The organism is Endozoicomonas sp. G2_2 (assembly GCF_017744135.1).
Classification (GTDB): Bacteria; Pseudomonadota; Gammaproteobacteria; order Nevskiales; family Salinisphaeraceae; genus Salinisphaera.
Window position 1 is genome coordinate 57,672 of record NZ_JAGHQU010000005.1, and the last position, 113,052, is coordinate 170,723.

The 113,052-nt window shown below is 65.0% G+C and carries 107 protein-coding genes (2 of these 107 running past the window's edge); 46 read left to right on the top strand and 61 right to left on the bottom strand.

Features of this window, described 5'->3' with window-relative positions; all coding sequences use genetic code 11:
- The 3 genes in view from J7355_RS07400 to mtnA are tightly spaced (at most 27 nt apart) and all read left to right on the top strand, a layout consistent with a single transcriptional unit that may run on beyond the window.
- A protein-coding gene (locus tag J7355_RS07400) for a mannose-1-phosphate guanylyltransferase/mannose-6-phosphate isomerase (protein ID WP_209061316.1) crosses the window boundary here: on the top strand, positions 1–613 show its 3' portion. The gene continues 881 nt to the left of window position 1, outside the view; only the last 613 of its 1,494 coding nucleotides appear in the window; the start codon falls outside the window, past its left edge; it ends in the stop codon at positions 611–613.
- Between the two features lie 24 nt (positions 614–637).
- Positions 638–1,993 (top strand): phosphomannomutase, encoded by a 1,356-nt coding sequence (locus J7355_RS07405; protein WP_209061317.1) that lies wholly within the window; start codon positions 638–640, stop codon positions 1,991–1,993.
- A gap of 27 nt (positions 1,994–2,020) precedes the next feature.
- Complete coding sequence (gene mtnA / locus J7355_RS07410) at positions 2,021–3,064, top strand: S-methyl-5-thioribose-1-phosphate isomerase (RefSeq protein WP_209061319.1); 1,044 nt, start codon at positions 2,021–2,023, stop codon at positions 3,062–3,064.
- 16 nt (positions 3,065–3,080) lie between these two features.
- Here the strand turns inward: mtnA and J7355_RS07415 are convergent, their stop codons facing one another.
- From J7355_RS07415 to J7355_RS07460, 10 genes are all read right to left on the bottom strand, one after another.
- Positions 3,081–3,470, bottom strand: coding sequence for a GFA family protein (locus tag J7355_RS07415; RefSeq protein ID WP_209061321.1), 390 nt, complete (start codon positions 3,468–3,470; stop codon positions 3,081–3,083).
- Entirely contained in the window at positions 3,467–3,865 is a 399-nt protein-coding gene (locus J7355_RS07420; protein WP_209061323.1) for a carboxymuconolactone decarboxylase family protein, read from the bottom strand. Before J7355_RS07420 ends, J7355_RS07415 begins: the two co-directional genes overlap by 4 nt.
- Before the next feature lie 93 nt (positions 3,866–3,958).
- A complete protein-coding gene (locus J7355_RS07425; protein ID WP_209061325.1) occupies positions 3,959–4,306 on the bottom strand; it encodes a MerR family transcriptional regulator in 348 nt (115 codons plus the stop codon).
- 62 nt (positions 4,307–4,368) lie between these two features.
- A complete protein-coding gene (locus J7355_RS07430; RefSeq protein ID WP_209061327.1) occupies positions 4,369–4,932 on the bottom strand; it encodes a cupin in 564 nt (187 codons plus the stop codon).
- Between the two features lie 42 nt (positions 4,933–4,974).
- On the bottom strand, positions 4,975–5,721 hold the full coding sequence (mtnC, locus tag J7355_RS07435) for an acireductone synthase (protein ID WP_247739850.1): 747 nt from the start codon (positions 5,719–5,721) through the stop codon (positions 4,975–4,977).
- Entirely contained in the window at positions 5,718–6,344 is a 627-nt protein-coding gene (locus J7355_RS07440; protein ID WP_209061328.1) for a methylthioribulose 1-phosphate dehydratase, read from the bottom strand. The genes mtnC and J7355_RS07440 overlap by 4 nt, the downstream gene beginning before the upstream one ends.
- Before the next feature lie 950 nt (positions 6,345–7,294).
- A complete protein-coding gene (locus J7355_RS07445) occupies positions 7,295–7,912 on the bottom strand; it encodes a glutathione S-transferase (RefSeq protein ID WP_209061329.1) in 618 nt (205 codons plus the stop codon).
- A 50-nt stretch (positions 7,913–7,962) separates the two neighbouring features.
- Positions 7,963–9,027, bottom strand: a complete 1,065-nt coding sequence (locus tag J7355_RS07450; RefSeq protein WP_209061330.1) for a phosphotransferase family protein — start codon at positions 9,025–9,027, stop codon at positions 7,963–7,965.
- Positions 9,024–9,752: a TetR/AcrR family transcriptional regulator gene (locus tag J7355_RS07455; protein ID WP_209061331.1), complete on the bottom strand. Its 729-nt coding sequence runs from the start codon at positions 9,750–9,752 to the stop codon at positions 9,024–9,026. The genes J7355_RS07450 and J7355_RS07455 overlap by 4 nt, the downstream gene beginning before the upstream one ends.
- An 8-nt stretch (positions 9,753–9,760) precedes the next feature.
- Positions 9,761–10,462 (bottom strand): histidine phosphatase family protein, encoded by a 702-nt coding sequence (locus tag J7355_RS07460; protein WP_209061333.1) that lies wholly within the window; start codon positions 10,460–10,462, stop codon positions 9,761–9,763.
- Between the two features lie 108 nt (positions 10,463–10,570).
- Here J7355_RS07460 and J7355_RS07465 point away from each other — a divergent pair, with 108 nt between their 5' ends.
- Together J7355_RS07465 and J7355_RS07470 are read left to right on the top strand one after the other, a co-directional pair.
- Positions 10,571–11,395 (top strand): SDR family oxidoreductase, encoded by an 825-nt coding sequence (locus J7355_RS07465; protein WP_209061335.1) that lies wholly within the window; start codon positions 10,571–10,573, stop codon positions 11,393–11,395.
- 51 nt (positions 11,396–11,446) lie between these two features.
- Complete coding sequence (locus J7355_RS07470) at positions 11,447–12,508, top strand: saccharopine dehydrogenase NADP-binding domain-containing protein (RefSeq protein ID WP_209061336.1); 1,062 nt, start codon at positions 11,447–11,449, stop codon at positions 12,506–12,508.
- Here the strand turns inward: J7355_RS07470 and J7355_RS07475 are convergent.
- Positions 12,495–13,316, bottom strand: coding sequence for a M90 family metallopeptidase (locus J7355_RS07475; RefSeq protein ID WP_209061338.1), 822 nt, complete (start codon positions 13,314–13,316; stop codon positions 12,495–12,497). The two genes, J7355_RS07470 and J7355_RS07475, sit on opposite strands and share 14 nt — an antisense overlap.
- A 63-nt stretch (positions 13,317–13,379) precedes the next feature.
- Here J7355_RS07475 and J7355_RS07480 point away from each other — a divergent pair, with 63 nt between their 5' ends.
- Positions 13,380–13,973 carry a hypothetical protein gene (locus tag J7355_RS07480; protein ID WP_209061340.1) on the top strand — a complete coding sequence of 198 codons (594 nt, stop codon included), beginning with the start codon at positions 13,380–13,382 and terminating at the stop codon, positions 13,971–13,973.
- A gap of 300 nt (positions 13,974–14,273) precedes the next feature.
- Here J7355_RS07480 and J7355_RS07485 read toward each other — a convergent pair whose 3' ends face one another.
- Positions 14,274–15,164: a 5'-nucleotidase gene (locus J7355_RS07485; RefSeq protein ID WP_209061342.1), complete on the bottom strand. Its 891-nt coding sequence runs from the start codon at positions 15,162–15,164 to the stop codon at positions 14,274–14,276.
- A gap of 374 nt (positions 15,165–15,538) precedes the next feature.
- On the opposite strand from J7355_RS07485, the gene J7355_RS07490 reads away from it, so the two are divergent.
- From J7355_RS07490 to J7355_RS07515, 6 genes are all read left to right on the top strand, one after another.
- Positions 15,539–16,954, top strand: a complete 1,416-nt coding sequence (locus tag J7355_RS07490; protein ID WP_209061344.1) for a DcaP family trimeric outer membrane transporter — start codon at positions 15,539–15,541, stop codon at positions 16,952–16,954.
- Between the two features lie 118 nt (positions 16,955–17,072).
- Positions 17,073–18,884, top strand: a complete 1,812-nt coding sequence (locus tag J7355_RS07495; RefSeq protein ID WP_209061346.1) for a tetratricopeptide repeat-containing sulfotransferase family protein — start codon at positions 17,073–17,075, stop codon at positions 18,882–18,884.
- Between the two features lie 36 nt (positions 18,885–18,920).
- Positions 18,921–19,928: a ligase-associated DNA damage response exonuclease gene (locus J7355_RS07500; protein WP_209061348.1), complete on the top strand. Its 1,008-nt coding sequence runs from the start codon at positions 18,921–18,923 to the stop codon at positions 19,926–19,928.
- 262 nt (positions 19,929–20,190) lie between these two features.
- Positions 20,191–21,681 carry a patatin-like phospholipase family protein gene (locus J7355_RS07505; RefSeq protein WP_209061349.1) on the top strand — a complete coding sequence of 497 codons (1,491 nt, stop codon included), beginning with the start codon at positions 20,191–20,193 and terminating at the stop codon, positions 21,679–21,681.
- Entirely contained in the window at positions 21,678–22,718 is a 1,041-nt protein-coding gene (locus tag J7355_RS07510; protein WP_209061351.1) for an ion transporter, read from the top strand. The genes J7355_RS07505 and J7355_RS07510 overlap by 4 nt, the downstream gene beginning before the upstream one ends.
- Positions 22,719–22,755: 37 nt before the next feature.
- Positions 22,756–23,808 (top strand): DUF302 domain-containing protein, encoded by a 1,053-nt coding sequence (locus tag J7355_RS07515; protein ID WP_209061353.1) that lies wholly within the window; start codon positions 22,756–22,758, stop codon positions 23,806–23,808.
- A gap of 55 nt (positions 23,809–23,863) precedes the next feature.
- On the opposite strand, the gene J7355_RS07520 is transcribed toward J7355_RS07515, so the two are convergent.
- From J7355_RS07520 to J7355_RS07530, 3 genes are all read right to left on the bottom strand, one after another.
- On the bottom strand, positions 23,864–24,832 hold the full coding sequence (locus J7355_RS07520) for a D-Ala-D-Ala carboxypeptidase family metallohydrolase (protein ID WP_209061355.1): 969 nt from the start codon (positions 24,830–24,832) through the stop codon (positions 23,864–23,866).
- Positions 24,829–26,640 (bottom strand): L,D-transpeptidase family protein, encoded by a 1,812-nt coding sequence (locus tag J7355_RS07525; protein ID WP_209061357.1) that lies wholly within the window; start codon positions 26,638–26,640, stop codon positions 24,829–24,831. Before J7355_RS07525 ends, J7355_RS07520 begins: the two co-directional genes overlap by 4 nt.
- A gap of 80 nt (positions 26,641–26,720) precedes the next feature.
- Entirely contained in the window at positions 26,721–27,308 is a 588-nt protein-coding gene (locus J7355_RS07530; protein ID WP_209061358.1) for an LON peptidase substrate-binding domain-containing protein, read from the bottom strand.
- Positions 27,309–27,456: 148 nt separating this feature from the next.
- On the opposite strand from J7355_RS07530, the gene J7355_RS07535 reads away from it, so the two are divergent.
- From J7355_RS07535 to glpQ, 4 genes are all read left to right on the top strand, one after another.
- Positions 27,457–27,918: a PaaI family thioesterase gene (locus tag J7355_RS07535; RefSeq protein WP_209061359.1), complete on the top strand. Its 462-nt coding sequence runs from the start codon at positions 27,457–27,459 to the stop codon at positions 27,916–27,918.
- On the top strand, positions 27,915–28,379 hold the full coding sequence (locus tag J7355_RS07540; RefSeq protein WP_209061360.1) for a PaaI family thioesterase: 465 nt from the start codon (positions 27,915–27,917) through the stop codon (positions 28,377–28,379). The genes J7355_RS07535 and J7355_RS07540 overlap by 4 nt, the downstream gene beginning before the upstream one ends.
- 143 nt (positions 28,380–28,522) lie before the next feature.
- Complete coding sequence (locus J7355_RS07545; protein WP_209061361.1) at positions 28,523–29,425, top strand: acyl-CoA thioesterase II; 903 nt, start codon at positions 28,523–28,525, stop codon at positions 29,423–29,425.
- Between the two features lie 80 nt (positions 29,426–29,505).
- Positions 29,506–30,597: a glycerophosphodiester phosphodiesterase gene (gene glpQ, locus J7355_RS07550; protein ID WP_209061362.1), complete on the top strand. Its 1,092-nt coding sequence runs from the start codon at positions 29,506–29,508 to the stop codon at positions 30,595–30,597.
- Positions 30,598–30,621: 24 nt separating this feature from the next.
- On the opposite strand, the gene J7355_RS07555 is transcribed toward glpQ, so the two are convergent.
- Positions 30,622–31,293 carry an MOSC domain-containing protein gene (locus J7355_RS07555; RefSeq protein ID WP_209061363.1) on the bottom strand — a complete coding sequence of 224 codons (672 nt, stop codon included), beginning with the start codon at positions 31,291–31,293 and terminating at the stop codon, positions 30,622–30,624.
- A gap of 107 nt (positions 31,294–31,400) precedes the next feature.
- Between J7355_RS07555 and J7355_RS07560 the strand changes: the two genes are divergently transcribed.
- The 3 genes from J7355_RS07560 to J7355_RS07570 are packed head-to-tail and all read left to right on the top strand — an operon-like array spanning position 31,401 to position 34,437.
- Positions 31,401–32,567: a YbfB/YjiJ family MFS transporter gene (locus tag J7355_RS07560; protein WP_209061364.1), complete on the top strand. Its 1,167-nt coding sequence runs from the start codon at positions 31,401–31,403 to the stop codon at positions 32,565–32,567.
- Positions 32,564–33,763 (top strand): YbfB/YjiJ family MFS transporter, encoded by a 1,200-nt coding sequence (locus J7355_RS07565; protein WP_209061365.1) that lies wholly within the window; start codon positions 32,564–32,566, stop codon positions 33,761–33,763. Before J7355_RS07560 ends, J7355_RS07565 begins: the two co-directional genes overlap by 4 nt.
- Before the next feature lie 32 nt (positions 33,764–33,795).
- Positions 33,796–34,437, top strand: a complete 642-nt coding sequence (locus J7355_RS07570) for a LysE family translocator (RefSeq protein ID WP_209061366.1) — start codon at positions 33,796–33,798, stop codon at positions 34,435–34,437.
- A gap of 9 nt (positions 34,438–34,446) precedes the next feature.
- Here the strand turns inward: J7355_RS07570 and J7355_RS07575 are convergent, their stop codons facing one another.
- The 5 genes from J7355_RS07575 to J7355_RS07595 all read right to left on the bottom strand — a co-directional run bounded on the left by J7355_RS07575 (position 34,447) and on the right by J7355_RS07595 (position 37,828).
- A complete protein-coding gene (locus J7355_RS07575) occupies positions 34,447–34,722 on the bottom strand; it encodes a hypothetical protein (protein ID WP_348523007.1) in 276 nt (91 codons plus the stop codon).
- Positions 34,723–34,756: 34 nt separating this feature from the next.
- Positions 34,757–36,160 (bottom strand): wax ester/triacylglycerol synthase family O-acyltransferase, encoded by a 1,404-nt coding sequence (locus tag J7355_RS07580; protein ID WP_209061368.1) that lies wholly within the window; start codon positions 36,158–36,160, stop codon positions 34,757–34,759.
- A gap of 87 nt (positions 36,161–36,247) precedes the next feature.
- Complete coding sequence (locus J7355_RS07585; RefSeq protein WP_209061369.1) at positions 36,248–36,625, bottom strand: DUF2237 domain-containing protein; 378 nt, start codon at positions 36,623–36,625, stop codon at positions 36,248–36,250.
- Positions 36,622–37,029: a DUF4174 domain-containing protein gene (locus J7355_RS07590; RefSeq protein WP_209061370.1), complete on the bottom strand. Its 408-nt coding sequence runs from the start codon at positions 37,027–37,029 to the stop codon at positions 36,622–36,624. The genes J7355_RS07585 and J7355_RS07590 overlap by 4 nt, the downstream gene beginning before the upstream one ends.
- Complete coding sequence (locus J7355_RS07595) at positions 37,022–37,828, bottom strand: phytanoyl-CoA dioxygenase family protein (protein ID WP_209061372.1); 807 nt, start codon at positions 37,826–37,828, stop codon at positions 37,022–37,024. Before J7355_RS07595 ends, J7355_RS07590 begins: the two co-directional genes overlap by 8 nt.
- Positions 37,829–37,879: 51 nt before the next feature.
- Here J7355_RS07595 and J7355_RS07600 point away from each other — a divergent pair, with 51 nt between their 5' ends.
- A complete protein-coding gene (locus J7355_RS07600; RefSeq protein WP_209061373.1) occupies positions 37,880–38,332 on the top strand; it encodes a DUF4442 domain-containing protein in 453 nt (150 codons plus the stop codon).
- A 69-nt stretch (positions 38,333–38,401) separates the two neighbouring features.
- Entirely contained in the window at positions 38,402–38,941 is a 540-nt protein-coding gene (gene msrB, locus J7355_RS07605; protein WP_209061375.1) for a peptide-methionine (R)-S-oxide reductase MsrB, read from the top strand.
- 67 nt (positions 38,942–39,008) lie between these two features.
- Here msrB and J7355_RS07610 read toward each other — a convergent pair whose 3' ends face one another.
- Entirely contained in the window at positions 39,009–39,494 is a 486-nt protein-coding gene (locus J7355_RS07610; protein ID WP_209061377.1) for a DUF2147 domain-containing protein, read from the bottom strand.
- Positions 39,495–39,662: 168 nt separating this feature from the next.
- Here J7355_RS07610 and J7355_RS07615 point away from each other — a divergent pair, with 168 nt between their 5' ends.
- Entirely contained in the window at positions 39,663–40,415 is a 753-nt protein-coding gene (locus J7355_RS07615) for an NYN domain-containing protein (protein ID WP_209061378.1), read from the top strand.
- A gap of 105 nt (positions 40,416–40,520) precedes the next feature.
- Here the strand turns inward: J7355_RS07615 and J7355_RS07620 are convergent, their stop codons facing one another.
- Positions 40,521–41,363 (bottom strand): superoxide dismutase family protein, encoded by an 843-nt coding sequence (locus tag J7355_RS07620; protein WP_209061380.1) that lies wholly within the window; start codon positions 41,361–41,363, stop codon positions 40,521–40,523.
- Positions 41,364–41,408: 45 nt separating this feature from the next.
- Positions 41,409–41,792: a DUF3015 family protein gene (locus J7355_RS07625; RefSeq protein ID WP_209061381.1), complete on the bottom strand. Its 384-nt coding sequence runs from the start codon at positions 41,790–41,792 to the stop codon at positions 41,409–41,411.
- Positions 41,793–42,035: 243 nt separating this feature from the next.
- On the opposite strand from J7355_RS07625, the gene J7355_RS07630 reads away from it, so the two are divergent.
- The gene (locus J7355_RS07630; RefSeq protein WP_209061383.1) at positions 42,036–42,935 is read left to right on the top strand and encodes a haloalkane dehalogenase; all 900 of its coding nucleotides are present in this window, start codon (positions 42,036–42,038) and stop codon (positions 42,933–42,935) included.
- Positions 42,936–42,973: 38 nt separating this feature from the next.
- Here J7355_RS07630 and J7355_RS07635 read toward each other — a convergent pair whose 3' ends face one another.
- Positions 42,974–43,705 carry a ParA family protein gene (locus tag J7355_RS07635; protein WP_209061385.1) on the bottom strand — a complete coding sequence of 244 codons (732 nt, stop codon included), beginning with the start codon at positions 43,703–43,705 and terminating at the stop codon, positions 42,974–42,976.
- 101 nt (positions 43,706–43,806) lie between these two features.
- Here J7355_RS07635 and J7355_RS07640 point away from each other — a divergent pair, with 101 nt between their 5' ends.
- Complete coding sequence (locus J7355_RS07640; RefSeq protein WP_209061386.1) at positions 43,807–44,295, top strand: metallophosphoesterase family protein; 489 nt, start codon at positions 43,807–43,809, stop codon at positions 44,293–44,295.
- Positions 44,296–44,452: 157 nt separating this feature from the next.
- Here the strand turns inward: J7355_RS07640 and J7355_RS07645 are convergent, their stop codons facing one another.
- The 3 genes from J7355_RS07645 to J7355_RS07655 all read right to left on the bottom strand — a co-directional run bounded on the left by J7355_RS07645 (position 44,453) and on the right by J7355_RS07655 (position 48,865).
- Positions 44,453–45,079 carry a PEGA domain-containing protein gene (locus tag J7355_RS07645; protein ID WP_209061388.1) on the bottom strand — a complete coding sequence of 209 codons (627 nt, stop codon included), beginning with the start codon at positions 45,077–45,079 and terminating at the stop codon, positions 44,453–44,455.
- Positions 45,080–45,254: 175 nt separating this feature from the next.
- Entirely contained in the window at positions 45,255–47,456 is a 2,202-nt protein-coding gene (locus J7355_RS07650; protein WP_209061390.1) for a S9 family peptidase, read from the bottom strand.
- Between the two features lie 83 nt (positions 47,457–47,539).
- Positions 47,540–48,865 carry a DUF2254 domain-containing protein gene (locus tag J7355_RS07655; RefSeq protein ID WP_209061391.1) on the bottom strand — a complete coding sequence of 442 codons (1,326 nt, stop codon included), beginning with the start codon at positions 48,863–48,865 and terminating at the stop codon, positions 47,540–47,542.
- 64 nt (positions 48,866–48,929) lie between these two features.
- On the opposite strand from J7355_RS07655, the gene J7355_RS07660 reads away from it, so the two are divergent.
- Positions 48,930–49,457, top strand: coding sequence for an O-acetyl-ADP-ribose deacetylase (locus J7355_RS07660; protein ID WP_247739851.1), 528 nt, complete (start codon positions 48,930–48,932; stop codon positions 49,455–49,457).
- 127 nt (positions 49,458–49,584) lie between these two features.
- A complete protein-coding gene (locus J7355_RS07665; RefSeq protein ID WP_209061392.1) occupies positions 49,585–51,837 on the top strand; it encodes a PhoX family phosphatase in 2,253 nt (750 codons plus the stop codon).
- A gap of 281 nt (positions 51,838–52,118) precedes the next feature.
- Here J7355_RS07665 and J7355_RS07670 read toward each other — a convergent pair whose 3' ends face one another.
- Positions 52,119–54,134: a dipeptide ABC transporter ATP-binding protein gene (locus J7355_RS07670; protein ID WP_209061393.1), complete on the bottom strand. Its 2,016-nt coding sequence runs from the start codon at positions 54,132–54,134 to the stop codon at positions 52,119–52,121.
- A 189-nt stretch (positions 54,135–54,323) separates the two neighbouring features.
- On the opposite strand from J7355_RS07670, the gene J7355_RS07675 reads away from it, so the two are divergent.
- From J7355_RS07675 to J7355_RS07695, 5 genes are all read left to right on the top strand, one after another.
- Positions 54,324–55,256 carry a metal-dependent hydrolase gene (locus tag J7355_RS07675; protein ID WP_209061394.1) on the top strand — a complete coding sequence of 311 codons (933 nt, stop codon included), beginning with the start codon at positions 54,324–54,326 and terminating at the stop codon, positions 55,254–55,256.
- A gap of 43 nt (positions 55,257–55,299) precedes the next feature.
- Complete coding sequence (locus tag J7355_RS07680) at positions 55,300–56,133, top strand: SDR family NAD(P)-dependent oxidoreductase (RefSeq protein ID WP_209061395.1); 834 nt, start codon at positions 55,300–55,302, stop codon at positions 56,131–56,133.
- Positions 56,134–56,137: 4 nt separating this feature from the next.
- Positions 56,138–57,067: an SDR family NAD(P)-dependent oxidoreductase gene (locus J7355_RS07685; RefSeq protein ID WP_209061396.1), complete on the top strand. Its 930-nt coding sequence runs from the start codon at positions 56,138–56,140 to the stop codon at positions 57,065–57,067.
- Positions 57,051–58,535: an NAD(P)/FAD-dependent oxidoreductase gene (locus J7355_RS07690; protein WP_209061398.1), complete on the top strand. Its 1,485-nt coding sequence runs from the start codon at positions 57,051–57,053 to the stop codon at positions 58,533–58,535. The genes J7355_RS07685 and J7355_RS07690 overlap by 17 nt, the downstream gene beginning before the upstream one ends.
- Before the next feature lie 176 nt (positions 58,536–58,711).
- The gene (locus J7355_RS07695) at positions 58,712–59,590 is read left to right on the top strand and encodes a sulfite exporter TauE/SafE family protein (RefSeq protein WP_209061399.1); all 879 of its coding nucleotides are present in this window, start codon (positions 58,712–58,714) and stop codon (positions 59,588–59,590) included.
- Between the two features lie 3 nt (positions 59,591–59,593).
- On the opposite strand, the gene J7355_RS07700 is transcribed toward J7355_RS07695, so the two are convergent.
- Genes J7355_RS07700 through J7355_RS07715 form a run of 4 tightly spaced genes read right to left on the bottom strand, consistent with a single transcriptional unit; the run spans position 59,594 to position 65,044 of the window.
- Positions 59,594–61,048, bottom strand: a complete 1,455-nt coding sequence (locus J7355_RS07700; RefSeq protein ID WP_209061402.1) for an ABC transporter permease — start codon at positions 61,046–61,048, stop codon at positions 59,594–59,596.
- A 24-nt stretch (positions 61,049–61,072) separates the two neighbouring features.
- Positions 61,073–61,867, bottom strand: coding sequence for a DUF3800 domain-containing protein (locus J7355_RS07705; protein WP_209061403.1), 795 nt, complete (start codon positions 61,865–61,867; stop codon positions 61,073–61,075).
- 18 nt (positions 61,868–61,885) lie between these two features.
- The gene (locus tag J7355_RS07710; protein WP_209061405.1) at positions 61,886–62,860 is read right to left on the bottom strand and encodes an ABC transporter permease; all 975 of its coding nucleotides are present in this window, start codon (positions 62,858–62,860) and stop codon (positions 61,886–61,888) included.
- A gap of 3 nt (positions 62,861–62,863) precedes the next feature.
- Positions 62,864–65,044 carry an ABC transporter substrate-binding protein gene (locus tag J7355_RS07715; RefSeq protein WP_209061407.1) on the bottom strand — a complete coding sequence of 727 codons (2,181 nt, stop codon included), beginning with the start codon at positions 65,042–65,044 and terminating at the stop codon, positions 62,864–62,866.
- 172 nt (positions 65,045–65,216) lie between these two features.
- Between J7355_RS07715 and J7355_RS07720 the strand changes: the two genes are divergently transcribed.
- From J7355_RS07720 to J7355_RS07730, 3 genes are all read left to right on the top strand, one after another.
- Entirely contained in the window at positions 65,217–67,118 is a 1,902-nt protein-coding gene (locus tag J7355_RS07720) for a propionyl-CoA synthetase (RefSeq protein WP_209061409.1), read from the top strand.
- Between the two features lie 96 nt (positions 67,119–67,214).
- Entirely contained in the window at positions 67,215–68,606 is a 1,392-nt protein-coding gene (locus tag J7355_RS07725; protein ID WP_209061411.1) for an SH3 domain-containing protein, read from the top strand.
- 37 nt (positions 68,607–68,643) lie between these two features.
- The gene (locus J7355_RS07730; RefSeq protein WP_209061413.1) at positions 68,644–69,732 is read left to right on the top strand and encodes an SH3 domain-containing protein; all 1,089 of its coding nucleotides are present in this window, start codon (positions 68,644–68,646) and stop codon (positions 69,730–69,732) included.
- Here J7355_RS07730 and J7355_RS07735 read toward each other — a convergent pair.
- Together J7355_RS07735 and J7355_RS07740 are read right to left on the bottom strand one after the other, a co-directional pair.
- Complete coding sequence (locus J7355_RS07735) at positions 69,729–70,244, bottom strand: GNAT family N-acetyltransferase (RefSeq protein WP_209061414.1); 516 nt, start codon at positions 70,242–70,244, stop codon at positions 69,729–69,731. The genes J7355_RS07730 and J7355_RS07735 overlap by 4 nt on opposite strands.
- A complete protein-coding gene (locus J7355_RS07740) occupies positions 70,241–70,630 on the bottom strand; it encodes a DnaJ family domain-containing protein (protein ID WP_209061416.1) in 390 nt (129 codons plus the stop codon). Before J7355_RS07740 ends, J7355_RS07735 begins: the two co-directional genes overlap by 4 nt.
- A 71-nt stretch (positions 70,631–70,701) precedes the next feature.
- On the opposite strand from J7355_RS07740, the gene J7355_RS07745 reads away from it, so the two are divergent.
- The gene (locus J7355_RS07745; protein WP_209061418.1) at positions 70,702–71,661 is read left to right on the top strand and encodes an alpha/beta hydrolase; all 960 of its coding nucleotides are present in this window, start codon (positions 70,702–70,704) and stop codon (positions 71,659–71,661) included.
- Here the strand turns inward: J7355_RS07745 and J7355_RS07750 are convergent.
- Both J7355_RS07750 and J7355_RS07755 read right to left on the bottom strand, forming a co-directional pair.
- Positions 71,658–72,749 (bottom strand): PA0069 family radical SAM protein, encoded by a 1,092-nt coding sequence (locus J7355_RS07750; RefSeq protein WP_209061420.1) that lies wholly within the window; start codon positions 72,747–72,749, stop codon positions 71,658–71,660. The genes J7355_RS07745 and J7355_RS07750 overlap by 4 nt on opposite strands.
- Before the next feature lie 44 nt (positions 72,750–72,793).
- The gene (locus J7355_RS07755) at positions 72,794–73,552 is read right to left on the bottom strand and encodes an SDR family oxidoreductase (RefSeq protein ID WP_209061422.1); all 759 of its coding nucleotides are present in this window, start codon (positions 73,550–73,552) and stop codon (positions 72,794–72,796) included.
- Between the two features lie 189 nt (positions 73,553–73,741).
- Between J7355_RS07755 and J7355_RS07760 the strand changes: the two genes are divergently transcribed.
- Complete coding sequence (locus J7355_RS07760) at positions 73,742–74,995, top strand: GGDEF domain-containing protein (RefSeq protein ID WP_209061424.1); 1,254 nt, start codon at positions 73,742–73,744, stop codon at positions 74,993–74,995.
- On the opposite strand, the gene J7355_RS07765 is transcribed toward J7355_RS07760, so the two are convergent.
- The 3 genes from J7355_RS07765 to J7355_RS07775 all read right to left on the bottom strand — a co-directional run bounded on the left by J7355_RS07765 (position 74,992) and on the right by J7355_RS07775 (position 76,203).
- Positions 74,992–75,285 (bottom strand): hypothetical protein, encoded by a 294-nt coding sequence (locus J7355_RS07765; protein WP_209061426.1) that lies wholly within the window; start codon positions 75,283–75,285, stop codon positions 74,992–74,994. The genes J7355_RS07760 and J7355_RS07765 overlap by 4 nt on opposite strands.
- 189 nt (positions 75,286–75,474) lie before the next feature.
- Positions 75,475–75,618, bottom strand: a complete 144-nt coding sequence (locus tag J7355_RS07770; protein WP_209061428.1) for an entericidin A/B family lipoprotein — start codon at positions 75,616–75,618, stop codon at positions 75,475–75,477.
- A 99-nt stretch (positions 75,619–75,717) separates the two neighbouring features.
- Complete coding sequence (locus J7355_RS07775) at positions 75,718–76,203, bottom strand: Lrp/AsnC family transcriptional regulator (RefSeq protein WP_209061431.1); 486 nt, start codon at positions 76,201–76,203, stop codon at positions 75,718–75,720.
- A gap of 172 nt (positions 76,204–76,375) precedes the next feature.
- On the opposite strand from J7355_RS07775, the gene J7355_RS07780 reads away from it, so the two are divergent.
- Positions 76,376–78,070: a 2-isopropylmalate synthase gene (locus J7355_RS07780; RefSeq protein ID WP_209061433.1), complete on the top strand. Its 1,695-nt coding sequence runs from the start codon at positions 76,376–76,378 to the stop codon at positions 78,068–78,070.
- Between the two features lie 90 nt (positions 78,071–78,160).
- Here J7355_RS07780 and J7355_RS07785 read toward each other — a convergent pair whose 3' ends face one another.
- Together J7355_RS07785 and J7355_RS07790 are read right to left on the bottom strand one after the other, a co-directional pair.
- Positions 78,161–79,387 (bottom strand): cytochrome c, encoded by a 1,227-nt coding sequence (locus tag J7355_RS07785; protein WP_209061435.1) that lies wholly within the window; start codon positions 79,385–79,387, stop codon positions 78,161–78,163.
- On the bottom strand, positions 79,384–80,109 hold the full coding sequence (locus J7355_RS07790) for a hypothetical protein (RefSeq protein WP_209061436.1): 726 nt from the start codon (positions 80,107–80,109) through the stop codon (positions 79,384–79,386). The genes J7355_RS07785 and J7355_RS07790 overlap by 4 nt, the downstream gene beginning before the upstream one ends.
- 224 nt (positions 80,110–80,333) lie before the next feature.
- Here J7355_RS07790 and J7355_RS07795 point away from each other — a divergent pair, with 224 nt between their 5' ends.
- Positions 80,334–81,464, top strand: coding sequence for an AI-2E family transporter (locus J7355_RS07795; protein WP_209061438.1), 1,131 nt, complete (start codon positions 80,334–80,336; stop codon positions 81,462–81,464).
- A 26-nt stretch (positions 81,465–81,490) separates the two neighbouring features.
- On the opposite strand, the gene J7355_RS07800 is transcribed toward J7355_RS07795, so the two are convergent.
- Positions 81,491–82,822 (bottom strand): NCS2 family permease, encoded by a 1,332-nt coding sequence (locus tag J7355_RS07800; RefSeq protein WP_247739852.1) that lies wholly within the window; start codon positions 82,820–82,822, stop codon positions 81,491–81,493.
- A gap of 85 nt (positions 82,823–82,907) precedes the next feature.
- The gene (locus J7355_RS07805) at positions 82,908–84,683 is read right to left on the bottom strand and encodes a chloride channel protein (protein WP_209061440.1); all 1,776 of its coding nucleotides are present in this window, start codon (positions 84,681–84,683) and stop codon (positions 82,908–82,910) included.
- Between the two features lie 244 nt (positions 84,684–84,927).
- Here J7355_RS07805 and J7355_RS07810 point away from each other — a divergent pair, with 244 nt between their 5' ends.
- Positions 84,928–85,731 carry a hypothetical protein gene (locus tag J7355_RS07810; protein ID WP_209061442.1) on the top strand — a complete coding sequence of 268 codons (804 nt, stop codon included), beginning with the start codon at positions 84,928–84,930 and terminating at the stop codon, positions 85,729–85,731.
- 42 nt (positions 85,732–85,773) lie between these two features.
- On the opposite strand, the gene J7355_RS07815 is transcribed toward J7355_RS07810, so the two are convergent.
- Entirely contained in the window at positions 85,774–86,079 is a 306-nt protein-coding gene (locus tag J7355_RS07815) for a carboxymuconolactone decarboxylase family protein (RefSeq protein ID WP_209061444.1), read from the bottom strand.
- 183 nt (positions 86,080–86,262) lie between these two features.
- Here J7355_RS07815 and J7355_RS07820 point away from each other — a divergent pair, with 183 nt between their 5' ends.
- Positions 86,263–87,264: a hypothetical protein gene (locus J7355_RS07820; protein WP_209061445.1), complete on the top strand. Its 1,002-nt coding sequence runs from the start codon at positions 86,263–86,265 to the stop codon at positions 87,262–87,264.
- Between the two features lie 35 nt (positions 87,265–87,299).
- On the opposite strand, the gene J7355_RS07825 is transcribed toward J7355_RS07820, so the two are convergent.
- The gene (locus J7355_RS07825; RefSeq protein ID WP_209061447.1) at positions 87,300–87,686 is read right to left on the bottom strand and encodes a YbaN family protein; all 387 of its coding nucleotides are present in this window, start codon (positions 87,684–87,686) and stop codon (positions 87,300–87,302) included.
- 65 nt (positions 87,687–87,751) lie between these two features.
- Between J7355_RS07825 and J7355_RS07830 the strand changes: the two genes are divergently transcribed.
- Both J7355_RS07830 and J7355_RS07835 read left to right on the top strand, forming a co-directional pair.
- Positions 87,752–88,879, top strand: coding sequence for a YihY/virulence factor BrkB family protein (locus J7355_RS07830; RefSeq protein ID WP_209061449.1), 1,128 nt, complete (start codon positions 87,752–87,754; stop codon positions 88,877–88,879).
- On the top strand, positions 88,879–89,829 hold the full coding sequence (locus J7355_RS07835; RefSeq protein WP_209061451.1) for an alpha/beta fold hydrolase: 951 nt from the start codon (positions 88,879–88,881) through the stop codon (positions 89,827–89,829). The genes J7355_RS07830 and J7355_RS07835 overlap by 1 nt, the downstream gene beginning before the upstream one ends.
- Before the next feature lie 8 nt (positions 89,830–89,837).
- Here J7355_RS07835 and J7355_RS07840 read toward each other — a convergent pair whose 3' ends face one another.
- The 3 genes from J7355_RS07840 to J7355_RS07850 form a co-directional block, all read right to left on the bottom strand.
- Positions 89,838–91,103, bottom strand: coding sequence for an inorganic phosphate transporter (locus J7355_RS07840; RefSeq protein WP_209061453.1), 1,266 nt, complete (start codon positions 91,101–91,103; stop codon positions 89,838–89,840).
- A 157-nt stretch (positions 91,104–91,260) separates the two neighbouring features.
- A complete protein-coding gene (locus J7355_RS07845; RefSeq protein ID WP_209061455.1) occupies positions 91,261–91,947 on the bottom strand; it encodes a TIGR00153 family protein in 687 nt (228 codons plus the stop codon).
- A 103-nt stretch (positions 91,948–92,050) separates the two neighbouring features.
- The gene (locus J7355_RS07850) at positions 92,051–92,938 is read right to left on the bottom strand and encodes an NAD(P)-dependent oxidoreductase (protein WP_209061457.1); all 888 of its coding nucleotides are present in this window, start codon (positions 92,936–92,938) and stop codon (positions 92,051–92,053) included.
- 132 nt (positions 92,939–93,070) lie between these two features.
- Between J7355_RS07850 and J7355_RS07855 the strand changes: the two genes are divergently transcribed.
- On the top strand, positions 93,071–94,981 hold the full coding sequence (locus tag J7355_RS07855) for a DUF3413 domain-containing protein (RefSeq protein WP_209061459.1): 1,911 nt from the start codon (positions 93,071–93,073) through the stop codon (positions 94,979–94,981).
- A gap of 23 nt (positions 94,982–95,004) precedes the next feature.
- Here J7355_RS07855 and J7355_RS07860 read toward each other — a convergent pair whose 3' ends face one another.
- From J7355_RS07860 to dsbG, 10 genes are all read right to left on the bottom strand, one after another.
- Positions 95,005–95,880 (bottom strand): MBL fold metallo-hydrolase, encoded by an 876-nt coding sequence (locus tag J7355_RS07860; protein ID WP_209061460.1) that lies wholly within the window; start codon positions 95,878–95,880, stop codon positions 95,005–95,007.
- Between the two features lie 459 nt (positions 95,881–96,339).
- Positions 96,340–99,402, bottom strand: coding sequence for a type I restriction endonuclease (locus tag J7355_RS07865; RefSeq protein ID WP_209061462.1), 3,063 nt, complete (start codon positions 99,400–99,402; stop codon positions 96,340–96,342).
- Positions 99,403–99,518: 116 nt separating this feature from the next.
- Positions 99,519–100,232, bottom strand: coding sequence for a DUF3800 domain-containing protein (locus J7355_RS07870; protein ID WP_209061464.1), 714 nt, complete (start codon positions 100,230–100,232; stop codon positions 99,519–99,521).
- A gap of 4 nt (positions 100,233–100,236) precedes the next feature.
- Positions 100,237–101,544: a restriction endonuclease subunit S gene (locus tag J7355_RS07875; protein ID WP_209061466.1), complete on the bottom strand. Its 1,308-nt coding sequence runs from the start codon at positions 101,542–101,544 to the stop codon at positions 100,237–100,239.
- Positions 101,541–103,712, bottom strand: coding sequence for a class I SAM-dependent DNA methyltransferase (locus J7355_RS07880; RefSeq protein ID WP_209061468.1), 2,172 nt, complete (start codon positions 103,710–103,712; stop codon positions 101,541–101,543). The genes J7355_RS07875 and J7355_RS07880 overlap by 4 nt, the downstream gene beginning before the upstream one ends.
- A gap of 136 nt (positions 103,713–103,848) precedes the next feature.
- Complete coding sequence (locus J7355_RS07885; RefSeq protein ID WP_209061471.1) at positions 103,849–104,856, bottom strand: restriction endonuclease; 1,008 nt, start codon at positions 104,854–104,856, stop codon at positions 103,849–103,851.
- 255 nt (positions 104,857–105,111) lie between these two features.
- A complete protein-coding gene (locus J7355_RS07890; RefSeq protein ID WP_209061472.1) occupies positions 105,112–105,735 on the bottom strand; it encodes an LUD domain-containing protein in 624 nt (207 codons plus the stop codon).
- Positions 105,732–107,228: a lactate utilization protein B gene (locus J7355_RS07895; RefSeq protein WP_209061474.1), complete on the bottom strand. Its 1,497-nt coding sequence runs from the start codon at positions 107,226–107,228 to the stop codon at positions 105,732–105,734. Before J7355_RS07895 ends, J7355_RS07890 begins: the two co-directional genes overlap by 4 nt.
- A complete protein-coding gene (locus J7355_RS07900; RefSeq protein WP_209061476.1) occupies positions 107,225–107,968 on the bottom strand; it encodes a (Fe-S)-binding protein in 744 nt (247 codons plus the stop codon). The genes J7355_RS07895 and J7355_RS07900 overlap by 4 nt, the downstream gene beginning before the upstream one ends.
- A gap of 166 nt (positions 107,969–108,134) precedes the next feature.
- Positions 108,135–108,908, bottom strand: coding sequence for a thiol:disulfide interchange protein DsbG (dsbG, locus tag J7355_RS07905; RefSeq protein WP_209061478.1), 774 nt, complete (start codon positions 108,906–108,908; stop codon positions 108,135–108,137).
- A 302-nt stretch (positions 108,909–109,210) separates the two neighbouring features.
- Here dsbG and J7355_RS07910 point away from each other — a divergent pair, with 302 nt between their 5' ends.
- Positions 109,211–109,612, top strand: a complete 402-nt coding sequence (locus J7355_RS07910) for a DUF4282 domain-containing protein (RefSeq protein ID WP_209061480.1) — start codon at positions 109,211–109,213, stop codon at positions 109,610–109,612.
- A gap of 32 nt (positions 109,613–109,644) precedes the next feature.
- On the opposite strand, the gene J7355_RS07915 is transcribed toward J7355_RS07910, so the two are convergent.
- Positions 109,645–111,102 carry a hypothetical protein gene (locus J7355_RS07915; protein ID WP_209061481.1) on the bottom strand — a complete coding sequence of 486 codons (1,458 nt, stop codon included), beginning with the start codon at positions 111,100–111,102 and terminating at the stop codon, positions 109,645–109,647.
- A gap of 6 nt (positions 111,103–111,108) precedes the next feature.
- Positions 111,109–111,330: a hypothetical protein gene (locus J7355_RS07920; RefSeq protein WP_209061483.1), complete on the bottom strand. Its 222-nt coding sequence runs from the start codon at positions 111,328–111,330 to the stop codon at positions 111,109–111,111.
- A 252-nt stretch (positions 111,331–111,582) separates the two neighbouring features.
- On the opposite strand from J7355_RS07920, the gene J7355_RS07925 reads away from it, so the two are divergent.
- Entirely contained in the window at positions 111,583–112,239 is a 657-nt protein-coding gene (locus J7355_RS07925; protein WP_209061485.1) for an Abi-alpha family protein, read from the top strand.
- Positions 112,236–113,052 carry the 5' portion of a DUF445 family protein gene (locus tag J7355_RS07930; RefSeq protein ID WP_209061486.1) on the top strand. The gene runs 413 nt beyond the window's last position, so 817 of the gene's 1,230 nt are visible here — the first part of the coding sequence; its start codon is at positions 112,236–112,238; its stop codon lies beyond the right edge, outside the window. The genes J7355_RS07925 and J7355_RS07930 overlap by 4 nt, the downstream gene beginning before the upstream one ends.

Here is a 113,052-nt window from a genome sequence, read left to right on the forward strand (position 1 = left end):
GGTGATCGAGAACACACACAACTGTCTCGTGCACAGCGAAGGGCGGCTGGTCACCGCGCTCGGGGTGCGCGACACGATCATTGTCGAGACCGGCGATGCAGTCCTGGTGGCCGATCGCGGCAGCGAACAGCAGATACGCGCGCTGGTGGCACGGCTGGCCGACGCGGGACGCGAAGAGGCCACGCAATACCGCAAGGCCTATCGGCCCTGGGGTAGCTACGAGCAGATCGCCGTGGGCGCACGTTTTCAGGTCAAGCACATCCGCGTGAAGCCGGGCGGGCGGTTATCGCTGCAGAAACATCATCACCGCGCCGAGCACTGGGTGGTCGTGCACGGTACGGCGCGCGTGACCTGCGACGGCCGCGAAAGCCTGCTCACCGAGAACCAGTCCACCTTCATCCCACTGGGCGCGGTGCATCGGCTGGAAAACCCCGGCAAGGTCGACCTCGACCTGATCGAGGTGCAGTCCGGCAGCTATCTCGGCGAGGACGACATTGTGCGCTTCGACGACGTCTATGGCCGCAGCGACGCTGAACCCGACACGGAAATTGCTGTCGACCCCACGTCGAACAACGCGCCGGACGCGAACGCGGCCGGCCGCAAAGCAGACTGAATTCGCTAATCAAGGAGCGACCCGATGGGTGAGTACTACTCGTTCTTCAAGGCCTATGACGTGCGTGCAAAGGTGCCCGACGAGCTCGACGCCGATCTCGCCCGGCGCATCGGCCGCGCTTTCGTTGCCGAACTGGGGGCCGAAACGGTCGTCGTGGGCCGCGACATGCGCCTGTCGAGCGAGGAACTCACCGATGCGCTCATCGACGGGCTCACCGCCGGCGGCGCGGACGTGCTCGATATCGGCCTGTGCGGTACGGAAGAGGTGTACTACGGCACGTTCTCGCAGAACGCGGATGGCGGCATCATGGTCACCGCCAGCCATAACCCGAAGGATTACAACGGCCTCAAGTTCGTGCGCGAGCAGGCCAAGCCGATCTCGAGCGACAGCGGTCTGTTCGACATCGAGAAGATGGCCTACGAGAACCACTTCCCCGAGCCGACGCGTGTCGGCGAGCGCAAGCCCCTGGATCAGCGTGCCGACTATGTGCGTTTTTTGCTCGATCAGATCAAGCCGGAGAACCTCAAGCCGCTCAAGATCGTGGCCAATCCGGGCAACGGCTGCGCCGGGCTGGTGGCCGAAGCGCTCGAGCCGCATCTGCCATTCGAGATCGTGCGCGTGCATTTCGAGCCGGACGGCAACCTGCCCAACGGCATCCCCAACCCGCTGTTGCCGGAAAACCGCGAAGCCACCGCCGCCGCGGTACGCGAGCACAGCGCGGATTTCGGCGTCGCCTGGGATGGCGACTTCGACCGCTGTTTCTTCTTCGACGAGCGTGGTGAATTCATCGAGGGCTATTACGTGGTCGGCCTGATCGCCGAGATGCTGCTCAAGATGAACCCCGGTGAAGCGATCGTTCACGACCCGCGCCTGACCTGGAACACCCTGGCCCAGGTCGAGGAGAACGGCGGCAGGCCGGTTCAGTCCAAGTCCGGCCACTCATTCATGAAGCAGGCCATGCGCGACGCCGACGCGCTCTACGGCGGCGAGATGAGCGCGCACCACTATTTTCGTGATTTCTCCTATGCCGACAACGGCCATCTGCCGTGGCTGGTGCTGGCGCAGCTGGTCAGCGAGACCGGCAAGCCACTGTCGACGCTGGTGGAAGAGCGCATCGCGGCTTTCCCCGCCTCGGGCGAGATCAACCGCGAGATCGGCGATCCCGACGCCGCGCTGGCCGATCTCGAGTCGCACTACGGCGCCAGCGCGCAGGCGGTCGAACATGTCGACGGCCTGTCGATGGATTTCGGCGCCTGGCGCTTCAATCTGCGCAAGTCGAATACCGAACCGGTCGTGCGCCTGAACGTCGAGGCCCGCGGGGATATCGACCTCATGCGCGCAAAGACCGACGAGCTGCTCGAGCGCCTGTCGCGGCACTAGCGCGGGCGCTGCGTCTACGGAGGATTCATGCAGGATCGTGAATGCCTGGCGTTGCGATTGCAGTCGGGCCGGCTCCAGCTTCTGGATCAGTCCCGCCTGCCGCAGGTGCAGGACTGGTTTGCGGTGGATGACGTCGACACGCTCATCGAGGCCATCCACGCACTGCGCACGCGGGGTGCGCCGATGATCGCCATCGCCGCCGCACTACTGGTGGCCGTGCGCGTCGAGCAGGGCGACGAGCGCGCCACCATTGCGGATGCGATCGAGCGCCTGCGGGCCGCGCGGCCCACGGCGGTCAACCTCATGCATGCGATGGATGCGCTGCGCAGCGCGCTGGACAGCGACGACTGGCGCGCCGCGGTGGTGGCGAGCGCGCAAAGCCTGTTCGACGACGATCGCGCGTTGTGCAATGCGATGGCCGAACATGGCGCGGCGCTGGTGGCGCGCGGCGAGCGTATCCTGACCCACTGCAACACCGGTGGTCTGGCCACGGCGGGCATCGGTACCGCGCTCGGCGTAATCCGTCGGGCACACGAGCAGGGCAAAGGGGTTTCGGTCTGGGTCGACGAGACCCGGCCGCTGCTGCAGGGCGGACGCCTGACCGCCTGGGAGCTGGGCGAACTGGGTATCGATTATCGCCTGATCACCGACAGTATGGCCGCCAGCTTCATGGCGGCCGGCCAGGTCGATCGCGTCGTCGTCGGCGCCGACCGGATCGCGGCCAACGGCGATTTTGCCAACAAGATCGGCACCTACGGGCTCGCCGTGCTCGCCCGTCATCATGGCATTCCCTTTGCCGTGGTCGCGCCCCATACGACCGTCGATCCGGCCTGCGAGTCTGGCGACGCGATCCCGATCGAACAGCGCGACGCGGCGGAGGTCCGCGGCGTGACGGGTGCGGCCGGCGAACTGCGCTGGGCGCCGGCGAACGCGCGCGTGGCCAATCCGGCCTTCGACGTCACGCCGGCTGCACTCATCGATCACTGGGTGCTCGATACCGGCGTCTACGATCGCGACGCGGTCGCCGACGGCGTGTTCCGTGCGTTGCGGGGCGCTGCAGCGACAGCCTGAGGCGCAGCGAAGCCGCTCAGTTGTCGTGCCGAATCCGGCTGCCGTGAATTCGCACGACCGGCAAGGCATCGATATCCACGCCTGCCAGGCAGCGCACATTAATCGCCCAGCCGTCGAAGGGTGCGACGCCGTTGCGGCGTTCCGCGGGCGTCGGGTCGCTGGGCCGACGAAACGCCAAGATGCCGCAGGTCGCACAGAAATAATCCCGGGCCGTGTGCGATCCCCATTGATAAAGCACCAGGTTCTCCCAGCGGGTGAGCAGGGTCAGGTTCTCGCGCGGCACACGGAAGTTCAGCGCGCCGCGTAGCCGACAGATGGAACAGTCGCAGCTACGCACATGATCGATTTCGGCGACGATCTCGAAGCGCACGGCCGCGCCGTGGCAGGCGCCGCCGTAGCGCGTCATGGTGTAGTGCCCTCATCGAGCAGGCCGCGCTCGGCGAACACGCCCTTGGCGACGCTCATGCCATTGAGCGCGGCCGGAAAGCCGGCATAGACCGCCATCTGGATGATGACCTCGACGATCTGCTCGGGCGTAACGCCGACATTGAGCGCGCCGTGGATATGCACCTCGAGCTGCGGCGCGCAGTGGCCCAGGGCAGTCAGCGCGGAGACAGTCGCGAGCTCGCGGCTTTTCAGATCCAGCCCCGGGCGCTGATAGATATCGCCGAACGGAAATTCGATGGTGTAGCGGGCGAGATCCGGCGCGATGGCCTGTAGGCTGTCGATGACGGCTTCGCCCGCGGCGCCGTCGATTTCGCGAAGCTTTGCCAGGCCGGATTCGTAGCGTGTGTCGTTCATGGTCGGTCACTCCCGGTAGCGGACTATCGAAAAGGCTCGATATCAAGCTACAAGTTGGAGTGAACTCCAGGTCAAGCGCCGCTGTCGCGGCGCTCAATGCTGTCGGTAGAACGCGATCTTGTCGTTGATTGCCGCCAAATGGCCGCGATCGCGCGCGATTCGCGTTTCAAGATCGCGGGCGTGCGCTTCGAGCAGCGCCTGGCGCTCGGCTTCGGTGGCCGGGCCCTGGCTGCGCAATTCGGCATAGCGGCGGATATCGGCCAATGGCATGCCGGTGGCCTTGAGCCGGAGCACGAAGGCAATCCAGTCGAGATCGCTGCGGTCGAACTGCCGATGGCCGCTGGGGTTGCGCGCGATGCGGCGCAGTACGCCGATCTTTTCGTAGTAGCGCAGGGTGTCGGCCGACACGCCGCTGCGCTCGGCGAATTGCCGAATGTTCACGTGCGCTGCGTCCACGCATCCGGGCGGGCGTTTGCGATGATGCCCGCCCGGATGAGGCGGTTTCAGCCTTGGCCGAGCATCTGCTCGCCGGACGGCCGGAAATCACGGGCGATATCGGTACCGGTGAAGTTCGCCACCCAGCCTTCCTGGTTGTTGAACAGGCGGATCACCTTGAAATGCGGCTTGTCGCCCATGTCGAACCAGTGGCGGGTGCCGGCCGGCACGCTGATCAGGTCGTTGGCCTCACAGAGCGTGGCATAGACACGGTCGCCGATATGCAGGGTGAACAGCCCGGCGCCGTCGACGAAGAAACGGACTTCGTCCTCGCTGTGGGTATGTTCGTCCAGAAATTTGGCGCGCATGGCGTCTTTCTGGGGGTGTTCGGGATGCAGGCCGATGACGTCCCAGGTCGCGTAGCCGAACTGCTGCTGCAGGCGCTCGATATCGTCCGCGTAGGCCTCGCCGATCTGTTCGGGCGTGGCGTCGGCGGCTAGCTGATGGCTGGCCGGCCAGCGCTCGAAGAGCACGCCCACGGTATCCAGCTCGCGCGCGATCTCGTCGGCCTCGCGGGTATCGAGAATCGGCGTGTCGGTATCGTTTTCGTTATAGACGGTCAGTTGGCTCATCGCATCACTCCGCGCGTCGGTCCAGATTCGGCCCAGGGTCGATCAGAGCAGTTCGATATCTGCGAACGACATCACGACCGGATGGGTTTCGTTCATTCTAGCCTTTTCCTGGGTGTCTTCATCACGTGCCACCCAGCACGTCTGCAGGCCGGCTGTGGCGGCGGCATCGAGCTCGTCGCCGACGTCCGACAGAAACAGCAGCGACGACGGCGGCTCGCCCAGCTCGGCGGCGATCGCCTTGTAGCTGCGGCTTTTCTTCTTGGGCCCGATGCGGGTATCGAAATAGCCCGAGAAAAGATCGGTGAGATCGCCGTGATCGCTATAGGCGAACAACAGCTTCTGGGCGGCCACTGAACCCGAGGAATAGACATACAGCGCACGGCGATCGTCCGCCCAGCCCTGTAGCGCGGCCACAGCGTCTTCGTAGACATGGCCGGTGAAGTCGCCGTCGGTATAGCCCTGCTGCCAGACCATGCCCTGCAAGGCCTTGAGCGGCGTGGACTTGCGATCCTCGTCCATCCATTGCGACAGGATTCCGATCACGCGGTCTAGGTCGGCGTCCGAGGCGTCGGCCTCGGCCCGAACGTCTTCGATCAGGGCAGCGACTTCGGGGTCGTCGGCGCGGGCGCGTACGAAGTCCGGCAGGTATTCGCGGGCATAGGGGAACAGCACGTCGTGCACGAAGGCGATATCCGAGGTGGTGCCTTCGATATCGGTGATGATTGCGCGCACGTCCGGTGTGGGCTCCTCGAGGCGCAGCCGGTCGTAATCGCTCATGGTGTCGCTCATCGGTCGTTCTCCAGTTGCCGGCGCTGCATTTCACAGGCGAGCAGAAATTCCCAGCCTTCCAGATGCCGGCGTGCGCTGGCCAGGTCGGCGCCCCAGGCATAGATGCCGTGGCCGCGCACCAGAAAGCCGTACGCCGCCGCGGCCTCGTCGTAGCGTTGTGCCAGGGCGTCGGCGAGTTCGTCCATGTCCTGGCTGTTGTCGAGCACGGGCAGGGTAATGCGTGCCTCGTGGCTGTCGTTGCCGGTGATTGCTTTCTGCATTTCGTAGCCCTCGAAATGCAGTTGTTGTGGCTGGCCGATGCGCGACATCAGCGTGTTTGCCACGGAATGCACGTGCAGCACCGCGCCGATGGCCGCATCGCGCCGGTATAGCGCGAGATGCAGGCCGGTTTCGGCCGAGGGCTTGCCGTCGGCCAACAGTTCGCCGGCGGTGGTCATCGGCAACAGATCGGCTGCCGTGAGGGCGGTCTTGTCGACGCCGGAGGCGGTGATCAGCAGGCGTTCGTCATTCAAACGCAGCGAGAAGTTGCCGCCGGTAGCTGGGCAATAGCCGCGTTGCGCGAACCAGCGCACGGTTTCGCAGAGGGCTTCGGCGCCGGCGGTCGTTGCGGCATCGCGGGTCATTCGGCTGGCCTTTATTCAACGTCAGGCGCGCATGCTAGCGCTGGGGTGAGGGGGGGCGCCAATGTTGGGTCGTTTGATTTATAGAAGGGTGTTCGGCTCCGGCGTGGATAGGCTGAGGTGAGCGGTCGTTCGCGCTGTCTTGAGCTGGCGGCCTGTAGAAAGACGCTTGGCCGGAAAGCGCGAGTGTTCCAATCAATGGCAAGGGTTTGACCGGCTTGGGGTTTCGCACTGTTGTGCGAGTCACTTTTATTTGCTTGTCCAAATAAAAGGCACCAAAACAAAAGGCACCCTGTCTTGCGCCGATGCTATGCATCGGTTCCCTGCGCGGCTCCGGCCGAAAGAGGACAGCCGGAAACTCGCCGCGCTGCGCGCGACTCAAACATCCGGCTGTCTTTATCTCTTTCGGCCTCCACTGCTCGGCGCTACGCCCAAGGGAACCCAATACAGACAAAGACAGGCTCGCTATCGCTTCGCAACCAAGATCGCCGAGCGATCTTGGTCGGACAATGCCGCAGGCGAGTCCGACCGGAACGCAGCCAAACACCGCAATTTCGGCGTGGCAGCTGTTCCAACTCTGTTGCTGGGTAGGCCGCGCCTGTATTCGGGCCCCGTGTGGCGCGACGAGAAGCGCAGGGCCGAAGGGTGTCCGGCGCACTGCGCCGGTGCGGACAGCATGTCTGAGGATCGCCAAAGCGATCCGAGTTCTGGCCGCATCCCTTCGGACCGAGCATCGCAGTGCACCGGCGCTTCGCGCCGGCGCGCCATCTGGGTGTCTTTTTCCTTTGCTTACTTTCTTTTGGACAAGCAAAAGAAAGTGAGTCGCACAGCAGTGCGAAACCAAAGGTCAGGCGAGCTCGTGAGCGGAGGTAAGACGCGTCGCCTGCACCCGTGTCGCCTTCTGCCTCAACGATATCTGAGAAAGAGGCTCGCCATAACGCGAGAGCCGGCCGTCACGCTTTCGCGCTTGCCCGCGCCGAAACGCTGTCATGCCAACGCTTGAGATGCGTCTGCTCCTCGCCAATCCGCAACTTCACCACCCGCGCGAAATCGACCGTGCACAGCGCCGTGACATCGGCGACCGAGTAGGCGTCGCCGGCGATATATTCGCTATTCGCGAGATGGTTGTTCAGAAAGCCGAACATCTTGGTCGCGCGCTCGAGGCTGATTTCACCGTATTCGGTCGAGCACTTTTCGCGATCCTCGAAAGCGCGGCTGAGGTTGCGAAACGCCATGGCCACCGGGAACAGCAGGTTGAGCTCCATGCGCCGGTTCCACATCTCGATGATGGCTTTTTCTTCCGGGTTGCTGCCCATCAGTGGCGGTTCGGGATGGATCTCCTCGAAATAACGGCTGATCGCCATCGATTCGGCGATGCAGGTGCCGTTGTCCAGCTCCAGCGTGGGCACGCCGCCGAGCGGGTTCTTCTTCTTGTATTCGTCGGTGAGATTTTCGCCCGCCATGATGTCGAGATTGATGATCTCGACCTGGTCGAGGTCGATGCCCTTCTCGGCCATGAACATGCGCGCACGGCGCGGGTTCGGGGCACGGTCGCTCTGGTACAGCTTCATATTGATACTCGCGGTGGGTTCGTTATTGTCTCGAAGGCCGTGCGGCGATTTCAGGCCGCGCGGATGACGCGCTCGCACTGCTCGTGCAGCACGTTCACGGCGTGGCCGAAAGTGGCGAAACGCTCGTCGCGAGTCTTGCCTTCGACATAGCGCTTGTAGATCTGTTGCAGGATCACCGCCAGCCGGAACAGGCCGAAGACCTGGTAGAACGGCCAGTCGTCGACGGCATGGCCGGTCTTGTCGCGATAGCGGGCGAGCATCTCGTCGCGGGTGAGCATGCCGGGCAGATGGGTGGGCCCCATGCGGATATCGAGCATCGGCTGCGGGTCGTCGGCTTGCACCCAGTAGGCCATGGAGCAGGCGAAATCCATGACCGGATCGCCGAGGGTGGCCATTTCCCAGTCGAGCACGCCGATGATGTCGTTGAGCGATTCGTCGAACACGACGTTGTCGAGCTTGTAGTCGTTGTGGATGATCGCGCGCCGGGTGACATCGGGCATGCGCGCTTCGAGCCACTGCATGAGCGCTTCGCAGTCGGGCACGTCGTCGGTGCGCGCGTTGCGATAGCGCTTGTTCCAGCCCAGCACCTGGCGCTCGATATAGCCTTCGGGCTTGCCGAAGTCGGCCATGCCGGCGGCATCGACATCCGTGGTGTGAAGCGCGGCCTGGACGTCGAGCAGCTGTTCGCACATGCGTGTGGCTGCGGCCGGCGACAGCGATACGTCGTCGGGCAGGTCGCGGCGCAGGATCACCCCGCGCAGGCGTTCCATCACATAGAACTCGGCGCCGATGACGTCTTCGTCGGTGCAGTGCACGATCGGCGTCGGGCCGTAGTCGTAGACGCCGTCCAGGCGCGACAGCACGCCGTATTCGCGGCCCATGTCGTGGGCGGATTTCACCTGGCTGCCGAAGGGCGGACGGCGGAGCACGTATTCGCGGTCGTCCACCTTGAGCAGATACGTCAGGTTCGACGCCCCGCCGGGGAACTGGCGGATGGTCATGTCGCCTTCGGATGGCACCAGGGTAGGCGCGTGTTCGCGGCACCAGTGCGTGAGCGCGGCGGCGTCGATGTCTTCGCCTTCGCGGATGTCCCGTGCCTGGTCGATCGAGGTCATGAACGCTCCTCCGTGTCTGTTGTAGTGCCGAGACCGTCGATGCCCAGCATGGCCTGGGCGGCCGCGGTCACGGTATCGGCGTAGGCGGCGACGTCCAGGCCGCGTTCGCCGTGCTTGTGCCGCTTGAGATACCAGTCCTGCAGCATGGCCTTGATCAGCCCGGCCGCGATCTCGGGTTGCACGTCGGCATACAGCGACTGCTGCTGTCCGGCGCGGATGATGTCGGCGAAGATCCGCTCCGAGCCCTGTTCCATGACCACGGCCTTGCGGCGTTCGTCCGGCGCGAGGTGGTGGGCCTCCATGTAGAGGAAGAAGAACCACTCGCGCAGCGCTTCGGTGGTCAGCAGGTGGGCTTCGATGGCGGTTGCCAGGCGCACACGGCTGTCGTCGATGCCGTCCAGCGCGCTGTCCATCACTTCACCGAGGGTGAGCGACACGCGCCGCTGGATCAGCCGCGCCAGTTCGTCCTTGCTGCCGATATAGGCATACAGGCCGCCCAGCGACAGGCCGCTCTCGCCGGCGAGTTCGCGCAGCGTCATGGCGGCGAACCCCTTGCGGTTGGCGATGCGCAGGGTGGCTTCGATGATACGGGTGAGGTTCTCCGTCGCCGCCTGCGGGCTGCGCACCGCGATCGAGCCTTCGCGCGACTCGACGATCGCCGCGCACAGGCTGCGGCTGTTGAGGTGATGGCGGGCGATGAACGCGTCGAGTGTGAGCCGGTGCACGATCGCGCCTATCGAAAGGTGATCAGCGACGCGTCGCCGGCGGCACGCAGGGCCGCGATGTCGTTGAAGCCGAGCATGCGCCAGCCGTCGCGGGTCGAGCGCAGCTCGTTGATGGCCGCGTTGTATACGCTCCAGTTGAGCTCGATGGTCTTGGCCTCGCTGGCATCCGTCGCGGTCGCAATCGATACCGCGATCGGCCCGCCCGAGGAGAACACGCCGATGCGGCTGTCCTTTGGGTAGTCGCTGCGCAGCCGTTCCAGCGCGCGCTGTACGCGCGCACGAAAATCCGCCCAGGCCTCGCACCCGGGGTGTTCGTGTGGCGTGTTCGCCAGCCAGTGGCGGGTGACTTTCTCGAACACCTTCTGAAAGACGCGCCGGTCGGTCTTGAGTTGGTCTCTGGCTTCGCCGAGCTCCGGGTGTTCGTCGAACACGCGCGGGACATAGGCCTGGAAGATGGCGTCGGCGTCGTACTCGTTGAAATCGGCGTCGGTCGCGATCTCCGGCGCGCCGGGCAGGGCCTCGCGGGCGAGTTCCGCGGTACGCCGCTGGCGCTGCATGTCGCCACAGATGAGCACATCGAAATGCTGATTTGCGGCCGCGAGGTGACGGCCGACCAGGCGGGCCTGACGTTCACCGGTTTCGGACAGGCGGTCGTAGTTCGCCGCGCCGAAGCTGGCCTGGCCGTGGCGAATGAGCAGGAGTTGGGTCATGGCGCGACTATAGGCAGCCCGTGATTGCAGGGTCAACGGGAAACGGACGTTCGTTCGCTATACTGCTCGACCTGCATATCAAGGTCACGACCGGGGGATCAGCCCAGCATGAGCCAGAACAGCACATCGGACCGGCCTGCCGGCAAGCGGATTGCGATCACCGGTGCCGGCAGCGGCCTGGGTCGGGAACTGGCGCTGCGCTATGCCCGGGAGGGCTGGCAGGTGGCGGTCACCGACATCCAGACCGGGCGCGCCCGCCGTGTCGCCGGCGAAGTCAACGAGGTCGGTGGCGAAGCCATGGCCCAGACGCTGGATACCCGCAAGCCCGAGGATTTCGACGCGCTGCTCGAGCGCATCGAACAGACCTGGGGCGGGCTCGACGTGTTCGTGAACAACGCCGGGGTGTCCAACGCCGGATCGGTGGTCGACACGCCGCTCGCCGACTGGGCGTGGATGCTCGACATCAACCTCATGGGCACGGTGCGCGGCAGCCGCGCCGCGTTGCCCCTGCTGCGGGCCAGCCGCGGGCACCTGATCAACATCGCGTCCTTTGCCGCAATCGCAAACGCGCCGGGGATGGCCGCCTACAACGCCGCGAAGTCCGGCGTGCTGTCGCTGTCGGAATCGATCCGCGGCGAGGAGCACGACAACGGCGTCGGCGTGACCGTTGCCTGCCCCGCCTTTTTTGCCACGAACCTGCTCGAATCCTTTCGCGGGACGAACGATCGCCAGCGCGCGATGGTTGAAAAGCTCATGCGACGGGCCAAGGTCAGTGCCGCCGACGTGGCCGACGACATCCACCGGGCGGCACGCGACAACGAGTTTCTTGTAATCTCCCATCGCACCGCGCGCTGGCAGTACCGCATGAAGCGGCTGTCGCCGGAAACCTTCTTCAACGCGGTCCTGAAGGCGACACGTTCCTTCACCCGCTAGCGGGGCGTTCAGGGCCGGCGGCCGATCGCGCCGCTCGATCCGAGACCGACGATGACCGAACCCACCTTCATGATCTATGGCGCCTACGGCTATACCGGCGAGCTGATCGCACGTCAGGCCGTGGCGCAGGGGCTTTCGCCCGTGCTCGCCGGGCGCCGCGAGGATCAGCTCAAGCCGCTGGCCGACGCGCTTGGCCTGCGCTACAAGGCCTTCGGCATGCGCGAGGCCAGCGATATCGCGCCGTATCTCGACGGAGTCGATGTGCTGCTGCACTGCGCCGGCCCGTTTTCGGCGACCGCGCCGCAGGCGATCGCGGCCTGTATCCAGTCGAAGACGCACTATCTGGACATTACCGGCGAAATCAACGTATTCGAGCATGCCTTCACCCGTCACGAGCACGCCGCACAGGCCGGGGTCGTGCTCTGTTGCGGCGTGGGTTTCGACGTGGTGCCCACCGACTGTATCGCCGCCTATCTCGTGCAAGCGCTGCCGGATGCCGCCGAGCTGGCGCTGGGCTTCGATTCGCGCTCGGGCTTTTCGCCGGGAACGGCCAAGACGTCGGTCGAGGGGCTGGCCGATGGCGGCAAGATTCGCCGCAACGGACGGATCACGACCGTGCCGCTGGCCGCCAGCGTGCGCGAGATCGATTTCGGCAACGGCGCGAAGCAGGCCATGACCATCCCCTGGGGCGATGTCTCGACCGCCTGGCATACCACCGGCATCAGCGATATCGAGGTCTACATGCCGATGTCGCCCAAGCGCATCAAGCAGGTGCAGCGTCTGAACTGGGTGCGGCCGCTGCTCGGGTTGTCGCCGGTGCAGTCGTTTCTCAAATCGCGCGCCGCGCGCGTGGCGGGGCCCGACGAGGCCAAGCGCGAAAAAGCGACGACCCATGTCTGGGGCGAAGTCGTCAACGATCGGGGGGACCATCGCGTGGCCCGCGTGCACGTGGCGAATGGCTATGAGGTGACCGTCCACGCCAGCCTCGCCATCGTGGCGCAGCTGCTGGCGGGCGCGCCGGCTGGCGGTGCCTATACGCCGTCACGGCTGGCAGGCAAGGAACTCGTCGAGCGGCTGCCGGGCAGCGGCCGGGTCACGATCAGCGAGGAGTAGCGGCCGTGAAATCCGCGGCCTGACCTGCGGTATCGATATCGAAATAGGCGGCCATGAGCCGATGTATGGCCGGATGCGCTGCCGCCAACGCCGCGCCGCGTTGAAAGAAGGATTCGACGGCCACGGCAAAGAACTCGGTCGGGTTCTCGGCGCCGTAGATGTCGAGTACCGGTGAGCCTGCGTCGCGCAGCTGCTCGAACGCCGTCCCGAAGGCATCCGACCAGCTGTCGAAATCCGCCATCGGCGGCGCGCCTTCGCTCTGCGGCGCAGCGAAATCCAGCAGGTGGGCGAACTCGTGCAGGATCACGTTGTGATCGGCGCCGGCCAGCGCCTGTTCGATATCCGCCCAGGCGAGGATCACGCGGCCGCTGTCCCAGGCTTCTCCGGAGGCGAGCATGGGCAGATCGTCCACGAGCCCCTGCTCGTCGGGAAACGTCTGCGGGATGTAGAACGCGTCCGGGTAGACGAGTATCTCGCCCGGCAGATCGAACACGCCCGGCTGCGCGCCCAGGCACAACAGACTCGCCTGGCCCGCGATCACGAGCTGCATGTCGCGCGTGATCTCCAGCCCGTTGCAGCCCACGAAACGCACGTCCGCGACCATCTGGGCGGCCAGCGAAGCGAGCCGCGTGCGCTGGCGTGCATCCAGCAATTTCGCCCACGGCAGCCGTGCGAAAAGCCGCTCACGATCCGCGTCCGAAAGCGCTGGTGGCTGCCGGCCGAGCGCACGAAGCCTTGGATAGGCGATAATACCGGCCGCGACGACCAGCGCGCCGCACAGCACCAGGACCGCGCCGGCGACGTTCATTCAACAACGCCCACGGCGCGATAGGGCGCGCGCGGCCTGACAGACAAGGAACGGTGATTGCTCGTGACCTGGCTTGAAATAGGGCAAAGCATCTTCGGCACGGTGACCTCGTTCGTGATCTGGTCGCTGCTGGTCTACGCCTTCTATGTTCTGCGCAATCGCAGCCTCGAGTACAAGCTCAAGCAGCTGGTCCAGCCGGAGCGCAGCGACCCCGACGAAGACCGGGTGCACATCATCTGCGCCAACGGCACCGACGTGCGGGTGACGATACGGGACGTGCGCCTGATCACTGATGACGACGTGCACGTCAGCCTCACATATATCGGCGATACCGGCGATGTCATTCGCCCGCGCAAGCCGAACGACATCATTGCACGCCGGCGTAATCCGGTGACCACCTGGCACGAAAAGGCGGGGCTGATCGAGCGAAACTTCGTCGCCCTGCCGGCCCAGACCGCGGGCCTCTGGGCGCTGACCGCCCAGCAGGTGGAGGACGCCCGCTGGAATTTCACGACCTGTTTTCTGGTGATCGATTATCCGACCCTGCTGAATACCCGCAAGCTCATGGTCGTGTATGCCAAGCAGGACATCGTTCAGGCGCTCAACGACGACTTCAATCGCTATATCGTCAACGCCCGCCGGCGCCATCAGGACTAGGGCCTGTTGCCGTTTCATGCGAGTCCGCGCCAAGGGCTGTTTTGTGGCAAGACAAGGCGTAGCACGCGCCGCGCAGTCATTGTCGCGCAGCGTGCTAGAACGCTGGATTGCCGGCGTATCTTTATTTTTTTTGGGCGCTTGTCCCGAAGGGTTGGGCCGCAAATCGCGCTCTGCGGCGTTGCGAGCCTTGATCGTGGCACGCCACGACCGGCGCTCGCGCCTTGCAGAACACGATTTGCGGTCTCCAACGCGGCGCTCGCATGAAACGGCAACAGGCCCTAGCGCTCGCGCGCGACGCGGTTACTCGTTGGCCACGCCGTGCGGGACGTGGCCGGCGGCGATCCGGCCGGCGGCCTTGCCGATATGGGTGGCCTGATCGTCGAAGAAGATATCGGCGCCGAAGGCTTCCAGAAACTCTGCCTTGGTCATGCCGCCGAGAAACAGCGCCTCGTCGATCCGGATATGCCACGCACGCAGGGTGCGGATCACGCGCTCATGCGCGGGTGCGCTGCGTGAGGTGACCAGGGCCGTGCGAATCGGGCATTCGGCCGGGTCGAACTCGGCCTGAATACGCGTCAGCGCTTCCAGAAACGCCTTGAACGGGCCGCCCGGCAGTGGCTCGCCCGCCGAACTGACTTCGCTGGCCGCGAATGCCTCGAGGCCCTGTTCCTTGAAGATGCGCTCCGCATCGTCCGAGAACAGCACCGCGTCACCGTCGAAGGCGATCTTGAGCGCGCCGTCGGCACCGGCCAGCGAATGGCCGGGCACGATGGTCGCCGCGGCACAGCCGGCCTTGAGCGCGGCGCGCACATCGTCCGGATCGGCCGACAGGAACAGATCCGCGCCGAAGGCGCCCACATAGCGATACGGCGAACTGCCGCTGGTAAAGGCCGCGCGGGTGATCGGCAGCTTGTGGTGGGCGATGGAGTTGAACACGCGCAGACCGGTATCGGCGCTGTTACGCGACAGCAGGATCACTTCCACGCGTTCGCTTTCCGCCTCGTTGAGCGACAGCAGCTTGCGTACCAGCCCGAAGGCGACGCCCGGTTCCAGCACGTCTTCCTCGTGCTGGATCTGGTAATTGCAGTAGGCCTCGCGGCCGTCGGTCTCGAATACTCGGTGGCTTTCCTCGAGATCGAACAGCGCGCGCGAGGAGATGCCGATGACCAGCTTGTCGGGGCGTTTGCTCATGGCGGCAAGTGTAGCGTTCGTTGCGGTGACTGTATCCCCGCGGGCGAAAAAGGCGCCTTTCAGGCTTGGTCAGCTGCTTTTCTATCGGCTGAGACTAAAGTCTCAAGCGTTGGCGGGTCCGATATTTCAACGGATTCAGCAGCCTGGCCAGAGGCCTGTTTTTAGCAAAATTCGCTGATTGTGTGAGAAATCAGGTCATTTTTCGCCTGTAAATGCCCCTTTTGGCAGGTTGTTTGCCTTACACTCGTCTTCGAGCTTATGGCTCGGGTAACCGGCCGACCGTGGCGTACGCGCTCGCGGTGGGGTACGGTCTATATAGCCGGTTCGTGGTGGGACACGAACCGTGGGGAACAAGCTTTTCAGGGAGAAAACCGATGGGGACTCATCCGTTCAATTCAGGCAAGGTGCGCGCGTCTGTGCGTAACGTGATCGGTACGGCAGTCGCCGTTCCGCTGCTGTTCTCGGCAATGCCCGCCATGGCGCAGAGCCAGCAGGAAGAGATGCAGGATCTGCGTGACCAGATCCAGCAGATGCAGCAGCGCTTCGATGAGATGCAGCAGCAGCAGGAACAAATGGCGCAGGAACAGTCGTCGCCGCGTTCCGACGACCAGTTGGTATCCAAGTCGGAAGACGGCGAAGGCTTCATGGTCGGCGACACCAACATCAAGGTGAACGGCTACTTCAAGTTCGACGCCATCTACGATTTCGAAGACGACCACGACGCCTTGCTGGGCCCGTCTGATGCGATTGGCACCCTCAACGCCAAGGGCACCGACTCGCCCGGTGACGGCGATTTTGGCGTTACCGTCAAGCAAACCCGTCTCAAGATCGCGACCACCACTCCCACTGAGTTTGGCGATCTGGGCGGTTATATCGAGATGGACTTCTATGGCAAGCCCTACGATGAGTCGTTCGACAGCGCCCCTTCTCCGCGTGTGCGTCGTGCCTATCTGACGTTTGGCAACTGGCTGATCGGTCGCGACTGGTCCACCTTCTCGGACTTCAACTACGGCACCACGCTGAACTTCTACGGCCCGCAGGCGCAGCTGTTCGAGCGTCAGGCGCAGGTCCGCTACACGATGGCGGCTGGCGAAGATACGACCGTTGATTTCGCGCTCGAGAATCCGGGCGGTGGAACGGTCGTCGCCGGTGACACGGTACTTCAGGCGCCGGGCGCAGGTGATCCTGCCAACGACACGACGGATGGTATCGGCACTGAGAACAAGGTGCCGGATGTGGTTGTGCGGCTCCAGAGCTCAAGTGGGCCTCTGAGCTTCCAAGCAGCCGCCATTGGACGTTATCTAGAGGCAGATATTAGCGACGGCACTTTGGATGGCGACGAGCAGTCGACAGTGGGCTACGGTTTGAACCTGGGCGGTTCTCTATCGCTGCCGACCGGTACGACTTTCATGCTCTCGAGCGTCTACGGCGAAGGCATCGGCAAGTACTTTTATGCCCCCGCAGGTGGCGCCGATGCATACGTGACTACCGACGGCCAGCTCGAGGCCATCGAGCGCTACGGCTTCATCGGTACGATTTCGCAGGAGCTCACCCCGACGCTGACGACCAATGTCATCTACGGCAAGGGCTTCTCCGAAAGCCCAGATGACTTTGTCGGCGCTACGGATGAGCTGCATGACGAGTCTTCGACTCTGGCCGTCAACCTGCTGTACACGCCGGTCGATCCGCTGACCTTCGGTATCGAGTACAACCGTGCCGAGTACGAGCAGCAGAACGGCGTCGATGCCGACGCGCAGAACGTGCAGTTCTCGACGATCTACAACTTCTAGTAGCCGTCGCTGCAGGACTTCGCCCGGCGTTTCGCCGGGCGACTCGAAGCCCCGGTTCGCCGGGGCTTTGTTGTGTGCACACGCGCGATCGCTGCGCCGCCCACGTTAGGATGGCGCCATGAGCCGTCATGCATCACCGCGCGCCCGATCCGGGGATGGATCCCGGTCGTCGACGACACTCGCCGAGGCGGTGGCGTTGCACCGGGCCGGTCGGCTGGATGCCGCCGACGCCTGCTACCGGCGCATCAAGCGGCGCGACCCGGATTACGCCGAAGCATTGCGCCTGCGAGCGCTCATCGCCCACCGGCGGCGTCAGCCCGATGCCGCGATCAAGCTGTTGCGCCGGGCCACGGAACACCAGCCGGCCAACCCGGTGCACCATCACAGCCTGGCCGAATTGTTGCGCGTCAGCGGCGACACCCGCGCTGCGATCGCGGCCTACCGGCGCGCGTTCGCTCTTCAGCCCGAGCGCGCGGCCAACGGCCTCGACCTCGGCGATGCGCTGGCCGGCGCGGGTTTCAGCGACGATGCCCTGACGGTCTACGCCGATGTCGTCGAACGCCACCCGGCCCATATCGATGCCTACCTGCGTAGCGCGGCCCTGATATACGAGCGCGGCGATCCGGCCGGTGCGGCTGCGCAGCTGTCGCGCGCCCAGGCGCACGTTTCTGACGATGCCGATACGCAGTGCGCGCTGGCCGCGGCCTGGGGCGGCATCGAGGCGCACGATCGCGCCGCGGCGCTTTATGAGACCGTTGTCGCGCAGGCGCCCGATCACGCGCGGGCCCTCGCGGGCCTGGGCAGCGCCTGCCAGAGCCGTGGCCAGTTCGCGGCTGCAGCACGGCATTTCGAGCACGCTCTCGATCGCGACCCGGGCCTGGGCTGGGTATACGCGGCGCTGATGAACAACCGCCGTTATGCCATGAGCGCGGATCGGATCGCGGCCATGCAGCGGCAGGCGGCCGATGCCGCGGTGGGCGATACGGTGCGCAGTCATATGCACTTCGCGCTTGGTCATCATTACGACGCAAACAAGGCACCCGACCCGGCATTCGCTCATTTCGAAGCGGGCAACCGTTTGCATGCACAGCGCCATCGCTTTGCGCCGCAGGTGTTCGACGATCGTATCGAGCGCATTATCACGCAGTGCGACAGCCGATTCTTCGCCGAGCGCGCGGGTGACGCATCGGGCTGGGAGCAGCAAAGCGCGCAGCCGATATTCATTGTCGGCATGCCGCGCTCCGGCACCAGCCTCGTGGAGCAGATCGTCGCCAGTCATCCACAGGCGCATGGCGCCGGCGAACTGAACGATATCCGCCGCATGGTGCGCGAGTTGCCGGCGATCACCGGCAGCGATCGGCCCTATCCGGAATGTATGGACCGGCTGACGCCCGCCCAGGCCGACACGCTTGCCGGGCGCTATCTCGGCGCCCTGGCGGCGCGCGCGCCCGAGGCGGCGCGGGTGACCGACAAGATGCCGTTCAACATGCTCTGGCTGGGGCTGATCGCGCGCCTGTTCCCGAACGCCCGCGTGGTGTATTGCCGGCGCGAGGCGATGGATAACTGCCTGTCCTGTTATTTCCAGCTGTTCAACCAGGGCATGCGCTTCGCCTATGATCAGGGCCATGTCGGCCAGGTCTATCGTCAACACGAGCGGTTGATGGCGCATTGGCAGGCGCATCTGCCCCTGTCCATGCTCACCGTCGACTATGAGGCGCTGGTGGCCGAGCCCGAGGCGCAGAGCCGTCGACTGATCGCGTTCACCGGCCTGGACTGGGACGATCGCTGCCTGGATTTTCATCAGCACGGCCGCGACGTGCGTACCGCCAGCGTCTGGCAGGTTCGCCAGCCCGTATACCGTTCGTCGGTCGAACGCTGGCGCGCGTACGCGCCCTGGCTGGGGCCGCTGGAGGCCGCGCTCGCGCGATAGCGGCCGCTCGACGTTTGACCGGAGATCGCTAGCGCCATGGCTGCCGTCATCGAACTCACCGACAAGGGTCTGTACTGCGCGGCCGGCGATTTTCATATCGACCCGTGGCGGCCGGTCGAGCGCGCGCTGATCACCCACGCCCACGCCGACCACGCCCGCAGCGGCCACCGCCACTACTGGGCCACGCGGGACAGCGCGCCGATCCTGTACAAGCGCCTCGGCGGCCGGATCGAGCTCACTCCGGTGGATTACGGCGATGCACTCACCTTCGGCGGCGCGCGGGTGTCGTTCCACCCGGCCGGCCACGTGCTCGGCTCGGCCCAGATCCGGGTCGAGGTCGACGGTGAAGTCTGGGTCGCCTCCGGCGACTACAAGCGCGACGCGGATCCGACCTGCGCGGATTTCGAAGTCGTGCCCTGCGATACGTTCATCACCGAGGCCACGTTCGCGCTGCCGGTCTATCGCTGGGCGGACACCGCCGGGGTGGCGGCCGATATCCATGCCTGGTGGCAGGCCAACGCCGCCGCCGGGCGCACGAGCGTGCTGTTTTCCTACTCGCTGGGCAAGGCACAGCGCCTGCTGGCCGAGCTCGCGCGTTTCACCGACGAAACCGTCTATCTGCACGGGGCGCTCGTGCCGCTGACCGAGATCTATCGCCAGGCCGGTGTGCCCATGCTGGCCACCGAACCGGTCAGCGCGCAGGATCGAAAGGCCCATTTCGCCGGGTCGCTGGTGATGGCGCCGCCGTCGGCGGCCGGCTCGCGCTGGATGCGTCGCTTCAAGCACCACGAGACCGGCTTTGCTTCGGGCTGGATGCGCATTCGCGGCAATCGCCGCCGGCGTGGCTACGATCGCGGCTTCGTGCTGTCCGATCACGCGGATTGGCCGGGGCTGATTCGCACCATCGAGCAGACCGGTGCGCGGCGGGTGCTGGCCACCCACGGCCGCACCGATGTGCTGGTGGCCTATCTGCGTGATCAGGGGCTCGACGCGGCGCCGCTGGCCACCGAATACGCCGACAGTCTCGAGGCCGAAGACGGCTGACTGCGCGCTGACTCGACTGCCAGCGGCCCCGGCGTCTGCGTTATGCTGGCGAAATCGTTCCCGAATCAGGAGGCGCGCCATGGCGTCAGGGCCTGCTGCTGCTTCATATGGCCCCGCGTTGCGGCCCGGAATCGTGTCAAACGAGGCGCAGCGCGCGGGCGGGTTGCGTTCTTGCAGCCGGCCGCGCGACCCCGAATATAGCGGCGGCGCGTGTTCCTGATCGCGGCGCATACTGCCGGCGCTCTGGTCTAGGGGACAGCGCATGACCCAGTCACAGGGGGCGACCGTGGGCGCGCGCGCGAGCGATCCCGTTCGGGCCGACCGCGACGAGCGCGAACGCCTGCAACTCCAGCGCATGGAGCGCGCCCTGGTGCGCGCCTGGCTGACCGCGCCGAATGCCATGCCCCAGGCCGACTACGAATGCCTGCGGTATGCCTTCGGCCTGGCGAAGCTGCATGTCTTTCGCGTGCCCGGCACGCGCCACGAAATCGTGGTGGACGGCGCGCGTATCGCGCCGCTGCGAGCCTGGCTGCTGGAACATCTTTATGACCGCCTGCGCGGCTCGGCGACCGCGGAACAGAAGCTGAGCTTCTGTCTCGAGGCCGTGCCGGATGCGCGCCGGCGCTGTATCGAGCTGCGCCGCGAGCTGCTCGCGCTGCACGGCGACGAATTCGCTGCCGACGATCTCGACCGCGAGGCCGGCAAACGGGCGCTGGTGATCGTGGCCGGCGGCGGCGGCGGCGCCGGCTATGTGTATGCCGGTGCGTTCGCGCGGCTCATGGAGGCCAATCTGATTCCCGACTACATGGTCGGCAACTCCATCGGCGCGATCCTGGGGTTGTTCCGTGCCCAGCGCCGGCACGGCGACGTCAACGACTATCTCGACTTCGCCAGCAAGCTCAAGAACGGCGACATCTTCACCGGCGCCCGCCGACGCAGCGAGTTCTGTCTGCCCGGCCTGCTGCATCTGCACCTGCGCGCGCTGCACCAGCGCATGTCGACCGGGGACCTGCGCCGGCCGCTGCGTCTGGATGAAATGGAAATTCCGCTCGATCTCGTGGTGGCGGGCATCCGGCGCCGCCCGTACGAGCGCCTGCCGTCCGACGTGCGCGCACCCCGCCAGGGCGCCGAGCGCTGGCTGCCGATGTGGATGCAGGTGGCCGCGCGGTTCACGCGGCTGCTGCAGTTCTTCAGCGCCGACGTGGTGGAGCCCATCGTGCTCGGCCGCGATACCGACACCCGGCAGGTGCATGCCGTGGACGCCGCCGGTTTCTCGGCGGCGGTGCCCAGCATTCTCCAGTACGAACCGGGGCCGGGCGCGGGCGTGACCCGCGAGATATTCTCCGAACTGATGGCGACGCGCGAGCTGGCGGCGATCGTCGACGGCGGCGTGGCCGACAACGTGCCGGCGCGGGCGGCCTGGCGTGGCATCGCGGCCGGGCGCGCGGCTACACGCAATGCCTATTATCTGGCCTTCGACTGTTTCTTCCCGCGCGTCGATGCCAAGAATTTCTGGCTCTGGCCGATCACCCAGACGGTGCAGATGCAGATGCGCGTCAACCGGGTTTATGCCGACACCATGGTGCGTTTCAATCGCACTTTGTCGCCGCTGAACATCGTGCCGAGCCCGGGTGCGCTGCACCTGTCGGTGGGTTGGGGGTATCAGGAAATGGACGAGCGCATGCCCGAGGTCGAGGAGATGCTGCGGCCGGTCAGTCTGGTTTCCGGGCAGACGGAGGCACGTGCGTCATGAGCGAAAACCAGGAACATCGCCAGGGCGCCAGCCCGTTCGATCTGGTCTCGGGCGATCGCACCCTGCGCGAGCGGCTGTTTCTTTTCTGGGATCTGGCGATCATCGTGCTGGTGTCGCTGAATCTGGCGTTGATCATATTCGACGCGCTGTTTGCGATCGGCCCGCTCGCGAACGTGTTCGAATCCGTCTGGTCGTCCGGCCACGGCTGGTACGAGTCGAACGTGCACGAGAATTTCGTGGCCATCGACCTGGTGTTCGTGGCGATCTTCGTCACCGACGTGCTGGCCGGCTGGGCGCTCGCGATCGCCCAGAAGCGCTACTACCGCTGGTATTTCTATCCGTTCGCGCGCTGGTATGACGTGCTCGGTTGTATTCCGGTGGCGGGGTTTCGTTTTCTGCGCGTGCTGCGTGTCATCACCATCACCATGCGTCTGCAGCGTCTGGGCGTGATCGATATCCGCAACTGGGCGGTCTACAAGACCGCCATGGTCTATTACGACATCGTGGTCGAAGAGATTTCCGACCGGGTCGTGATCAAGGTGTTGTCGGGGGCCCAGGAGGAGCTGCAGAGCGGCGGCCAGGAGCTTTCGCACCGCGTCGTGCGCGAAGTGATTCAGCCGCGCCAGCAGCGTCTCGTGCAGGCAGCCAGCACGCATATCGAGAACGCCATCACCAGCGCCTATCAGGCCAATCGCGAGGAACTGCAGGCCTATGTCGCCAACGTGGTCAATCGCGGTGTGGACAACAATGCCGCACTCCAGAATCTGGAACGCGTGCCGATGCTGGGCAGCTTCGTGTCGCGCGCGCTCGACGAGGCGATCACCGACACCGTGAACAACGTGCTCGACGAGGCGGTCAATGGCCTGTCCTCCGCGGATTTCGATGCGCTGGTGCAGAACATCACCGACAGCGTGATTTCGCGCCTGCTCGCGGACGACATCGGCCAGACGTCGGAGGTGCGCGACGCTGTCGTGGAAATCCTCGACCTGGTCAAGGAGCAGGTCGCCGTGCAGCGCTGGCGCGAGCATTTCGAGTAGGATCGGATCAACGCGCCCGATACGAGAGCCGATCGCGATGCCGTCACCGCACCCAAGCCGTAAACGCCGCTTTTTCACGGTCCTGATGCTGGGTCTGCTCGTGCTTGCCCTGGCGGCCTGCGAGTGGACCGATCTGGTCGATGGCGATGACGACGAAGACGACACCGGCAGCGACAACACGCCGCCCGCGACCGAAACCAACGTGCCCGGCCTGAGCGTGGCCGTGTCGAGCAGCGATTTCGATACCACCCTCGCCGCCATCACCAGCCGCACCAGCGATCGCAATATCGCAACCGTCGACCATCAGGCGAACGCGCAGCAAGCCGGCCGCAGCCTGCGGCCGACGACGACGGTGCTGTTCGACGACCCGAATCGCTCGTCGCCGCTGATCGCCGCCGACCCGCGCGCCGGGCTCGATCTGCCGACCCGGGTACTGGTCTATCGCGATAGCGATTCGGACGTGGCCGCGGCCTATACGAACGCGGCCTATCTCGATGCCCGCTACGACCTGGACGACGCCGAGGCCGGCGCGCTCGACGGCCTGGATGCGGATCTCGAAGCCCTGGTGGGCGACGCGACCGGCGATGACCCGGGCGCCGGCCCGGCCAGCGGCATCGGCGAAGGCGAGGGCATCGAAAGCGTGAGCAGCGATAACAGCTTCGCGGATACCGTCGACGCGCTGCTGGCCGCCATCGACGCGCGCTCCGACAGGCTCGGCTCGCCCACCACCGTGAACCAGCAGACGCGCGCGAACTCGGTCGGGCGCATGCTCGACCCGAGCACGCTGGTGCTGTTCACCGTCGCCGAGGAGGACAGCGCGCTGCTGCGCGCGAGCCAGACCAGCGGCGTGGACCTGCCGCAGAAGATGCTGGTCTCGGCCGACAGCAGCGGCGCCGTTACCGTGTATTACAACGACCCGTCGTTCATCGCGGCCCGCCACGATATCGACGGCCGCGACGACGATATAGACGCACTCGCCGACCTGCTGGCCGATCTCGCCTCCGAAGCGGCCGGCAGCAGCACGGCGACGGCCACCCCGAACACGCCAGACACGGACGACGACACCGAGGCCGGACAGGCGTCGCCGTAACGCCGCATGTGATCGACGGACCTCAGGCGGGCCATAGCCGCCGCGACGCCGGGGTTTACCAGCGCGCCCGAACGCCGCGCACGTCGATATGTACGAATGGCCCGTGTGCTGCATTGGCCGGGTATACGCTCATGCCGCCGGCCAGCGACGGTTGTTCGGCAACCACGGCCTCGACGAGATCGGCGAGCCAGCGCGCATCTGCCGTATCGACCGCCGAATCGCCGTTGAGGTCATCCATGCGCCCGTCGCCGTCTGCATCCACGAAGATGTCCGCGGCACTGCCGAACAGGTGCTGACTGTAAACGGTCGTGTTGCCAATATCCGCGTTGTACCAGGGTGTGCGGTAGCCGCTCATTACCGTAATCGTGTCGAGCGCGATGCCGGCCTCGCGCAGGGCGGCGTGGAGGTGTTCGAGTTTTTCCAACAGGCGCGGGCGCAGACGCAGGTATTTCGGCCAGTGGTCGGGCTGCTGGTGGCACAGGAACTGGCCGAGCGTGAAATGCGCTGATACCGCCATGTCGCGATTGGCCGGCGTGACCTGGATCAGTGCATCGGGCGGTGCCGAGTTGGCATCCCCGCGCAGCCCGTGCGGTTCGTAGTGCCCGATTCGATAGCCGTCTATTTCGGTGCGGCGCGAATCGAACGGCTTCTGCACGAAAATGTTGATTCGTCGATGGCGACCGTTAGCACGGTCATGGATCACGAGCGGGTAGGCACCTGGCGCGCGCGGCGCGCGCCAACGCCAACGCGCGGCGGCAGCCTGTTCGATCACGCCGGCACCGGAAGTCTGCAAGGTTAGATCGGCATCCAAGGACAGGCTGTCGGCGGAGAGCGCCAGCACCTGGCCAGGCTTGACGAACGCCGCGCGAAGAGACTCCGCCATCGGCTCGCCGTCGATCGCGAGCGCCAAACCGGCCGCGAAACCGGATTCGGTAACGCTTGTGTCCGCCTGCGCCAGCCGGGTGTGAACGGCGGGCAGCCAGAGCGCGGCGCCCAGCAGCGCGATGGTGGCCCAGCGCTTCAACGCGAGCCGGCCGCGGTGGCCGTGGGGCCGTTGTTGACTTGGCGCATCGCGGCTTCGACGCGGTCGTCATTGTCGTAAAGGTCGGCGCGGAAATTCACACCGGCATCATCGACAAAGGCCGTCCAATACGCGAGATAGACGGGGATGGCCTCGTCGAGCATGACCTGCTCACGCTCGCCCTCGTGAAGCGCGGTCTGGATACGTGCGCTGTCCCAATCGGCCTGACGGGAAAGCACGAATTCGGCCAGCTGATCCGGATACTGCACGCGCACGCAGCCGTGACTGAAATCGCGCTCCGCCCGGGTGAATAACTGCTCAGCAGGGCTGTCGTGGAGATAGACTGCATATTCGTTCGGAAACATGAACTTGACCAGTCCGAGCGCATTCTGGTTGCCGCCGCGCTGGCGCACGTAAAGATCACCCGCCTCCACCTTGTCGATGTTTTCCGGCGTGGCCGGCAGTATTTCGGCATCGGGCGTGAATCGGGACACGATTTCGTAGTTCTTGGCCTCGAGATAACCGGAATCCTCGCGCGCCTCGGGCACGATTTCGTCCGCTGCGATGCCCGGCGGTACGTTCCAGTAGGGGCGAAAAACCACGTATTCCATGGCGTCCGAAAACACCGGCGTGGCCCGGTCATCGTAGGATTCGCCCACAACGACGCGCATCTCCAGTGTGGATCGGCCGCCTTCGTAGGCACGCAGGCGGTATTCGGGAATATTGACCATCACGTAGCGTTCGCCCAGATCCGCGGGCAGCCAGCGCCACCGTTCAAGATTTATCGTGATCTGACGTACGCGCTGGCTTGCCGGCACGTTGAGCGCGGCCCGCGTGCCGGGGCCGACCTTGCCGTCGACCTTGAGCCCGTGGCGACGCTGGAAGCGTTCGACGGCCTCGGCCAGCCGGGCGTCGTAGCGCGTCGAGCGCGTATTGCTTGTCCCCTCGGCGGCGCTGTCGTCCATGGTTTCGAGCCCGTCAACCCCGTCCTCGACGTGATCTCCCGTGCCGCTGGCCGGCGCGAGGTCGCCACTGGCCTGCAGGCGCTTGCGAAGCGCGGGCACACGCGCGTCGCGCATGCCAATCTCGAGCAGCGGCCCGTCCTCCACCATGGGCCAGCCGCCCGCATCGGCGATCGCACGATAGTCGGCCAATGCCTTGACCAGACGGGTATAGCCATCGTGCGGTGGGCGCAGCTTGTCCAGTGCCGCGCCGACATCGCCGTCCCGGGTGGCCCGGCTGAGCGCGCCCGTGTAATCCGCGGGCGGCAAATCCTCGTACCAACGCGGGCGCAGATTGCCTTCGCCGACACGGCCTTTGTGCAGATCGACGGCGTAGTTGACGAAGGCACGGCTCAGACGGACATCCAGTTCAGCCAGTTGGCCCGCGGCCAGTGCACCGGGCCCGGCTTCGGCACCTTCTATGCGGCGCGCGATAGCGTCGTAGCCGTAGTCCGCGCTGACCAGCCCTTGACGGTCGGCGCGCGACAGCGCGTCCAGCAGCGTCTTGATCGCCGGACGGGCCCGGCCTCGGGCATCGAACCAGGCGGGGGCGTTGGCGTTGCGCGCGTAGTAGCCGGCCACGGCGCTGTCGACAGTGTCTTCGGACAATGCGTCCAATTCGGACGCGATCGCGCGCGCCCGGGCCACGCGCGGTGCGCTGCCGCTGTTCGGACGATCGCTATCGGTGGTGGTCGTGCTTTGGGCCGGCGCCGCGGGCGGCGTGTCGCTGCGCTGCTGAGGCGCGGTGCTGCAGCCGGTGCCGGCCATGACGAAAAAGCCGGCCCATAGCCAGCGGTTGAAAGCATTCACGTAATGGTTTGGATTCGATCCCCTGGCGATGATGCTATCGCAGGCGCCCGGGCGGATCACATCCGGGCCGGCGCCGCGCGCTAACCAGTGTTCTCGATCTCGACCATGGGGCGGATACGGCGCAGACGCTCGAGCGGATCGTTCGTGGCGAGCAGATCGTGCTTGGTGGCGGCATCGAAGGGCAGCAGTTCGGTCAGCCGCGCAGACAGCCAGCTCGCGGAGTCGTAGGCCGTGCCGCGCTGTTCGTAGGGCAGGCCGATCTCTTCGATGAGCGCGGCCGCCACCTGCTTGAGCTGTGAGAACTCGATCGGGCAGGCGCTATCTGCATCCTCGCGAATGAAATCGACCTCGCCCCACCACAGGCCGTTGTCGGCCTGGCGGGTGGACACGACATCGAAACGCCGCCGCCCCTCGACGGTGATCCCCAGCGTGCCGTCGTCGAGACGGTCGAAGTCCACGATTTCCACCAGCGTGCCCACCGCCCGTGGGCTGCTGAACTCGTGATCCTTTTCTGCCGGCCGGGCGGCACATACGCCGAAGCCCGTCTGGCCCTTCATGCACATCGAAACCATGTCGAGATAGCGCGGCTCGAAGATGCGCAGCGGCATGATGCCGCCGGGAAAGATCACGGTGGTCAGGGGAAACAGCGGGTAGTCGGGATGGTCCATAGGCCGTCGGCAGGCGTCGTGCGAAATGGAGGCGGCCGCGGCGACCGCCTGTGTTTCATCTTACGCGCTTGGGCGGCACCGCGTTGCCGGTGCGTTGCCACGCGTCACGCGTGGACAGCGCGATGCGCCCGGGCTAAGGTCGCGACCCATGGACGAGACGCTGGACAAGCGCGACCCGGCCGTACGCGCGGGCATCGCGGCGCGATTCAACGCGCGTATTCCCTACAACCAGGCGATCGGGCTGCGCGTGGTCGATGTCAGCACCGATCGTATCGTCACCGCGCTGGCCTATCGCGAGGATTTTCTCGGCGATCCGACGGCCGGTCTCTGGCATACCGCCGTGGGCCTGAGCGCGGCCGACAGCACCTGCGGGCTGGCGGTGTTTCTCGCCTTGCCCGGGCTGGAATCCATCGCCACGCTGGATCTGCGCATGGACTACCTGCGTCCGGCGGTAGCGGGCCACGATCTCCGGATCGAGGCCGAGTGCTATCACCTCACGCGCTGCGTGGGTTTCGTGCGGGCAACGCTGCACCAGGGCGAGCGCGAACGCGCCGTTTCGCTGTGTACCGCGGCGTTCATGCGCACCGGCCAACCCATGGCGGTCTCGTGAGCGGCGTGGACGAGCCCTCGGCCGCCATCGATGATTCCGCAGCCCTGGTCGCGGCGATTCCCTATGCGCGTTATCTGGATATCCGGATCGAGACGGCGACCGGCGAAACCGGGCGCATCTATCGCATGCCCTTTCGCGACGCGCTGATCGGCAGTCCGCGGCTGCAGGCGCTGCACGGCGGCACGGTCGCCAGCCTGTTGGAGCTGGCCATGCAGTTCGAGGTGCTGATCGCCGAACGCCAGGCGCGCCTGCCGTATCCGGTGGATTTCTCGATCGACTACTGGCGCTCGGCCGCCGCCAGCGACTGCCACTGCCGGTGTCGGTTGATCCGCTCGGGCCGGCGCGTTGCCCAGGTGCAGGCCGAATGCTGGCAGGACGATCCCGAGCGGCCGATCGCCTTCGCGCGCGCGGATTTCCTGTTGCGTACGGCCGATGGGGCCGAGCCGTCGAACGACGCCTGATCGTGCCTTGCCCGCCGGCGCTGCCGGGATCGGGCAGGGATGCATTAGACTAAGGGCTAAGAAGGGGCCGCGAGCCGGTCCCTGTTTCTTCGGTTCCAAGACGCCGTCCGCCCCGCGCCGACGGCCCGTAAGCGAGACGCACGATGACAGGGGATGGGGAACGCCTGGTCAAGGATCTGCTTGATCAGCTCGATCTGGAAGCACTCGAACAGCGGCTGTTCCGCGGCAGCTCGCGGGATATCGGCGGCAAGAGCGTATTCGGCGGCCAGGTCGCCGGCCAGGCCATGGTCGCGGCCACGCGCACGGTGGACCCGTCGCAGCAGGCTCACTCCATGCATGGCTATTTCCTGCGTCCGGGCGACATGCAGGCCGCCATCGTCTACGAGGTGGACAACATCCGCGACGGCAAGAGTTTTGCCACCCGTCGCGTGCAGGCGATTCAGCACGGCCGGCCGATCTTTTCCATGCTGGTGTCGTTTCATGTGGCCGAAACCGGCTATACCCACCAGATGCCCATGCCGGACGTGCCGGGCCCGGAAGAACTGGTCAGCCACGACGAGCTGCGTCACGAATGGGTGGACGCGCTCGACCGGGTGCCGGAGTCGTTGCGCGAGGCCGTCGGCCGCGAGGTCGCCATCGACATGCGCGCGGCCAAACCCTGGAACATGCTTGCCCCCGACAAGCGCGAGCCGATCCAGCATGTCTGGTTCAAGGCCAAGGCGCCGCTGCCGGACGATCAGGCCCTGCACCGCGCGGTGCTCACCTATGCCAGCGACTTCGGCCTGCTGGCTACCTCGCTGTTCCCGCACGGCGTGTCGTTCTTCACCCCGGGCATGCAGATGGCCAGCATCGACCACGCGCTGTGGTTTCATCGCGATCTGAAGGTGGACGACTGGCTGCTCTATGCCATGGACAGCCCCGGCGCGCAGGACGCGCGCGGTCTGTCGCGCGGGCTGATCTTCAATCGCGACGGCCAACTGGTGGCCTCGGTTGCCCAGGAAGGGTTGATCCGTCAACGCGAGCCGCAGCCGAAAAAGGACGCCTGAGGGGGCGCACGACCGGTCATCGGCCCGTCATGCCGTACGGCTAGCGTGGGTGGCATCCACCGGAACAGCCGAGCTTCGCCATGCGTCTCACCGCCCACTACGCGCCCCATGCCGTACTGCTACTGTTGTTGCTATGTGCGGCGCTGGCTGCCAGTGCCGCCCCGCCGATCCATGCCCCGGCGCACGGTCGGCATGACGGCGCCGGCCCCCATCACGGCAAGGAACGCGGCATGAAAAACGCCAACAGCGTCGACAAGATCGTGATCGCCCATCGCGGCGCCTCCGGCTACTTGCCCGAACACACCTTGCCCGCCTACGCCATGGCCTACGCGCTGGGCGCGGACTATGTCGAGCCGGATCTGGTGATGACCGCGGACGAGCGGCTGATCTGCCTGCACGATATCCATCTCGAATCCACCACCGATGTCGAGCAGCAGTTTCCGGATCGCGCGCGGGCCGACGGACGCTGGTATGCCGCCGATTTCACGCTTGAAGAAATCCAGCAGCTCAACGTCAGCGAGCGCACGAACCCGGACGGCACGCGCGTGTTTCCGGGCCGCTTCAAGGCCGAGGCGAAGGGCTTCAAGGTGCCCACCTTCGTGGCGATGGTCGAGCTCGTGCAGTCGCTCAACCGCGAAACCGGTCGTGATGTCGGTATCTATCCCGAAACCAAGGACCCGGTCTTTCACGACAGCGAAGGCCTGCCGATCGAGCGCGTGCTGCTCGACACCCTGGCCGAGTACGGCTATGCCGGGCGCGAGGCGAAAGTCTATATCCAGAGCTTCGGGTTCGAGAATCTGCGCGAGATGCGCGAGGCGATGGGTTCCGACCTGCCGATGATCCAGCTCATCGGCGGCGGTGAAGCCTTCGACGATCGGGTCACGCCCGCCGGCCTCGACGAGATCGCGACCTACGCCGACGGCATCGGCCCGGACAAGAACCGGATTGCCGACACCGACGGGGCGCTGGTCACGCTCGCCCATCAGCGCGGGCTGAAGGTGCATCCGTACACGTTCCGTGCCGATCAGCTACCCGACGGCACGCGCCGGCTGGAAGATGAGCTGCGGCGCTACTATTTCCAGTACGACGTGGACGGCCTGTTCACCGACTTCACCGACATCGCGGTTGGCGTGGTCCATCCGGAACGCCGGGTCCGGCTGTACCCGAAATAGCTCGATCGGGCCGCGGCGGATGGGTCAGCGGGCGCGTCGAGCCAGGTTCTTGCGCCATTCCGGCGCCAGTGTGGGCAGGGCGGCGAGCGTCATCATCACCCGGCGCTGATCGGCGCCCGGCCGGCGTGCGCCGCAGGCGGTCCACATCATGGCCAGGGTGATGCCGTGATCGGCCCGCTCGATACGCTCGAGCGTATCGCCGGTCTTCACATGGCCGGGTTCGAGCACGCGATAGAGCCAGCCGGCACGCCCTTCGCCAGCCACCGCCCGGTCCAGACCCGCCACACCCGTGCGCGCGCCGATCTTCCAGCAGGGCTGGCGCGGCTGGGCGATCTGGATCACCGCCTCGCCGAGCGCAAAGACATCGCCGATGCCGACATCGTCCTCGGTGATGCCCTCGGTGGTGATGTTCTCGCCGAAGATGCCGGGCAGGAAGATGTCGTCGTGGCCGGGGTAACGCGCCCGCCAGACGGCGTAATGTTCGGCGGGGTAGTGGTTAAGCGCGCGCTCGGCGCCGCCGTGGTGGATCGGGTCCGCCTGTATGTCGCCGGCCACGCCGCTCGCGTCCAGCCAGCGCGGTTCGCTCACGGCGCGCTTGTCGATGCCCGTTGCCGCGCCGTCGCCCGCGAGCGGGCCGAGTGCACCGACCAGCAGCGCATTCACGCGAACGGCAAGATCGTCGGTGCTCGTGTCCATGAGTCGATCCTAGCAGGCGCGCGAGCTCTTCGCGCCCGGCCACGCGGCAAGCGTTGCAGCGCAAGGCATGGCACACTCGCGGGCCTCGATTGCTGTACAGAACAACGATGAATCGTATATCGGCCCACCAGCTCGGCCTGGCCGGCGGCGTCTGTACGCTGATCGGCATCGGCATGGCCCGTTTCGCCTATACGCCACTGATCCCGGCGCTGGTCGAGGCCGGCTGGTTCTCTCCGCACGACGCGGCCTATCTGGGTGCGATCAACCTGCTGGGGTATCTCATCGGTGCGGCCACGGCGCATCGGGCCACGCTCGTCTTCGGCGTGCGTGCGGTACTGGGCGCCTGTCTCGCGATCACCGCGATGAGCTTCTATGCCTGCGCGCTCGACGCCGGTGTGTACTGGTACGGCTTCTGGCGGCTGGCCTGCGGCGTGACCGGCGCGATGCTGGTGGTGGTCGGCGCGCCGGCCGCGTTATCCCGCGTGTCGATCGCGGAACGCGCCGGCACCAGCGCGCGCGTGTTCACCGGCATCGGCCTGGGGGTGATGGCCAGCGGCACGCTGGTGCCTTGGCTGGCCGATATCGGCGTCGCCGCGACCTGGATCGCTTTGGCGCTGGTGGCGACCGCCCTGAGCGCCTGGGCCTGGTTCGCGGTGTTGCGCGATCTGCCGCCGCTGCCGGCCACCGACAGCCGCGACGGTGCGTCGACGCGTCTGCCGTGGCTGGCGCTCTGGCTGGTCATCGGCGCCTATGGGTTGGATGCGATCGGTTTCGTGCCGCATACGCTGTTCTGGGTCGACTATATCGCCCGTGAGCTGGGCCAGGGGCTGGCTACCGGCAGTGGCTACTGGGTGGTGTTCGGCGTGGGCGCCATGTGCGGGCCGATCGTGGCCGGCATGCTCGCCGCGCGGGTGAATTTCCGCCCGGCGCTGGCGATCGCGCTCACGATCAAGACCGCGGCGGTGAGCCTGCCGCTGATCTCCAGCCACGTGCTGTCGCTGGGCGCTTCGTCGTTTCTGGTCGGGCTGCTCGTGCCAGCCACGGTCACCCTCACCTCCGGTTCGGTCGCGTCCTTGTGCACGCCCGAACGCCAGCAACAGCTCTGGGGCTGGGCCACGCTGGCCTTCGCGTTGGCACAGGCGGCGTCCGCCTACGGCATGTCCTGGGGTTATGAACAGTTCGGCAGCTATCGGCCGCTGTTCGTGATCGCGGTCATCGCACTCGCGGCGGCTGCCGCCAGCGCGGTCGGCGGCGCGGTTCGGCGGGTGCCGTGATCGATCGCTCGCCGGCTGCCGACCCGGGCTGGCGGCTGCCGCTGGCCGGCGCCGTTGCGCTACTGCTCGGCGTGGGTCTGGGCCGCTATGCCTTCACGCCGCTGATTACGCCGCTGGTCGAACAGCACTGGTTCAGCGATGCGCAGACCGCGCGCCTGGGTGCGATCAACCTGCTGGGCTATCTGTGCGGTGCCGCCACTGCGCATCGAATCGGCCGCCGCTTCGGCGAGCGCCGCACGATCGCGGTCTGTCTGGCCACCGTGGTGGCGAGCCTGTTCGCCTGCGCGCTCGACTGGGGCATGGCCTGGTATGCGCCCTGGCGGCTGGTGGCAGGCTGGGCCGCGGCCACGCTGACCATCGTGGTCACGCCGGCGATCATGGCGCGTATGCCGGCGCGAGCGCGCCCTCGCAGTTCGGCGGTGATCTTCACCGGGATCGGCGTGGGCACGATTGCCTCCAGCCTGATCGTGCCGTGGCTGGCGGATGCCGGCATTGCCGCGGCCTGGTGTGCCGTGGGTGTGGTCGGTGGTCTGCTGGCGGCCTGGAGCTGGTTCGCCGTCTGGCGCGGCGTGCCCGATTTGCCGGCATCCGAGACGCGTCGCGTGCATACCGGCACAACCGCGGCCGTGCCGTGGCTGGCGATCACGCTGATCGTGGTCGCCTACGGCCTGAGTTCGGCCGGCTATGTGCCGCATTCGCTCTACTGGGTGGACTATATCGCCCGCGAACTGGGGCGCGGCCTGGGCAGTGGCAGCGCGTATTGGCTGCTGCTGGGTATCGGCGGCGTGGTCGGGCCGGCCGCGGCGGGGGTCACCGCGGCCCGGCTGGGTTTTCGGCCGGCGCTGATCGCGGCTTTCGTGCTGATGACGGCAGCGACGGCGCTGCCACTGGCCTCGACCCAGCCGTGGGCGCTGACGTTGTCCTCGCTGTTCGTCGGCGCGATGGTGCCGGCCATCATCACGCTCACCGCGGGTGTGGTGGTCGATCTGGCGCCGATGGGGCGCCAGCAGCAGATCTGGGGGTGGGCGACGCTGAGCTTTGCAGCAACCCAGGCGGTCGGCGGGTTCGTGATGGCGCGGTTGTACGCGCAGATCGGCCGCTATATCGACCTGATCGGTATGGGTGCGGCGATTCTGGTGATCGGCTGCGCCTGTGCGATCGCCGGCGCCGTTGCCGGTGCCCGCGCGTCGCGCTAGGTTTTTGCACGAGCGATAGCGCGGGGCCCGATATGTTCGATTATTCCTATGCCCACTGGCTGGCATTCTTCAGCGCCGCGGCGCTTTTGAACCTCGCGCCGGGGCCGGATATGGCCTATATTCTCGGCCAGTCGGCCCGCCGTGGCGTACGTTCGGGCTTCGCGGCCATGCTGGGCGCCTGGAGCGGTACCTTCGTGCACGTGGTGCTGGCCGCGCTCGGGCTGTCGGCACTGCTGGCCGCATCGGCGCTGGCGTTCGGTATCGTCAAATGGGCGGGCGCGGCGTATCTCGTCTGGCTGGGCATTCAGGCCTGGCGATCCGGCGGCGACACGCTGACGGTGACACTCGACAGCGCCCCGATCAGTAACGCCACGATTCTGCGCCGCGGGATTCTCGTCGCGGTGCTCAACCCCAAGGTCGCGGTGTTCTTCGTAGCCTTTCTGCCGCAGTTCGTGGTGGTCGGCGCGGGGCCGGTGTCGGCGCAGCTGTTTCTGCATGGCAGCCTGATCATCGCGGTGGCGGCGTTCGTGGAGCCGCCGATGGTGCTGCTGGGTGGGCGTCTGGCCCGCACCGTGCGCAATCATCCGCGCGTCGGGCAGTGGATGGATCGCGCGCTGGGGTCGCTGTTCATCGCGCTCGGGCTGCGCCTGGCCGCCAGCGGGCGGGCGGTCTAGCGTTTTCTGTCAGCGCTTCGGCCGCCGGATCTGCGGGCGAAAGCCGGGCGGTTTGTCTGCCAGCCAGTCGATGAACGTGGCGATCTCGGGATGCGCGCGCAGGGCTGCGCGGCTGTTGTAGGTCTCGGCGAGTTCCTTTTCGCCGAGCACGGCGTGGATATGGCTGTGGCAGGGCCGGCAGACATGCAGAATGGCGGTGAGTCGCTCCTCGCGATCGAAACGCTTGCGGATGCGCTTGAGCCGATGCGTACGGCGCGGGATCAGGTGGTGGCGCGTGGTACGCACACCCGCCCGGCCGCAGAGCTCGCAGCGAGGCGGGTCAGCCGCCATCCGCGGCGACACCGTCGCGCCCGGTATGGGGCACGTCGGTGGGTTCCAGATCGTCCAGCGCGTCGGCCAGGAACTGCAGCATGTGCTGCATGCTGGGCACGGAGCGTCGGCAGGCGATGAGGCCGAACTCGAGAGAGTCCTGATAGCTGACCATGCTGATGTTGAGGGCCTGGCCGTCGAGCACGATGGAAACCGGATACATGCCTTCGAGCGTCGCATCGCCGTAGTAGAGCGTCTCGCTCGGCCCGGGGACGTTGGAGATCACCACGTTGAACGACTGATGCTTCGGGGCGATGCCGGTGAGCAGGTTCACGCCCGCCGGCGTACCGAGCGCGGCGGTGAAGCCCAGGATCTGTTCGCTGGTCATGGCCTCGTAGCGGCGTTTCCAGTGATCCACCGACTGCCGGATGGTGGCCAGGCGTTCGACCGGGTCGGCGACGTCGGTGGCGAGGCTGGCGAAGATCATGGCCACGTTGTTGCCGGTGCCGCTGTCGGCCGTATGCAAGGACACCGGCAGCATGGCGATCAGCGGCTGACCGGGCAGCGCGTCCTGTTCGATCAGATACTCGCGCAGCGCGCTCGCGCACATGGCGAGCACGATATCGTTGACCGTGGCGTCGTAGTGTTTGGCCAGCCGCTTGATCCGGCTCAGCGAATACGACTGCGCCGCGAAGCGCCGCGAGCCGCTGATGCGCCGGTTGAGCATGCATGACGGCGCCTGCTTGAAGGCCGTGAAACCGGGTTCGTGGCGCGCGTCCTGCCAGGCCTGCAGCACCTCGTGGCCCACCCGCGGCAGCGCCGCCAGCTGACGACCGGTGGCGCCGATCGCCTTCAGCGCCGATCGCCACGGCGGCGCCCGTCGCGCGGCTGGTGTATCACCGCCGTCGGAGGACAACGCCCAGGGTACGAGCATGCCGCCGGGGCTCGGCTGGTTGTTCAGCGAGCGGCGCATCACGCGCATGGCGCTGATGCCGTCCATGATCGAGTGATGAAACTTGGTGTAGACCGCGAAGCGATTCCCGGTCACGCCCTCGATGATGTAGGTCTCCCACATGGGCCGCGACCGATCGAGCAACGCGCCGTGGAGCATGGAAACCAGCGCGAGCAGATCACGGATGGCGCCCGGCTGCGGCAGGGCCAGATGGCGTACGTGGTATTCCAGATCGAAGCTGTCGTCGTCGACCCAGAACGGCTGGCCGAAGCGATACTTCAGGCGCCGGTCGAACGGCGGCTGCACGTCGGAGAAGCCGCGTGCGGTCGCCACCAGTTCGCGCACATAGTCCGGCCCGGCGTTCTCCGGCAGCGAAAACAGCTGCAGCCCGCCGACATGCATGGGCTGGTTGCGGCGCTCGAGGCGCAGAAAGATCTGGTCGACGGGATTGAGCAGCCGCATGACATCTCCTGATGGAATCGTGCGAGCGTAGCGCCTGCGCCACGGTTGCGCATAGCCCGCAGGGTTATCGCGCTTGCGGCCTGCGTTTTACGACAGATCGATGGCGTGGGCTTTAAGGTCCGCCAGGTCAATGATCTCCAGTGCCGCCTCATGGGTGGCGGTCAGGGCGACGCGCGGCGCGACGCCGGCTTCCCGCGCCTCGGCCCAGCGCGCGGCGCACAGACACCAGCGGTCGCCGGCCTTCAGGCCCGGAAACTCGAATTCGGGGTGTGGCGTCGACAGATCGTTGCCGCGTCGGGCAGAGAATTCGAGAAAGTCATCGGTGACCACCGCACAGACCACGTGGCGGCCGATATCGGCCTGTCCGGTACGGCAGAAACCGTCTCGATAGAAGCCGGTGACGGGTGCGTCGCAGCAGCCGGCGAGCGGCTCGCCGAGAACGTTACGGGTCCGGGTATCGGTCATTTCTCGCGCATCTCCCGCTGGCGCATGGGCATGGTATCGATCTCGTCGAAAAACGCATTGACGTCGAGTTCGTCGGTCTGGCGCGACTTCACGCCGCCGTCCTTGCCGACGAGTACGGCCTCGAACCCGTCGGCCTGGTGCAGCGCGGTCAGCGAGGCACGGTCGATGGATGTGGACAGGTTCGATTGCGTGCCGTCCGGCGTGATCACGAACCAGGCGATATCGCGCTCGGCGATGCCGGCAGTGCGCTCGAGGGTGTCGGCGGCGTCCTGGCCGGCGGACGCGGTCGCGGTGAAGACCGCGATCACGCGGTAATCCCATTGCAGGCTGTCGAGTGTCGCCGCACCGGCCGTGCCGGTACCGGCCAGCGCGCAGAACACGCTGGCGAGCAGAAATCTACGCATGGTGGGCCTCGCGGATGTGAATGGGTTCGCGCCGCGCCGAGCGGCTGCCCGCGACCGGCGCGTTGTCGCGGCCGTAGTAGGTGGTCACCACGGAGAGTTTGTGTTCCTCGGTGGTGTTCGCGCCGGCGGCGTGCAGCAGGCCGGCATCGAAGAACAGCACGTCGCCCGGCGCGAGCGCGGCCTCGATCGCGGTTTCGATCAGCCGCGTGGTGTCGTCGCGGTCTTCGCGCAGGAACTGGTCTGCGTCCATCTGATCGGCGTCGAAGGCCATGCGGTGGGTGCCGGGCAGAACGCGCATGCAGCCATTGGCGGGTGTTTCATCGCCAAGCGCGAGCCAGGCGTTGACCAGGCGCGGCGTTTCGAAAGACCAGTAGCGCAGGTCCTTGTGCCAGGCGGTGGCGGTGGAATAGCGCGGCGACTTGGTCATCACGCAGTTGTGGTGATTGCGGGACAGCCAGACATCGTCGCTGTCCAGCAGCTGGGCAACGATGGCGCTCAGGCGCGCATCGGCGGCCCACTCGGCAAACAGCGGGGCGCGGTCGTAGGCCTGCAGCAGCCGCCGCGGGGTATCGCCGCCTTCGGCATCGCGGCTGACGGGCGCTCCGGGATAAGCCACGTCGGCTTCGTATTCGATGGGCGCGACGTGGGCGCTGGCCTGTTCGAGGGCGGCGGTACGCATGGCGCCGAGGCGCTCGGCGCTGGCGAGCTGCCGCATGATCAGGAAACCGTCGACCTTGAACAGTTCGCGCTGGGCCGGCGTGAGCGTGGGCTGCACGGGCGTTTCGATCGTCGCACTCATGGTCATGATTGTAGACTTGCGGGCTACTCCAAGCCTACGCAAGGACAACCCATGAAGTTGCCGGATATCCGCTCGATCTATGCGCTGCCGGGCGGCAAGCGCCTGCTGTCGCGCGGGATCGGCTGGGCGGCGCCGTACTCGGGCAGCATCGGCGCGAAGGTGGAAGCGCTAGCCGACGGCCATGCTCGCCTGCGCATGCCGGATCGGCGCGGCAACCGCAACCATCTCAACAGCATCCATGCCTGTGCGCTGGCGACCCTGGCGGAGACCACCGCGGGGTTGTCGGTGCTCTACAGCCTGCCGGCGGGCATGCGCGGTATCGCCGTGTATCTGGGTACCGACTATCACGCCAAGGCCCGCGGGCCGATCACGGCCACCGCGCGCTGGTCGGTGCCGGGCGACGGCGAGACGGTCGAGCGCGATATCGAGGTGCTCATGCACGATCGCCACGACGTGCTCGTTGCCGCGTCAGTCGTGCGCTATCGCCTCGGCCCGCGCGGCTGAACGCGCCGCTCATCCGCGGCGCGCCGTGTGTCGTAAAGTGCAGCAAGGCCCATCTGCGGTGTTATGAACATGAAGCGACGTTATTTTCTGGGTGCGATCGGCTCGGCTGCGGTCGGCGCGACCGTGCTGGGCCGGGCGCTGGCCGATTCCTCCGACGATCCGACAGGGGCAAGCACGGGCAAGGCGCCCGCTGGCGTGGAGATCGATACCGTGGAAAAAACCGAAGCCGAATGGCGTGAACAGCTTTCGCCGGAAGCGTTCAAGGTGCTGCGCAAGGAGGGCACCGAAGCGCCCGGTTCGAGCGAGCTCAACAACGTGAAGGCTGCCGGCGAGTACGTCTGTGCCGGCTGCGACCTGCCGTTATTCAAGAGCGACTGGAAATTCGAGTCGGGTACCGGCTGGCCGAGTTTCTACAATTTCATCGAGGGCCATCTCGGCTTCAAGACCGACTACAAGCTGCTCATGCCGCGCAAGGAGTATCACTGCGCGCGGTGCGGCGGTCATCAGGGCCATGTCTTCAATGACGGCCCCAAGCCCACCGGCAAGCGCTACTGCAACAATGGCGTCGCGCTCAGATTCGTGCCCGCCGAGCAGGGCTCGACCGGCTAGACGCGGCCGGCGCTAAAAAAAGCCCCGGTCCGGCCGGGGCTTTTTCGTGTCGGCTTCGAGCGCGTAGCTACTGCGCAGCGCTGGTACCGGCCGACTGCAGAAGGTCCTGATGGACGTTCTCGGCATTGGGCTCGATACGCTTCCAGGTCTGCGACTTGCCGATCAGGCTGATGCCCATGTAGCCGCGGACATCGAGCGCGTCCGGCCCGGTCTGGGTCGCTTTCGCCTTGTAGGTCTTGCCGTTGTCGGGCGAGTAGATATTGCCGCCCTCGAACTTGCCGTCGCCCACGTACTCGAGATCCTTGAGCACGGTCACGCCGAGCAGGCGCCGGTCGCGCTTAGATTCGTCCGGGTTGTTCTTGTCGTAGCGGGCTTCGCCACTCTTGGAGCCCACGATGGTGCCCTTGTAAGTACCGCCGTCTTCGTAGACTTCCACATAGCCGCCGCTGGCCGTTTCCCAGACACCTTCGGCATCGGATGCCTGCATTTCCGCGGCCATCACGGAGCTCGCGGTGAACATCACGGCGCCCGCCAGAAGAGCGTGTTTGAACATGGTTTTCCTCCTCAATGAAAACTCAACATAGCATGCCGTACGAAACCGTACGGCAGATGAACGTACGCCGAACCGCAGGCGCCGAAAGGCGATGATTACGGCGATGCTAGACTGCGCGCACATTTCGATCGCGCCGTTGTCTTGGCGCGTGATCCCGCAGGAAAGCCCATGTCCGGCGAAGCGCTGATAGCCGTGTTCATCGATTTCGAGAACCTTGCCCTCGGGGTCAAGGATCTGCCCGGCGGCGAGTTCGACATGGGGCTTATCCACAAGCGCGTGCTCGAGAAGGGCCGGCTGGTGTTCAAGCGCGCCTATTGCGACTGGAGCGCCTATCGCAACCAGATGAAATCGTTCCACGCGATGGGCATCGAGATGATCGATATCCCGCAGACGCGCATCTCGGGCAAGAACAGCGCGGATATCCGCATGGTCGTCGACGCGCTGGACCTGTGCTACGCCAAGGACCATATCGATACCTTCGTGCTGGTTTCGGGCGATTCCGACTTTTCGCCGCTGGTTTCCAAGCTCAAGGAGAACAACAAGCGGGTGATCGGCTGTGGCGTGAAGTCGTCGACCTCGGACCTGCTGGTCGCCAACTGCGACGAGTTCATCTACTACGACGACCTGGTGCGCAAATCCGGCCGGGCGCGCAAGCGCAAGGCGGAGTCCGGTCAGAAGCCGGACAAGGGCGCCGAGGCGCGCGACAAGGTGCTGGAGATCGTGTCCTCGCTGGAATCGGACTACGACCCGGTCTGGGGGTCGTTGGTCAAGCAGACGATCAAGCGCGTGTATCCCGGTTTCAACGAAAGTTATTCCGGGTTCAAAAGCTTCACCGATCTGCTCAAGTCGGCCGAGCAGCACGGCCAGATCACGCTGGAATACGACGCCGAGCGCGGCAATTACAAGGTGGCCGTGGCCTAGCGCGGGCTAGAGCGGCTGCTTCGCGGCGCGCATGAAAAAGCCCGACGCTGGTTTCGACGTCGGGCTTATCGTTAGCGGGTTCGTTCGAAAGCCGGTGCGGCTTGCTTACATGTTGTCCTCGCCGCTTTCCATGCTCGAGCCCGCACTGCTGTCGGATGCCGTGCTCGAACCGCTGCTGGCGTTGGACGTGCCCGCGTTCGAGGCGCTGTCGCCGGCCTGCGGTTCGGCGATGCCGACCACGCCGCAGGCCTGACGCGAACCGGCGGCGCCGATCGGCGGCTGGCTCGGGTCGTTCGGCTTGGCGTGGATGATCACGCCGCGCCCGATGATCGCCTTGGCGCCGGTCAGCGACGCGCCGTCGAGCATGCCCTCGTGCGTGGCGCTGCCGTCTTCGCCTGCTTCCAGATCGCCGAGGTCGCCGGTGATGTGGTCGATGTCCTCGGGCGGATTCTTGGAGCTGCCCTTCAGGTTGAAGTGCGTGCCGGCCGATTTGCCGTCGCCGGATGAGCAGTCGCCATAGAGATGGAGATGATAGCCGTGCTTGCCGGGCTCGAGGCCTTCCGCTTCGGTCGTATAGGCCAGGCCGCCGTCCTTGGGCGTGAAGCGGATGGTGGCCGACACGCCATCGTTGCCGTCGGTCCCGTGGAGCACGGCGACCGCGGCCTTCGGCATGTCTTCGCTCGAAGCGCTGCCCATGGCGCTGCCGCTCGTGGCTGCGCTGCCATCCTGCGCATCGGCGGCCATGCTGTCCTGGGCGTCACCTGTGGTCTCGCCGCTTATCTGCGTGTCGGTGCCGCCGTCCATGGCGTTGCTGTTTTCGCTTGCCGTGTTGGTTTCGGGGGCGCTGCCCTCGTTGGCTGCGGCGTTGTCGGGTTCATCGTTATTGCCGCATGCGGCGAGGCTCATGGCCAGCAGCATGGCAGCGGAGATGGAGACTACGGATTTCATCGTTTGCCTTCCTTTCTTTTTTGAAAACATGCGCGTAGGGCTGTGCTAGCCGCGTCGCGCGACAATGCGGTCGACGATCGCCGCGGCATTGGTATCGTCGGCGAAAAGCTCGCCGTGGTGGGCCTGCATCCACGGGCCGAGATCGGTGCTTTCGCCGTCGCCGAGCAGGCTGGCGAGTGCGTCGATATGCTCGCCGCCACCGGTGGCGGCTTCACGGCTGAGCGGATCGCGCTGGGAGTCGACAAAGGCGACCGCCTGTCGATGACGCGGCGTGTTCGGCTCAGTGACCGAGGCATCGGTCGATGCCCGGCTGGACGCCAGCAGGCCGTCAGCGGCGGTATGGGCCGCTTCCGCGGCGGTATTCGTCGTACTCGTGATGGCCGAGCAACCGCCCAGCAACAACGCGAGCGTGGCCGCCGCCGCGGCCATGTACAGGCTCTGCGGCCTGAATGGCGAATGGCTGATCACGATAACCCTGGTGACTGTCGTGTTTGCTGACACGCTAGCGTCTGCGTCGTGTCAGCACAATACGTGTCTTTCGCCAGTCGCGGTGCGGCAAAACGCTTTCGATCGTCGCGGCACGCGGTTTAATCTGGCATTCAGCATGGCATCGCCAATTTAGGATCGTTTGGACGTGTCCACCCACTCAAGCCCAAAAGCCGAGGAGCCCGTGTGACGCGAGAGGTCTTTCGTACCCCCGAAGAGCGTTTTGCCCGCCTGCCGGGGTTTGCCTACGCCCCGCACTATGTCGAGGTGGATGGGCTGCGGATGCACTATGTCGATGTCGGCCCGCGCAATGGCCCCGCCGTGGTGCTCATGCACGGCGAGCCGACATGGGCCTATCTCTACCGGCACATGATCGAGCCGTTGGCGGCGGCCGGTTATCGCGTGCTCGCCCCTGACCTGATTGGCTGCGGGCGTTCCGACAAGCCGGGTGCGATAGCCGACTACAGCTATGCGAAGCACGTGGCGTGGACCTGGGCCTGGTTCGAGCAGCTCGAACTGGCCGGCGTCACGCTGTTCTGTCAGGACTGGGGTTCGCTCATCGGCCTGCGACTGGTGGCCGAGCATTCGGACACCTTCGCCCGCGTGTTCGTGGGCAACGGTTTTCTGCCGACCGGCGATCAGCGCATGCCCCGGGTGTTCTCCCTCTGGCGCGGTTTCGCGCTGCGCAGCCCGGTGTTTCCCGTGGGCGCGATCCTGCAGGCTGGCAGCAAGCGCTGGCTGTCACGCGACGAACGCGCCGCCTATATCGCCCCGTTTCCCGACAAACGCTATATGGCGGGCATTCGCGCCTTCCCCGCGCTCGTGCCGATCGCCCCGGACGACCCGGCCACCCCGGACAACCGCGCGGCCTGGGCGTCGCTGGAGAAATTCTCGCGCCCGTTTCACACCTGCTTCGCCGACGGCGACCCGATCACCCGGGGCGCGGACAAGGCCCTGCGCCGGCGTGTGCCCGGTGCGGCCGAGGCCGAGCACACCACCATTCGCGGTGCCCGGCATTTCCTGCAGGAGGATCAGGGGGCGGCGATCGCGCAATTCATGCTGGCGCAGATGGCGCCTGCGCGCTGAGCCGGGGTGCGCGCCGCGCGGCGCGGATCAGCGTCCGATCAGCGGATTTCCTTGTAGAGCGCCTTGTATTGCGCGGCCGCCCGGCTGCGCGGCGCATACACGCGGATCGGCGCGCGATGCGCACCCATTTGTTCCACGTGCGTGCTGTAGTCGATGAACGTCTTGGGTGCCTTTTTCATCGTCTCCGGCGGCGACTCGATCATCTCGCGGTGCATCTTGCGCCGCCGATCGGCCATGGAGAAGAAGGGCGTGACGCGCGTCTTGCCGACTTTCTTGTCCCCCACGTGTTCGAGTACCTCGTCGAGCGCGCGCAACGACAGCGGCGTGGGCACCGTTGGCACCAGCACCCGATCGGCCGCACGCAGCACCGATGTCGCCAGCGCGCCAATACCGGGGGGACAATCGAGCACCAGCAGCGAATAACTCTCCGAGAACGGTTCGATCAGGCTCTCGAGCACCTTGCGTGGCTGCTTCGCGGCGTGAATCTGTGCGTCCCAGTCGCGATAGCCGCGATCGCCGGGCAATACCGACAGCCGATCGTGCTCGGTCGCCTGCACGTGGCGCCCCAGGGCTTCCTTGCCGGCGACCACCCGCTTGGCGGAAATCTCCGGCGCCGCATCGACGCCGAGATACCAGCTGGCCGCGCCCTGCGGGTCCAGATCCCACAGCAGTACATGCTTGCCGGACGCCGCCGCTTCGTAGGCGAGATTGACCGCGGCTGCGGTCTTGCCGACGCCGCCCTTCAGGCTGTAGATCGCGAGTGTTTTCATGGTCGGAATCTTAAGCAGAAAATACGCTGCGCATCTATCGTGCGAAAGCGACGCGTGCGCATCGATTGACTACCGCGGCGCAACGGTTAGGCTGCCGCCCAATGCGAATTGCCCTGATTGCCGATACGCACGGCGCGCTCGATGCGCGTATCGCCGAGGCTGTGAACGGCGTCGATGTGCTGGTCCACGCCGGCGATGTCGGCGACGGCGTGGTCGCCGCGATGGCGTCGCTGTCCGAGCGGCTGGTGATCGTGCACGGCAACAACGATCCCGACGGTTCGGGCTGGCCCGAGCGCGAAACCCTCGACCTGCCGGGCGGCGAACTGGTCGTGGTCCATGGTCATCAGTGGCCGGCCAGAACGCGTCATCGCAAGCTGCGCGAACAGTTTCCCCAAGCGCGGGCTATTGTCTGCGGCCACAGCCATCGCCGCGTCGTCGATCGGGAGACCGACCCATGGGTACTCAATCCCGGCGCCGCCGGGCGCACGCGTGCCTATGGCGGGCCGGGGTGGATCGAGCTGACTGTCGGCACGCGCGACTGGCAAGTGCGCGCCAGCGACCTCGAGCCGCTTAAACCGAAACGGCGGTGATCGACCGCCTGGTGCTGTTCTCGCGTCGCCGAAAGGCGGCCGATGGGCCGCCTTTTCATTTTTCGCGCCTATTCGGCTTCGAATCAGAACGCCGCGCCCTGGGATTTGTCACGGCGCCGTCCGCCCCTTATCAGGCCGGACGGCCCGGTGTGATCGGTCAGAAACGGGCTGTAACCGCGTTCGCCCCATCAACGGGATTCGAGTGATCCAGCAGCGTATGGGCGAGCTCCGTCACCCGGTCGGTGTTGGCGGCATTGATTTCGAGCGCGGCCAGCAGGTTCGAGAAGGATTCGTCGTCGGTGGGCCGAGACGTGGCCGCAGCGGAGCGCAGCTCGCCGTAGGTGACCACCACGAATCGCTCGAGCGACTGATTCTTGTCCAGAATGCCGGCACTGCCCACCGGCGGCAGGGTGACGAAATACTGGTCGGGGCTGTACTCGTAGATGGCACCGGAGGCGAAGTCCGTGGTCGAGCCGAACAGGCCGCCGATGATGATATTGCCGAAGAACCAGGGATCCGTTTTCGTGGCCAGCGATTGAGAAACGGTCCGATAGCCTTCCATTTCGAAGGAAACGGTCTGGTCGTTCTTCTTGTCGAGTCGCGCGCTGACCGGCGTCTGGCCGATCACTTTTCCGGCCACGCGAACTGTCGCGCCCTCGGGTTCCGAGTCGAACGACACGTTCTGATTGGTGCCGCTGGCGATCGTGGCACAGCCGGTGGAAAAACCGGCGACGATCAACAGTACGGCCGCGACCGGCGCAGCCTTGCCTACCCCAAACTTCATACAGTCCCCCAGTGAAGCGTTTGTTTTTATTGGCGGGTCGAGCCTAGCGAGTTGGCAAGCCGAGTACGAGGCCACCAATGGTCGCATTGCGGCCGTCAGCCGAAATTTGCTGGCGATACGAGCTGCTGCCTGCTCGCACCGTATATCCGGCCCGTCTTGGTTTGGCAGGGTTGGCTCAATACATCTGATCGCCGCGAATCGGGGCCGCTGCGCGTTCGACGGGGCCAGCCGCGCCGGCGGCGTGGTCGCGGTCGAGCGCATCGAGCACGAAGGCATAGATCAGCGCGGTTTCCTCGAGGGCCGTGAAGCGCCCGGGCAGGCCGCCGTGGCCGGCAGCCATATGGGTCTTGAGCAACAGCGGGTTGGTATCGGTCTTGTGGGCGCGCAGCTTGGCGACCCATTTGGCCGGCTCCCAGTAGGTGACCCGCGGGTCGGATACGCCGGCGATCACCAGCGTGGGCGGGTAATCCTGCGCGCTGACGTTCTGGTACGGGCAGTAGCTGCGGATGGTCTCGAAGGCCTGGGCGTCGTCGCGCGGGTTGCCCCATTCCGGCCATTCCGGCGGGGTGAGCGGCAGGGTCTCGTCCATCATCGTGTTGAGCACGTCGACGAAGGGCACGTCCGCGATCGCTGCGCCCCAGAGATCAGGGCGCTGGTTGAGCACCGCGCCGACCAGCATGCCGCCGGCGCTGCCGCCGTGCGGCACGATCGCGCCGCGATGGGTATAGCCGGCCTCCGCCAGATGTTCGGCGACGGCGATGAAGTCGCTGAAGGTGTTGGGCTTGTGTTCGAGCTTGCCGTTGGCATACCAGCGATAGCCGCATTCCTTGCCGCCGCGCACATGGGCGATGGCGTGCACGAAGCCGCGATCGATGAGCGAAAACCGGCTGGAGGCAAAGGCCGCGGCTTCCGAAATACCGTAGGCGCCATAGCCGTGGAGCAGGCAGGGCGCGCTGCCGTCGATCGGTGTATCCACGTGATGGACAAGGGTGATCGGCACCTCGGCGCCGTCGCCGGCCGTCGCATGCAAACGCTTGACCACGTAGACCTCGGGCGTGAAACCGCTGGGCACGATACGGCGCTTGCGCAGGGTACGCCGGCGGCTGGCCATGTCGTAGTCGTAGGTTTCGTCGGGCGTGTTCGGGGCGCTGTAGATGAAGCGCAGGGTGTGGGTGGCGTGTTCGTAGCCAGGGGCGACGCCCAGGCTGTAGGCCTCGGCGTCGAAGCGGATGGCGTGGTCTTCGCCGCTGCGCTTGTCGGTAATGACGACTCGCGGCAGGGCATCCGCGCGCTCGATGCGCACACGGAAATCGGCGAATTCGAGGTGGTCGAGAATCAGACGACCGGGCACGTGTTCGACGATCGTGTGCCAGTGTTCGCGTGACGGTGTGGCGATGGGCACGCGCACAAGCTTGAAGTCCTCGGCGCCGTCGGCGTTGGTGAGCAGCACGAAGTCGTCGCCGTCGTCCTCGACGTCGTACTCCCGGCCTTCGACGCGTTCGGCGATCAGACGCGGCGCCTTCCACGGCGAGGCAGAGTCGATGAACCGGGTCTCGCTGGTGGCGTGGTCGTGGGCGTTGATCAGGATAAAGCGATCGCTTTGGGTCGTGTCCACGGACACGAAAAAGCCCGGATCGGGCTCGGAATAGACCAGCTCGGCCGCGTCCGGCGCGTCGCCGAGCGCCAGCCGCCAGACCTTGCAGGGGCGGTGATTGTCGTCGAGCGTGGTGAAGAACAGCGTGGCGCTGTCGGCCGACCACATCAGGTTACCGGTGGTGTTGGTGATCGGCGGCTGAATCTCCTCGCCAGTCTCGATATCGCGCACGTGCAGCGTATAGGCCTCGGAGCCGCGTTCGTCGAGCGCGAAGGCGAGCAGCCGGTGATCGCGGCTGTGGTTGACCGTGCCGAGGCTGAAATAGCTGCGGCCCTCGGCTTCCGTATCGCCGTCGAGCAGGATCTGTTCATCGGGCAGCGGCTCGCCGGGTGGCGTGTCGTCACCGCCTGAACGCGGTGCACGGCAGAAGATCGGATGCTGGCCGGCTTCGCGAAAACGCACGTAGTAGAACCAGTCGCCATCCGGTGTGGGTACGCTCGCGTCGCGTTCGGCGATACGGGCGCGCAGTTCGGCGACCAGGTTCTGGCGCAGCGTGGCCAGCGGCGCCATGTGCGCATCGGTATGCGCGTTCTCGGCGTCCAGATAGGCGGTGATGTCCGCGCGCAGCAGCGACGGCTCGTGCATGGCCTCGCGCCAGTTTGCGTCGCGCAGCCAGGCGTAGTCGTCGACCAGGGTCATGCCGTGACGCTGGTCGCGCGTGGGGCGGCGTTCGGCAATCGGCGGGGCAGCGGTCTCGCGGCGCGGGTCGGACAAATCGGTCATGGGGGCGGGCGGCTGTGGGTCTGAAAAGGCGAACCGCCGATAATCGGGGCCCGGCGCGGTCTAATCAAGCGCCCATGCGTTACCTAGCGCGCGGGCCGTGCATTGATCCGGCGCAGCGCGCGCCGATAGGCCTGTTCCACGGCGTGGCGGTCGCGTTCGCTGGTCATTGCCTGCGCGGCGGCCTCGTGCAGCGCGTCGGCCTGGGCCTGCATGAGTTTGCGCTGGTCGGCGCTGCGCAGGAATTCGCCGGTGTCGCCCATGCGTTCGAGCATGTGCACGCTCGCGTTGCGATCGCCGGCGAAATAGGCGCGCAGCTGGTCGAACACGGCCGATACGAGCGCTTCGAAATCGAAGCCCCGGGCCCAGACGCGCAGCCGGTCGTCGCCGTCGAAACCGTGCCGGCTGGCGATATCGTGGCGGGCCACGCGGTGAATTGCCACGCTCAGCCAGTCCAGGCAGCCCATGGCGGTGTAGGGGTCGTTGATGCCGGGCGACAGCGCGCGTGCGGCGATCTCCACGAGTTCGTTGACCAGGAAGAACACGTCCTGCGACTGGGTGCGCTGTCGGCCCCAGGCATAGGCATCGACGAGCGCGGCGGCCGTGTCGTCATCCACACGTGCTTTCGGCCAGGCCCAGAGCAACGTCTGGCCCGTGGCCACGAAATCACCCGGCGTGCGCTCCAGGCGGAGAACGAGATCCTTCGATGTCGCCGTACTCACGAGCGAACCGAACACCAGATTCTGGATATAGCCATCGCCGTCGGCGCGCACCGCGATCGACTGTTCGGCGAAGTCCGCCGGCAGGTTGGCCGGCGGCTTCTCGCGATCGGCCTCGACGCGTGTTTCGTAGGCGTCGATGGCCGCGTCCAGATCGCGGGCGACGTTGGCCACCACGTTGGACACATGCAGCGACTCGGTGATGTGGTGGATGAAATAGATCAGCACCGCCAGGCTCGCCACCGCCAGGCCCACCGCGAATACCAGCGACAGATGCGGCACGAAGGCCGCGTTGTCCTCGTGACCGGCCTGCACCACGCGCAGCAGCAGCAGGCAGTAGACGAAAGTGGATACGAACGTGCCCAGGGTAATCTGGTTGCCCCGGTCGTTCATGAAGTTGGTGAGCAGGCGCGGGCCCAGCGTCGACGTCGTATACGACAGCGCCGCGATGGTGATGGAGAACGTTACGCCGGCCACGCCGATCATCGAACCCGCGACGGTCGTCAGCAGCCCGCGCGCGCCGTCGGCCTGGATGCTGTAGATCCAGGGGATGTTGGCCACCCAGGCGTTGCCGATCCGGCTGTCGACGGCCGTGAACGCGAACGACAGCAGCGCCGCCACGATCGACATCACGGTGGGAATGAACCAGTAGCTGCCCTTGAGGGTATTCCAGTACTTGATCAGTTGCGCCATGGGCTTGGCTCGACGCGCTCGGCTCGGGATGATGACCGCACCTTACCCGAATACAGGTTTAGCCATGCAGCGTGAAATCAACGGGATGACCATCGAATGCCGCCAGGGCGACATTACCGACCAGCCGGATATCGACATCATCGTCAACGCTGCCAACAAGCAGCTCAAGGGTGGCGGCGGCGTGGACGGCGCCATCAACCGCGCCGCCGGGCCGAAGCTCGTCGAGGCGAGTCTGAAGCTCGCGCCCATCGAGGCCGGCGAGGCCGTGATCACCGATGCCTTCGAGCTGCCCAACCGGCATGTGGTGCACTGCGTCGGCCCGGTCTACAGCCAGAGTCAGCCGGTCGCCGCGCAGCTGGCCAGTTGTTATCGAACGGCGATGCAGCTCGCCGAGGATCATGCCGCCGCCTCGATCGCCTTTCCGGCCATTTCCTGCGGTGTCTATGGATACCCGCTGGACGAGGCGGCCGACATCGCGCTGGGCACGGTCGCTGACTGCGCCTCGCGTGCGCAATCGGTAAAGACCGTGCGGTTCGTGCTGTTCTCGCAAGACGTATTGGCCGCGTTCGAGCGCGCATTGTCCGCGCACTGATCGGGCGAATGGCGCGACGCTGGCGGCGTCACCGGGATGTCATGCAAGCCGTCTAGCGTGCGGTGGGTCCGAAGCGTGCCGCGAAGTGCGCGCGCGGATTTTACAACGAAACCACCGAGGGCGGACCATGAGCGAGGAAATCGAAGACCATCGTTTGTTCAACCACAGCGAGAACGAACCGTTCTCCTCCGTGCTGGAGCGGCGCATCGCGCGACGCAGCGTGCTGCGCGGCGGACTGGGTGTCGCGGCCGCGACCATGCTGGGCGGTTTCGGCCTGGCCGGCTGCAGCAGCGACAGCGATGGCGACGACGACGATGGCGATATGGCCGCGGCGATGATGCTGGCTTTCGAGGCGATCGCCGGCTCCCAGCAGGATGCCGTGGTCGTGCCCGGCGCAACCGCGCAGGACGACGCAGCGGTAGGGGCGGGCATGGCCGCCGCGGTGGCTGCAAGTGGCTATACCGCGCAGGTCGTGGTGCCCTGGGGCACGCCGATCACCAGCGATGGCGCGCCGTGGCGTGCAGATCTCGCCTTCACGCCCTCGATCCAGGAAAACGCGGTAGGCATGCACCATGACGGCATGTGGCACTTCCCGATCAGCGAGGAGACGGCCTCGAGCAACTTCATCTTTGCCCTCAACAACGAGTACATCGATCAGTTGGCGCTGTTCGCGACCAACCCCGGCGGCCTGCCGACGGGTTATGCAAGAGACGCGGACGGCAACGTCGACTACCAGGGTGGCGGGCGCGATGCCGACGAAGTGCGCACGGAAATCAATGCCCACGGGGTGACCATCGTCGAGCTGCGCCGCGGCGACGACGGCCAGTGGTCGCATGTTATGGATTCCACGTATAACCGTCGCTTCACCAGCGCGACGCCGATGAACCTGAGCGGTCCGGTCGCGGGCTCGGATTACGTCAAGACAGCTTATTCGCCCACCGGTACCGAAACGCGCGGCACGAACAACAACTGCGCGAACGGTTACACGCCCTGGGGCACCTATCTGACCTGCGAAGAAAACTGGCCGAATGTTTTCCGCAAGGATGAAGGCCGCGAAAACGACGATAACCGTCTCGGCATCCCGAGTGGCGGCACCCGTTACTACTGGGAGGCACCGGCCGGCGACGCATCGGAAGTCGACGGCGAGTTCGCGCGGTTCAACGCCACGCCGAGCGCCGACGATGCGACCGGCGACTACCGCAACGAACCCCGTACCTTCGGCTATATCGTCGAGATCGACCCGTACACCAACACGCGTGCGGTCAAACGCACCGCGCTCGGGCGTTTCCGCCACGAAGGCTGTTGGGTCGGCAAGCTCGTCGAGGGCGAGCCGGTGGTGTTCTACTCCGGGCACGATTCGCGCAACGAGTACATCTACAAATATGTCTCGGACGCGATGTGGGACCCGAGCGATGCCAACCGCACCGACATGACGCGCAGCGATCGTCTGGCGATCGGCGACAAGTACATGGATAGCGGCACGCTCTACGCCGCAAGATTCAATGCCGATGGCAGCGGCGCATGGCTCCCGCTGACACCGGAGACGATGGTGCCCGACGGTTCGCAGACGTTGGCCGCGGCGCTGGGTCTCGAACCGGGCGACCTGGCCGGTGTGATCATCAACACCTGCGACGCGGCCGACATCATGGGCGCGACGCCGATGGATCGCCCGGAATGGGGCGCAGTCGACCCGACCTCGGGCGAGGTCTATATGACGCTGACCAACAATTCGGACCGTACCGCCGAAGGTACCGATCCCACGTACACCAACGGCGGCACCAGCGATGACGAACTGGGCGTTGGGTTCTCGAAGGCGCCGGTCAATGCGGCCAATCCGCGCCCGAATAACAGCGACGGCCAAGTCATCCGCTGGCGCGAACCCACGCCGGGCGAGACGACATTCGACTGGGAGATCTTCGTTTTCGGCAAGGTGCCGAGCACGGACGATGAGAATATCTCGGGTCTAAGCGACCAGAATTACTTCTCGAGCTGCGACGGCCTCTGGTACGACGATCGCGGCGACGGCAACGGCATCCTGTGGATCGAGACCGATACCGGGGGCACCGACTACACCAACGATCAAGTGCTTGCCGTCGTCCCGCAGGGTTTGAATAAGGGCGACAGCGGGGCAGTGGTGAACGAAAGCAACCAGTCCCAGCTTAAGCGCTTCGCCGTCGGCCCGAACGGCTGTGAAGTCACCGGCATCTTTGCCACGCCCGACAGAACGGCGTTGTTCATCAACATCCAGCATCCGAGCAACTGGCCGGCGGATGACTCGGTGAACGAACAGGATGCGACCGCGGTCACGTCGGGCGAAGTGCGCCCGCGGGCGTCGACCGTGGTCATCCAGAAGAGCGACGGCGGCCAGATCGCGGTCTGATCGATCTTCGCGTGGATGATTTAGGGGCTGCCTCTGGGCGGCCCCTTTTTATTCCGGCTCCACGTGAAACATCGTTTATAGCGATACGCGCGGGCGCAGGCGCGCATGGCTCATATCGGCAAACCGTGGGCAAACGCCAAGCGCGCTGCGCAATCACTGCGATATGGATCGTTGTAGCAGCGCGGGTCTGGCGCAACGTTGTACGAGGCTTGCCGATGATTTCTGTTTGGGTCGCAACGCCCTTTCGCGATTTACCAGCGTGTGCGGCGACTGGACCGCGTTTAGTAGAGAAAACAGCGCGCCGTATGCCCGCCGCCGAAATCGCGGGCTTTGGGGTCCTCGCGTTTGCAGCGATCCATCACATGCGGGCAACGCGGATGGAAATGACAGCCGGTCGGCGGGTTGGCCGGTGAGGGCAGATCGCCCGCCAGGCGGATGCGCTCGCCCTCGCGCGCGTTCATGCTCGGCATCGCCGACAGCAACGCCTGGGTATAGGGATGTTTCGGCTCGCGCAGTACCTGCTCGGCGGGTCCGCGCTCGACGAGACGGCCGAGATACATCACCGCGATATCGTCGGCCAGATAGCTCACCACCGCCATGTCGTGGGTGATGAACAGATAGGCCAGCCCGCGTTCGGCCTGCAGGCGCTTGAGCAGGTTGAGCACCTGGGCCTGAACCGAAACATCGAGCGCGCTGGTCGGCTCGTCGCAGATCAGCAGGCTGGGTTCGAGCGCGAGTGCGCGGGCAATACAGATGCGCTGGCGCTGACCGCCCGAGAATTCGTGGGGGTAGCGATCGAGCGCGGCTTCGGGCAGCCCGACATCGGCAAGTAGTTCGGCGGCGATTGTGCGTCGATCCGTGGCGCTCCTGCCGATATTCTGCGCGACAAGTCCTTCGGCAATGATCTCGCCGACCAGCATGCGCGGATTCATCGCCGAGAACGGGTCCTGAAAGACCATCTGCAGATGACGGCGCGCCCGGCGCAGCGACTTGCCACGCAGCGCGGCCAGGTCGTCGTCGCCGAAGCGCATGGTGCCGCGGGTCGGGTCGATCAGCCGTGCGAGTGCCCGGCCGAGCGTGGTCTTCCCGCAGCCGGATTCGCCCACCAGCGCGAGCGTGCGCCCGCGTTGGATGGTCAGCGATACGCCGTCGACTGCGCGGACATGGCCGACCGTGCGCTTGAAGATGCCCTGGGTGATCGGGAAATGGACTGCGATGTCCTCGGCCTCGAGCAGTGTTCCCTGCGCCGCGTCACGATTCGTATCGTCGTCGCGAACGGCTTCGGCCTGTTCCAGCGCGGCCGGCAACGGCTCGCCGGCCTGAGACGGATCGTAGAGGTGACAGCGCACCCGCGAGCCCGAGTTCTCTCGCCAGGCCGGCGGCGTTTCCCGGCAGGCCGCCCAGGCATGTTCACAGCGATCCGCGAAGCGACAGGCCGGCAGGTTCGCGGTCAACGGCGGCACCGTGCCCGGAATCGCCGCGAGCCGCTGGCCGCGCTGAGCCGCGCCGGGCAGGGAAGCGAACAGTTTGCGCGTATACGGGTGGCGCGGTGCGGCAAACAGCGTGTCCCGGTCGGCGAGCTCCACAATATGCCCGGCATACATCACCGCGACGCGGTCGGCGACTTCGTTGACCACGGCCAGGTCATGGGTGATCAACAGCAATGCCATGCCGCGCTCGCGCTGCAGGCGTTCAAGCAACGCGAGAATCTGTGCCTGGATGGTCACGTCGAGCGCGGTGGTCGGCTCGTCGGCAATCAACACCTCGGGCTCGCCCGCCAGCGCGATCGCGATCACCACGCGCTGCTTGAGCCCGCCGGAAAGCTGGTGCGGGTAGGCATCCCAGCGTCCGGCCGGGTCCGGCATGCCCACTTCGGCGAGCAGGGCGAGGCCGCGTTCGCGCATCTGCTTGCCGCGCAGTTTCAGATGGGTGGCCAGCGCCTCGCCGATCTGCTGGCCAACCGTAAGCACCGGGTTGAGCGCGCTCATCGGCTCCTGAAACACCATGCCGATACGCGCGCCGCGGCGTTCGCGCATCGCGGCTTCGGACAAACCCAGCAGATCCTCGCCGCCCAGACGCACGACGCCGTCGAGCACACGCGTGGCCGGGCGCGGCGCCAGCCCCATGAGCGACAGCGCGGTCATCGACTTGCCGCAGCCGGATTCACCCAGCAGCGCCAGCGTTTCGCCGGGCGCAATGGAAAAACTCACGTCGTCGACCGCGCGCAGCAGGCCGGCCGGCGTGTCCAGATGCGTGCGCAGGGCGTCGACTTCGAGCAGCGGAGGATTCGAGGTCATGCCATGAGTAGATCATCGGCGCGGCCAAAACGAAACCGTAGCTCATGCCGGGTATCGGCGCGTTTGTCGGCCGCCCTGGCGATGGCGCCGCACCAAGGTAGGGGACTACTCGTTTCGACAGTTACATTTTTTAGTGATAGGTTGCCATTGATTGATGTAAATAAGGCGTGTGTCGCCTCAGGAGTGAACATGGCAGCTGTGATGGACTCGTCGGCCCAGGACCAAACAGCGCAGCAGAAGAAAGAGATGCCGGTTCGTCATCTCGACTTCGAATTCGATGGCAAGGATGTCGACACCGTTTTCTATCGCGACAGTGAGTTGGCTTCGGCTTACTTTCATGCACTGTCGATCTTCCTGACCTTCGGCGAGGATCTGGTCATCGACACGGCCCGTCATCATCGCCAGTTCCTCAGCGATCCCGAGCTCAAGCGTCGCGTGACCGCGCTGATCGGCCAGGAAGCCGTGCACTCCAAGGTTCACGATCAGTTCAACGACACCCTGGTCGAATATCACTACCCGCTGAATCTCTATCGCTGGCTCGCCGACAAGGTGTTCACCTATGGCTTCAACCGGCTGCCGCATCCCATGCAGCTGTCCATGATGGCCGGCATCGAGCATTACACCGCGGTGCTCGCCGAGTTCATGATGAAGCACGAGGAAGTCTTCTACGCCAGCCACGATGAAAAACAGCGTGCGCTATGGATGTGGCACATGCTCGAGGAATCCGAGCACAAGGATATCGCCTACGACGTCTTCCAGGAGCTGTCCGGCAACTACGCGCTGCGCCAGAGTGGATTTGCCGTTGCCACGGTCACGATCCTGTTTCTGGTGGCGCTCGGCGGCGCGATGATTCCGCCGTTTCGCGAGCCGCGCAAGCTGTTCAGCCGTTCCTACTGGAAGGGCCTGGCTCGCGGTGCCGTGCTGCTCTACGGCCCGCGGGAAGGCGTCTATGGCAGCACGGTCGCCCATATCCTCGATTATCTGCGGCCGGGCTTTCACCCCAACGATCACGACGTCAGCGAGCACCTCGACTACTACGAGAAGAAGCTGCTGGACCCGGACAACGGGCTGCTCACGAAGTATCTCACCAAGGAGTTCTATCCGAAGCTGAGAACGGCCTGAGCCACCGCCGCCGCTTATCCCTGAACCGCCGACGGATGACTTCATGATCGGATTATTCAAGGCGCGTCCGCGCCCCAGCCATAACGCCTGCGCGGTCGTGACCGGCGCGGGCAGCGGTATCGGCCGCAGTTTCGCGCTCACGCTCGCTAGACGGGGTGGAGCTGTGCTCTGTGCGGATATCGACCTCGCCGCGGCCGAGGAAACCGTTGCGTTCGTCAGCGAAGCAGGCGGGACCGGCGTAGCCTTCGAGTGTGATGTCTCCAAGGCGGCCCAGGTGCGCCGGCTGGCTTCGCAGGCCGAGAAGCTGCTCGGTCAGCCGGTCACACTGCTGGTGAACAACGCCGGCGTGGGCCTGGGCGGCAAGATCGACGACATGTCGCTGGACGACTGGAAATGGTGCATGGGCATCAATCTCTGGGGCGCGATCCACGGCTGTCATTACTTCGTGCCAAAGTTCAAGCAGCAGGGCTTCGGAGCCATCGTCAACGTGGCCTCCGCCGCGTCCTACACCGCGGCACCGGAGATGAGCGTTTATAACGTCACCAAAGCAGGCGTGGGCGCGCTGTCGGAAACGCTGTCCGCCGAGCTTCGCAAACACAATATCCGCGTCAACGTGCTCTGCCCGACGCTGGTACCCACGAATATCATCAAGTCGGGCCGGATCCCCGGGCGCTACGCCAAGCTCGCCGATACCGCGCTAATGAACTATGCGCTGACCACCAGCGACAAGGTGGCCAAGCTCACGCTGGATCGCCTGGACAAGGGGTATCTCTATACCACGCCGCAGGTGGACGCGAAGCTGTTCTGGTGGTTCAAGCGCGCCTCGCCGTCGCTCTACGCGCGCTTTCTGGGTTTTTCCTACCGTTTCGTGAGCTAGCGGCGTGCGTTACGACCTGAACGACAAGGTGGTGTTGATAACCGGCGCGTCCGGCGGTATCGGGGCCGCCACGGCGCGCGCACTGTACGATCGCGGCGCGTATCTCGTGCTGGCTGACCATAACGCCGATGCCGTCGAGCGACTCGCGGGCGAGTTCGACGCCGAGCGGGTGCTGGCCGCGCCCCTGGACGTGACCGACGCCCCGGCCACACGGGCGCTGGTTGCGCGGGCTGTCACTCGATTTACACGTGTCGATGTGGTGATAGCCAATGCCGGCATCGCCTGGCGCGATGGTCCGGCCACCCTCTCCAGCTGCGACGAGGCCGAGTTCGAGCGTATCGTCGATGTCGATCTATTCGGCGTCTGGCGCACCGTGCGCGCGGCGTTGCCCGAGGTCACGCGCAATCGCGGCCAGATTCTGATCACGTCGTCGATCTATGCCCTGCTCAACGGCATGGCCAATGCCCCGTATGCCGCGTCCAAGGCCGCGGTGGCGACGCTCGGACGCACCTTGCGCACGGAGTTGGCCGGCACCGGCGCGAGTGCTGGGGTGATCTATCCCGGCTGGACGGCGACGCCGATCGCCGAGATCGCCTTTGGCGGCAACGCGCTGGCCACGCGTCTGAACGCCACCGCGCTGCCCCGGCTGCTGCGCGCGCGAGTCGCGCCCGAGACGGTGGCCGAGGCGATCGTCGCCGGCCTCCAGCGGCGCGCCCCCCGAATCGTCGTGCCTGCCCGTTGGCGGGCCGTGTTCGCCCTGCGCGGCGTGCTCGATCCGCTGCTCGATCGCTGGCTGGACGGCCACACCCAAATCCACGGCCTGCTGCGACAGGTGGCCGGCGAGAAACCGCGCGCAGATGAACCGCGTGGCGCGCCTGCCGCCAACGATGCACCGGCCCAGGGAGGAGAACGTCTCAATGAACACTCATCATGACATCGTGATTGTCGGCGCCGGTTTTTCCGGTATCGGTACGGCTATCAAGCTGCGCGAGGCCGGTTTCGACGACATTCTGCTCATTGACGATGCCGACGGCCCCGGCGGGGTCTGGCACTGGAACACCTACCCAGGTGTGGCCGTCGATATTCCGTCGTTCAGCTATCAGTTCTCCTTCGAACAGGCGTCGAACTGGACACGGACCTATGCGCCCGGGCGCGAGCTCAAGCATTACGCCGAGCGCTGTGTGGCCAAATACGACCTGGCACGACATATTCAATACAGCACACGGGTAACGCGGGCCGAGTTCGACGAGCCGAGCGATCGCTGGGCCATCGAAACCAGCCGCGGCGACCTATCCGCCCGCTGGATGATTCACGCCGGCGGTCCCCTCAGCCAGCCCAGCCGGCCGGCGATCGACGGTATCGACGATTTCGCCGGCCAGATCATGCACACCAGCCGCTGGGATCACGATATCGACCTGGCCGGCCAGCGTGTGGGTATCATCGGGACCGGCGCTTCCGCTGTTCAGGTGATTCCCGAAATCGCGCCCGAGGTCGCGCATCTCACCGTGTTCCAGCGCACGCCGATCTGGTGTCTGCCCAAGCCGGACCTGGCCTTGCCGCGGGCTGCGCGCGCCGCGCTTTCGGCCGTGCCCGGCGCGAAATCGGCGGCGCGGCTGGTCAGCCAAGCGTTCGTGGAGTTCACCTTTCCCGGCATCGCGCACTATTACGCCCGTATCCCCGGCGTCGGCCAGGTCGAAAAAGCGGCCCGTGCCTGGCTCGCCAGTCAGGTGCGTGACCCCGAGACACGCGCGAAACTCACGCCGGACTACACCTTGGGCTGCAAGCGGCCGAGTTTTCACAATGGCTATCTGAAGACGTTCAATCGCGAGAACGTGACGTTGGAGACGGATTCCATCGCCCGGGTTACCGCCGACGGCATTCGCACCGAGGCCGGCAACGAGCACACGCTGGACGTGCTAATCCTGGCGACCGGGTTCAAGGTGACGGACAAGGACGCCATGCCCAGCTACCCGGTCGCCGGGCGTGGCGGCGCGGATCTGGGTGATCACTGGGACACCTACCGTCACCACGCCTATCAGGGCGTGTCTACGGCCGGCTTCCCGAATTATTTCACCACCTTCGGGCCGTACGGCTACAATGGCGCGTCGTTCTTTACGCTGATTGAAGCCAGCGCAGCGCATATCGTGCGCGTGCTCGAGGCCGCGCGCGAGCGCGAGGCCTCGCGCGTTGAAGTGACCGAGGCGGCCCAGGAAGCCTTCATTGCCGACATGCACGCCCGCGGCCATCGGCAGGTCTTCCGCCAGGGCGCTTGCGCGAACGCCAACAGCTATTACTTTACCCGCCATGGTGATGTGCCTTTCCGGGCCGCGACCACCCCGGAAATCCAGTGGAAAAGCCGGCATTTTCCGCTCGACGACTATGCGTTCATGAAAGCCGGCTGATGTGGTATCGACGCATGTTTCGCTGGGCGACGTCGGTTTCGGGCGATCGACGGGTAGCGTGTTTTCGACGAAACGCTTTAAATGCTTTTTAGGCATATAAAATAAAAATAATATTCTTTTTATAAAATAATCGTCGTGCTTAAAGTGCGTTAACCGTCTCGCTCTGGCACGACCCCATGCAAAAACTTCTGCTCTTCGGTATCGCCGGGTTCATCGCCCAACTGGTCGACGGCTCGCTCGGCATGGGCTACGGCCTGACGTCCTCGACCATGCTGATCGCGCTCGGCATCAGCCCCGCTGTCGCCTCGGCATCGATTCATTTCGCGGAGATCGCGACCACGGCCGCCTCCGGTACCGCCCATTATCGTTTCGGCAACGTGGACGTCGCCCTGCTCAAGCGCATGGTGCTGCCGGGTGCCATCGGCGCGTTTGTGGGGGCGCTGTTTCTAGGCTCCATTTCGGGTGATCTGATCAAGCCATTCGTATCGGCATTTTTGCTGTTACTCGGCGTATACGTGACCGCGTCCGTGCTGTTCGGCTTACGCAATAAGCGTGAAAAGAAGCTCTTGTCGCATTGGAAGACCGTGCCGCTATCGATCGTGGCCGGCTTTTTCGACAGCGTCGGTGGCGGCGGTTGGGGGCCGATCGCCACGCCCACGTTGATGGCGCATACCGCGATGTCGCCGCGCCGTGTCGTCGGCACCGTGGATGCCAGCGAGTTCGCCGTCACGCTGGCGGGTTCGGCCGGTTTTCTGCTGGTGTTGGGCCTGCACGGCATCAACTGGTCCTGGGTGGCGATCTTCGCGGCCAGCGGGCTGGTCGCGGCACCGATTGCGGCGGCGCTCGTACGCTATTTGCCGGCCCGGGTGCTGGCGGCGATTGTGGGCGGCGCGATCATTCTCACCAACGCGCGTACCGTGCTCGGATCATTGAGCGTCGATCCCGCGATCGTGAGCTCGCTGCTGCTGGGAGGGCTCGTGCTGTGGGTCGCGCTTGTGGTTTTCGTCGTGCGCCAGCACCGTCGCACGGCGACAGTGACCGCGGCCGCAGGCTGATTCTTAGCGCGCGCCGCCGGCGGGCTTCGCGGGCGCCTTGCGCTTGAGCGCACGCCCGCCCTCGTCGCCGCGCAGGCGCGGATCGAAGGCGTCCCGTACCACGTCCGCGAACAGGTTGGCGGCGAGTACCAGCACCAGCATGAACACGAACGCGCCGCCCAGGCGCCACCACACGATCGGATCGCGCGCCATTTCCAAGCGCGCGGCGTTGATCATGTTGCCCCAGCTGTCCATGGTCGGGTCCACGCCGACGCCGATATAGCTGAGCACGGCCTCGGCGAGCACCAGCGCAGAAAAATCCAGCACCACCTGGATGAGCACGATATGCATCACGTTCGGCAGCATATGCTTGCCGAGGATGCGCATCGGCGACGTGCCCAGACCGCGCGCCGCGCTCACGTAGTCTAGCTCCGAGAGCTTGCGCACCTCGGCACGCAGCAGTCGGCACAGCCCCGTCCAGCTGGTGATGCCGAGAGTCAGGCACAGGAACAGCAGCCGTAGATCGGCCCGCGCCGTGGTCGAGCCGAACGCCTCGGCGTGGTTTTCCATATAAACCTGCATCATCAGCACTGCGGCCGCGATGAGCAGTACGCCGGGGATCGAGCTAAGCGTGGTGTAGAGATACTGGATGACGTCATCCACCCAGCCGCGGAAATAGCCGGCCAGCGTGCCGAGCAGCAGGGCGAAGGGCAGCATCACTAGCGTGGTCAGCGTGCCGATCGCCAGCCCCGTGCGGATACTCTTTACGGCTTGATAGAGCACGTCCTGGCCGACCTTGTCGGTGCCGAGCACGTGGTATTCCGCGGCCAGCGACGCCGTCACGCCGACGATGACCGCCAGCACGCCCGCAGTCACAAGCGCGGCCCGCCAGGCCAGCGGCGTCGCGTCACGGGCGATGTCGCGGACGACGTTTCGTGGCGAAGTTCGACAGTGCGCGGCGATCAGCCCGATCAGCGGTACACACAGCGCCAGCCATGCCACGAGGCCCCACGCCGCGCCCTTGGCCGCCCGCCGGGCGATATCCTCGCCGCGGGTCAGCCCGCTCTCGTCGAGCGACGTCCCCGCATGCGCGAGCCGCGGATAGACCTGCGCCTTGCTGCCGTCGGCCGCGGTCACCACCTGCTGCACATAGGAGCGCAACGCGAACGGTGCGGAGTAGGTGTATTCGGTGTCCTCGATCAACGGCGCGGCGATCGCATCCAGCACGCTGACCACCTCGCCGGATACGCGCGTCTCGCCCGCATCGTTGGTTACCGTCGGCCGGTAGTGGATGCTGTCGAGCACGCCCACCGCCGTATACGCCAGCAGGATCACCAGCGTGATCATCCCCACCGGCCGCGCGAACACCCGCAGCCACGGTACGGCCAACGGCTTGCTGCGCGACGCGACCACCACGAACACGGCGATCGCAATAAGCAGCAGGTAGATCAGCGCGTCGGTGTAGAGGAGGACGTACATGATTGTCTAGGTCTACCCAGCAAGCTATGCAGTGATCGATTGGTGCGCGTTTATCCCTGATTCGCCAAGGAACTTCTTAAGAGAGGCGTATTGCTGGCGGTACCTTGGAACGCGGATTGATTTCGGACTAAAGAACAGCGACGTCTCGGCGATTTCGCCGCTCTGGTCTCTTTCGTAGAGCGGCGCGATAAGTGAGAGAAGGTTTTGTGCACTGTCGCTAAGCTTTGTATTCCCTCGGCAATGGACGTTGAGAGCAAACCTAACGGAGCCAATAACTATATCCACTACGCTTGCGAAGTGAGCTTGTCCCATCGCGGAGTAATGAAAGCCTAAGATGTTGTTCAGTCGCAGCTCACGCGCGTGAGGCAGCCCAGTTACGCCTATCGAAAACTTCTCTCTCAAATGGGAGTCAATTTGTCGGTCATCGAATCTGTCTAGTAGGACTAGGCCACACTCATTTTCACGTTCTAACAGTTGGTCGAAGTTGTAGCAGACTCGATTAATTTCGTTTCGCCGTGCTTCGTTAGGGTTCCTTGCGATATCGTGAGATATAAAGGACGTGATTAATGTTGCCCCGCATCCGGCTGCGGCTTCTAATACGGATTGTTTCAGATCAATAAAATTTTGATGGCTAAGGTGATCTGGGCCAGGATTGAACTTGAGCTGGAAACTCTTATCAATTCCGGCCCCTCTGCGAATTGCTTCGATCCGTTTGGATAGTGCTGATGCGGCGCCGCCTCGAATTACAAGGCCACCGTAGACGAAAAAATCTCCGGGGCGCGATTCTAGGTTCGATTCGTCGCAATAGAATAAATGCATTCGATTTACGCTAGGTATTTATAACCGTATCCGCGGATCAAACAGCGTATAGCTGATATCGGTCAGCAGCAGGCCGACGATATAGAGTACGGAGCCGAGAAATACCATCGCCCGCACGATGGCGAAGTCCTGCTGGTTGATGGCTTCGATGGTGTAGCTGCCCAGCCCCGGGATGCCGAAGAAGGACTCCATGATCAGGCTGCCCATGAACAGCAGCGGCAGAAGCACGACCACGCCGGTGAGGATCGGGATCATGCCGTTCTTGAGCACGTGCACGAACAGGATGCGCAGATCGCTCAGGCCCTTGGCGCGGGCGGTGCGGACATAGTCCTTGCCGTATTCCTCCATGAAAATCGTGCGATACCAGCGGGTGCCGGAGCCGATGCCGCCGACCACGCCGATGATCACCGGCAGGATCAAAAACTTCGCCATGTCCCAGCCGGCATCAAAGCCGGAAATGGGCACTAGATTCATGAGCTTACCGGCGACGTACTGGCCGGCAATGATGTAGAACAGCGGCGAGATCGACATCAGCAGCACGCAGAGCACGACGCCGCCCCAGTCGATCGCGGTGGAGCGAAAGAACACCAGCAGCAGCCCGAAGGTGATGTTCACCAGCATGCCGACGATGAGCGTAGGCACGGCCAGCGCCAGGCTCGGGCCCATGCGTTCGAGAATGTCGGACGAGATCGAACGGCCCGCGTCGGACTGGCCGAAGTCGAAGGCGATCACCTTCACCGATTTCTGGAAGAACAGCGTCTGAGTAACGCTATCCAGCCCGTCGGCCTGTTCGTTATAGAGATAGGGCAGGTCGTAGCCGTGGGTGGCTTTCCAGGTTTCGATCGCCTCCGGGGTGACGCGCTTGAAGCCGAGCTGCATGCGGGCGATGTCGTCCGGCGTGTTGACCACGAAGAACAGCAGAAACGTGATCAGGTTCACGCCGATAAGCACCGGAATGGCGTAGAGCGCGCGGCGGATGATGTAGGCCAGCATCGCCTAGCCTCTATCCGTTCGACGCACGGCGCCGCGCTCGCGCCGGCGATAGATCCATAGCCCCGGCGCAAGGGCGAGGGCGAGCAACAGCAGGCCGAGGCCCACCGGCCAGATCACGGGGTCGTTCCATTCGCGGCGTTTCGCGGCGCGAAGGTCGGCGTCGAGGCGCAGGTACTTGAGCGAACTCTGGAGCATGCCGTTGGGCTTGGTGTTGTGCAGCCACTGGTGATACAGCGAATACTGGCGCGGGAAGAAGCCCCAGTACCAGGGCGCGTCGCAGCGCACCATGGCGAGCATTTCGTCGATCACGGCCTGGCGCTCGGGGCCGTTCTCCATATTGCGCATCTGGCGGAACAGCGCATCGTATTCCGGGTTGTCGTAGTTGGCGTAGTTCGAACCGGAATGTTCGGCGGTGCCGTTCGGCCCGTAGAGCTGGGAGAGGAAATTCTCCGGGTCCGGGTAGTCGGCCATCCAGCCGCTGCCGAAATAGATCTGCGTGTTGCCTTCGGCGATTTTCTGCTGAAACCGCGGCCAGGTGCTGGCACGCACGACAAGCTGAATGCCGAGCTGGTCGAACTGCTGGCGCATCCAGTCCATCTGCGTCTTGAACTCGGGGCCGGTGGCAGGCGTGTCGATATTCACCAGCAGCGATTGGCCCGTGTCCGGATCGATGCCGTTGGGGTAGCCGGCTTCGGCGAGGAGCTTGCGCGCGGCCTCGATCGACTTGCGCTGAGGTTCGCCATCCACCCAGTCATAGACCACCGGGTTCATGCCGGCCCGGCCGTCCTCATAGCCGAACAGCCCCGGCGGGATCGGGCCCTGCGCGACGATGCCGCGGCCGTTCAGGAACAGCGGGATATAGCTTTCCAGATCGACGGCAATGGAAATCGCCTGGCGCAGCTTGCGGCCCGAGGCGTCGCGACCGCCGACCACATCGTCGTTCATGTTGAAGCCGAGGTAATAGATGCCGGGCAGCACAGTGGTTGCCAGGTCCATGCCGCGTTCGGTCATGGTCTGGGTCAGATGCGGGTTGCCTTCGGCGTCGATACGAATCGCCTGGCCGAAGGCATCGTCGCTGATGCCCGAGGTGTCGTAATAGCCCTGCAGGAACTTGTTCCAGTACGGGATCGACTCCTTCTCGCGTGAATAGACCGCGCGCTGGATGAAAGGCAGCGGCTTGCCGGCATCGGCGAGCAGGCCGGCTTCGCGGTCGCCGGGTTCGCCCTCGCTGGGATAACGCTGGCCGTGGAAGTTGGGGTTGGCCGTCATCACCATGCGCCGGTTCGGGTTGTTTTCGGTGAGCATGTACGCGCCGGTACCCACCGGGAACGTATCCAGCGTGATGTTCTTGGCCTTGAGTGCCGGCTGGTCGTAGAAGCGCGTGACCTCGGGCGCCACCGGGGCAAAGAAGGCCAGCGCCAGCCAATAGCGCAGCTGCGGATACACGCCGTCGACACGAATTTCATAGGTGTGTTCGTCGACGACTGTCGCGCCCTCGAAATCGAAGGCGGTGAGATCGAGCGATTCGCCCGGCGCCAGCTGCTTGCGCGCGGCTTCGAGGCGCTCGCGCAGATCGCCCAGGCCCGCGATATGCGCACTCATCAGCCCGAAGATCGGCGAGTTCACCTCCGGGCTCGCCAGGCGCTTGATTTCGTGCACGTAATCGCGCGCGTGCAGCTCGCGCGTGCCCTGATGCTCGAAATCCGCCGGCGAGGTGATGCCGGCCATGTCGGCTTCGGTGAGGTCGCGATAGCGCGGCTTGCCGGCATCGTCTTTCGCGAACGCCGGATGCGGCTGATAGCGAATGCCCGGCTCGAGTTCGATGGTATAGACGCTGGTGGCGACATCTTCCGGCGGCGTGTCCGCGGGCAATGGCTCGCCCTCGGCGTCCAGGTATTGCGGCTCGGGCACGTCGGTCGCGGTGGCGGGAATCAGCGTGTAGGGGCGCTTCAGATAGTGATACTGCAGCGGCGGCTCGTAGATCGCGCCGGTGAAGCTGGCTTCGTCCGTGGCGTAGGAGCGGGCCGGGTCCAGATGCCGGGGCGACTCGCGAAACGAGCTGTAATAGATCGCGTTTTCGCTTTCGGCGTCCGGGTAGGGGTTGTTCCACGGCCCGTCACAGGCGGCGGTCGCCAGCACGAACAGCAGACACACGGCCAGCCGAAGGCCGTTCAGGCGTTGCATCCGATCAAGCGTCGCGGCAGCTGCATGCCGCCAATGTAGACGATCGGGAAACAGGCCCCAAGTCGTTTCGTTGCTGTGGTGCGGCGCACTCGCCACCTTGGTCGTATGGAGCGCGCGCAAGCGACGCTGGCACATTGGGCCGGATAACAAGATCGAAACGGTGAGGAGCAACATGTCCTATCAGGGCGAATTCCAGCAGGCGTTGGACGATCCACAGGGATTCTGGCGCGAGGCCGCGGGCGCGATTCGCTGGCACCGCGAGCCGCAGCAGATTCTCGACGACAGCCGCGCGCCGTTCTATCGCTGGTACCCGGACGGCGAGCTCAACACCGCCGACAATTGTCTCGACCGTCACGTGGACGAAGGCCGGGGCGATGTCACCGCGCTCATCCACGACAGCGCCGTCACCGATTCCCAGCAGCGTTATACGTACGGCGAGCTGCGCGATGCGGTGGCGAAGTTCGCGGGCGTGATCCGCAACCAGGGCGTGGAGAAGGGTGATCGCGTGATCATCTACATGCCGATGATTCCGGAAAGCCTCATCGCCATGCTTGCCTGTGCGCGCATCGGCGCCGTGCATTCCGTGGTGTTCGGCGGCTTCGCCGGCGCGGAGCTGGCCAAGCGCATCGACGACGCCACGCCGAAGCTGGTGCTGTCTGCCTCCTGCGGTATCGAGCCGAGCCGGGTGGTGGAATACAAGCCGCTGCTCGATCGCGGCCTGGAACTGGCCGAGCACAAGGTCGAGCGCTGCGTGATCTTCCAGCGCGATACCCAGCGCTGCGAACTCACGCCCGGCCGCGACGTCGACTGGCTGGACGCCCTGGCCGACGCCCAGCCGGCGGACTGCGTGCCGGTAGCCGCGACCGATCCGCTCTATATCCTGTATACCTCCGGCACCACCGGCAAGCCGAAAGGCGTGGTACGCGACAACGGCGGCCATGCCGTGGCCATGCACTACTCCATGCGCGCGGTCTATGGGCTGTCGAAGGACGACGTGTTCTGGACCGCCTCAGACGTGGGCTGGGTGGTCGGCCATTCCTATATCGTCTATGCGCCGCTGCTGCTCGGCTGCACCTCGGTGATGTACGAAGGCAAGCCGGTGGGCACGCCGGATGCGGGCGCGTTCTTCCGCGTGATCGCCGAGCACAAGGTGGACGTGTTCTTCACCGCACCCACGGCCTTTCGCGCGGTCAAGAAAGTGGATCCGAACGGCGAACTGGCGAAGCAGTACGACGTGTCGAGTCTGCGCGCGCTGTTTCTGGCCGGTGAACATACCGACCCGGACACCGCGATCTGGGCCGGCGAAAAGCTCGGCGTGCCGGTGGTCGATCACTGGTGGCAGACCGAGACCGCCTGGCCGATGAGCGCCAACCCGCTCGGCATCGAAAGGCTCGACGTGCCGCTCGGCTCTGCGGGCCGGCCTATTCCCGGCTACGACACCCACGTGCTCGCGCCCGACGGCGCAGAAGTACCCAACGGCGAAATGGGCGATATCTGCGTGAAGCTGCCGTTGCCGCCCGGCTGCTTTCCCACCCTCTGGCAGAACGACGAGCGCTACAAGTCCTCGTATCTGGAGCAGTTTCCTGGCTACTACCGCTCGGGCGACGCCGGGTATTTCGATACCGACGGCAATCTGTGGGTGATGAGCCGGGTCGACGACATCATCAACGTCGCCGGCCATCGCCTGTCCACCGGCATGATCGAGGAAGTCATCGCCGCCCACCCGGACGTGGCCGAGGCCGCAGTGGTGGGCGCAGCGGATGCCGACAAGGGCCAGCTGCCGGTGGCGATGGTGGTGCTCAAGTCGAGCGCGAGCCGCGCCGCGGACGAGATCGTCGCCGAACTGATCGCCAACGTGCGCGAACAGATCGGCCCGGTCGCGGCCTTCAAGCATGCCGCGATCGTCGATCGCCTGCCCAAGACGCGTTCCGGCAAAGTGGTCAGGGCCACGCTGCGCCAGATCGCCGACGGCAAGGAATGGGCAACGCCGGCGACCATCGACGACCCGGCGATTCTCACCGAAATAGAAGAGCAGCTGAGTCACATCGGTTACGCAAACAAGCGCGCGGACTGAAACGCGCGCTTTTCCCAATCGACAGAAACAGGTGTCCGGCCGCCGCAGTTGCGCTACCGTAGCGGCGTGATGGATTTGGATTCGAGGGGGCCGGGCTTGCGTCTCGGGTGGCGGATCGCCCTTGTGGCGGTCGTGATGATCTCGTGTCTGCCGGCCGTGGCGGCCGCCGACTATGCCGAGGGCGCGCGGGCCTTCGAGCGCCGCGACTATGCGGCCGCGCACACGATCTGGGCGCCGCTCGCCGAGGCCAACGACCCGCGCGCGCAATATGGTCTGGGCCTGCTGCATGCCAACGGCTGGGGCACGGACCGGGACGCGCTGCGCGCCCAGCACTGGTACACCATGGCGGCCGAACGCGGGCATCCGGGCGCCCAGTACAATCTCGCGGTGATGCGCGATACCGGCAACGGCATTCCCCGCGACTCGGCCCAGGCCGGGTTCTGGTACACGGAGGCCGCCCGCCAAGGCTTGCCGTCGGCGGCCTACAACCTCGCGCTCATGACGCTGGCCGGCGACGGGCTGCGCCGCGAGCCGGCGAAGGCGGTGGCGTGGCTGGACCGGGCGCGGCCAATGGATCGGGCACGCCTGATCGCCGCATTGCCCGAGGTGGAAGTCGCCGTGCGAGCGGCCAATATCCGTGCGAAACCGGCGCGCGATGCGGAGATCGTCGGCAACGCGCGGCGCGGCGAGCGCCTGCGCGTGTTCGCCCGCCAGGGCGACTGGCGCGAGATATGGCAGATGAACGCCGAGGGCGCGACGCGCGCCATTGGCTGGATCGCCGCACGGCTGTTGAATGGCCTGCCGGCCGCCGATGCCGCGGCCGTACGCCTCGACCGATTCGAATATGGCCCGCTCACCGATCTGAAGGCACGTTGGGCCCGCCGTCCGGCGCCGCCCACGGTCGCCACGACCACCGCCGGCGGCGATGCCCCGCCGGCCTCCGGGCGCCTGTTGCGCAACTCGGGCTGGCTCGCGGGCTTCGACGCCTTCGACGTGGGCGAGACACGCGGGCGTGCCGTGCGGGTGGCCACCGAGCGGCTGAACGTGCGAGCCGCGCCGTCCACGAACGCCGCGGTACTGCTGCAGCTGGGCCACGACGATATCGTGCAGGTGGTCGGGCGCCGCAGTGGTTGGCGGCGGATTCTGCTGCCCGGTCAGGCCGGTAGCGGTTGGGTCGCCGCGTTCCTGCTTGGCGATTACCAGCCGCCGCCCGGCGAGCACCTGCCGGGCCGCGCCGCCCGCATCGGCGCGCGTGACGTGAATCTGCGCGGTGGCCCGAGCATGGGCGCGCGCGTACTCGGCCAGCTCACCCGCGGCGAGTCGGTGCGCATCATCGACTCGCACCGCGGCTGGCGCGAAGTGACGGTGCCCGGCACATCGCGCCACGGCTGGGTCGCGGCGTTTCTGATTGCCGGCGAAACACCGCCTCCGATGACCACCGCCGAGAACGCCCGCTCCGACGATCCGGTCGGCGAAAGCGGCGGCTGACATCATCGCGGGTCGATGGACAACCGGGGCGCGCCGCATGGCGGCCGCGGCGCTTGCGGGCTTTGTGCTGCAGCTCGCCGTGCCCGCATGGGGCGATTTCAACGACGGCGTGGCCGCCTATCAGCGTGGCGACTACGCCGCCGCGCGAAACGCCTGGCAGCCGCTGGCCGAATCCGGCCAGTCGAACGCGCAATTCAACCTGGCGCTGCTGTACGCCAACGGCCTCGGCGTGGCGCAATCGCCCCCCGAGGCGCGGCGCTGGTTCCAGGCGGCCGCCGAGCAGGGCAATACCCAGGCGCAGTACAACCTGGCGCTGATGCTGCAGGCCGGCGACGGAGTCCCGCGCGATATTCGCGCCGCGCGGCAGTGGTATGAAAAAGCCGCGCGCGCCGGCCTGGCCGCGGCCCAGAACAACCTCGGGCTGATGTATCTCAACGGCGACGGCATGCCGCCGGACCAGGCCCGCGCCATTCGCTGGCTGGGCCGGGCCGCGGGGCGCAGCGCGCAGGCGAAGCGTAATCTCGACCAGTTGGCCGAAGGGCTGTCCAGCGCGCGTGTCGACGCCAGCCGGGTCAACGTGCGTGCCGGGCCGTCGCGCCAGTCACGTGTGGTCGACCAGGTGGGCGCCAACGATGTCGGGCTGCGGCTGGATGCCCGCGCCGGCTGGTCGCGGCTCTGGTTCGTCGAGCGCGACACGATCGGCTGGATTGCCGATCGCCTGCTGGCGGGCGGCGAGCCCGAGGCGGCACGCGCCGAAACGGCGCCGAGCGGCGCGCAAACACCCGCGCTCGTCGCGGATGACGACCTGCGCGATCGCGTCGCGCCGACTTCCGATACGCCGGAACAGACTGCCCCGCCGACGCGCAAGCGCACCCGTTTCACCATTGCCAGCGCCTCGGCCGACCTGCGTGCCGAACCGGCGCGCGATGCGCCGGTGCGCGAGCGTCTCAAGTACGGCACCGCCGTGGTCCAGCTCTCGCGGGATGGCGGCTGGCGCCGGGTGCGCAGCCTGGATAGCGGCCAGGAGGGCTGGGTTTCGGCCTTCGTGCTGGCCTGGGACGAAGCCGCGGAGGCCCGTGCCGGCAAGACCAGGCGGCGTGCCGGAGCGGGCAGTGGCGGCGGCTAGTGGGGCTCGACCGGCCGCTGCATGATGTAGTCGTCCATCACGAAGCCGTTGCCGATGGGTTTCACGTGGGTCTTTTCCACCTCGAAACCGAAGCGCCGGTAAACGGCGACCGCGCTGTCGTTGGTGCGATTGACGCGTAGTCGCAGCGTCGTGGCGTTCAGGTCCGCCGCGGTTTCGAGCGCCCATTCGATAAGCCGGCGGGCGATACCCTGGCCGCGGGCGGTATCGAGCACGTAGAGCTTGTCGAGCCAGGCCGTGTCGCCGTCTTGGGCATCGGGAGAAACCGCGGCGAAGGCCAGCGCGTTTTGCTCGCGGCAGGCCAGCACGAAGCGCGTGCCGGCAGCCTGCTCGGCGGCGAGGGTGTCGAGATCGTAGCCGTGGGCGAGCATGTACTCGATCTGGCCGACGGTGATGATGCCCGGATAGTGTTCGTGCCAGATACGCCGCGCCAGTGCGGCCAGGCGTTCGTGATCCTCGGTGCGCGTGGCCGGTTGCAGGGTGCAGGCGCTCATGGCGTGTCGCCGTTGCGGCTGTGAGCCAGCCGGTCGCGGATGGCTGGGCCGTAGGCGTGGTCGGCGAGCAGAGCGCGCCCGCGGCGTGTCTCGCGCAGCCGGGTTTCAAGCCAGCGCAGCCGGCGCGACAGGCGTTGCGATTCGGCGCTTTCCCGGCGCGTCATGCGTAGCAGATCCTCGATATCGCGGATCTCGCGCCGTGCCTCGAGCTCGGGCGGTACGAAGCCCGCGTTCTTGAGCAGTCGATAGCCGGCCCGGAGTTCGGGCGGCACGTCGCGATCGTCGTCCAGATCGAGCGGTTTGCCGGCGCCGGGCAGGTTGTCGAACTCGCCGCGTTCGGCGGCGGCGTCGATATGCGCGTCGGCCAGTCTTTCGAGTAGGCTCATGCGCTTAAAATAACGTTTTTTGCCGACGGCTTGCAGCCGCTCGCGGCAATCTGCGATATCGAGGAACCTGCATGAACGAGTTTCTGGCCCCCGACCTGGACGGCGCGGATGTTGCCGATCGTGTCGAGGCCAACGGCCTTGAGCTGGCCTACGAGCAGTTCGGGCGCGATGATCACCCGGCGCTCATCCTCATCATGGGGTTGGGCACGCAGCTCACCGGCTGGCCCGATGCCTTCTGTCGCGCGCTCGCGGATACGGGTCTGCGCGTGCTGCGCTTCGACAATCGCGATATCGGCCTGTCGACCAAGTTCGACCGCGGCGCGCGCTATGACGGCGCCCGCAAGGCCTTCGTCAAGTCGCTGCTGGGCCGGCGTATCCGCACCGCGTACACGCTGGACGATATGGTCGCCGACACCATCGGTCTGATGGATGGCCTCGGTATCGACAGGGCGCATCTGGTCGGTGCGTCCATGGGTGGCATGATCGCCCAGCTCGTGACCGCCCAGTATCCCGAACGCGTCGCCACGCTGACCTCGATCATGTCCACCTCGGGGGCGCGGGGCCTGCCGCGCGGGCGCATGAAGGTGCTGATGCGACTCGGCAAGGCGCCGAAACGCAATGACCCGGATATCGTGGCCCGCCACATGGCGCGCACCATGCGCATGATCGGCAGCCCGGAATACGGCCGTAGCCTCGAAGACTGGACCAGCGAGATCCGGCGCAACGTCAAGCGCAGCTATTACCCCGCGGGTACCCAGCGCCAGATGCTCGCGGTGATGGCCGCGCCCTCGCGCGTGGCCATGCTCGGCGAGATCACCCATCCGGCGCTGGTGATTCATGGCAAGGCCGATCCGCTGCTGCCGGTCGCGCATGGTCGCGACACCGCCCGCAGCCTGCCGAACGCGCAATACGAGGAGATCGACGGCATGGGCCACGACCTGCCGCCGCGCCTGCTGCCGCGATTCGTGGCTTTGATCTCGGCGTTGGCCCACGGCGATCCGGCGCGCCCGGCCGGCGAGCCGTATATCTAGCCGAAATCCAGGCTCTGCTGGTCGCCGGTGGCCGGCGGACAGCGAAACCGGCTGCTGTCCAGCGGCAAGCGTCGGCGTGCACCGATACCGGCGCGCTTGCAGGCCAGTTCGAAGCGCCGTGCGAGCAACTGTGCATGAACGCCGCTGCCGCGCATGCGCGTGCCCCAGCGGGAATCGTAGTCGCGTCCGCCGTGCATCTGCTGGATCAGGCTCATGACATGATCCGCGCGCTGCGGGTAGTGGGTATCCAGCCATTCGCGGAACAGGCCGCTGATGCTGTGCGGCAGGCGCAACAACACATAGCCCGCAGTGGCCGCCCCGGCAGCGGCGGATTTTTCCACCAGCGACTCCAGCTCGTGGTCGGTGATCGCCGGGATGACCGGCGCGACCAGCACGCCGACCGGCACGCCAGCGTCGGCCAGCGCCGTGATCGCGCGCAGACGTTGCTGCGGCCCGGCCGCGCGCGGCTCGAGCGTGCGTTTGATGCCGGCATCGAGGCTGGTCATGCTCACCATCACGCTGACCAGACCGCGCTCGGCCATCGCCGCCAGGCGGTCGATGTCGCGCGTGATCAGCGCCCCCTTGGTGATGATCGACAGCGGCTGGTTGGAGCGATCGGCCACGGCGAGCAGATCACGGGTGACGCCGAGCTGGCGCTCGTCCGGCTGGTAGGGGTCGGTATTCGCGCCGAGCGTGATGGGTTCGCAGCGGTAGCCGGGCGCGCGTAGTTCGGCCTCGAAGCGCGCCGCGGCATCGGGCTTGTAGTAGATCTCGGTTTCGAAATCGAGGCCGGCCGAATGATCCAGGTACTCATGCGTCGGCCGCGCGAAACAGTAGATACAGCCGTGGCTGCAGCCCTTGTAGGGGTTGATCGAGGCGTTGAAGGGCACGTCCGGCGAGTTGTTGCGGCTGATGACGCGCCGCGCCGGGTCGGCGTGCAGCTGTGTGGCCGGACGCACCGGCGTGTCTTCTGCATCGTCCGCGCCGCCCCAGCCGTCATCGAAGTCCACGGCATGGGCCGCCGAAAAACGCGACGCACGATTACTGAGCGCGCCGCGGCTCTTGTGATGGGTTGGGATATGGCGCATCCGGAAACTGTATAAACGAACAGTTTTGAGCGCAAGATGCGCGGTCAGGGGGTGATGGTCTTGCCCGCCCAGTCGAAGATCTGGCCGCTGTCCTCTGGCGTCAGTGTCGACAGCACGTCGAGCAGGTGGCGCGCGGCGGTGTCGCGCGATTGCAGCTGCTTGTCCGGCACGTTGCGCTGGAAGGGTTCGGACAGCCCGGTATCGACCGTGCCGGGGTGCAGGCCCACGCAGATCAGCTGTTTCGAGCGCCGGCGCAGCTCGATCGAGGCCGTGCGCGTGAACTGGTTCTGTGCGGCCTTGCTGGCACGGTAGGCATACCAGCCGCCGAGCCCGTTGTCCGATATCGAGCCCACGCGCGCCGACAGGCTGGCGATCACGGCGCGCTCGCCGTGGCACAGCAGGTCGTGAAAATGCTTGATCATCAGCAGCGGGCCGCTTGCGTTCACGGCAAAGGCGCGGGCGAGGTGTGCCGGCTCGACATCGGCCAGTTTCTTCTCGGGCCACATGCCCTGATCGTCGTGGAGCAGGCCGCCGCAGGTGATCATCAGATCGAGCCGCGCGGTGAGCGCGCCGATGCGTGACCGGGCCGCGGCGATGCTGTCTTCGTCGGCGAGATCGAGCGCCACGACCTGTAGCCGTTCGTCGCCATGTTCCTGCGCGAGACGCGCCAGTGTCGAGGCCTGCTCGGGGTCGCGCACGCTGGTGATGACGCGGGCCCGTTCGTCGTCAGCCAGCAGCCGTTCGACGAACGCCAGGCCCAGCCCGCGGCCGCCACCCTGTATGAAGTAGTGTCGGGTCGGCATATATCTCCAATCGTTGTGTCTGCGCATCGTCAGCCGATGGTCGCGGTGTCGCGCCGGGCTGGAATGGCAGATACTAGGTATGGCGCAACTATTTTTAGTGCAAGCCGACGATGCGTGGGATACTCGCATCGCGGGGAATTAATGAAATCGTCTTCCACTGACCTATATAGCCTGAACCTGGCTGTGTCGATGCAGCCTGCCGATACGGCACAGGAGGCGCCGACGCGTCTCATTCAGCGCCAGATTGATCGCGGCTTTGTCGGGCTGCGGTTCATGCCCGCGCTTGAGCGTGAGTTTCACGGCTATCTGCGTCAGTCCAGCCGCCTGAGCCGGGCCAGCCTGATCTTTCTGGCCGTTGCCGGCGTGCTGTCATCCGCGCTCATCGACTCGAGCTGGCTGGGCCTGCCTTTCGAACTGGTCGGCACCACGCGACTGATCCAGTTCACCGTGATGATGCCGATGGCCCTGATCTGCACGCTGTTGTGCCTGCGCTATCCTGCGTCCCGGTCGATGGAGGTCGGCATACTTCTTCTGTTTGCGGTCATGGTCGCCGGTCTGCTGGGCCAGCGTGTGGTGGATTCCCAGCAGGGCTTCGACCTGCCGCTGGAACTGATCGGCGCGACCGCGGTTGCCATGTTCTGCCTGTCGCGGGTGCGTTTCTGGGTCCAGTTGCCGTTGCTTCTGGCCATTGCCGTGGTCACCGTCCTGGTCGAGCTGAGCCTTGTCCACCTCGGCGACTCGGGCTACTACGACATGTTTGCCACCGGGGTCCTGTTCATCGTCGCCCTGCTCGCAGGCTATTCGTCCGAATACACCATCCGCTGGACTTGGCTTAATGCGACGCTGCTGCGCTATCTATCGCGGCTGGACCGGCTGACCGGGCTGCTCAACCGTCACGCGCTGGAAAGCGCGCTCGCCAGTGCTCACGCCCATGCCCTGCGCGAGCGCAAGGGTTATGCCGTCGCGATGATCGATATCGACGCCTTCGGCGCCTACAACGATCATTATGGTCACCAATATGGCGACGCCGCGCTGCAGCAGGTCGCCGACGCGTTGTCCGATCATGCGCGTCGGCCGCTCGATGCCTGCGGTCGCTACGGCGGTGAGGAATTCGTGCTGCTGTGGATGGATTGCGGCGCCGAGCAATCGCGTGCGCTGGCCGAGTCCGTGCGCGAGGTGGTCGAGCGCGAGCGTATCGCGCATGCCGAATCACCGGCCGCGCCCTGGGTGACGGTGAGCGTGGGGCTATGCCATGTGGATGCCGATCGCACGGATGCGCCGATCGAATCGGTGCTGCGCGAGGCCGACCGCGCGCTGTATGCCGCCAAGAGCGAAGGCCGCAATCGGGTGGTCTACACCCGTTATCGCAGCGGCGTGGCCGATGAGAACGACGAAACCCTGCCCCTTGCGTGGCCGCGCAAGACGCATTCGGGTACGCGCTAGTGGATCAGCCAGCTCAGCACGATCACGCCGAGCACCGTCCATAACAGGGTCGGCACGACCGAGCGGCGCATCAGCGCCTTGGCCGCGGCATAGAGCATGGCGATGCCGATGAGCAGGATCAGCAGCGAGAATATCGACGCATTGATGCCCAGCGCGCCGGTCAGCCCGCGGATGAAACTGTCGATCGCGCCGTAGAGATTGTCGAAAAGCCAGCCGAGGCTGTCGACGATGAAGCGGATCGCGGCGCCGAGCTGCTCGCCGATCCAGTGGAAGAAGTTGTCGATTTCCATGCGCGCGTCTTGCCGGGTGGTCGGTGAGCGTTTGCTCCAGGCGACTCAGTGTAACGGCTTGGCGGCTTGTTGCCGCGTCCGGCGCATCGGCCGTAGTGCTGGCCGTGTGTCGCGAAGTTGCCGCAGGGGCGCGAAAGCCGGCCACGGCCGCTGGGGCCGCGTGCCGGCCGTGAAACGTGGCGGTCCGCCTTATTCGGAGGCTTCTTCCTGAACTTCCTCGCCCGCCTGTTCCATGTCTTCGCCGGCACCCTGGATGGTGTTGCAACCGGCCAGCAGGGTGATCGAGAAAACGGCCAGCGCGAGCAGGCTGGCGATCCTGGACTGACGATTCATGCATTACTCCCTTGTGATCTGGGTTTGCGGCACGACCGTGCGCGATGCCGACCGTACGACGGCTGAATATAGGCGATGCACGGTAGCCGACACCAGGCCCTAGCGCGGCGGCAGCACACGGTCGTGCAGAACGCGGCGCAGCACGAAACTCGAATGCACGCCGGATACACCCTCGATCCGGGTAATGTGCTGAAGTAGCAAGCGCTGGTAGTCGTCCATGTCGGCCACGGCGATACGCAGCTGATAGTCGGCTTCCTGGCCGGTGATCAGCAGGCATTCCTGGACTTCCGGCAGGGCTTCGACCCGGGCCTCGAAGTTCGCGAAGCGCTCGGGCGTGTGCTTGTCCATGGAAATGAGCAGCAGCGCGGTCAGCCCGTAGCCGAGCGCGCGGGCATCGACGCGGGCGTGATAGCCCGTGATCAGGCCGGCCTCCTCGAGTGCGCGCACGCGACGCAGGCACGGCGAAGGCGAGAGATTCACCCGCTCGGCCAGCGCCTGGTTGCTGATCCGGCCGTCTGCCTGGAGGGCTTCCAGAATCTGACGGTCGAAGCGGTCGATCTGCAGGGTATTACTGTCGTTTTTCATTTGGCGCAATTATTATGCTCAATATAGCGTAATATTTAGCAAAATATTGCGCAATTCGCGAATCGGGCGAAATTTTGGCAATCCGCTGCCGCCCGCGGCGCGTTAGACTGTTCGCCTGATGCACGTCGGCTACCGGCGACGTGTCCGAAAACACGCCAGTGCGAGGACCACCATGAGCCGTTTTGACCACCGCAAGTATCGCCCCGCCCCGCGGGTGACCGGTTTCGACCGCACCTGGCCGGATCGCGATCTTCAGAAAGCGCCCATCTGGGTCAGCGAAGATCTGCGTGACGGCAACCAGGCGCTGCTCGAACCAATGACGGTGGAACAGAAACAGCGGCTCTGGAAGCTGCTGGTGGATGTCGGCATCAAGGAGATCATGGTCGGCTTTCCGTCGGCCAGCCAACCGGACTACGACTTCGTGCGCTGGCTGATCGACGAGGACCAGATTCCGCACGATGTGACCATCGCAGCACTCACCCAGTCGCGCGATCACCTGATCGATCGCACGTTCGAGTCCTTGGAAGGGGTGAACAAAGCGATCATCCATCTCTACAACTCGACCTCGACCGTCCAGCGCGAGCGCGTGTTCGAGATGGACGAGGACGGCATCATCGATATCGCTGTCAAGGGCGCCCAGCGCGTGAAGGAGAACGCGCAGAAGCGCCCGGGCGTGCACTGGAGCCTGGAATATTCGCCGGAGAGCTTTTCCTCCACCGAGGTCGAGTTTTCCGTGCGCATCTGCGAGGCGGTCATGGATGTCTGGCAGCCCACGCCCGACGACAGAATAATCTTCAACCTGCCGAACACGGTGGAACTGGCCGGTCCGCATCACCACGCCGACCAGATCGAGTACTTCTGCCAGCACATCAAGAATCGCGAGTCCGTGATCGTGTCCGTGCATACGCACAACGATCGCGGCGGTGCCGTGGCGGCCGCCGAGCTGGCAATACTGGCGGGTGCGGAGCGTGTCGAAGGCTGCCTGCTGGGCAACGGCGAGCGCACCGGCAACATGGATATCGTGATTCTGGCGATGAATCTCTATGGCCAGGGCATCGACCCCGAGCTGGATCTGTCCGATCCCGACGAGATCATTCGCGTGGTCCATGAATGCACCGGCATTCCGCTGCATCCGCGCCATCCCTGGGTGGGCGAACTGGTCTATACCGCGTTTTCCGGCAGCCATCAGGATGCGATCCGCAAGTCGCTGCGCAAGCAGGGCGAGGACGAACACTGGCAGGTGGCCTATCTGCCGATCGACCCGCGTGATATCGGCCGTGACTACCAGGCCGTGATCCGGGTGAACAGCCAGTCCGGCAAGGGGGGCATGGCGTTCCTGCTCGAGCGCGATTTCGGCATCAATCTGCCGCGCTGGATGATGCTGGCGCTCGCCCCGCACGTGCAGGCCGAGAGCGAGCGTACGGCCGGCGAGTTGTCCAGCGGGCGCATCCGTGACCTGTTGTTCGAAAAATTCTCGCGCGAGGCGCCGCTCACGCTGGTGGATTACGGCCTGCGGCGTGGCGCCGAGGGTCAGACGCTGGATGTGACGCTTTCCGACGGCCGCCAGCGTATCGAGCTGCAGGGCCATGGCAACGGACCACTCTCGGCGTTCATCGACGCCTGGCATGCGCATGCCGGCGAAGAGATCGCGGTGGCCGACTACTCCGAGCACGCGTTGTCCACCGGCAGCGATGCCGATGCCATCGCCTTCGTGCAGCTGCGCAAGGACACGGTGCGCATCCCCGCCGTCGCGGAAGACAGCGATACCGTCAGTGCCGCGCTCAAGGCGATCATTGCGGCGCTGAACCTGTCACGCGAGGACGACGAGACCGGCCAGCGCGGCGGGCTCACGGCACTCGCCAGCTAGGCTTTCACGCGGCAGGCGTCTGTCGCGGCGTACGCGAGGGCGGTGGTTTCGGCCACCGCCTTTTTTCATGCGCGCGTCGCAGCCGCGCGGTCAGCGCCGGAGATTGGTCGGCGTTACCGGCGCGGCGTCGTTGCCCCAGCTGCCGCGGATAAAGCTGAGCACCGCGGCCAGCTCGCGCTCGCTCAGTTTGTAGAAGGGCGGCATGCCGTGCGGGCGCGGGTTGTCGGCGGTGGCGGCAGCGAAGCCCCCTTCGCGGATCATGTTCGCGGCGTTGAGCGGAAAATCCATGGTGACCGCCCGGTTGCCGGCCAGCGCCGGCGCGCCCGCGTCGCCACGGCCGTCGTCGCCATGGCAGCCGGCACACCGGTCGGCATAGATGGCGCGGCCTTCGGCCATCGCCGTCTGGCGGCCGTCTTCGGACATGCGGATCAGCCGCAGGGGCGAGTCGACCTGCTGTTCCGGCAGCGCCGTGAGATAGGCGGCCATGGCGCGTGCGTCGTCGTCGCGCAGGTATTGCAGGCTTTCGAAGACCACATCGGCCATCGGCCCCAGCATGGCGGCATGGTCGCGCTTGCCGCTTTGCAGGAAGTCGGCGGCGTCGGCGATCGATAGTCCCTGCAGCCCGGCCTGTGCCGGGTCGGCCAGTGGCGGCGCATACCAGCCGTGGATCATCGCGCCGGGGGCATCGTCGGCCGTTTCCATTGCGCCGAAAGCGCCGCGCGCCCGATGGCAGGCATCGCAGTGGCCCAGTCCCTCGACGAGATAGCGGCCCCGGTTCCAGTCTGCGCCGCGCGCGTTGTCGTCGGCCTGTTCGCCGGGCTCGAAATAGAGCGCCTGCCACAGGCCCAGCAGGCTGCGATAGCGATAGGGAAAGTCCAGATCGTGCGCGGGCTGCGCCTGTTCGACGGGGGCCACGCTTCGCAGATAGGCGTGAATCGCGTCGATATCGTCGCGCGCCACGTGCGTGTAGCTGGGATAGGGGCAGGCCGGATACATCGGCGAACCGTCGGCGCGCACGCCCTCGTGCAGGGCGCGATAAAAGTCGTCGGCCGACCAGTTGCCGATGCCGGTCGCGCCGTCGGGAGTGATGTTGGGCGTGACGAAGGTGCCGTAGTCGCTGTTCAGGTGCAGGCCGCCCGCGAAGGGCTCGCCGCCGGGCGCGGTGTGGCAACCGCTGCAGTTGCCGATCCGGGTCAGGTATTCGCCGCGCTCGCGCATGGCCTCGTCGGCGGCCGTGGCCGGCAGGGCAAGCGCGAACATCAGGCACGCAAGCAACAGCTTCATCATTCGACCGGCGAAAGGGCGTGGCGCGTTCATGGCGTCGCGGGCTGCGGTACGCTGCCGCAGGTCATGGGGGGCGCATCGATCGGCTCGGCTGCCGGGCGCGTATCGGCCGGTGTCGGCTGGGCCGCCAGCCAGGCGGCCACGGCTTCCACATCGCGGCCCTTAAGCCGGCTTGCGATATCGGCCATGCAGTCCGGTGCGGCGGCGTGCCGCGTGCCCACCTGCCAGGCACCGAGCTGCGCCATGATGTACTGGCGCGGCAAGCCCACAAGTCCCGGCGTGTTCGGCTGTACGCCGGTCAGCCGTTCGCCGTGACAGGCGTCACAGGCCGGGATGCCGGCGGCTTTGTCGCCCTTGCGCGCCAGCTGTCGCCCGCGTTCGGCCAAGGGCTCGGGCGGCGCGGCCGCGGCGGGTGGATAGGGCGTGTGCTGGTCGGCGAAATACTGCGCGATCTCGAATAGATAGGCGTGCGACAGATGCGCGACCATGTGATTCATGCTCGTATTGCGGCGCCGGTAGTCCTGATAGTTCACGAGCTGGTTGTAGAGATAGCCGGCCGGCTTGCCATGGATGCGCGGCACATAGCCGTCCTCGAGTTCGATGCCCTGCGGGCCGTGGCAGGCGCTGCAGGCCGCCACGCGATCCTTCATGCTCGGGCGCGCCGGCTCGGCCGCCGCGCCCAGCGGCAGCAGCAGAACCAGCGCGATGATGGCCACATAGCCTGCCGTTCGTGGTGTGTATGCATAGCGGGTCATGCGGCAATCCTGCGCCGAATATTGTGCGGGCCCCCGTGTCGGCCGATAACCTTCTCGAGGGGTGCCGAAAACCGGCTGCATGATAAAGCGTTTCGGCTGCACGCGCAGGGCGGGCCGGGCGCATCGCCCGCTTCTGTCGATTACGGATGGCGGGGGTGCATGCCGGCACGCTAGGGTAACGGCGCTCTCGCGTCGCGAGAGCCATTCAGTTCAGGGAGAATGCGTTGAGCGAGTCCACAGTCACGCCGGACGGCGGCGACCGGAATCCGGAACAGGGCGACAGCCACGTGCTGCGGCTGTTCGAGCGGCCCATCCAGATCCGCTCGTTCATCATGACCGCCATTCTGGTGATCCTGCTGCTCTATACGCTCTACTTCGCGCGGTTCATCTTCATCCCGATCGCGCTGGCGCTGATCTTCAATCTGCTGCTCGGGCCGGTCGTCACCAAGATGCAGCGCATCTACATGCCCCGCTGGATCAGCGCGCTGCTGTTGATCGGCAGCTTCGCGGCCATCGTCGTCTACGGCGCCTATACGCTCATGGGCCCGGCGCAATACTGGCTCAATCACGCGCCCGAAGCGTTCACCTCCTTCGACGAGAAGACGAGTCAGCTCCAGGAGCAGATCCAGGAGATGAACGAGAGCACCGAAAAGATCAAGAAAGCCGCGACCGAGATGATCGGCAAGGCGGCCAATCGCCAGACCATCACCATCAACGAGGAAGGCCTGCGCGATCAGATCGTGGCCAATCTGCAGTGGACGGCCGGCATCCTGTTCATGACCCTGATCATGCTTTACTTCATGTTGTGCAGTCGCGGGTTCGTGTTCCGAAAACTGCTGATCATGACGCGAACGGGGCGAAGTCGACGCAACGCAGTGCGCATCGTGCGGCATCTGCAGAGCGATATCAGTCGTTATCTGGTCACGGTGACCGCGATCAATATCCTGCTGGGCGCGAGCGCCGGGCTGGTGCTTTGGATGATCGGCCTGACCGATCCCATCCTCTGGGGCGTGCTGGTGGGCGTGCTCAATTTCGCCCCCTATGCCGGAGCGGCGATCTCGCTGGCGGCGATCACGCTTGCCTCCTTCGCCACTTTCGACACGCTCGGGCACGTGCTTGCCGCGCCAGCGGCGGTGTTTGCGCTCAACGTGCTCGAGGGCAACTTCGTGACCCCGGCCATCCACGGCCAGCGTTTCGAGATGAGCCCGCTGATGGTGTTCTTCGCGCTGTTCTTCTGGGGCTGGCTATGGGGCGTGGCGGGCATGCTCATGGCCGTGCCGCTGCTGGTGGTCTGCAAGGTCACCTTCGACCACATCGAGGAGCTGCGTCCGCTCGGTCGCCTGCTCGGGCGCTAGCGTCGCGGCGGCGCGAGCGGGGGCGGCTACTGGCGCAGGAAGAGGAAGTAGCCGAGGAACACCACCGCGAGCGCGATCATCAGCGGGTGGATTTCGCGATGCCGGCGTGCCGCCAGCATGGTGATCGGGTAAGCGATGAAACCCAGCGCGATGCCGGTGGCGATGGAATAGGTCAGCGGCATCAGCAGCACGGTGAGAAATGCCGGTACCGCGGTCTCGAAGCGGTCCCAGGCGACATGCTTGAGCGAAGCCGCCATGAGTACGCCCACCACGATCAACGCCGGTGCCGTCACGGCTTCGGTGACCACCGCCAGTAGCGGCGAGAAGAACAGCGCGAGCAAAAACAGCACCCCGACCACGACCGCGGTGAAGCCGCTGCGTCCGCCGGCGGCCACGCCCGAGGCCGATTCGATATAGGCCGTGGTCGACGAGGTGCCGATCAGCCCGCTGGCGGTGGTCGCCAGCGCATCCGCGAACAGCGCGCGCCCGGCGCGCGGCAGCTTGTTGTCGCGAATCAGGCCGGCCTGGCGGGCCACGCCCATGAGCGTGCCGGCGGAGTCGAAGAAGTCCACGAAAAGCATGGTGCCGATGACCACCGCCATCTGCGGGGTAAACAGGTCGGGCAGATGCGATATCGCCGCGCCGGCGACCGGGCTGATATCCGGCACAGGGCTGACGATATGCTCGGGCAGGCCCACCAGCCCCGTCGCCATGCCGACGATCGCGGTAATGACCATGCCGAGGAATATGGCGCTGGTCAGGCGCAGCGTCATCAGGACCACGGTGACCATCAGGCCGAAGATGGCGAGCAGGGTATGCGGATCGGTGAGCGGCGCAAGGCCGACCAGCAGCGCGTCGTCGTTGACGATGATGCCGGCATTGGTCAGACCAATGAAGGCGATGAACAGGCCGATGCCGGCGGCCACGGCGTGCTTGAGTTCTTCCGGGATGGCGTTGATCACGCGCTCACGCAGGCGTGAGACCGTCAGCGCCATGAAGATCAGGCCGGAAACGAACGTACCGGCCAGCGCGGTCTGCCAGTCGATGCCCATGCCGAGCACCACCGAGAAGGCGAAGAACGCGTTCAGCCCCATGCCCGGCGCCTGGGCGATCGGGTAGCGCGCCAGCAGCCCCATCACCAGCGAGCCGAAGGCGGCGGCCACCGCGGTCGCGGTGAATACCGCGTCGCGTGGCATGCCCAGGCCGTCGGCGTCCGGCACCGACGCCAGCGACAGCACCGTCGGGTTCACGAACAGGATGTAGGCCATCGACAGGAAGGTGGTCAGACCGGCCACGCTTTCCGTGCGCCAATTCGTACCGAGGGTTTCGAAATCGAAGTAGCGGGCGATGGCGTTCAAGGCGGATCCTGCGCTCGGGCGTTGTCAGGCCGCGCATGATACAAAAAACATGCCGCACGACGCCCGCGCCGCGGGGCCTGGGTGGCTAAGCGCGGCCCGTGTCAGACTTTTTCGGCCGCCGGCGTTCCATCTGGCGCGCCAGGCGACTGCTGCGCGCCACGTCGGAGAGGGTGAGCACGCCTTCGACCTCGCGCGGATGGCTCATCCGGCCATCGGCGGTGACCAGCGCGACCTCGCACTTCGCGGCACGCAGGCGCCCGACGATATCGAAGATCATGTCGTCGGCGCCGACCACGATGTAGTCGGTCTCCATATGCTCGTCGGCCCAGCTGCGAATCCGCGCACGCCGCGTCAGCCGGTAGTGCCGGCGCGAGGAAAAGATCGCCTGGATATTGTGATCGGCGTCCATCACCAGCACGTTCGGCGTCTGGCGGCCGAAACGCCGGAAGCGCCGGCGAATCTCGGCCAGGCCGCGGCTGTTGCCGACCCGTACCACCCGCGGGTCGTAGAAGTCCGAAGCCTTCTGGAGCATGAACAGATTGGTCTCCAGCGAGCCCGGCACCGGATGATTGCGCCGCGTCAGCTTGAAGGTATAGACCGTGTCCGCCATCAGGAACTGGCGCACGTAATAGGCGATCGACACCACGATGATCATGGGGATGATCACGTGATAGTCGCGCGTCATCTCGAAGATGATCACGATCGCGGTGAGTGCGGCGCCGGTGGCGCTGGCCACCACGGCGGCCATGCCCAGCACCGCCATGGTCGCGACGTCGAGCTCGAACCAGGGCGCGACGTGCTGCATGCCCACCGCGAAGGCCCCGCCGAGCGTGGCGCCCAGATACAGCGCCGGCGAGAACACGCCGCCGGATGCCCCCGAGCCGAGCGTGAGCGAGGTCGCCAGCAGCTTGGCCACGAACAGCAGCAGCAACAGCCACGGGGCGGTCAGTGCATTCTCGAGAATGTCCTGAATCGTGGCGTAGCCCACGCCTTCGATGTAGTAACGCCCGGTCAGCGAGACGAACGCATACATCATCACGCCGACCAGCCCCATGCCGAGAACATGGCGCAGGTAGTCGTTACCCGGCATGCGCTCGAACGCGCCCTCGAACAGATAGATGCTGCGCGTGAACACCAGTGCGGCCAGGCCCATCACCACGCCGAACACAACATAAACGCCGAGCAGCTCGGGCGAATTTAGGTCCAGCGCGTTATTGGCCAGCGCCGGAATGTCGAAGGAGGGCGTATTGCCGAACAGCGCCCGGCCGACGAACGACGCCGCGCCCGTGGCCAGCGCGACGGGAATCAGCGTGCGCCCGGAGGTTTCGGGCAGGATGATCTCGATGGCGAACAGCAGCCCGCCGAGCGGGGCGTTGAAGGTCGCTGCGATGCCCGCGGCCGCGCCCGCGGCGATCAGCGTATTGCGCTGCCACTCGCGCAGCATCGTCGCCTGGCCAAGGCTCGAACCGATGGCCGAGCCAATCTGGATGATCGGTCCTTCGCGGCCCACCGCGCCGCCGGTCGCGATCGAGATCGACGACGCGAGCGCCTTGGTGGCCGCCACGCCGGGACGAATACGCCCGCCCTTGTAGTAGATCGCGTCGATGACTTCGGGCACGCCGTGGCCCTTGGCCTCGGGGGCGAAGTTCTGCACCAGAAAGGTCACCGCCACCGCGCCGAGCATCGGCACGATGATGATCCAGGCGCCGAAGGGGCTGGCCGCGGTGTGCGCGTTGGCGTCGTAGGCCCGCGAGAGTTCGCCGAAGAAGGCGAGATTGTGGAAGACGGCGATCAGATCGCGGAATATCGAAGCGCCATAGCCTGCCGCAATGCCCACGCCCACGGCGAGCAGGCTGAGCACGAGGCCAGAACGTTCGATAGTGCGCGGCCGAGCCAATGCCTTCCCTTGATCGGTGAACCGGACAGGCGAGCCGCCGAGAGCCGTACTCGCGCACCCGTCGGGGCCGATGGACATCGTCGGTTGCGGCGCTGCCAGACGCTGGCGCGGCCGCCTGAATTGCGTGGAGTATACAGCAACCGCGGGCGCAACCGAAGCCGTGGCGTGGCCACGACAGGCGAATTCGGCCTGTTAAGCTCGGTCGGGCATGAGCACGGCACACCGGATCAACGCACTGCGGCATCGGCTCAAGGCGCCGGTGGTGAAATGGCTCGGCGCGGAGTCGCGCCCGCTGGGCATGCCGCGCAACGACTTCGCGCGGCTCTGCGAGCATCTTGCGCGTGCCGATGTCGTGCTCGTCGAGGGGCGCTCGCGGGTGTCCGGCGTGATCCAGAGTGTGACCCTGAGTGCATGGACCCACGCCGCCCTGCATCTGGGCACGCTCGCAGAAGTCGCCGCGCGGGGCGCCGACGTGCAGGCCCTGCGCCGCGAGGGCGCGTCCGACAACACGCCTATCCTGCTCGAGGCCGAACTCGGGCGCGGCGTGCATCTGTCGCCGATCACGCGGTATCGCCACGAGCATCTGCGCCTGTGTCGTGCGCGAGAGCTCACCGCCGACGATGCCGATGCGGTGGTCGACTTCTGCCTGCAGCGTCTGGGCACGCCCTACAATCTGCGCCAGATCACCGATCTGCTGCGGTTCTTCTTCCCCTACGGCCTGCTGCCCAGGCGCTGGCGCTCCACGCTGTTCGAGATCGGGCACGGCGACATGGCGCGCACGATCTGCTCCACGCTAATCGCCCGGGCATTCGCCAGCGTGCGCTACCCGATCCTGCCCACCCTGCATCGCGGCGAGGACGGCGCGATGGTGTTCCATCGGCGCAATGCGCGGCTGATCACGCCGCGCGATTTCGACCATTCGCCGTATTTTGACATCATCAAGTATCCGTTTTTCGGCGACGACGTCGCGCGTTACCGCGAGCTGCGCTGGGAGGACGAGACCGAGCCGTAGCCCGTCCGGCAGGCACGGCCGGCCCGGGCCCGCCCGGGCGCGTTACTTCGAGAACATGTGCGTGGCGTGGGTAATCGCGCCGCCGGCGCGGATCGCGGCTGCCACGACGGCCGTCTCGCTGAGCTCTTCGTCCGACGCGCCCGCGTCTCGGGCGGCCTGGGTATGGAGCTCGATGCAGTAGGGGCACTGTGTGGTCAGCGCCACGGCGACGGCGAGCAGCTGCTTGGTCTTGCCGTCGATCGCGCCGTCGGCAAAGGCCGCCTTGTCGAAGGCCCAGAACGCCTTCATGCCGTCCTTGGCGTTCTTGTCGAGTTCGCCCAATCGTTCCAGATTTCCGGCTTCGTACATGGTGTCTCCTCCGATTCCAGTCGGCTGTTAATACTTGGTTTTTATCGCCACCGCAGAGATGGCGTCCCATCGACACTGCGCCGGCCTTCGAATGCTGTCAACGCAACGGTTGGCGGCGCGCGGTGAACATCGATGGCCGCCTGCTGTCCCTAGCCGGTAAGGCTTTCATGGCGGAACAGGGCGATGCGACATATCCACGACAGGCGCTTCGCGCGTAGCCCGGCACGCCGCGTGTTGCTGGGCTGTTTTTTGGGATTCGTCGCGCTGGGCGGCGCGGGTTGCAGCGGCCACGGCGTGGCTCAGGCACAGTCGGCCGAGAGCGCCCCGGCCTTCGCGCATTACCGCAACGCGCGCTACGACTATGAGTTCGACTACCCGGCCAGTTTCGAAGCCGAGCCGGTCGCCGGCCACGGCGATGGCCGCGTGATGCGTTCCGATCAGGCCACGCTGCGCGTGTTCGGTGTGCAGCTGGCGGGGCGTTCGCTGCGCGCGCTGGCCGCCAGCGAGATCGCCGATCCGACCGCGGCAAGCGAGATCCAGAACAGCGAGGGCAGTGTGGTGCTCGTGCAGGAACAGCCGCACACGACGCGCACCGTGAAAACGATCGCGCTCTCCGGCGACCGGGCCGCGGTACTGGTGATCGACGGCGCGCTGGCGCCGCCCAACAGCCGCGAACGCCTGCTGGCCAGTTTCAAGCCGGTGTCGCAGGGGGCAGCCGACGACGGCGAAACCGACGCCGATCGGCGCTACCGCAATCCGGCGCTGGGTTTTTCCATCGAGCGCCCGCGGGGCGCGCGAGTGTCGCGCGATAGCGCCGACAGCGTGTCCTTTGCCGTTCTCGGCCCCGCGAACCAGGCAGCCAGCGAAATCAGCGACGGCTTCACGCTCACCGTGGTGCGCGATACGCGTATCGACGCCGATACGCTGGCGGAATATGCCGAGGCGGTTCGCCCGGACGGCGCGCCGTCGGCCCAGCGCCTGACCGTGGGCGATCAGCCGGTACTGCGCTACGAGAGCCAGTCGGAACTGGGCGATACGGTTACCCATTGGCTGTTCATGCCGGCCACCGGCGGTCTTTACCACGTGAGTGCGACGGTCAGCGGGCCGACGCGGGATTATCCGTCCCAGATTCGCGACATGCTGGCGAGCCTGCGCTTCGACGCGGGCCAGGCATCCGCGCGATAGACGTCAAACCGGCGGCAACGCGCCCGCGCGGACGCTCAGCGCGGCTGGCTCTGCCGGGCGCCGGGTGCGGGCCGGGTCGCCAGAAAGACCGCGATCAGGCACAGCCCGGCGATCACGCCGGCCGCCAGCGGCCAGTAATCGATATGCCACCACACGATCACGGCGCTGACTGCAATCATGGCCAGGGCCGTGCACTTGGTACGTAGCGACAGCGCCCGTTCGCGCTCCCAGCTCACGATGGCCGGGCCCGCGTAGCGGTTGGCACGGATCCACGCGGCAAAGCGTGGCGAACCGCGCGACGCCAGCGCCAGTGCAGCCAGCATGAAAGGCGTCGTGGGCAGCAGCGGCAGGAACACGCCCAGTACGCCGAGCGCGAACAGAACCGCCGCCCCGGCCACCTGCAGGCGCTGGACGAGCGTCATGCCGGCACGCCCGACTCAGGCGGCGTGGCGACGCGGTTGTACGCGCGGGGCAAAGGCATGGCGCGATGCTACGCCGTGCGCCGCGTCGCTGTCATGCGCTCATCCTCGGCGAAGGCGAGCCCGTATACTCGGGTTCGACTCCCCGCCAGGACGAGGTGATGGTGCACCGTCGCAATGCCAGGAAACTTTCGCTCGACACGCCGGTTCGGCGAGACGGCCGCGGGCGTCGCGCCGGCACGCCGGTCAACATTCCCTTCAAGGGTTGGCGCGATGTGGTGCTGCGCGTCTACCACGCCTTTAACGACAACAATCTCTCGATCATTGCCGCCGGGGTGTCTTTCTACGGCATGCTGGCGATCTTTCCCGGCGTCGCGGCCTTCGTGTCGGTTTATGGGCTCATCCAGGATCCGGCGAACGTCGTGGACCAGATGGAGGCGCTGTCCGGCGTTGTGCCGCCGGATGTCGTGTCCACCGTCACCGGGCAGATGACCCAGGTGGCCGCCCGGCCGGAAGCCTCGCTGGGTTTTGCCGCGCTGTTTACGCTGGCGCTCGCACTGTGGAGCGCGCGCAAGGGCACGACAGCGCTGATGATCGCGCTCAATGTCGTCTATGCCGAGCGCGAGACGCGCAATTTTTTCGTCAAGATCGCGGTATCGCTCGCCCTCACGCTTGCCATCGTGCTCGGTCTGAGCGCGGTGGCCCTGCTGGCGGCGGGTGTGCCGCTGCTGCTGGCCGGGCTGGGTTTCGGCGACTGGATCGTGGCGGTCGGCCGCGGGGTCGGGCTGGGCGCCGCGGCGCTGCTGCTGATGATCGGCATCGCCGGGCTGTATCGCTATGCGCCCAGTCGCCGGCCGCCGAAGTGGCGCTGGGTCATGGTGGGCGCGGCAGTGGTCACCGTATTCTGGATACTCGGCTCGCTGGCGTTCTCGGTCTATGTGGCGTTCTCGGATTCCTATTCCGCGACCTACGGCTCGCTCGGCGCCGTGGTCGTGGTGCTGACCTGGCTCTATATCACCGTGCTGATCATGCTCGTGGGTGGGGAGCTCAACGCGCAGCTGGAATTCCAGACCGCGCGCGACACCACCACCGCGGGCGATCGGCCCATGGGTCAGCGCGGTGCGTTCGTGGCCGACAATATTGCCCAGCGCGCCGAGGAAATCGATTTCGAGAAAAACAAGACAGGGCCCGGTTGATGACACACGCCGAAGACTTCTGGATCGACAGCAGCGCGGCGCCTGCCGAACGGATCCACGTGCGCGAAAAACATGCCGATGGTGAGCCCACGGCCCCCGGCAAGGCCGTGCTCTTCGTGCATGGCGCGACCTATCCGGGCGCGATGTTCGACGTGCCGGGCAGCAGTTGGCTCGATCACGCCGTGGCGGATGGCTACGCTGCCTATGCGCTCGACGTGCGCGGTTACGGTGCCTCGACGCGCTCTGCGGCGCTCGACGCGCCCGCCGCGGACAACCCGCCGTTCGCGCGTGCCGAGAGCGCGGTCGCCGACATCGCGGATGTGATCGCGGCCATCCGCGAACGCGCCGGCGTCGACACCGTGGATGTGGTCGGCTGGTCCTGGGGCACGATGACCACCGGCATGTATGCCGCGACCCGGCCGGGCACGATCAACCGCCTGGTACTGTTCGCGCCCGTGTTCTGCTGCGAGCAACGCACCCGCATCGCCGCACTGGCCGATCCCGACGATGCGCTTCGCCTGCGCCCGCTCGGCGCCTACCGCACCGAAACCGCTGCCCAGGCGCGCGAACGCTGGGACGCCGAAATCACCGTCGAAGACCCGGCCGAATGGCGCGACCCGGCGATTATCGACGCCTGGTTCACCGCCATGCTCGCCGACGAGCCGGGTGATGCCGTGCGTGCGCCCAACGGCGTGCTCGTGGATCTGTGGGAGGCGTTCAACGGCCGCGCGCGCTATGAACCGGGCGAGATCGACGTGCCGGCGCTGGTGATCCGTGCCACCCAGGACGCCACTGCCGTGCGCGACGACGGGCTGGCGCTGTTCGACCGGCTGGGGAGTACGCACAAGCAGTACGACGAGATTGGCCGCGGCACCCATTTCCTGCTGCTCGAGCGCCGTGCCCCGCAGCTGTTCACCCGTGTGAGCCGGTTTCTAGACAGCCCGCTCTGACAGGCCGCTCAGCCCAGTACGGCGCGCAGCAGGAAGTAGAACACCGCCGTGAACAGCGCCGCGCCGGGTAGCGTGAGCAGCCAGCCGAGGAACACGCCCCGGAGCACCGACAGATCGAGCGCGCGCAGCCCGCGCGCCATGCCCACGCCCAGCACGCCGCCGACCAGCGTCTGGGTGGTGGATACCGGCAGCCCGAAGAAGGTCGCCAGAACCACGGTACTCGCGGCGGCCAGCTCGGCCGCAAAACCACGCGTCGGGGTCAGCTCGGTGATGCGCGAGCCGATGGTGCGCATCACCTTGTGGCCATAGGTCGCCAGGCCGAAGACGATGCCCGCGCCGCCGAGGATCAGCACCCAGCCGGGCAGCTCCGAGCTTTCGCCGACCGCCTGCGGGTCATTGAGCACATTGATGATCGCGGCGACCGGGCCGACCGCGTTGGCCACGTCGTTGGAGCCGTGGGCGAAGGCCATGGTGGCCGCAGTGAACACCTGCGCCACCGCGAAGATGCGCTCGACGTTGCGGTAGCGATCGGAGGCGCGCGCCTCGGCCGACAGATCGATCCGTCGCAGCAGCGCCGCGCTCGACGCCGCCGCGACCAGGCCGAGGGCCACGGCGCCGGCCACGCCGGCCCCGATGCTCAGCTCCAGACCGATATGCGACAGCCCCTTGATCAGCGTCACGAGGCAGATCACGAACGCCGCGAGGAATACATAGGCCGGCAGGTAGCGGCGCGCGCCCACGGCCGGGTCCGGATGGTTGAACACCAGCCGGCGGATGGATTCGAACAGCAAAAAGGCGATCGCGCCGGCCAGTAGCGGCGATACAACCCAGCTGGCGGCGATCTTGCCGATTTCGCCCCAGTTCACCGGCCCCGCCCCGAAGGCGACCAGCGCGAAGCCCAGAATGCCGCCGACGATCGACTGGCCGGTCGAGACCGGCACGCCGCGCATCGAGGTCACGACCAGAAAGCTGCCGGCACCGAGCAATGCGGAGAGCATGCCGATGACCAGCGTGTCCGGGTCGTCGGCGACGATCTGTGGGTCGATGAGCCCGCCGCTGATGGTTTCGGTCACCTCGCCGCCGGCCAGCCAGGCGCCGAGGAACTCGAAAACGCCGGCGATGATCACCGCCTGACCCAGCGTGACGGCGCCGGAACCCACCGACGTGCCCATGGCATTGGCGACGTCGTTGGCGCCGATGCCCCAGGCCATGAAGAACCCGAAAAGACAGGCCAGGATCAGCAGCAGATCGGCGTGTTGCGCGATGATCGACATGTAGCAGGCCTTAGCGCGCGCCGCGACCGGCGGGGAAGACGTGATCCACGACGGAGCGGCCCATGGGCTCTACGGCGGCGGCAACAAAGCGGTTGGCGTTAACGATGACGACTCTCACGGGTTGGCGCGGCGCGCGCAGGGTAGCGCAAAGCAAGCGTCAACGGGCCATCATGATCTGCAGGCGCGCGCCCACGGCTTCGGCGCGGTCGGATATGCGCCCGATCCAGTGGATCACGCGATAGAGGAAAATCACTTCCAGCGGGGGCAGTTCCGCTTCCAGTGCCAGCAGCTGGCTGCGAATGCCCACCTGCGCCTCGTCCGCGCGTTTTTCCAGCCGGCCGAGCTCGACCACCATGTCGGCGATCATCTCGCTGACATTGCGCCCGAACCCGGAGTCCAGCAACTCGTCGATTTCTTCCAGCACCTTGCGTGCCTGGTGTACGGCCTCGATGGAGATCTGCAGGTATTCGCGGATCGGCGCATCGAGGCTGTCCGGGAACTGCATCTTCCGGCCCGTCATCAGGCCGGATATGTCCTTGACCTTGTTGATGATCTTGTCCTGCACGTCGATCAGCACGAGCAGGTCGGAGCGCGAGATCGGCAAAAACAGCGTGCTGGGCAGATTGAGCCGGATCTTGTCCTTGAGGTCGTCGGCGTTGTGCTCGCATTGGGAAATGCGTTCGTGCACTTGTTCGGCGGCCGTCCAGTCGCCGGCGCGGCTGGCATCGAGATACTCGACCAGCAACGCGGTGCCGCGATCGACTTCGTGAATATGCTCGGTCAACGCGCCGAACGGCGAGCGGCCGAACAGGCGCGATAGCGGACTGGTCTTGCTCGGATCCATGGCGTCCTCCTTTTACCCCCGAATATCCACCCGAATGTCCATGATACGGGCAACGTCACGCGCGGGGCGCGATTCGCCGCGGCAGGCGGCGATCCGGGGCGATCTAGCGGTTGTGGTCGAGATGCGCGGCGCGGCGCGAGCCTTCGGCAAGCGCGGCCAGGTCGAGATCGCCCTCGCCGGCTGCCAGCGCTTCGCTGAGCCGCTCGCGTACGGCCGCACCCACCGGCAGCGGCACGTTCTCGGCTTTCGAGGCCGCCAGCGCCAGGTCCATGTCCTTGGCGCCGAGCGCGAGCTTGAAGCCTTCGGGGTTGTCGTATTCGCCTTGGGCCATGGCCGGCGCGTAGCCCATATAGGCCGGGCAGCCGAACACCGAATTCGTGATGATCTCGAGAAAATCCGCGCGTTCGATGCCGTAGGCCGAGGTCAGACTGGCGGCCTCGCCCATGGCCTCCACCGCCGAGACCAGCATGAAATTGGTCGCGAGCTTGATGGCGTTGGCCTTGTAGGCGGCTTCGCCGGCGGGCCAGACTTTCTGGCCCATCGCCTCGAGCGCCGGGCGAGCGCGCTCGATGGCGTCGTGGTTGCCGGCCGCGACGATATTCAGCTTGGCGGCCCTGGCGATGTCCGGTCGGCCGAGTACCGGCGCGGCCACATAGTGGCGGTCGGCGTTTTCGTGCCGCGCCGCCATGCGCCGCGCGCACTCGACCGAACAGGTCGCCATGTTCACGTGCACACCGTTGTTCGGCATCGCTTCGATCAGGCCATGCGCGTCGAGCACCGCGGCGAGCGCGTCGTCATCGGCCAGCATGGTGATCAAAACGTCGGACGCCGCGGCCCCGGCGGGCCGTTCAGCGCGGCGGGCGCCGGCTTCGACCAGTGGCGCGACCCGGTCGGGGGAGCGGTTCCAGACGGTCACGTCGAAGCCCGCCGCGATCAGGTTGTGCGCCATGTGCTGGCCCATGGCGCCGAGACCGATGAATCCGATACGCATAGTCAGGTTTCCGCACGATTAGCTGTAGAGCGCAGGTTAACACCGCGGTCGAACGCCGGACGGGTCGCTGCGCATGCCGTGCATCGGCGCCGGCGCCATCGATAGGGGAACCTTGGGAAATACGTGTGTCATATGACTTCACGCACCGCTTTTGCCGACACTCGTTTGCTGATGCTCAATCCGATCACGCCGGGCGCGGGTCGCGGCCCGCTGTTGCGCTGGCTCGGCTGGCTCGTCATTGCCAATACCCTCGTACTGTCGCTCGTTGCGGCGCGCTATCTCGATGTCGGCGATCTGTCGGCGGGGCTGGTGGCGCGGACCTTCGGCGTGACCATGTTCCTTGCCCACTTTCTGTCGGTGGCGCTCATTCCGATGCTGCCGGTCATGCTGCTCGCGCTGTTGTGGCCCCAGCGTCACGTCATTGCGCCGTTGGCCTGGCTGATCAACTTCGCGCTGACCTGCCTGCTGCTGGTGGACACGCTGGTGTTTCAGCAATACCGGTTTCATCTCAACGGCGCGCTGGTCTCGCTGTTCTTCTCCGGGGCGTCGGAGGAGACCTTCGAATTCTCGTCGATGATGAAAGTCCAGGCCGGGCTGCTGGGCCTGGCGGTGGCGGTCGCCCACTGGGCGCTGGCCTGGGGCGTATGGCGGTATCTTGTCGCGCGGCGCGCGCCACGGCGCATTGCGGGTTTCGCCACGACGGCCGGCTGCATTGTGCTGCTGCTGGGCACCAATGTGTTCCATGCCTGGGCCGATGCCACCGGCCAGGGCAGCGTCACCCGTCAGACCCGGCTGCTGCCCGGCTATGAGCCGTTGACGGCCAAGGGTTTTCTCGAAGAGCAGGGCTTCGATGTGGCCGATTCCACCTGGGGCGGCGCCGAGGCAATCGACGGCTCGGTGGACTATCCGCGCGAACCGCTGGCCACCTCAGCGCCGAAAGACAAGAAGAACATCGTCTTCATCGTCATCGATTCCTGGCGTTTCGATGCCATGAACGAAAAAGTCACGCCGAATATCGCCCGCTTTGCCGAAAACAATCAGCGCTTCATGAACCATTACAGCGGCGGCAATGCCACCCGCATGGGCATGTTCAGCCTGTTCTACGGCATTCCCGGCACCTACTGGCACAGTATGCTGCAGACCAACACGCGGCCCGTGCTGGTTAGCCGGCTGCTGGATCTCAGCTATGAGTTCGGCATCTTCCGCAGCGCGCCGCTGTCCTCGCCGGAATTTCATCGCACCATCTTTTCCGGCATGTCGCATCTGCGGATGGAATCCGAAGGTCACGATTCGCCCGCGCGCGATATCGACGCCAACCGCGACTTCATCGATTATCTGAAACAGCGCGACCCGGCATCGGACAAGCCGTTTTTCGGCATGGTCTTTCACGATTCGCCCCATGCCTATGATTTGCCGGACGATGCGCCGCGCCCCTTCCAGCCGAGCTGGGACAGCATCAACTACCTGACCCTGGACGAAGATACCGACCCGACCGGCCTGCACAATCTCTATCGTAATTCCGTGCATTTCGTGGACCGGCTCGTCGGCGAAACGCTCGACGAACTCGAGGCCCAGGGCCTCATGGACGACACCATCGTCGTCGTGACCGGCGATCATGGCCAGGAATTCAACGACCTTGATCAGAACTACTGGGGCCACAACGGCAACTTCAGCCGCTACCAGACCAAGGTGCCGATGATCGTGCACTGGCCCGGCCGCACCGAGCCCGGCAAACGGGTCGAGCGCCTTACCAGCAGCTTCGATGTCGCGCCCACGCTGCTCGACCACGTGCTCGGGGTGGACAACGCCTACAGCGCCACCAGCGTCGGGCACGACCTGTTCAAGAGCGCCGATCGCCTGCCGCTGGTCATGGCCAAGTATCGCGGTCATGCGGCCATGACGGAAGACGGCTTCGTGGCGTTCCACCCCTTCGGCCCGGTCGAAGCGCTGGACGCCGACTACCGCCCGCGTGAAGGCGGGCCGTCACCGCAGGTCATCCAGTCGACGCTTGATCAGATGCAGCGCTTTCGCAAGACCGACTAGCCGCGTAGCGGTCGCTGACGGGGTCAGACGAACGGCGACCAGACATGCGGCAGAAAGCGATAGCCGTCGCCGTCGGCCACCACATAACCGATGCCGGGGAAATCGATATGGTGGCCGGCGATCGGCTCCCCGCTTTCGGCCACCTCGGCGAACAGCGCCTGGCGCGAACGCACCGCCTGTGCCGGGTCGGTATCGAACATCACATGCGCGTCCGGGCGCGCGAACTGGATCTGCGGCAGATGCACGATATCCGCCGCAATCAGCAGGTTCTCGCCGTTGGAAGCGATGCGATAACCGCTGTGGTCCGGCGTATGGCCTGGCAGGGGATATCGCGTGATGCCGGGCCGGATCTCGTCGTTCTCGATTTCCCGCAGGTTCGCCGCGCAGGCATCGAACACACGCTGCGCGCTCGCGAACTGGTTGCGCAGCATGTCACTGGCATCTGCCGGCACGTCGCCGCGCCAGAACGCCAGTTCGCCGGCCGGCACCCAGACGTCCGCCTGCGGGAATATCGGCTTGTCGTCCTTATCGATCAGCCCGCCCAGGTGATCCGGATGGCTGTGCGTAAGAATCACGCGGTCGATATCCGCCCGTGAGAGCCCCATTTCGCTGAGCCCGGCCTCCAGCCGCGCGCCCTCATCGCCCACCAGCACGCCCAGACCGGTATCGATCAGAATGCGCTCGTCGCCCGTATCCACCAGATAACAGTTCAGCGTGATCTTCGGCGGCGTCGGCCGCCGGCTCGCCGCGTGCAGATCCTGCACGGTTGAATCATCCAGGTTCGTGATCAGCCCGAACCCGCCCTGCAGATAAGCGTCCTGAATGGTCGTGACCACAAAATCGCCCACCCGCAGGTGATGGATGTTGGTGGATTGGGTCTGGGGTTGCTCGTGCGGCATGTCGGTTCGCCGGCGGGAAGCCAATACGAACGGAGGTGGTGATGAACGCGTGGCTTTAAAGCGGCAGTCGAGCGAGCCAATGGTTGTCATAATCGCCTGAATGGGGATCCGGCAGATTCTGCTTAACGTATCGATCGAACTCGGTTCTATGGACGCGTCCGCGGCCATGTCGAAGCGAACGATATTCACGCGGATGTAAAACTACTCATAAGGGGCGCATATGCCAGTCGCTACGAGTGGCTACGCTGCGCGGCTCGGCGCTAAGTTAAGCCCGCTTAATTAGCAGCATGCTAAGTAAACGAAATGCAGGTTTGCTTTATTAACGCTCGGCGAATCAGTTAATGAGGGAGATGTACCGCCAGCCCTAGCGAATATTGCTAAGGCGAAATCCAAACACGGGGCGATAGTGCTCGCGCCATCGACAAACTCTTGTTGTGCTTGGCCTTTCGCATGCTGGAACTACTCGTGATATCCACGGACATTCTTGAAAATCTCGGCAGCCAAATGCTCGTGCGCGGCGGAGCGGAACGATTGATCGCCCATGACGCGTGAGAAGATTTCCTCGTTGCCTTCCATGCGTTCGATGAACAGTTCATCCATGATGCGTTCAAGGTAGGACTTGAAGTTAGGCCACGTGTTGGCCTTTGCCGCCTCGCTGATCTTTTCGTCCTGTTCGGCGGATACACGTATCTGGTCGAAGAAATGCTGGTCCGCCTCGGTGAAGTTGGTACCGAAGCGTTCGTTGAGCTTATCTACGAGCGTCGATAGCGGGACGTGTTCGTCCTTGACGCCGGCGGTGCCGACTTCGGTCGGGCCTTTAAGCGGATAAGGTTCGCCTTCCCCAAGCTCGATCGAACCATCGGTCAGCTGTTGGATGCGGTAGTAACGCAAGGCCACATCGTCTTCGAGCGTAAACGGCCGGCTGTCGTCCGGCAGTGGAAGTTTTGTAAGCAGGTTTCGGACGAACGTATAGAGCTTTTCCAGCTCACTGTCCTGGTACGGAATGATCTGTGATAGGAAAGAGTAGAGATTGCGAAACGCGGTCAGCTGGCCGCGAAAGCGGGACTGCTCTTCGTGGCTTAGGTCGTTGAAGCGCGCCACCACACGGTCGAGAACGCTCGACATCTGCTGATGTTCGCGCCCGCTATGTTCGCGTTTGCGCAAGTACCAGATCGCGGCAAAGGCGCCTACATCGTCCGGAGAGAACACGGCCCACTGCAATAGCTCGTGATGCAGTTCATTGAGACGCTGCGGGTCGGCATTCTCTTCAACCGGTGTCGTCTCGTAGTAAGGCTTGAATGCCTGGTAGATGTCCGCCTCGTCGTTGACGAAATCGAGCACGAAGGTACGCGCCTTGCCTGGTGCCATCCGGTTGAGACGCGAGAGCGTTTGTACTGCCTGAACGCCGGCGAGGCGTTTGACCACATACATGGTTTGCAACAGAGGCTGGTCGAAACCGGTCTGATATTTATCGGCGACAAGCAGTACCCGGTAATCGTCGCGCTCGAATGCTTCGGGCAGTTCGCGCTCCGGCAGCCCATCATTCATTGCCACTTCGGTATACGAAACGTCCGAATCCGGGTCATCGACGGTTCCGGAAAAAGCGACCAGCGAGCGGATGCCCGTGTAGCCTTGATCTTTCACATACTTATCGAACGCCTTCTTGTATTTCACGGCCGCGAGGCGCGATCCCGTTACGACCATCGCGCGGGCTCGGCCGCCGATTTCGTGCATTACGTTCAGCCGGAAATGCTCCACGATGACCGACACCACCTGGTCGATATTCACCGGGTGCAATTCCATGTAGCGCGAAAGCGCCTTCGCTGCTTTCTTGCGCGGGACTTCCGGGTCCGCCTCGGCCTGTTTTACGAGGCCATAGAAACGTTTATAGGTCGTGTAGTTGGCCAGCACGTCCATGATGAAGCGCTCTTCAATCGCCTGGCGCATCGAGTATTCATGGAAGGGCGACGTGCCGTTTGGCCCGGGCTCGTCGAACAGTGCCTTGGTCTTGAACTTGGGCGTCGCCGTGAAGGCAAAGAAGCTAAGGTTGGGCTGCCGCTGGCGACGCGCCGCATCGCGCAGCAGATTGGCTTTCGCGTCATCCGATAGCTCGTCATCTTCCGCGTCGGATAATTGCGCCGCGATGGTTGATTCGATGCCGTCCTTGTTCAGCATGCCTCGCAGCGCGCCGGCCGTTTCCCCGCTCTGTGAGGAGTGTGCTTCATCCACGATCACGGCAAAGCGTTTGTTCGCCGTATCGATTCGAAGGCCTTCGCCTTTCTCGTCCAATTTTTCGAGCGCCTGGGCGATGAAGGGGAATTTCTGAATCGTCGTAATGACGATCGGCGTGCCTTGCGACAATGCCCGTGCAAGTTGCTGGGTGTCTTCGTCGATCTTTTCGACCACGCCCGTCTTGTGCTCGAACTGATAAATCGTGTCCTGCAGCTGGGTATCGAGTACGCGACGATCGGTGACCACAACCACCGAATGAAACACCTTGGCATCGGTCACGTCATGCAGGCTGGCCAACCGATGGGCGAGCCAAGCGATAGAGTTGGATTTACCCGAGCCGGCTGAATGCTGCACCAGATAGTTATGGCCTGAGCCATTGGCCTGGGCGTGGCCGACGAGCTGGCGTACCGCATCAAGCTGGTGGTAACGCGGAAAGATCATCGTTTCCTTGCGCACCGTGCGTATGCCCCGGCCTGCCGGTGTCTTGCGCTCGGTTACCTCCAGATGAATGAAGCGCTGGAGGATATCCATCAGGCTATCTGCCTGTAGCACCTCATCCCATAGGTAATGCGTTTTCCAGTTGTCCGCGACTGGCGGATTACCGGCGCCGTGGTTCACGCCGCGGTTGAACGGCAAGAAGAATGTGTCGTCGCCCTTCAACCGGGTCGTCATCCACACTTCGTCCGGGTCCACGGCAAAATGCACGAGTGCGCGCTGCTTGAAGCTAAACAACAGATCGCGCGGGTCGCGATCCCGTTCGTATTGCTTTATCGCGTCCGCCGCACGTTGCCCGGTCTGCGGGTTCTTCAGCTCGGCGGTGACGACCGGCAGGCCGTTCACGGCTAGCACAACGTCGATAATGCAGCGTCGATGCTTACCGTCCGGCCGTTTTAGCACGGAGGTAAAAGCGACTTGGCGCGTAATCGTCAACCGGTTCTGCTGATAGCGCGCGGCCGCCTCCGGATTCATGCCCGAGTTCGGCTGGAAATACGCCAGGCGCAGGAGCTTGCCGTAGCACTTGAAGCCATGCCGCAGGACATGCAGCGTGCCCTTGAGCGCAAGCTCCTTGGTCAGGCTGTCCAAGACGGTGGCCGCAGTCTTGTCGGCGAGCAGCGCTTCAAGCTGTGTCCAGCGTTTGGGTTGTGAAAGCTGGATAAATCCGATGGCATCGTCGGGGAACAGCGCCATCGTTTCGTCGTAGGCGCTCGGGTCGCGCTTTTCGTAGCCACCTCGGTCGATCAGGCCTGCTTCGATCGCGGTTTCGAAATCATGTTCGGTATGTGCCGGCATCGCCGTCCCCTATCGATCGGCTTGATTCTGACGCGCCTGCGCCTTATATTTTCTTTAGCGACTAGAGGGCCGTTCCCAAAAGCGGCCTAACCCACGCGGTCTAGTCGTTCCGAACATCAAGGCCAGTGCTGGATATGCATATCAGCACTGGCCTTTATCTTTTCCCATATCTCCCAGACCTTGGCATCGTGCCATTTTTCCGGCACCTCGGCCTGGTGGAGATAACGCCCCGCCATATACACCACCACGTCGGCCAGCTGTAGAAACCGGCTATGGTGCGATTGTGTGAAGTACACCGTATCCACGAGTCGCCCCAGCGGGCGGCCGTAGTGCATCGGCGTCTTGCCCGAGGTCTTGTACTCGGAGAAGTCGACCACTGAGCGAGCGACTTCGTCCTGCTCGTAATCGCCGAATGCGATCCCCAGGTCGTCGACCGAATCCAGATAGTCGCAGGCGCGCTCCAGAAACAGCATCAGCCCCAGCCGATATTCCGGCTCAGGGTAGGTGTATTTCCCGCGATGCCGATTCACGTCGATATGGATCAACCGGATCGGGATCGCGTTGTCCACGAGGAACGTGGCCAGATAATCGAATAGCTGAACGCGTTCCGCCAGCTTGCGGCCCTTGAACGGGCCTTTGCCGTGGAACATCTCCTTGCCGTGAAACTCGTTTTGGGTCGTGAGATGGCTGCTGCCAAAGAAATTCGACTGAATCTTGGTCAGTGTTTCATCGAGCTCCAGCACCTTTGCTTCCGGCACCAGCACGCCGCCAATCGTGAAGAACGGATTGGCTTCGCTGTATTTGTTTTCGTCGAAGTAAATTAGGTGCATTCAGTCACGTTTGAGTTATATGTCTTCCAGTGACAGCGCCCGTAACAAGCGAATCGCGGTATTCGAGTAGTTTGGAAATCGATTCGTCGATCTTTGCACCCGCTTTAGAAAGAGCTGTGACCGTCTGGTCAAGGCGACTAGCTATTTCTTTCTGCTCATCGATCGGCGGGATGCATACGACATATTCGTTAACGCTTGATTGGGAAATATTATTTGCGAGACCTTCGGCTCCACTGATGGAAAGCGCAATTTGTACTCTTAAAGGCTTCGAAGCCATTAAATAAGTAAAAAATTGTGGGGCCATTTGTTCAGTATCGAGAGTAATCCGATAAGTCTTGTCGGAAAACATCAGGTGCGGTCGAACACTTTCTACGAGAGCCACAGATCCGATGAAAGCTGTGGAACCGCTAGCGCGACACATCAGTACATCGCCCGTTTTTACTTCCAGTAAAGGCTTAGGATCCACTCCAGCAGGAAGCGTTTTGTGTTCGTCTTGATTAAAAACGCCCGCGTTTACGCAGCCGCTCTTGAGAACACCCCATTCATCTAAGGCTGCCCTTTTGTCGTCGGCCGACGGGCTCCAGCCTTGCTCGATTTTAGCGATTACCCGTTTTAAGGGAAAAATATGCCAGTGCTCGGGTACACAGCTGAGCCAGTCAACACCTGGCTTCTTCAGAGCTATATGTAGATCTAGCCCTCGTGTGACGGTTTGAGTAATTAGCGCTTGGCGTTTTTCGGCCAGCCGATCAAGAAGGACGCGCTTCTTTTCGATCAGCGCATCGATTCGGGCAGTTTTTCGATCGAGGAAGCAAGCGATTTCTTCTTGCTTTTCAATGCCGGGTACATCTGCTTTGATATTTAAGAAGCTGTTCGTGTCTAGGTTCTGTATCCCCGTGCTCTGTTTAATGTGGGGGTATGTACCGCGAGCGCTATATATGGCCAGCATCAGGTAGTTCAGGAAGCTGGGGTTCGTTCCGGAAGCTGGCCTTAACCGAGCCAAGAAGTTAGAGCAGATGCTTTTTTGAACGTCCTCGAACAGCACGGATCGGCCGACTAACTGCTTATCCCCGCCGCCCGATTTTTCAATGATTAAGTCGCCTGGTCGAAGTCCGACTTTACGATATGTCGGTTCGTCGATCGACCTGAACGTTCGTTCGAGGTTCTTAAGCTTACCTAGTTGCTTATCGAAATCGGCTGCGCGAATGCAAGCGATGTCGCCTTTGCCAGTTGGTTCGTCTCCCCATGCGCCGTTCTGGCACCCCTCAAAAAGCCATTTGATTCGAGTAGCCCGCTCTTTTCCTGAAAAAATCATACGGACAAGTCTTTGAGGAGGCTGGTTATTTCGCGCTCGAGTGACGCGATATCAGCCTCTATTTCATCGACAGCCCGAGGAGGACGATAGACGTAGAAGTGCCGGTTGATCGGAATCTCGTAGCCGATCTTCGTCTTGTCATAGTCCACCCAGGCGTCCGGTACGTGCGGCAAGACTTCGCGCGCCATGTAGGCGTCGATATCGTCCCGAAAGGCCTCGACCAGTTCGTCATTCGGCTTGTCTGGCCCGAAGCTCATCGGCAACGGTAGCGTCGTGTTACGCGGCAGCGGAATGTTTTCGGTATCCCGGAGTTCGCTATCCGGCTCCGGACGCCCCTTGCCGTCGTAGCAGATTTCGGCGTCCGGATCGCGTTCGCCGAGCGCGTTGAAGATCGCTTTCTTGAGCGGGGCGGCTAGTTTCACGTCGGGTTGTTGCGCTGCCTGTTTCAGGTCGTGCTCGAATGCCGCGCGATCCATGTATCGACCGTTCGCGGCCAGGCCGGCAAGCAGGGCACGAATGGCGGCTTGCAATGCTTTACCGGCGGCGATCTCCCTGGCCGCGGCGTCTTTATCCTTGCGTTTCTTGGATTGGGCCAGGTTGGCGAACGCGGTTTGATCGTCGAGTCGGGCGATGCGTTCGGGCGTGGCCTCGAAGTTCATACGCAAGGGCCGTTCGACGGTGACCTTTAGAAAGCCGAACTCGTGGTTCTTGAATATCCGCGAGACAACGCGGTTTTCGGTTTCGCCGCCGATGACGACGTCCGCCGTTTCGCCGTCCTGGTAGCGCCCGTAAATCCGCGTCAAATCGTCGATCTGATCGTCGCCGATTTCGTGGCGCTTGTTGTTCAGGCTTTTCTTCATGCGCTGGAAAAAGCGCGTGCCGTCGATGAGCTGCACCTGGCCACGACGTTCTTCCGGCTTGCGATTGGAGACAAGCCAGATATAGGTATAGATACCGGTGTTGTAGAACAGCTGATCGGGCAGGGCGACGATGGCATCCAGCCAGTCGTTTTCGATAATCCATCGGCGAATGTTCGACGGCCCAGAACCGGCATCGCCGGAGAACAACGGCGAGCCGTTGAATACGACGGCGATACGCGAGCCTTCGCCGCCGTCTTTGGGCGCGGCGTGCATCTTAGAAATCATGTGCTGGAGGAACAGCAGCGAGCCGTCGTTGATCGGCGGCAGGCCCGCACCGAAGCGGCCATTGAAACCGTTGGTCTTGTGCTCGCGTTCGACGCCGCTCTTCTGGTCTTTCCACTCCACGCCGAACGGCGGATTGGCGAGCATGTAGTGGAACTGTTGGCCTTCGAAGCCGTCCTTGGTCTTGCCGTCACCGAGCGTATCGCCGAGGACGATATTGCTTGTTTCCTCATCCTTGATGAGCATGTCGGCACAGCAGATCGCCCAGGATTCCGGGTTGTACTCCTGGCCGAAGAGCGCGAGGTTGGCGTCTTCGTTCTGGCCGTAGATGAATTTTTCGGATTCCGAGAGCATGCCGCCCGTGCCGCAGGCCGGGTCGTAAATGGTGCGATAGATGCCGGGCGTATAGACGTCCTGTTCGCCGGTGTAGACGAGGTTCGCCATCAGGCGGATGACTTCACGCGGCGTGAAGTGGTCGCCGGCTTCTTCGTTGGCCTGCTCGTTGAAGCGCATGACCAGATGCTCGAACAGATAGCCCATTTGCAAGCTGTCGATCCGGTCCGGATGCAGATCGAGCGCTGCCATTTCCTTGACGATGGTGAACAGCCGATTACTGGAGTCCAGCTTTTCGATCTGCTCGGTAAAACCGAACTGTTCGAAGATATCGCGCGCGATGGGGGAGAAGCCGTTGATATAGGCCACCAGGTTCGGCGCGATGTTCTCCGGATCGCCCAGCAGCTTGTCGAAGGTATACGGGCTGATATTGTAAAGCGCCTGTTGCCGTTTCGGGTCTGCCGCACGGCCGAGTAGCTTTACGAGCGTGTCGGTATCGTGATTCTGATGCTTGAGACGCTCGTATTCCGCGAGTACGTATTGCTTGCGCTCTTCGACAACGCAATCCAGCCGCCTCAACACCACCATCGGCAACATGACAAGCCGGTACTGCGGCGGCCGGTAAGGGCCACGCAGACGGTTGGCAATCTCCCAGATCGCGCCTTTGAGTTGTTCGTGCGCTTGAACGTTCAATCGCGTCCCCTTCGTATAACGCGCAATTAGCCGGTCGCGTGATTGAATGCGTCACCGGTGTCACTTAGCTAAATTAGCCAAGTAGTTTAGTAACTTGGCGCTTGCAGTGCGATGGGCCAAAAGGCGGAGATCGAGGCTAATCCGCCCATGCAGGCCAGTACGTCTTTTCGAGTGGCAGCAGCGTTCGAGTCTTGGCATCGGCGTTTTCGTAATACTCGAGTAAGGCGCTGACGAGTTCGTCGAGATCCATGAGCATGAGCGGGATCTTGGCTCGGTCGGCTTCGTAGCGGGCGTCTTTGGTGAAGCCACCGGTGCTGACGTACAAGCCCTTGTCGTTGTCGTGTCGGCCGCCCAGGAATGTCCGTAGCTCCTGTGCACCCATGGCGGTACTGGAACGATGTTTCACCTCAACAACGATGCGAGGCGATTCGAAGCCGAAGCCATCGGGCGACGCCATGACGTCAATACCGCGGTCCGCCCCCGTGGGCGATACTCGCGTTTTATAGCCCATTGCCCGGAGCAAGCCGGCAACGAGCTGTTCCATCTCGTTGGCATCCAGGCGATTCACTCGGTCCTTGATGAATTCGATAGCGCGTGATTTGGAGTCGGCGAGAATCGTATTCTCGTCTTTATCCGCATCCTCTTCGTCGTGCTCAGGTGTCGCCACTTGGCCGGCGAGCGCACGTTCGATTTCCTCGGCCGCGGACTCGGATAATCGGAAAAGCGTGAGCGTTGAGCCGAGTGTATTTCGCGTTGCAACGGAGAGCCTATCTCGTTCGACCACGCCGACCCAGGCAACCTTTCTGACGTTTGGATATTCGGGCAATAAGTCAGGTCTATGCAGATAGTCGCTTTCGACCGTGCCTACGTGATAGATACGGCGGCTGGAGTCGTAAGTCACGACTCGGTCGCCCACGCTTAGACCGAGACGGAATCTCTGGAGCTGACTGGACGAAGATCTATGGCGCCCGGTTGGCCAGTCTGGATACTCTTCGCGAATGGCCGATTCGATCGCCGATTTCTTGTCGAATTCATCCAAGGGGCCTATGTCGCCCCACCCGATGCCGACTAGGCCTTTTTCTACGAAATCATCTGCCACAAGACCGCCGCTGCCCGCGCGTACCATCCAGCAATTCGGGGCCATATAACCTTATCCTTCTTAGGTGCGCGGTAAGCGCGAATCGGGATATATATAGTTTTTGGCGATTTGTATGCACGTTAAGAGCGACGTGTTCAATCTAGGACTGAAACTATGCACGTCGCCTCGGGTTTGGTGCATATTCGCCGGTTCGGCAGGGGAACTGCCGAGGATTTTCCGTAACTGCGGTTGCGAGGAGCCGCCGAACACGTAAGGAATAGTTAGCTGTTCAAGATCACGACGGCCATCGAGCGGTTCGGTCTATGAGCCGCTGGCCGGGATTATGGTCAAAGACCGCACCCCCTGTGCCCCGCGCACAAGCACGCCTTCGATATCTGCAGTCGCGGACGGGCCGGTGTGGAAGACGGTGTAACGGGCACCGGCGAAATCGTCGCGTTGGTAGGCGCGGTGCAGGTTGGTGACGATTTCGGCCGGGTCGAGCAGCACGACGAGGTGCTGGGCGAGATAGGCGACGGCGTTGACGGTGAGTTCTTTTTCCGTGAAAGCGACGCTGCCGGTTTCGGCGACGCCGAAGGTCGCACGCAGCACGGCGATGTCGACATCGTGCAGCGTTGTCGGATCGTCGTTTTCGTTGATGCCGCGATTGCCGGCGACTTCCGACACGTTCGAGGCGATGACCGCGTCTTTGAAAGGTTTGCCGAGCTTGTCGGCGAGCGCTTCCTGCAGGGCATCGTCCAAATTCTGGCCGTCGGTGGGCGCCTGCCAGATGCCACCCATGGTGGTCAGTCGTTCCGCAAATAAAGCGGTGAGATGCTCCCGGTCTTGCGGGTAGCCGTCGTCGTAGCTGGGCACGGCCGGGGCGGGTGCATTCATGGCCGGTTTGCCGGCGCGAATGGCGCCGAGGATATCGTCGCGCGCGCTCATCGGCTGTCGCTCCCGGTCTTCGTCTGGCCGCTCAGACGGTTGCGCTTGTACCAGTCGTGAAAGGTGCCGTGTTCGGGCGGCGTGGGCATCTCACGGCCTTCGCCCCAGGCGTTCATGCGGTTGTAGAGCGCCCAGCGCGGCAGGTGCTTGAGCGCGGAGTTCGTGGTCTTGATCGCGGCGCGATAGCCCTTGGGGCTGGCCAGCACCTTGCCGGCGGCGCTCAGTGCGGTCTTTTTCGTCCAGGGCAGGTGGCCGTCCTCGGCCAGCACCTGGCGCCAGCCGAAAATTTGTTCGTGGATGTTGATCTTGACCGGGCAGACATTGGTACAGCTGCCGTTGAGCGTGGACGCGAACGGCAGGTTGGAATAGCGGTGTGCGTCGAAGCTCGGGTTCAGGATCAGGCCCAGCGGGCCGGCATAGGTCGCGCCGTAGCTCAGCCCGCCCGATCGGCGATAGACGGGGCAGGTGTTCATGCAGGCGCCGCAGCGAATGCACTTGAGCGACGACCAGAACTTGTCCATGCCGAGCCGCTTGGAGCGGCCGTTGTCGACCAGCACGATATGCATCTCGCCGCCTTGCTTCGGGGCGCGAAAATGCGAGGTGTACTGGGTGATGGGCGAGCCGAGTGCGGAGCGCGACAGCAGGCGGATGAACACGCCCATGTCCTCGACCTTCGGCACCAGTTTCTCGATCCCGATTGAGGCGACGTGCAGGTTCGGCACGTTGGCCGACAGGTCGGCGTTGCCTTCGTTGGTGCAGACGACGAAGCCGCCGGTTTCGGCCACGGCGAAGTTCGCGCCCGTCATGCCCGCATCGGCGTCGAGGATCAACGGGCGGGTGGCGTCGCGCTGGGCGCCGGCCAGGTAGTGGGCGTCGTCGTTGTCGGGATCGGAGCCGAGTTTTTCCGCGAACAGGCGCGCCACGTCGGAGCGCATCTTGTGCACCGGCGGGACCACGATATGGCTCGGGTCCTCGCCGTCGAGCTGCTGGATGCGCTCGCCCAGATCGGTCTCGATGATCTCGATCCCCACGCTGTCCATGTAATGCCGGAAACCGCATTCCTCCATGAGCATGGACTTGGACTTGATCACGCTTTTCACGCCGTGATTGTCGAAGATGTCGTGGACGATGCGGTTGTGCTCGGCGCCGTCGCGCGCCCAGTGCACGTGTATGCCGTTGGCCTTGGCGTTGGCCTCGAACTCTTCGAGATAGCTGCCGAGGTTGGTGAGCGTGTGCGTCTTGATCTGGCTGGCCAGCTCGCGCAGCTCTTCCCATTCCTCGATGGTATGCGCCTGCTTGTCGCGCTTCGTGCGCATGGCCCAGACGCGGGTGTCGTGGGACTTCGCGTGTTCCGGCGCGTTCAGGAACTGTTTCGCCGACCGCGCATGATCCACGCGCTTGCCGTCGGGCGCTTTTGCCGGGCGCGGCTGGGGCTCGCGGGTGGCGGTCTTGCTCTGAATGGTCGCGGCGGGATCGGGCTGATTCGTGCTCATTGGGTCGCCCCGTTGAGAATCTCGGCGATGTGCTTGAAGCGGATCGGCGCGCCGATGCGTGCGCCGCAACCGGACTGGTGCATCAGGCAGGACGAGTCGGCGGAGACGATGTATTCGGCGCCGTTGCGGCCGTGATCGGCGATCTTGTCGCGGCCCATCTGGGCCGAGACTTCCGGCTCGGTCACGGAGAAGGTGCCGCCGAAACCGCAGCACTCGTCCGGCCGGTCGATGGTCACCAGTTCGATGCCGGCGACTTTTTCCAGCAACGCCCGCGGCTTGGAGAAGTATGCGCCGTGCAGCTCGCTCGGCTTGCCGTGGCCGAGGTTGCGCAGCGTATTGCAGGAATCGTGATAGCCCACGCGGTGCGGAAAGTTCGCCCAGGGAAATGCGTCGACCTTGAGCACATCGTGCAGGAACTCGACGAGTTCGAGCGTGTTTTCGCGAACGTGCTTCACTTCCGGCGTCTGCTCGACCGCGGTCAGATTGTCGCGTACCTGATGCACACAGCTGCCGGATGGCGCCACGATCACGTCATATTTGGCGAAGTTCTCCACGAACAGTGCTTCGGTGGCCCGGGCTTCCGCGTGGCAGCCCGAGTTGACCATCGGCTGGCCGCAGCAGGTCTGGTCGAAGGGGTAGTCGACATCGCAGTCGAAACGCTCCAGCAACTCCAGCGTCGCGATGCCGACGTTCGGATAGAAGGCGTCGATGAAGCAGGGGACGAACAGTCCGATTCGCATGGGGTCTCCGGCAGTCGGCAGCGATGCGCTATCGACAACATTGGCATGCCGCCGCGCGGATCGCGCCGGCCGCGACGGCAGGAATCATTGCAGTACGTACATGATAGCGAATCAGACGTACCGCATGGTGGCGGCGCCGAACACGGGTTGCGGTGGCCGTAACCTGCTATTTCGGGCCGAGAATCTCCTCGCGCAGGGCGCCCTGGGGCATGCCCTGCTTGATCGCGATCTTGCCGGCGTCGTTGCGATAGACCAGCCCCGGCGTGCCCTGGATGCCCAGCGACGACATGAGGATGTTGTTGTTTGCCACCTTCTGGCGCAGCGCGGCGGGGATGTCGTCCATCGGCTCGATGCCGCCGCGGCGATAGTTGGCCTCGTGCCTGGCGAGCGCCGCGCTCGGGTCGTCCGCGCCGAGAATGGCCGCGGACTTGGCCGTGCTGGTCGGTTTGAGGATACCCACGGGGATATGGCGCAGCTGGACCTTGCCGGCTTTAACCCACGGCCGCGCCGCCTGGTGGAATTTGTGGCAGTAGGGACAGTTCGGGTCGGTGAAGACATAGATCGTGCGCGGCGCGTCATCCGCGCCGTCGGCGACCCAGTTCGATTGCTCCAGTTTCGGCCAGGCGCTTTGCAGGTCCGGCTTCTCGATCGCCTCGTCGAGTATCGGCTTGGTGACGTTGTTGCCTTCGGCATCGAGCATGGTGCCCACGATCACGTGCTTGCCGTCCGGCGTGAGATAGAGCGCCAGAGGCCGGTTGCCGGCGCGCGCGGCAAAGCCGGTGAGCCCGCCCGGCCCCTTGAACTGCTTGACGATGGTGACGCCTTTTTCCTCGATGCTGCGGATCGGTGCGGGCCAGGGTTGGGACAGCGCGGACAGACTAACGAGCAGCAGGGCAGACAGCGCGAGGCCGTGAACAGCAAACCGGGCAAGGCGCGGCATGAAAGGCTCCTGAATCGAAACGGGTGGCCCGATGGGTCGGCCGGCCAGTCTAGCGGATCGTCCGCGGCGTAGTCCCGGGCTGTTCGTGGCGCTGTTATGTTGCAGTGCCGCAATATCGGGGCAACAATGAGCGCAATCGGCGTGGCCGTGCCGTGACATCGACCTGCGGCCACGCATGCAACGCCCAACATCATGCGTCTTGGACTGCCGGCAGATGGCCGGTGCGGGCGCTTTGTCGGGGCGGGCCGGGATGAAGCCGGCGCGCGAGGCCGCGGGGTCTGTTCGACTATGGAATGGTAACCATGAAACGACTACACGAGATGCGGACCGACGGCGGCAGCCTGCTGGCGGGCCTGTTCGACCGCCAGTTCACGACGGTGATTACCACCCAGATGGTGCCGACCATCTATACGCTGGGCCAGCTGCTGTCGGGCATCGCGACGGTTTACGTCATCTTCTGGGCGTTCCAGCAATCGCTGATCAGCGGTGCGGTGTGGCTGTGCCTGCTCGGGCCGGCCATGTTCCTGGCGCTGATCGTGACGATCCGCGTGCTGCTGGAGTTCGTGCTCACGGTATTTCGTATCGCCTTTTTCCTGGAGGCGCTGGGCGGACAGATCGAAACCATCGCCAGCCAGGCAGAAGAGATTCACGAGGATCTGCCGCGCATCCGCTTCTGGCGAAGGCCGCGCGATAATGGACGGTAGCGCGAGTTGGATCCGGTGCGGATCCGGGGTCGTTAGGCGGCCGGTTCATCGAACAGCGGCGCGAAACCCTGCCACCGGTTCTGGGCGATCGCGGCGTCCTTGAAGCGTTCTGTCGCGTTGGTGCCACGGGCCTGGATGCGGTCGGTAGCGGTTTGCCGGTCGTTTTCCTCGTCGAGTGCGCCGACGATCGTGGTGATGAGCGCCCAATCCGCGTCGTTTTCGGCGCGTTCGATCAGCCGGCCAAGGGTCTCGCCGTCGCGGGCAACCACGGCTGTTGCAACTTGTTGGCGGGCCGGGCCTGTCATACGGTCAACCACATCGTGTACCAGCGCGGTATGACCAGTCTGCGTGGCCGATTCGAGCAGCGTCGCGAGCAGGCGCCGCTGGGTGAGCGCGGGTAGTTGCGACAGCCGGTCGCGCTCGGCGTCGTCGAGATGTGCCGCCAGCGTCAAAGCTTCACGCCACGCGCCGGCCCGATGGGCGGCCCATAGCACGGCATCGGCAATCTCGTCGTCCTGGCGCAGCGCGGCATGGGCCACGGCGCGCTGAGCGTCGGCCCGCATGGGCGCGGTCAGCGGTAGGGCGATATCGAGCAGGCCGTGTTCGTGGGCGGCGACGATCAGCCGGCCCAGCAGCGCTTCGTCGCGCAGGGCGGGCAGGTTGACGATCTTGCGGTGGTAGCGGGCGTCCATGCGCTTGATCGCGCGCAGCACGGGCGGCCAGAGGGCTTGCCGGTCGGCGACCGTCACCAGATCGTCCAGCGTATCCGTATCCTGCTCGGCCATCAGTCCGGCCAGGCGGCCGGCGGTGGCGGTGTCCACGTTGTCCACGATCGACAACGCCTCGGGCCAGAGTTCGCGGGTGGTGCCGGTGCGCATGATGCGCGCCACGCGGTCGTTATCGATGAGCTGGACGATACGCGTGAGCTGGGTCTTGTCGGTCATCGCAAAGGCGATATGCAGCAGCGTGGCGTCGTCGTCGACGGCGTCGACTACGGCCCGGATCGCGGGCGCGGACAGCGCGTCGGCGAAGCGCCCGAGCACCACGGGGTCGTCGCGCTTGATCAGCACCAGCGCCGCGTCGCGCACCAGTTCCGCCGGCAGCTGCGCCACGATGGGCCGCACGCGGGCGGGGTCGATTTCCGGCGCGGCGTCGGCGATGAACGCGGCCGGTAGACGCTTGGCGACCTTGACCGCGCGCAGCGTGTCCATTTCCCCGACCAGGCGGCCGGCCAGGCGCGGCCCGAAACTGTGCTGAGCCAGCCGTGCGAGCGTGCCGGCTGGAAACACACCGACCAGGCGCGCCAGTCGTTTGAAACGCGGCCGGCGGCGTTCGAATACCGCGGTTTCGATATCGCCGCGCAGGCGCTTCAGCTGGGCGGCGTCGGGACCGGCAAGGGCGTCGCGCTGTGTTTTGCTTAAGTCGAGTAGGCGCTGCCAGCGCATCAGTTCGGCGCGGGTTTCGAGCGGGGCGTTCATCGGCGTCGTCATGCGCCGTCAGCCCAGCAGAACACGCACAAAGGGCGCGACGTAGAACGGCAGGTCGGCGGCGGCGCGCTCGGCAGCGGCGTCCAGTTCCCGGTCTTCCTCGATGAGCCTCGCCTCGATGACATCGGCGATACTGGTCGCCGTATCGTCGGACAGATGGTCGACGAACGCCACGCGCTCTTCTGCAGTACCGATGGCGCGCTGGATCCGCTGGGCCGGCGTATCACTCATGACGGCGAGCGCGCGCTGAAACGGGGGGCGGGGTGCGACGTGCGATGAAGTCCGTGCATGGCGGCCTCGTCGTTATCATTGGTTGTTGTCAACGTTAGAAGCTGCTAATGATTGAAGTCAAGCACGCCGGCGGCCGCCGCCGGCGCGGCCGATAGACCAACAAGAACATGCCGCGAGCATGCCGAGAGGAGAAAGCCGATGCCATCAGCGGTGACGGTGTCGCGACGTCTTTTGCACCGAGTGGGCCGCGGATTGCGTCATCTGCCCGGCGCGGACCGGCTTGAGGCCCGGGCGCGCGGCGTCGAGCGGCTCGTGCTGCGCGCGCTAGAGCTGCGGCTGGCACGTATCCGCGTGGATCAGGCAGCGCTGTCCGACAACAGCGCGTCTTCCTCGGGCCATGGCGCCGCCGGCTGCGGTGCGCGTATCGAAACACTGATGGCCGAATCGCTCGATCAGCGCCCGGAGCACGCCGAGCGCGCTCTCTATGATCAACTGATCTCGCAGATCGTGCCCGACGAGATGCGTATCGTCGCCGCGCTGTCCGACGGCTCACGCCTGGCCGCCTGCCACGTGGACGTGGTGTCGCCGCTGGGCGGATCGCGCACGCGCGTGCTGTCGCACGCCAGTCGCGCAGGCACGCAGGCCGGGGTGATGCTCGACGAGCACACGCCGTATTATCTGGCCCATCTCGAACGACTCGGTCTGCTCGAAACCGGCCCGGAAGACAGCGCCCACGCCGAGACCTACGAGCTCATCGAAAACGATTCCGCCGTGCGCCGCCTGTGCACGGAGGTGGAGTCGGCCTCGCGCCGCAAACCCAAGCTCACGCGCCATACCCTGCGCCTGTCGGCGCTAGGCCACCAGCTCTGGGCCCAGCGGGAAGAACGCGGCGAGGGAGCCGCATCATGAGCGCGTTCGCCGACCTGTTCGCCCATCCGTGGCTGTATCTGTCCATGCCGGTCGTCAGCGCGCTCGTGGGCTACGTCACGAACATCGTCGCCATCTACATGATGTTTCACCCGCTGGAGTTCATCGGCGTCTGGCCGCCGGTGGGCGGCTGGCAGGGCATTATCCCGCGGCGCGCAGCGAAGATGGCCTCGATATCGGTGGACACCATTACCGAAAAACTCATCGATCAGCGCGAAATCTTCGAGCGGCTGGACTCCGAGCGCATCGCCGAGGAGCTGGAGGGGCCGCTGCTGTCGCTGATCGAGGACATCACCAATCGGGTGATGCTCGAGCACCAGCCGGTGTTGTGGGAGTCGCTGCCGGAGGTGGTGCGCCGGCGTATCTATCGCCGGCTCGAGCGCGACATGCCCGAGGTCATCAGCGAGATCATGGACGAGCTCAAGGACAACCTCGAGCGCATGTACGACCTCAAGGACATGGTCATCACCACGCTCACGCGCGACAAGGAACTGCTCAACACCATCTTCCAGGAAGTTGGCCACGAGGAGTTCAAGTTCATCGGCCGATCCGGCATCTATTTCGGTGGTCTGTTCGGCCTGGTACAGATGTTTGTGTGGCTGCTCTTTCCGGCCTGGTGGATCCTGCCGGTATTCGGGCTGGCCGTGGGCTATGCGACCAACTGGCTGGCGCTGAAGATGATCTTCAATCCCAAGGAGATCTTTCGTTTCGGCCCGTTCCGTATCCAGGGCCTGTTCATGAAGCGCCAGCCCGAGGTTGCGCGCGACTACGGCCGGCTGGTGGCGGCCCAGGTGA

Bases quoted from the DNA above. Each gene is read 5' to 3' on its own strand.
- J7355_RS07405 (WP_209061317.1), top strand. From the start codon at position 638: ATGGGTGAGTACTACTCGTTCTTCAAGGCCTATGACGTGCGTGCAAAG.
- mtnA (WP_209061319.1), top strand. From the start codon at position 2,021: ATGCAGGATCGTGAATGCCTGGCGTTGCGATTGCAGTCGGGCCGGCTC.
- J7355_RS07415 (WP_209061321.1), bottom strand. From the start codon at position 3,470: ATGACGCGCTACGGCGGCGCCTGCCACGGCGCGGCCGTGCGCTTCGAG.
- J7355_RS07420 (WP_209061323.1), bottom strand. From the start codon at position 3,865: ATGAACGACACACGCTACGAATCCGGCCTGGCAAAGCTTCGCGAAATC.
- J7355_RS07430 (WP_209061327.1), bottom strand. From the start codon at position 4,932: ATGAGCCAACTGACCGTCTATAACGAAAACGATACCGACACGCCGATT.
- mtnC (WP_247739850.1), bottom strand. From the start codon at position 5,721: ATGAGCGACACCATGAGCGATTACGACCGGCTGCGCCTCGAGGAGCCC.
- J7355_RS07440 (WP_209061328.1), bottom strand. From the start codon at position 6,344: ATGACCCGCGATGCCGCAACGACCGCCGGCGCCGAAGCCCTCTGCGAA.
- J7355_RS07445 (WP_209061329.1), bottom strand. From the start codon at position 7,912: ATGAAGCTGTACCAGAGCGACCGTGCCCCGAACCCGCGCCGTGCGCGC.
- J7355_RS07450 (WP_209061330.1), bottom strand. From the start codon at position 9,027: ATGACCTCGATCGACCAGGCACGGGACATCCGCGAAGGCGAAGACATC.
- J7355_RS07460 (WP_209061333.1), bottom strand. From the start codon at position 10,462: ATGACCCAACTCCTGCTCATTCGCCACGGCCAGGCCAGCTTCGGCGCG.
- J7355_RS07465 (WP_209061335.1), top strand. From the start codon at position 10,571: ATGAGCCAGAACAGCACATCGGACCGGCCTGCCGGCAAGCGGATTGCG.
- J7355_RS07470 (WP_209061336.1), top strand. From the start codon at position 11,447: ATGACCGAACCCACCTTCATGATCTATGGCGCCTACGGCTATACCGGC.
- J7355_RS07475 (WP_209061338.1), bottom strand. From the start codon at position 13,316: ATGAACGTCGCCGGCGCGGTCCTGGTGCTGTGCGGCGCGCTGGTCGTC.
- J7355_RS07485 (WP_209061342.1), bottom strand. From the start codon at position 15,164: ATGAGCAAACGCCCCGACAAGCTGGTCATCGGCATCTCCTCGCGCGCG.
- J7355_RS07490 (WP_209061344.1), top strand. From the start codon at position 15,539: ATGGGGACTCATCCGTTCAATTCAGGCAAGGTGCGCGCGTCTGTGCGT.
- J7355_RS07495 (WP_209061346.1), top strand. From the start codon at position 17,073: ATGAGCCGTCATGCATCACCGCGCGCCCGATCCGGGGATGGATCCCGG.
- J7355_RS07500 (WP_209061348.1), top strand. From the start codon at position 18,921: ATGGCTGCCGTCATCGAACTCACCGACAAGGGTCTGTACTGCGCGGCC.
- J7355_RS07505 (WP_209061349.1), top strand. From the start codon at position 20,191: ATGACCCAGTCACAGGGGGCGACCGTGGGCGCGCGCGCGAGCGATCCC.
- J7355_RS07510 (WP_209061351.1), top strand. From the start codon at position 21,678: ATGAGCGAAAACCAGGAACATCGCCAGGGCGCCAGCCCGTTCGATCTG.
- J7355_RS07515 (WP_209061353.1), top strand. From the start codon at position 22,756: ATGCCGTCACCGCACCCAAGCCGTAAACGCCGCTTTTTCACGGTCCTG.
- J7355_RS07530 (WP_209061358.1), bottom strand. From the start codon at position 27,308: ATGGACCATCCCGACTACCCGCTGTTTCCCCTGACCACCGTGATCTTT.
- J7355_RS07535 (WP_209061359.1), top strand. From the start codon at position 27,457: ATGGACGAGACGCTGGACAAGCGCGACCCGGCCGTACGCGCGGGCATC.
- J7355_RS07545 (WP_209061361.1), top strand. From the start codon at position 28,523: ATGACAGGGGATGGGGAACGCCTGGTCAAGGATCTGCTTGATCAGCTC.
- glpQ (WP_209061362.1), top strand. From the start codon at position 29,506: ATGCGTCTCACCGCCCACTACGCGCCCCATGCCGTACTGCTACTGTTG.
- J7355_RS07555 (WP_209061363.1), bottom strand. From the start codon at position 31,293: ATGGACACGAGCACCGACGATCTTGCCGTTCGCGTGAATGCGCTGCTG.
- J7355_RS07560 (WP_209061364.1), top strand. From the start codon at position 31,401: ATGAATCGTATATCGGCCCACCAGCTCGGCCTGGCCGGCGGCGTCTGT.
- J7355_RS07570 (WP_209061366.1), top strand. From the start codon at position 33,796: ATGTTCGATTATTCCTATGCCCACTGGCTGGCATTCTTCAGCGCCGCG.
- J7355_RS07580 (WP_209061368.1), bottom strand. From the start codon at position 36,160: ATGCGGCTGCTCAATCCCGTCGACCAGATCTTTCTGCGCCTCGAGCGC.
- J7355_RS07585 (WP_209061369.1), bottom strand. From the start codon at position 36,625: ATGACCGATACCCGGACCCGTAACGTTCTCGGCGAGCCGCTCGCCGGC.
- J7355_RS07590 (WP_209061370.1), bottom strand. From the start codon at position 37,029: ATGCGTAGATTTCTGCTCGCCAGCGTGTTCTGCGCGCTGGCCGGTACC.
- J7355_RS07595 (WP_209061372.1), bottom strand. From the start codon at position 37,828: ATGAGTGCGACGATCGAAACGCCCGTGCAGCCCACGCTCACGCCGGCC.
- J7355_RS07600 (WP_209061373.1), top strand. From the start codon at position 37,880: ATGAAGTTGCCGGATATCCGCTCGATCTATGCGCTGCCGGGCGGCAAG.
- msrB (WP_209061375.1), top strand. From the start codon at position 38,402: ATGAAGCGACGTTATTTTCTGGGTGCGATCGGCTCGGCTGCGGTCGGC.
- J7355_RS07610 (WP_209061377.1), bottom strand. From the start codon at position 39,494: ATGTTCAAACACGCTCTTCTGGCGGGCGCCGTGATGTTCACCGCGAGC.
- J7355_RS07615 (WP_209061378.1), top strand. From the start codon at position 39,663: ATGTCCGGCGAAGCGCTGATAGCCGTGTTCATCGATTTCGAGAACCTT.
- J7355_RS07620 (WP_209061380.1), bottom strand. From the start codon at position 41,363: ATGAAATCCGTAGTCTCCATCTCCGCTGCCATGCTGCTGGCCATGAGC.
- J7355_RS07625 (WP_209061381.1), bottom strand. From the start codon at position 41,792: ATGGCCGCGGCGGCGGCCACGCTCGCGTTGTTGCTGGGCGGTTGCTCG.
- J7355_RS07635 (WP_209061385.1), bottom strand. From the start codon at position 43,705: ATGAAAACACTCGCGATCTACAGCCTGAAGGGCGGCGTCGGCAAGACC.
- J7355_RS07640 (WP_209061386.1), top strand. From the start codon at position 43,807: ATGCGAATTGCCCTGATTGCCGATACGCACGGCGCGCTCGATGCGCGT.
- J7355_RS07645 (WP_209061388.1), bottom strand. From the start codon at position 45,079: ATGAAGTTTGGGGTAGGCAAGGCTGCGCCGGTCGCGGCCGTACTGTTG.
- J7355_RS07650 (WP_209061390.1), bottom strand. From the start codon at position 47,456: ATGACCGATTTGTCCGACCCGCGCCGCGAGACCGCTGCCCCGCCGATT.
- J7355_RS07655 (WP_209061391.1), bottom strand. From the start codon at position 48,865: ATGGCGCAACTGATCAAGTACTGGAATACCCTCAAGGGCAGCTACTGG.
- J7355_RS07660 (WP_247739851.1), top strand. From the start codon at position 48,930: ATGCAGCGTGAAATCAACGGGATGACCATCGAATGCCGCCAGGGCGAC.
- J7355_RS07665 (WP_209061392.1), top strand. From the start codon at position 49,585: ATGAGCGAGGAAATCGAAGACCATCGTTTGTTCAACCACAGCGAGAAC.
- J7355_RS07670 (WP_209061393.1), bottom strand. From the start codon at position 54,134: ATGACCTCGAATCCTCCGCTGCTCGAAGTCGACGCCCTGCGCACGCAT.
- J7355_RS07675 (WP_209061394.1), top strand. From the start codon at position 54,324: ATGGCAGCTGTGATGGACTCGTCGGCCCAGGACCAAACAGCGCAGCAG.
- J7355_RS07680 (WP_209061395.1), top strand. From the start codon at position 55,300: ATGATCGGATTATTCAAGGCGCGTCCGCGCCCCAGCCATAACGCCTGC.
- J7355_RS07690 (WP_209061398.1), top strand. From the start codon at position 57,051: ATGAACACTCATCATGACATCGTGATTGTCGGCGCCGGTTTTTCCGGT.
- J7355_RS07695 (WP_209061399.1), top strand. From the start codon at position 58,712: ATGCAAAAACTTCTGCTCTTCGGTATCGCCGGGTTCATCGCCCAACTG.
- J7355_RS07700 (WP_209061402.1), bottom strand. From the start codon at position 61,048: ATGTACGTCCTCCTCTACACCGACGCGCTGATCTACCTGCTGCTTATT.
- J7355_RS07705 (WP_209061403.1), bottom strand. From the start codon at position 61,867: ATGCATTTATTCTATTGCGACGAATCGAACCTAGAATCGCGCCCCGGA.
- J7355_RS07710 (WP_209061405.1), bottom strand. From the start codon at position 62,860: ATGCTGGCCTACATCATCCGCCGCGCGCTCTACGCCATTCCGGTGCTT.
- J7355_RS07715 (WP_209061407.1), bottom strand. From the start codon at position 65,044: ATGCAACGCCTGAACGGCCTTCGGCTGGCCGTGTGTCTGCTGTTCGTG.
- J7355_RS07720 (WP_209061409.1), top strand. From the start codon at position 65,217: ATGTCCTATCAGGGCGAATTCCAGCAGGCGTTGGACGATCCACAGGGA.
- J7355_RS07730 (WP_209061413.1), top strand. From the start codon at position 68,644: ATGGCGGCCGCGGCGCTTGCGGGCTTTGTGCTGCAGCTCGCCGTGCCC.
- J7355_RS07735 (WP_209061414.1), bottom strand. From the start codon at position 70,244: ATGAGCGCCTGCACCCTGCAACCGGCCACGCGCACCGAGGATCACGAA.
- J7355_RS07740 (WP_209061416.1), bottom strand. From the start codon at position 70,630: ATGAGCCTACTCGAAAGACTGGCCGACGCGCATATCGACGCCGCCGCC.
- J7355_RS07745 (WP_209061418.1), top strand. From the start codon at position 70,702: ATGAACGAGTTTCTGGCCCCCGACCTGGACGGCGCGGATGTTGCCGAT.
- J7355_RS07750 (WP_209061420.1), bottom strand. From the start codon at position 72,749: ATGCGCCATATCCCAACCCATCACAAGAGCCGCGGCGCGCTCAGTAAT.
- J7355_RS07755 (WP_209061422.1), bottom strand. From the start codon at position 73,552: ATGCCGACCCGACACTACTTCATACAGGGTGGCGGCCGCGGGCTGGGC.
- J7355_RS07760 (WP_209061424.1), top strand. From the start codon at position 73,742: ATGCAGCCTGCCGATACGGCACAGGAGGCGCCGACGCGTCTCATTCAG.
- J7355_RS07765 (WP_209061426.1), bottom strand. From the start codon at position 75,285: ATGGAAATCGACAACTTCTTCCACTGGATCGGCGAGCAGCTCGGCGCC.
- J7355_RS07770 (WP_209061428.1), bottom strand. From the start codon at position 75,618: ATGAATCGTCAGTCCAGGATCGCCAGCCTGCTCGCGCTGGCCGTTTTC.
- J7355_RS07775 (WP_209061431.1), bottom strand. From the start codon at position 76,203: ATGAAAAACGACAGTAATACCCTGCAGATCGACCGCTTCGACCGTCAG.
- J7355_RS07780 (WP_209061433.1), top strand. From the start codon at position 76,376: ATGAGCCGTTTTGACCACCGCAAGTATCGCCCCGCCCCGCGGGTGACC.
- J7355_RS07785 (WP_209061435.1), bottom strand. From the start codon at position 79,387: ATGAACGCGCCACGCCCTTTCGCCGGTCGAATGATGAAGCTGTTGCTT.
- J7355_RS07790 (WP_209061436.1), bottom strand. From the start codon at position 80,109: ATGACCCGCTATGCATACACACCACGAACGGCAGGCTATGTGGCCATC.
- J7355_RS07810 (WP_209061442.1), top strand. From the start codon at position 84,928: ATGAGCACGGCACACCGGATCAACGCACTGCGGCATCGGCTCAAGGCG.
- J7355_RS07815 (WP_209061444.1), bottom strand. From the start codon at position 86,079: ATGTACGAAGCCGGAAATCTGGAACGATTGGGCGAACTCGACAAGAAC.
- J7355_RS07820 (WP_209061445.1), top strand. From the start codon at position 86,263: ATGCGACATATCCACGACAGGCGCTTCGCGCGTAGCCCGGCACGCCGC.
- J7355_RS07825 (WP_209061447.1), bottom strand. From the start codon at position 87,686: ATGACGCTCGTCCAGCGCCTGCAGGTGGCCGGGGCGGCGGTTCTGTTC.
- J7355_RS07830 (WP_209061449.1), top strand. From the start codon at position 87,752: ATGCTACGCCGTGCGCCGCGTCGCTGTCATGCGCTCATCCTCGGCGAA.
- J7355_RS07835 (WP_209061451.1), top strand. From the start codon at position 88,879: ATGACACACGCCGAAGACTTCTGGATCGACAGCAGCGCGGCGCCTGCC.
- J7355_RS07840 (WP_209061453.1), bottom strand. From the start codon at position 91,103: ATGTCGATCATCGCGCAACACGCCGATCTGCTGCTGATCCTGGCCTGT.
- J7355_RS07845 (WP_209061455.1), bottom strand. From the start codon at position 91,947: ATGGATCCGAGCAAGACCAGTCCGCTATCGCGCCTGTTCGGCCGCTCG.
- J7355_RS07850 (WP_209061457.1), bottom strand. From the start codon at position 92,938: ATGCGTATCGGATTCATCGGTCTCGGCGCCATGGGCCAGCACATGGCG.
- J7355_RS07855 (WP_209061459.1), top strand. From the start codon at position 93,071: ATGACTTCACGCACCGCTTTTGCCGACACTCGTTTGCTGATGCTCAAT.
- J7355_RS07860 (WP_209061460.1), bottom strand. From the start codon at position 95,880: ATGCCGCACGAGCAACCCCAGACCCAATCCACCAACATCCATCACCTG.
- J7355_RS07865 (WP_209061462.1), bottom strand. From the start codon at position 99,402: ATGCCGGCACATACCGAACATGATTTCGAAACCGCGATCGAAGCAGGC.
- J7355_RS07870 (WP_209061464.1), bottom strand. From the start codon at position 100,232: ATGCACCTAATTTACTTCGACGAAAACAAATACAGCGAAGCCAATCCG.
- J7355_RS07875 (WP_209061466.1), bottom strand. From the start codon at position 101,544: ATGATTTTTTCAGGAAAAGAGCGGGCTACTCGAATCAAATGGCTTTTT.
- J7355_RS07885 (WP_209061471.1), bottom strand. From the start codon at position 104,856: ATGGCCCCGAATTGCTGGATGGTACGCGCGGGCAGCGGCGGTCTTGTG.
- J7355_RS07890 (WP_209061472.1), bottom strand. From the start codon at position 105,735: ATGAGCGCGCGCGACGATATCCTCGGCGCCATTCGCGCCGGCAAACCG.
- J7355_RS07895 (WP_209061474.1), bottom strand. From the start codon at position 107,228: ATGAGCACGAATCAGCCCGATCCCGCCGCGACCATTCAGAGCAAGACC.
- J7355_RS07900 (WP_209061476.1), bottom strand. From the start codon at position 107,968: ATGCGAATCGGACTGTTCGTCCCCTGCTTCATCGACGCCTTCTATCCG.
- dsbG (WP_209061478.1), bottom strand. From the start codon at position 108,908: ATGCCGCGCCTTGCCCGGTTTGCTGTTCACGGCCTCGCGCTGTCTGCC.
- J7355_RS07910 (WP_209061480.1), top strand. From the start codon at position 109,211: ATGAAACGACTACACGAGATGCGGACCGACGGCGGCAGCCTGCTGGCG.
- J7355_RS07915 (WP_209061481.1), bottom strand. From the start codon at position 111,102: ATGACGACGCCGATGAACGCCCCGCTCGAAACCCGCGCCGAACTGATG.
- J7355_RS07920 (WP_209061483.1), bottom strand. From the start codon at position 111,330: ATGAGTGATACGCCGGCCCAGCGGATCCAGCGCGCCATCGGTACTGCA.